Raw genomic sequence first — 115,343 nt, forward strand, 5'->3', positions numbered from 1 at the left:
GACATCCGCCGTTCTGATTTTTTTACCCTTCCTTTCGGTTGGGAGTGCAAAGGTAAGAATCTTTTTTTAACTTCCAAATAAAATAAATTTTATTTCTTCGTCGCCTTTTTCTTCTTAATCCCTCTTTTCAATATTTGTTCTTTTTCAGAACACCTGCTTCCTTCCGAAGTGGGTTGCAAAAGTAGAAAACTTTTCTCAATCACCAAATTTTATTTGAAAATAATTCCGGTAACCTTTTTTCATCTTTTCAACCTTTTCCTCTTCCTCCGAAGCGGGATGCAAAAGTAGGAAAATTATCCGCTTGCGCAAAGCCAGGGCCGCTTTTATTTGGATGGACAGTGGTAACTGCATGGATTTCAGGGAGAAAAATTTGAAACTTTTTTGATTCTGGTTTGTTTAGGGCGGGTTTCTGTGGTAAATTGATTGTTCAGGGTTGCAGGTGATTGCATAGGCGCCTATCATTTCCCGCTGACGTTCGCAGATAAAATAGCGCAGATTGAATAGGATTTTAAAGCTTAATGGATAAGTTTTCACTACCTAAGGAATCTAAGATAATCCAAGTAGCGAGTGTAAGCTCCATGTCTTGATACTCGATACGAAATACTATATACTAAGTACTATCGACTTAAAACTAGTTCACCATCTAAGGAATCTAAGATCATCCAAGTAGCGAGTGTAAGCTCTATGTCTAAGTACTCTATAATTAAATACTATATACTAAGTACTATCGACTTAAGACTAGTTCACCATCTAAGGAATGTAAGGTCAACCAAGTAGCGAGTGTAAGCTCTATGTCTAAGTACTCTATAATTAAATACTATATACTAAGTACTATCGACTAATGACTAAATCCACCATCTAAGGAATGTAAGGTCATCCAAGTAGCGAGAGTAAGCTCTATGTCTAAGTACTCTATAATTAAATACTATATACTAAGCATTATCGACTAAAGACTAGTTCACCATCTAAGGAATGTAAGGTCATCCAAGTAGCGAGTGTAAGCTCTATGCTTGATACTCGATACTTAATACTATATACTAAGCACTATCGACTTAAGACTAGTTCACCATCTAAGGAATGTAAGGCAATCTAAGTAGCGAGTGTAAGCTCTATGTCTTGATACTCGATACTTAATACTTGATACTAGCTTCTTAATACTTGATACTAACTACTGATTGGAAAACGGACAGATGTAAAATAAACCCGGGCGGAATGAAAAACCCGCAGGGAAGCGCAGCGAACCGAGGATTTGAAATGCAGAACGGGACGAACGTTAATTGGAAAACAGGAACATGCTTTTCAAAAAAAGATATTAATTATGTTTTAACTTATAAAGCAGATAAGAACATTTAAGATGTGTGTTCTGCTATTATTTACTGATACTTAGTTATTGTGTTTTGAAATTTGAATATTGAGAAATGCGCATTGGTTATTGTTACTTTTAAATAATTTTTAGTCGTTCTTCTTCTAAATCTATCTGGTATAATTGCTGGCGGATAATTTCTTCGTTAATTTTTGGGTCTTTGTTTAACTCCGTAAGGTAATGCCGCTGGCTCTCTAGCATTTCTACGAAAATTGATTTGGTCTGCTCATTCATCCAACTATCATCAGCGGCTTTAGAACGCTCTTCCCATTGCTTTAATATCCTTTCGATACCGGCATGACCCTGTAATTCGTTTTCATATTTAGTTTTAAGCTGCTCATAAACATGTTGCTTTAGTCCTTGTTTCATGGCCAGCCTGGTCGAATCTTCATTTTCTTCGCTAACGAGAGCATTAAGGAAGTGCATTCTTTTTATGAAATAGGGTAGGGTTAGGCCCTGTACCAAAAGTGTAAGCAATATAACCACAAAGGTGATAAACAGAATCAGGTTGCGATAGGGGAAAGGCTGATTATTTTCCATGGTAACGGGAATGGCTAAAGCCGCAGCGAGTGATACCACCCCCCTCATGCCCGTCCACCCGAGTAATAAAGGCATTAGCGCAAGCACCCGGCCAGAGGTTTTTGGCGCTGCACCCGGACGGAAGATTAAAGTTGCCAGCATTGCGGCATAAGAACTAATGATGCGGGCAGCCACTAAAACGCCGGTAACCAGAACGCCGTAACCAATAGCCGTACCCAAAGGAATGCCATCGGTTTTTAAACCATCTACAATTTCGGGAAGCTCTAAACCTATCAACAGGAAAACGATGCCGTTTAAGATAAAAACAAAGCTTTCCCACATGCTGTAGCCCATAATGCGACTGGCGCTGTTTAGGAAAATTAATCGCCTTGCCGACATAAATAAGCCACCGCTTACCACGGCCATTACGCCTGAACTATGCAATTGTTCTGCCACCCAATACATAAAATAGGGCTCAATAAGGGTAAGTGCAACATCAGAAGAGGCCTCGGTTGGTAAGCGTTTATGTGCTTCTACAAAAATCCACCCGAGTAGTAAGCCAATGGCGGCGCCACCAAGTACCATCCATAAAAAACTGGTTGCGGCATCTTGCCAGATAAACTGACCTGTACCTACCGCTACCAAACCAAAACGGAAGATAATAAGGGATGATGCATCATTCAAAAGACTTTCGCCCTCCAAAATCGCTGCCGTAGATTTAGGAATTTTCACAAACTTCATAATCGCACCGGTACTTACTGCATCGGGTGGAGAAACAATACCTCCCAATAAAAAGCCCAGAGCAATTGTGAAACCAGGAATGTAATAATTGGCAACCAGTGCTACCGATAGTGCAGTAAAAAAAACCACCAGAAAGGCAAAACTGCCAATTATCCGCCACCATTTTTTCATCTCTTTAAAAGAGATTGACCAGGCGGCCTCGAATAATAAAGGTGGAAGGAAAATAAAGAAAATAAGATTTGGATCGACCTGAACCCTTGGCATACCCGGTATGAAGCTTATGAGCAGTCCGCCAGCCACCAATAAAATGGGGTAGGCGATTTTTAGTTTAACCGCCCACATGTTTAACAATACAATTATGGCAACCATCGCCAGGAAAAAAGGTAGTGTAGAATGCATTTTAAAGCAGGAATATTTTTTAAAGGTTTACATCAAAACATCATTAACAGGCTGAATTGGCTTTGGCAATTCTGTTTCGCCTAAAATCTGCAGCATATCAATTTCGATGGTACGGCAAATAGACAGCATGGGCACATCTGTTGCTAAACCTTCGAAAGGGTTTTCAGAGTAATCGCCTATCAGTTCCATCACTACATAAATCCAACCTACAATGGTGCCGAAGGGAATCATGAGCCACACCCCTGCATCGCCCAGCTTGGCAAACTCTGCCACAATGCCCAAAGGCAATAGAAAAATGAAAATACAATTAAAAACAAAACTCAGGTTGGCATATTGACGAGGCAATGGAAACTTCTTGATACGCTCGGCCCTGCCCTGGTGATCGTAAAAATCGTTCAGCACGTTCTGCATATCTAACTGCCTGCGCATGTGTAGAAATTTTTGTGCCTCCAGTTCTGCCAGGTGTTGGGCATTTAAGTTGATGATATAAGTAGCCTTATTTGCCGCATTAGCCCATTCTGCTTCTTGACCAAAATAGTTTTGCTGCTGTTTCTCACTTAAAAAATTTTGAAACTGCCCGATGCCGAAGCGCTCCTGGCGTTGGGCCGCCAGGCGACCAAAAACATGTTTTAAACTTACATGCTCCCATTGGGTGGGCACAAGCAACTGCTCACGGAGGGTGTAAAGCCATGCAATGTGTTTATAAATCAGCTTTGTTTTTATGGCTTTAATTTCTGCAGCCGAATGCCCATCCTTCTGTACATAAGCATTTACCATAACCGCCCAGCTCCTGCTGCTGTTTACAATAGCACCCCAGATTTTGCGGGCTTCCCAAACCCTATCGTACGACTGGTTATTTTTAAAACCTACATAAAAAGCCACCGCGGTGCCTATTAAAGATACGGGCAACCAGGGGATAGAAATCCATTGCAAGCCAAGTTTATACAGCCAAGCGATGATAAACATGTAGGAAACCAACCACCAGAAATGATGACCTGCAAATTCTAAAAGACCTTTAAGGGTGATGTTTTTTCTAACCAGCATGCTTTAAAAAAAAAATAATCTGAATGCTTTAGCGGAAAAACTGCTAGGAAGTGTAAAACGGTAAACGTCATCCAGATAATAAATAAATATAATGGTTGCTATCGGGATGACAAAAAGATAGCAGGTTTTTGAATAGTTGTGCAAATATAGAATAGCTTTTTGAATATTTTAAATTGGATTTCAACATTGAATCTACAAGTTTCACAATTTCTTAATTGAGAAAGATATGCTGCATAGCGGGCAGAAGCAATCTGTTCCGGTACATCGCTGCCTTTAAAAAGTTATAAGAGGCATCTTAAATTTTGAAAATATTGGATTATACAGGCCTATTTATCCAATGATCAGCCTTCAAAATTTGTGCATCTAAGCAGGATTAAATACTTTAGCTTTGATAAAAAGAATTTAATAAAAATCCCCTAACCGTTGAGCTCGTTATTTCAAAAATACCTTATTGCCTTTGGCAGATTGAAACGCGGTGTTACAAAGTACGGTTTAGCACCACATAAGCCTGTACTTTTATTAAGCTTAATAGAGCTGATGGAAAAAGGCTTAGTTACGAATAACCAATTTGAAGTAAATGCCGATTTAGTGGCCACCTTTAAAAAAAACTGGCTATTACTGGTGCCTACTTTACATCAACCCGATTTTACGCAACCTTTTTATTATTTACAGAGCGAGAAAATAAATGGTCAATCCTTCTGGCTTTTACAAGCTAATTTAGGGATGCAAATTAATGCGCATGTTAAATCTGTTACCCGATTGAGCGAAATCTGTGCATTTGGTTATTTTGATGCTCCGCTATTTTTATTGATGAGCGATGCACAAAATAGGACCATTGCCACCAACCTATTGCTTGATGTTTATTTTGCAGAAAGTAAGGCTGCCTTCAATATGGCAAAACAGCAGGGCAAAGGTTACCTACACGATCAGGAAGATTTTGTATTAAATGAACCGGAGGCTAAATACAAAAGAGTAATTATAGATACTGAGGAAGATGTATTTGTAAGAAACGGACTGTTTAAAAAGCTGGTGCCAAAAATTTATGCAAACCAATGCAGTTTTACAGGCATGCAGCTCAGCAGTACATTCGGGCATAGTTTTGTTGATGCCTGCCACATTGTGCCTTTCAGCTTAACCCACAATGATAAGGTGACCAATGGCCTAGCACTTTGCCCAAACCTGCATCGTGCTTTTGATAGAGGATTGGTTTCCATTTCTAATGAATACAGCATTATGGTTTCTAAACACATTATCGAAAATGATAAACATACTTATGCTTTAGGTAATTTAGCCGGGCGAAAAATACTGTTACCGAATAAACACATTCATTTTCCTGAAATTGCAGCTGTGGAGTGGCATCGGGAAAATGTTTTTAAAGGTTAAAATTACAATGATGGAAAATACAGAAATATTCTTCGCATCCGAACAACCAACAACTTGCCCGAAGTGTGGCGTAAGAACCGAAATCATAGAGGATAAATCAATAAAGCAAAAACACGTTTGCCTTAATGAAGCATGTAATTATCAATTCATTTTGGAGTTCGATATTACAATATGAATTGGGCAGCGCTCATTAACCACTCACTAATTTGGCCGAATCCTTCCACAAGTAATTTGGAATAGGCTCTTGCAATTCCCATGTGATAGACATGGGTTTTGAACCTTCATATTTAATGAAATTAGCATCTCCAATAAAAACATAACCTTGGGTATTACCATATTGGTTACTTTTAGCCTCTCTTACAAAAAGCAATATCTTTTTACCTAACTTCTGGTGATTAATATAAGTTAAGCCTTTGCCACTATCACTTCTGGTTTGATTTTGAGATTGCCAGTGAAATAAGATCTCGTTAATGGCATAATCATCATATAGCGTAGTGGGAGAGAAATCTTCTTCCGACTTAGTCAGGTCTATAAAAAGTAATTCAGTATTTAAATCTTTGTTTTCTGCTACACCCTCGTGGTTGCTCGATTGACTGCTTAAAGTACTTAATCTAAAAGCAGCTAATACTTGGTCTCTTGTATACCTAGCATGACGTTTCAAAGGCTGTGCATAAGCTAGGTTAGTTAAATCATATTCCTCAAAATCTGTCTTGGCCAAACGATAGTTCAAATAGGAAATCATTTCAGCTACATAAGTTGCATTTCTACCAATTTCTTCAATGCTATCAATAAGGCTGCCGTCTGTATCTTTTTGCCAAAAATCATAGTGCAACATCAATAACATTAGTTCTTCGGTTTCGGAGAATTTTTTGCCTTTAATCACAAAATTCGCTTTAGCTAAATTAAGTAAAAAAGAAAAATAGCTGTGCGAACTTGTGCTTAACCACTTATTCTTCAGCATGGCATAATATAATTTTTGGTTTAATGGATTATAGTTTGCTATTACGTTTGCCTCATCACATAATTTAGACCAGCTGTTTCTCGCATAAACCAAATTGATATCTAGGTTATAGATATGCAGGAAATTAGCTAAAGTTAGTGGCAAATCGGTATGTTGCGCATAACTCTTAATTTTATGTATTAGGTTTTTTCTACTCAGATTAGTAGCCCGTTTAATATTGTCTAAAATAGTCTCTTTAGCCTGCTTCTCCAAAACTATTGCACAGCCCAAAGGCAAATGTGGAAAGTCGTTTTCAATCTCCTTTTGTACAGTAGTGTTTGTTTTACCTATTAGCGCCCTAAACTTTCCTTCAAAATCGTATTCGGAATGGGCATTACCTACAAAATCCAATACAGTAAGTACATCCTTTCCTTCATGTAATCTTAGGCCTCTTCCAAGTTGCTGCAAAAAAATAGTTAAGCTTTCTGTAGGCCTTAAAAACAATAGCGTATCTATCTCCGGAATATCTATGCCTTCATTTAAAATATCCACCACAAACAAGTAGTTTATCTGCTTGGTTCGCAAATGCATCAAAGCGAGGCTACGGTTTTCGCTACTGGTATCACTAATCAAAGCTTTAGATTTCAATCCGGCCTTATTAAATCGTTCGCTCATAAATACCGCATGGTCTTTAGATACACAAAAGCCTATCGCGATCAAATCCTCAAAATCTTTAGTGTACTTTTGTAGATTTTTGATAATCTCACCCACTCGTCTATGATTAGCCGTATATACTTTGCTCAATTCACTAGCTACATATCTTCCTTTTTCCCATCTTACTTGCGATAAGTCTGTGCTATCAGCAATAGCAAAGTACTGAAAAGGTGTGAGCAGTTTCTGGTTTAATGCCTCCGGCAAACGTATTTCTGCAGCAATATGGTTATCAAAATATGGTAAAATGCTTTCGCCGTCCATACGCTCTGGCGTGGCGGTAAGCCCTAAAAGAATTTGCGGTGTAAAATACTTAAGCGCCTTTCGATAACTATTAGCGGTAGCGTGGTGCCCTTCATCTACAATAATATAATCGTAATAATCTGTACTTACTTTCATCAACTCCAACTGATTGTTGAGCGTTTGTACAGAGGCAAAAACGTGTCTCTTATCAGTAAACTCCAATCCATCCACCCAAAGTTCGGCAAAGTTGGCATCACGTAAAATATTTCTGAAAGTATGGCGGGCTTGTAGAAGTATCTCTTTTCGATGTGCAATAAAAAGAAAAGTTGCATTAGGGTTTTGCTGCCTAAACCGCTTAAAATCAAAAGCCGAGATCATGGTCTTTCCAGTACCTGTTGCCGCTACAATAAGGTTTTTAAACCTACCATGAATATGGCGTTCTACTTGTAATTTCTCCAATACCTCCAATTGGTAATGGTAGGGTTTAATATCAAAAAAGTTAATGATGCCCTCTTCTGCTTTTCCAATCCGATTGTTTTTAATGGCACCGCTAAGCTTTTCGTAATGGAATTGATCATCGTAAAGTTCAAACTCTGCATGCTGCCAGTAAGATTCGAAAGTCTTCTGAAACTTTGCAATAATGTGGGGAATCTCTTTAGTCGTAATCTTCACATTCCATTCTAAGCCATCGGTTAAAGCAGACCTCGAAAAGTTGGAAGAGCCAATATAGCCTGTATGAAATCCAGAATTCCTGTAAAACAGATAAGCCTTAGCGTGCAACCGCTCTTTATCTACATTATAAGAAATCTTAATTTCCGTGTTGGGAAGTTTGGCTAATTCTCTAATCGCCTTCGCATCCGTAGCCCCCATGTAGGTGGTAGTAATTACCCTTAACTGGCCACCATTGGCCGTAAAATCTTCAAATGCGGCTTTCAAAATTACTATGGCTTTCCATTTGATAAAGGAAACTAATAGATCAATGCGATTTGCTGAAGCTATTTCTTTTTTAAGTTCGCTTTCTAAAGACAAACCTACATTGCCACCAGTAAAAAGTTCACTTTGTGTAAGTCTGGTCTGTGGAGTAATCTCCTTTAAGCGCAGGTCTAAATCACTATATTGATTGTCTATGGTGGTAAAAACGGCCTTTAGGATTGTTGCCTCAGCATCTATAATATCATCTTTGAAATCATATTGCGCTATCTCTTGCTGTAAAAGAATTATAATTTTATTCGCAATTTCAATCTGCTTAACAACATCTTTTTTAATTAAACTAAATGCCTGCTGCATGGCCGAACTTAAATGTTGGGCCAATATTCTTGAGGCTTCCTCTTTATCTATCGGGGCGGTATTAATATAAAATGATTGCCTGTCTAAGCTGTCAAGCTTAGCCTTAAGTACCCCTGTAATTAACTGTTCGTATATGCCTAAGTTCATTGATATAATTCCATTAGCTCTTTCACTACGGGCACATCTGCCGCTGCCCAATCATACGCCATGAGGTTGGCTATCTTTTCCCATTTTACTTGCATGTGCTCTATGGCGTTAAGTTCACCACTCTCATACTCACAAATAAAAGGATAAAGACGCAACGAGAAATCTGAGTAGTGGTGTATAACATCCGTTAAACCTTTTCCAATGCTGATTTCTAGACTTAATTCTTCTTTAATTTCCCTCGCCAGGCAAGCTGCTTTACTTTCTCCCGCCTCTACCTTTCCGCCAGGAAATTCCCATTTCAAAGGTAATATCATATTTGCGCTACGTTGCGCAATCAATACATGGTTATCCTTAAAAATGATGGCGCAAGTAACTTCGAGCATTAATTAGTTTTTGGTTTTCTAAAGTAAGATAAATTTGTGAAAAGGTAAACCCAGTATTGGATTGAAGTAAGTGAGCGCCATTCCCGAAGGCGTGCTTTATAAAACATTGTCATTAATACTTGCTTTATCTAAAATATAGAAACACTAAAATTGGCTAAGGAAATTTTAATGATGATTCGGCACGCCCGGCAGGATAAAAATTTTAAATTTATTTGGCTACTTGTCTTGATTCAACCGGGAATAAAGGAGTGAAGTATAAGCCACTCCCAACTCTCCAAATGGGATAGCGAGGCGAATTCTTTCATATCTAAAATAGTGTTGCCGAACTTTAGGGAACTGGGGGTGAAATTTAGCACCCTGTATACATTCCCAACTGGGGAACCCGTACAGATTTAGCTTTGGTGAAGGTGCGGCAGGCGGATTGGAGGCTTTAAGCATAAAAAATCTGAGATAGGAGATTCCAGAACAAGAAAACTAGCGAATACTTGGAACTTTGTTAGCCCTAGGCCAGCCGGTTAAGCTAAATCTAAAACATAAAGACCATCAACCTGATTGGATTGATGGTCTTTTAATGTAGCCCCGAGCAGAATCGAACTGCTATCTAAAGTTTAGGAAACTTCTATTCTATCCGTTGAACTACGGGGCCAAGCCGATTTACAAAGATTTTAAAAATTCTTTACCTTTCCCAGACTTGTAATACTTTTCTTTATCTCTTGCAGCAATTCTGCCTTTAATCTGTTCTGTATAAATTAAAACCCAAGGCTTGTATCCCTTTGAAGACTTTGTTTTACCAACATTATGTTCATGTAACCGCTTTTCTACATCAGATGAAAAGCCAACATATATTCGTCCGTCTATTTCACTCTTTATTGCATAAACATAAAAAATATCCATATCTAAAGTTTAGGAAACTTCCCTGCCTGCCGCAGGTAGGTATTCCCTACCAAAGGTAGGCAAGTATCCGTTGAACTACGGGGCCAAACCGATTTACAAATTTGGATTTTAGATATAAATATTTCTACCGCAATCTTCAGCCTTTTCTATCGTATTACACTACCTTCTGTAAACTGTTCTGCAGGTGCGACAAAAGTAAGTTTTCCTGCTGAATTTTCAGCCATTAAAATCATGCCTTGCGATAAAATGCCTTTAATTTCTCTGGGTGCCAGATTTACAATCATACTTACCTGTTTACCAACAATATCTTCAGGTTTATAATATTCGGCTATGCCTGATACTACGGTGCGCTCATCGATACCAGTATTTACCGTAAGTTTCAAAAGCTTTTTAGTTTTTTCTACCTTTTCGGCAGCAATAATGGTTGCTACACGTATATCCATTTTAGAAAAATCATCAAACTGGATGTTTTCTTTAGCTAGCAATGCTTGCGCTGGTACCGCATTAGCTGTTTTACTCTGGTTAAGTTTTTCAATCTGGAAGTCGATTGCTGCATCTTCAATTTTCTCAAATAAAAGTACCGCTTCATTGATGGTATGACCACGTTTAATCAATGTTGAAGAACCGGCTTCAGACCACTCCTGCCTACCATTGTTTAGCATCTTCATTAATTTATCAGACGTGAAGGGCATAAATGGTTCAATCAAAAGCTGCAGGTTGGCACAAATTTGCAAAGAAATATTAAGAATGGTACGAACCCTGTCCTCATCCGTTTTAATTAATTTCCATGGCTCGGTTTCGGCTAAATATTTATTTCCTAAACGGGCAACATTCATCACTTCTGATAGCGCTTCTCTAAAACGATAGTTTTCGATAGACGCAGATATTTTACCCGGGAAAGTTGCCAGTTCGTCAATAACAGCCTGATCTTGCGGAGTAACCTGCATTAAGGTGGGCACAATACCATTAAAATATTTATGTGTAAGTACGGTAACACGATTTACAAAATTCCCTAAAATTGCAACCAGTTCGTTATTGTTTCTGGCCTGAAAATCTTTCCAGGTAAAATCGTTGTCTTTAGTTTCTGGTGCCGTAGCGGTTAATACATATCGCAAAACATCCTGCTTGCCTTCAAACTCTCTCAAATATTCATTTAACCAAACTGCCCAGTTTTTTGAAGTCGAGATTTTTTGTCCTTCGAGATTTAGAAATTCGTTAGCAGGTACATTATCGGCTAAGGTATAATCGCCATGCGCCATTAACATTGCAGGGAAAATGATACAGTGGAATACGATATTATCCTTACCGATGAAGTGAACTAACTTTGTTTCATCGCTCTTCCAGTATTCTTCCCATCCGCATTTATCACTTTCATAATTATTGATGTAATATTCTTCAGCTTTTGGATTCCATACATCAAGCTTTGCGTAATTACAAAGTTCTTTAGTGGCAGAAATATATCCGATAGGTGCATCAAACCAAACATACAATACTTTGCCTTCTGCACCACGAACAGGTACACGGATGCCCCAATCTAAATCGCGGGTCATGGCACGGGGTTGTAAACCGGCATTTAACCAGCTCTGGCATTGGCCGTAAACATTTGGCCGCCATTCTTTATGGCTTTCTATATAAGCCCTTAAGCGTTCTTCATATTTATCAAGTGGCAAAAACCAGTTTTTAGTTTCCTTTAAAATGGGTTTATTGCCCGATAAGGTAGATTTTGGATTGATTAAATCTGTTGCATTAAGCGTTGAGCCACAGTTTTCGCATTGGTCGCCATAAGCATTTTCATTGCCACAATTCGGGCAGGTTCCGGTAATATATCTATCGGCTAAAAATTGTTTGGCCGTTTCATCATAGTATTGTTCGGTTACTTCTTCGGTAAAAACACCTTTATTGTAAAGCGTTTCAAAAAAATCGGCAGCCGTTTGGTGGTGTGTTGAAGATGATGTACGGTGGTAAATATCAAAAGAAACTCCAAATTCTTTAAAAGAATCGCCAATAATTTTATGGTATTTATCCACAACTTCTTGCGGCGTAATGCCTTCTCTTTTTGCCTTTAACGTTATCGGAACACCATTTTCATCAGAGCCACATACAAATTTTACATCTCTTTTGTTGGAGCGAAGGTATCTCGCATATATATCTGCCGGTATGTAAACACCCGCCAAATGACCAATATGAACCGGCCCGTTGGTGTAAGGGAGTGCTGCCGTAACCGTATATCTTTTTATTTTACTATTATCCAAAACAAATTATTTATTTTGGCAAAGATAAGTGTTTTGAACATGATAAAGCAGCCCCCATATTTAAAAAAAGGTGATAAGATTGCCATTGTTTGTCCGGCGAAGAAATTACCAAAACCAATTGACTATGCCATAGCGCTTTTAGAGCGTTGGGGCCTTGAAGTGGTAATTGGTAAAAGTGTTTATGCAGAATCCCATCAGTTTGCCGGCACAGATGAGTTGAGGGCAGCAGATATACAGCAATTTCTGGATGATAAAGAGATTAAAGCCATAATTGCCGGCAGGGGTGGTTATGGCAGCATCCGTATTATTGATGAACTGGATTTCTCTACATTCGAAAAAAGCCCGAAATGGATTATTGGCTTTAGCGACATTACGGTTTTGTTGTCTCATATATTTGCAAAATATGAAACACAGTCGATGCACGCACAAATGCCTTATACATTTGAAGAGGCAACGCCAGAATCTTTGCTTTCTTTGAGAAAGGCAATTTTTGGAGAAACGCAGTCCTACGAATACGAAAGTAGCTTTCAAAACAGAGCTGGAGCAAGTACCGGCGTATTAATTGGCGGAAACCTTACATTGCTTTGCTTTCTGGCGGGTTCTGCCTCTGAGATAGATTATGATGGTAAAATTCTTTTTATTGAAGATGTTGGAGAGCAGGAATATTCGATAGACAGAATGTTAAGAATGCTTAAACGGGCAGGTAAATTAGCAAAGCTTAAGGGCTTAATAATTGGTGCTTTTAATGAGATATCAGAAGAAAAGATACCATTCGGGCAAACGGCCGACGAGGTAATTTGGGATATTGTAAAAGATTACGATTATCCGGTATGTTTTAATTTCCCGAGCGGGCATATAGATAATAACTTAACAATGATAGTTGGTGCAAAAGTTAAGCTAGATGTAGAAAACAACAAAGTAAAATTTAAATATATATAAGCTATGGCGATATTAGATAATTTAGGAAAATACAGAAATACGGGTTTATTACTGCTGAGGATAGGCATAGGCATTATGTTTATTGTTCATGGTTTCCCGAAACTAGCCGGCGGACCGCAAGGTTGGGAAAGCCTGGGTGGAAGTATGAAAGTAATCGGCATTAATTTTATGCCTGTATTTTGGGGATTTATGGCAGCCGTTACCGAAACTTTTGGTGGCTTTTTATTAATTGTTGGCTTGTTTTATCGTCCTGCTTGTATTTTATTGGTTTTTACGATGATTATTGCCGCATTGGTTCATTTTGGCAAAGGTGATGGCTTGGGCGGAGCAAGCCATGCAATAGAAATGGCGATAGTATTTTTCAGTTTGATTTTTATTGGCCCGGGTAAATATAGTGTAGATAAAAAATAGGTAGATTTTTGATAAACAATAAAGGGTCGGCAAATAGATTGCCGACCCTTTATTGTTTAAATGATCTTTCAGATTAATTCTGAACTATTAATTTATTGTTTTGGACTTCCAAAGAAGCTATTGGCCAGATGTAGCCTGCAGTATTAAAAGGAATAGCAGGAGCTGTTCCTTGAGAACCGCTTTTAGCCACAAATCCTAAACCTAAACGCATCACATCAGGCGAACGTAAACCTTCACCTAATAATTCAATTCTTCTTTCTGTTAGGATTGTATTTTTAAGGTTTGTCGGTAGTAAATCTGCTGCCGGGAATACGTATGATGGATTAGATCTCTGTCTTACCGCAGTTAAAAGTGCGATTGCTCTGGTTGGATCTGTTGCAGCACTTGCCTCAGCTAAGTTTAATAATACCTCCGCATAACGAATTACTGGAACGTAATCTGTATAAGGTGAAGGACGTTTAAATTTGGTTAAATAAGTATTCGCTCCAGAAATTAAAGTTAAACCCTTTCTTGCATCGGTAGATCCTGTAGCAAAGGCTGCATTTCCAAAAATACCGCTTGGATTTAAGAAAAATTCCTGATTACCTCCAGCACTATTAATTTCGACATTGTAGTAGTAAGCTAACTGATTTTGAGTGCCTGGCGCATCTAGGTCAGCCATTGGAAAAGTTAACATAACCTCATCGCCAGTATAGTTACCACCAAAAACTGTAGCAATGTTAGCTTCTAATTTATTGGTTCTACCGGTAGTTGCAGTAAATGGAAATGTTGTGCTTACAATTTTATTTGCTTCTGAAATTACAGAAGGTAAATTTCCCATGGATAGATAAACCCTTGTTTTCAATGCAATTGCTGTATTTCTGGTTGCCTTTGTAGCCGCGCCAGTTAATGCTAAATCTGGTTCTGCTTCATCTAAATCTTTTAAGACTTGAGTATAAACTTCAGCAACGGTACTACGCTTTAGATCATTACCTGTTAAATCTTTTTCAGCTTTTAATCTCAATGGCACACCTAAACTTGCACCATTATCTGTGATGAAAGGTTTTGCATACAATTGCAATAAGCTATAATAAGATAAAGCTCTTAAAAACTTAGCTTCAGCAATATATTGTTTAGATAATGCAGGAGTTAACAAAGAAGCATTCGCGGTTACCCCCTCAATTACCAGATTTGCCCGGTTAATTGCTGCATAAACTGCTCCCCACAGATTATTTACCTCATTTGTTTGAGAAGTGAGGTTAAACCTCCACGTATCTAAACCTGTAACACCATTTGGTTTATTTACAACAAATTCTTCTCCCCGTATATCATTGTAAATTAGATATCTGCCACCGTAAAAGTTACCGTTCTTTACGCCAGCATAAATACCATTTACTTGCGATAAAATTCTAGCTGGATTAGAGAAAGCTTCCTCAATCGGTAATGCTGTATCAGGTGCTGTATTTAAAAAATCTTTCTTGCATGAGGTGGCAAACAATATGGGTGCCGCAACAAAGAGATATTTTATATTGTTATTTAATTTAATTTTCATAATCGCTAATTTTTAAAATCCAACATTAAGCCCAAAAGTGAATGTTCTGCCAGAAGGCACTGAGTTTCTATCAACACCCGGAGCAAGGTTTCCACTATTACCCGTAGCCGTTGAGTTTCCATTAACTGAAACCTCTGGGTCAGGACCTGGGTAATTAGAAATTATCCAAAGGTTGCTTGATTGTGCATATACTCTAACACTTGAAATACCATATTTTGATAAGAAGTTTTGAGGTAAGGTATAACCTAAAGCAAGGTTACGCACTTTCAAGAAATTACCTGAGAATACGTTTTGAGATTGAGCAAAGGCCGACCCATTTGATGTATTATCTCCATAAACTAAACGAGGAATATCGGTTACTTGTCCTGGAGTTGTCCATCTGTTCAACACATCTTTTTCATTATTCCAGAAACGTTGATCGCGAAGGCCTGCTAATGAACCGTAATAGATTTTATTTCCACCAGAGAAAGTTAGACCTAAGGTTAAATCAAAGTCTTTGTACCTAAAGTTATTATCTAAACCACCAAACCATTTTGGTATTGATGGGCCGATGATTTGAGCATCTAAAGCAGCATCAATAGCTGGTGCATTTTGCCCTGCTTTAGCGCCGTCTAAATATTGATAACGGGCAGCAGTTGCTCTCTGGAAGCTAAATCTCAATCTTTCTCCGTTTCTATTGATGAAAATGCGCTCACCAGTAGCCGGGTCAACACCATCAGTTTTTACTGTATAAATAGATCCGATTGGATAACCTACACGGGTAATGTTTGCAGTTTCTAACTGAGTTGCACCAAACAAATCCGCGTTATTATTACCTAAAGCAGTAACCTCATTTTTTAAGGTACTAAAAGTAAGTGTTGTATTCCAACTAAAATTATCAGTATTGATGTTCTTCGAGTTAAAGGTAAACTCAAAACCTTTGTTATACATTGCACCTACGTTTGTTGTAATCGCATTACCCGGTACACCTTTTGAAGGCGCCTGAGGAGCAAATTGAACAAGATTATTTATGTCATTATGATAATAATCTACATCTAATGAGAAGCGACCGCTTAAAAACTCTAAGCTTAAACCAATATCAGTTTTTTTACTGGTTTCCCATTGTAGGCTTGGATTACCTGCCTGAGAGAAAGATAAAGCCGGATCAGCACCATATAAACCTGGGCTATATAAAAATAATGCAGGATAATTACCGATGTTAATGTTACCTACTTCCCCATAACTTCCACGTAATTTAATACGGCTAACTACTTTACTAAACCCTGAATCTTTATAGAAGTTTTCTTCAGAAATTGCCCATCCAGCAGAAGCACCACCAAAGTTACCGTATTTATTACCAGCAGATAAACCAGAATAACCATCACGGCGAAACGAACCTGTTAAGTAATATCGTTTTTTATAATCATAATTAACGTTAGCAAAATACGAACGGAAAGTATTATCTCCTTGAACCAATCCCGCAGGTGTAATAATTCCGAAAGCACCCTGGTAAACCTGAATAAATGGATCAATCACATTTTGTCTAGTAGCTCCATATCCTTTTGATGATGTAGATTGGTCTTCTGCTCCAACAAGTAAACCTAAGCTATGATCTCCAAATGTATTGTTATAATTTAAAGTGTTTGCCCAGTTCCATCTGTTATTTCTAACAAAATTACTTGTAGCGCCACCATTGTAGGCAACACCATCACCTTGCAAACGGTTAACGAATGAGTTGTTATCAATTTTTAAATTATCTAAACCATAAGTGGTTTTGAAAGTTAAACCTTTTGCTAACTGAATGGATGCATAAACGTTTGCAATGATACGGTCGCTTTCTGAGGTATTGTAATCTTCATTAACCAATACTGCAGCATTTGGAAAATTTGATGCAATTGTATTTGCGCCTAAACCTACTGCAGAACCATTCATATTGTAAGAACCATCCTCATTAAATGGCGAAACGTTTGGAGGCAATACTATAGCTAAACGACCTAAACCTACTGTAGAGAAGGTTTGACCCGGTAAAGAGCCTGTATTAGGCGCCTTATTAAAAGTATTACTGTAAGAGAAATTAGTTCCAATCGTTACTCCTTTAAATAACTTGTGGTCTAAATTAACACGGCCACTTTTGCGATCAAATGAGTTGGCTTGAATAAAACCTTCTTGTTTACTATAACCAAGAGATACATAATATGATGTCTTTTCAGTTGCACCAGAAAAATTTAATGCATGGTTTTGTGAAGTTGCTGTTCTATAAGCATAATCATACCAGTCTGTATCAACCTGAGTACCATCAGATTTAGTTTGCAGAAAAAAAGCTGGCGCTAGACCAATATTTGTTCTTGCTTCATTTTTAATTTGCACATATTCAGCTGCATTTAACAAAGGAGTTAAATTTTGGGCTTTAGTAGAACCTACCCAGCCTTCATAATTAACACGTGTATTGCCTTGCTTACCTTTTTTAGTGGTTATAACAACAACACCGTTTGCCGCTCTTGAACCATAAATTGCTGAGGAAGCGGCATCCTTTAAAATGTCTATACTTTCAATATCAGCCGGGTTAATATCTCCTAATGCGTTGCCTGCCGCACTATTGCCAGATTGATCACCAGTAAAAACCGGGATACCATCAACAATAACTAATGGATATGAACTTAATGAGATTGAGTTAAAACCACGAACCCTAAATACTGGTGGATTATTTAATACACCATTTGGTTGAATGATGTTAACACCTGCGGCCTTGCCGGCCAAAGCTTGTTCAAAACTCTGAATTGGTTGGTTTTTTAGTTTTTCTGCACCAACACTGGCGATTGAACCTGTTACATCTCTTTTAGATTGAGTGGTGTAACCAGTTACAACTACATCTGTTAAAGTTTTAGCATCTGTATCTAATATTATATTAATTGAAGATGAAGCTAAGCTTCTGCTTTGTGTTAGGTAGCCAATTGATGAGAACTCAATTGTACCTGTTTTTAAGGAAGTTTTTAAAGCATACTTTCCATCTGCTCCAGTAGTGGTACCAATATTGGTTCCTTTAATTTTTACACTTACTCCAGGTATTGGTTGCCCATCATCCTTTCCGGTAACTGTTCCTGTAATTGTTCTTTCCTGCCCAAAAGCGCTTATTGCGATTAAGAGCATTATGAACAAACTTTGTAGTCGTTTTTTCATAAAGTTTAAGTTTAGTCTGATTAATTAAATCCTAATATAGAGGAAATTACAATGTAATGCAATTATTACCCAAAAAATGTATAGTGTTTAAGTAGACTTAATTTTTATGTAAAACGATTTAGAGTGAATTAGAACTATTAAAAACTACAAGTGCCAATTTTTTTTCAAAAAAAAAAGGAGGCAAAATTTGCCTCCTTTTTTTTGAAACTACTGTTTAAGGATTTTGATTACCAGGTCCGATTGCCGGATTTGAATCAATTTCGGCTTGTGGAATAGCCCACTGCCATTCCGGTCCTCCGGCAGGAACTGATAAAACTCCTGATAAAGCAACTGTTGCATTACCACCATTTCTATCTAAAGGTGCATTCATTCTTTTTAAATCAAAAAATCTGAATCCTTCGCCCCATAGTTCAACCCTACGCTGAACTAAAATTTCGTTTAAAAGTGCTACACCAGTATTTGTTGAAAGTACATAATTAGCGTCTCTATTTTTAGCCAATGTAAACAATACATTTTTAGCTGTCGCTTCTTCTGCAGTCGCACCGGCAATAGCTAATCTTTGTCTTGCTTCTGCTTCAATTAAAAACATTTCTGCAACACGCATATTTACAACATCACCTACACTCGTTGTACCTGCAACAGCAAATTTTCTTTGTCTGTAACTTGCAGTTGCATTAGTAACTACACCAACTGGTAAAGAAAAAGCAGTGTTTGTTCCTGTTGGGTCCCATAAACCTTTACGAACATCTGTTGACGTAATTTGATTATACAATGCTGAATTGATTCGCTTAGGGTTAGTTCTGTTAGCTGTTGAGTTAAAAGTACCTAAGTAAGCAAAAAATGAATAAAAGTAAGTGGTTTGGTCTTCTTGCTGCTTACTTCCCCACATCCATTCCTGATTTGTATAACTATTAAAGCCAGATAAGTACTCAGCATTTGTCATTAAAGTTAAGCCAGTTCTAGCTTCCAAAGCATTTTGAGCCGCGATAGCCCATTTACCCTGCGTTAATGCTACTCTTGCTTTTATCCCTTTAGCAACATTGATGTTGAAATGTGATTTATTTGGTCTAACGGTTGCGCCTGCAAAACTTGCAATAGCTGCATCCAAATCAGCGTTAATTTGTGCATAAACGGCTTCAACACTCGCCCTTGGTTTTCCTGGTTTTTCATCAACTTTAGAGGTATTTGAAATAGGCACGCCAGCCTGAGTGTTGTTTCCAGCAGCATCATATCGTTTACCAAAAACCTGAACCAAAACAAAATGAGCCCATGCCCTGTAAGTTAGTGCCTCTCCTTTAATTGCCTTTTTATCAGCATCACTACCATCAGCAGCATCGATATTATCAATAATTAAGTTTGCATTAGTAATGATTCTATAATAAAATGTATAAATGAACGAGTTATTACCATTTGTAGCACTTCTGTGTGTAACCCACTTGTGAACACCGAAGGCAGTAGTACTTACTGTATTTACAATATCCTCACCCATATAATCAATATTTAGGTTCACGGCACCCTGTCCACCTTCCTCTTGTCTTGAATATTGAATGTATAATGAACGGTGAATTCCGTTCAAAGCAGCCATTGCATTTGTTGTTGTAGTAAAAACGGCATCACTAGATACTGCATCAGTTGGTGCAGTTACCAGATAGTCCTTTTTACACGCACCCATTGTCAGTGTAAAAACCGCCAACGGAAAAAGTATTTTATTTAAATTTTTCATGAGTTTTTGTTTTAAAATGACGCGTTAATACCAAAACTAAAAATGCGTGTTGGTGTATATGTATTACTATTAACACCAGTAAAACTTTCAGAGGTATCTAATCCTTTACGTTTAGATAAAAGGAATAAATTCTCGCCTGATGCGTAAACATTCGCTTTGCTTAATCCAATTTTACCTATAAATGTTTTTGGTAAATTATAACCCAATACTGCTGATCTCATGTTTAAATAAGATGCATCAATAAGAAATCTGGTCGATGTTGCATTATTGAAAGTAGAACGACCTATATCCAATCTAGGTACATCTGTTACGTCGCCAATTTGTTTCCATGAATTTAACGCATCTACGTGTAAAGAGCCTCCGTAACCAGCATATGACATTAATGATTGGTATGTTGAATCATAAAATTTACCGCCAACCTGATAGTTCATTATTACAGATAGAGAGAATGCCTTATATGTAAAGCTGTTGGTAAAACTACCAAAATAGCTTGGCAATGCAGCGCCTGAGTAAGCATATAGCGCATTATTTGAGTTTATTGTATAACTCTGACCGTTTACTGTTCTGGTATCGGCAGCTGCACTCGGGTTAAGAGGATTGATCAAATAAAGTGAAGCTCCGTCTGTTGGATCAACACCAGCCCATTGACGTAACCAAAATTCATATCTCGAATAACCCACTGACAATTGCTTAGTTCCATCAATAATCGTTGGTGTTTCATCAGGCATTTTAGTAATTCTGTTTTTTACTTTTGACCAGTTGATATCTAATGCCCATTTAAAATCATCTGTTTTAATTACATCACCACCAATGTTAATCTCTAAACCTCTGTTCCACATTTTACCGATGTTCTTTTGGAATGTACCAGTACCGCTACCAATCCCTAAACCTGAAGATAATGGAAGGGGAACATTGAATAATAAATCGCTTGATTGTTTGCTAAAAACTTCAAAAGTACCATGCAATCTGTTTTTAAATAAACCAAATTCTAGCGCAGCATCGATTTGAGTTTGAGTTTCCCAAGTAATATTTGGGTTTGCAAGGCTTTGTAATAAAATACCTGGTTCAGCAGAGTTATTGTAATCCAACGAATATAATGATCTTTCAAGATTTAAACCCGGTAAGCCATCATTACCTAATGAACCATAAGATGTTCTTAGTTTTAAATAATTAACCCAACTTACAGGTTTTAAGAAATTTTCTTCACTGATAATCCAGCCAGCACTACCCGAATAGAAATTACCCCATCTTAAACCAGGACCCCATTTAGAAGAACCATCACGACGGAATGAACCAGAAAGAAAATATTTCGAATCGTAATCATAATTTACTCTAGTAAATACGGCTTCCTTACGATAATCATTTAAATATGAGTTTAAATCACTTGTTGTTGCAAAATTTATTAACTCGCTGTTACCATCTAAAATTTGAGTATTACGAGCACCAGTTAAATACTTGTAAGCATAATCATAGTTATTATGTGCTAACAAAACATCGAATGTGCTTTTACCTACTTTTTTGTTATATGTTAATAATTGCTCAATGGTGTATGTTGTAGTTGTAGTAGAAGTATTTCTTGCTCTACCATTAGGAGCACCATCACCAACGATTTTGTTTTGATAATCAGCAAAGCTGTAGTTAGTAATATCAACACCTAAATTAGCTCTTAACTTGAAATCCTTAAGAAAAGAAACTTCACCGTAAGTTCTTGCACCCAATACGTTTCTCTTAATTTGAGTTGAATTTAATAGTGTTTCTTGCAAAATATGTCTACCTGCGTAAGCTCCTGAAGGACGATTTGGAATACCTAAAACAGTTAACAAATTACCTGTATCATAAATACGTCCACCTTTAGCATCCAACAAAAACTCACCTGTTGTTTGGTTATGCGCATATAACGGATAAATTGGCCCTATATAACGAGAAAAATTAAATGGATTTACAATACTGCCACTTCCATCAGCATCTGCCTGATTAGATTTAGTAATATTAGCGGTTATGTTTAATCCCGTTTTAAACCAACTCATTGGTCTTGAATTAATTGTTACACGACCATTAATTCTATTAAAATCTGATCTGACGATATAGCCTTTTTCGGTTAAGTAACCTAAGGATGCATAAAAATCAGATTTCTCAGTTGCGCCACTGTAAGATAATGAATAATCACCTCTTGTGCCTGTTCTCAATAACGGCGATCTCCAGTCTAAATCATCACCATAAAGTAATGAAGCATTTGGATTAATTAACCCATCATTACCAACTATTGCATTATCGGCAACATTAAATGGATTGTTTAGTAATAGCCCTTTGATATCATTTGTTGCTCTGGTATTTGCTGTTGCTAACGGAATTCCGGTGCCTGTTACCGGGTAAACTAAGCTATTACGATAAGCTTGCCACGCTAATGGATAATATTGATAAGCATCAACCGTTTCATACTCCGGAATACCACGTGAAGTTACACCTTGAATAACTCTAAAATCCAATTGTTCTTTACCTTTTCTTCCTTTTTTGGTAGTGATTAACACAACACCATTACCGGCGCTTGAACCGTATAAAGCAGAAGAAGCAGCATCCTTCAATACAGAAATACTTTCCACATCATCTGCACTGATGTTACTTATATTTCCAGAATACTGAATACCATCCACGATATATAATGGATCGTTTGATGCAGAGATTGAGCCAAAGCCCCTGATTCTAATGGTTGGTCCAGAACCTGGTTGGCCACTACCTGCATTTAATTGAACACCCGGAGCAGCACCTGCTAGTGCACTATTGATGTTTGTAATTGGTCTCTCAGCGATTTTTTCACCTCCAACTGTAGAAACCGAACCTGTGTTTTTACCTTTAGTTGTTGTTCCATAAGCAACGTTAATAACAACATCCTGAAGATTCGTTGCGTCGCCATCAAGGCTTACATTTGAAATGTTAGATGAAGTTAAAGCTACAGTTTTAGTAACATAACCAATAAAAGTAAATTGAAGGCTTTTTGTAGATGATGAAATTCTTAAAGAATATTTACCATCATTTCCAGTTACGGCACCAGTTTGGGCGCCAACTGCTTTTACACTAACTCCCGGGATTGGATTTCCATCCTCTGTTGACGTTACTGTACCAGTAATCGTTCGGTCTTGAGCCATTGCATTAAATGCAACAAACAAAAGCACGAACAAACTTTGTAGAAGTTTTTTCATGAAATTTAAATTAGTTGTTTGATTTTGGGCGACAATATAAGGATAATATTGCCCTCAGAAGGTTTTTAATTGTAAAAAAGTGATTTTAGCATATAGTAACCACTAAAATATAATTTTAGTGTAATTCTAGAAATTAATTACGGATAAAATAGACAGTATTCTAATTAGTTTATTGTTATAATATTCATTAACAAAAAATGGAGCAATTAATTGCTCCATTTTTTGTTAATTATAGGCTAAATAAATGGCCCAATATTTATCCTCTAAATTACCATCCTGGGTTTTGAACGATATTTGGATTTAGAATTAAATCATTTGTAGGGAATCCCCAAACAAACTTAGGATCTGTTGCAGAGATAGTTAGACCAGTAAAACCAGTTCCTTGTACAACAGCGCCGGCTACCTGAGCAGCACCTCTGGTAAAACCTAGACCCCAACGTTTTAAGTCCCAAAGATGAAAACCATCGAAATTTAATTCACGTGTGCGCTCTGCCCTAACTTCTGTTGTTAATGCAGCTCCAGTAAGACCAGACAAAGCGCCTAAGCCACGAGCTGTACGTAATCCGTTCAATGCCGTTAAGGCATCAGAAGCATTAAGATTTGAAGCGGCTTCAGCAGCAATCGTGTAAACTTCCCCAATACGGAAGACCTTATTGGCATTTTGATAGTTTGTAAATGTAGTAGTAAATAAACCCGGATTACCTGGAAACTTATTAACTAACCACACATTGTTATATCTAACGCCCTGAATTTGAATTAACTTTTGTTCAAAATACACATTCTTGCGTAAATCTGCAGCATCATAACTATCAACGACAGGCTGAGTTGGAATAAAATCTGGTTGGAAGAAACCACCAGCTCCATTTAAGCCTAAATAAATTGCATTAGTATTAACTGTTTCAGTAAGGGTTGCATTAATACGCATAATATCTTCCTGAGTTGCATCAGTTGCCCAATAAGATTTTAAACCAGCAGCTGTGTTGTAAAGTGGATATCTGCCAGATGTTATCAAGGTATTTGCGGCAGCATAAGCACCAGCCCAATCTTGAATAGCAAGTTTAACTCTAGCCTCAAAAGCCAAAACAGCATCAGGAGTAAAATATCTTGCCCCTCTTACGTTTGCTCTTTTGTTCAAGCTTTTCGCAATCGCTAAATCTGACAATATAAGATCATAAACAGCTTTTAAGCTTGCTCTTGCTGGTTTAGCGTTCAAATCAAATTCTGTAACTAATGGAACACCTAAATCATTAGCTGCAGTTGCTGGATTATATGCTTTTGCAAATCTACTAGCTAATTCATGATAATAATAAGCTCTCATCATACGTGCGTCTGCTTTATACGTATTCAAGCTATCTGTTTGTGCGCCTGCAGTTGCCTGAATTTGCTCAAAACCTTTTATCATTACATTTATATTTGATAGACCACTGTAATAAGATGCATAAACACCAGAGAAGTCATCAGCATTTAAAAAAGTACCCCAACGATGAAAAGAGCCATTTCTATTACCAAAATCACCGGATGCATTTAACTGATCTCCTTGAACCTCTTGCGGAATATTAAATGTTCCATATGTACGAGCCCTGAAGGCACTGTATAGGCCAGTATTCCAATATTTTGCATCTTGAACAGTATTGAAGCCTGTTGTAATATCAATAGCATCATACGGCTTTAAATCCAGCTTTTTACAAGAAGTAATAGCCGTTAAAATCATTGCCGCGCCAACTAATCCTAAAATTATTTTTTTCATAACTTTATTTATCTTAAAGTATATTTCTTTATTTATTAAAACGTCAATTGTAAACCAAAACCAACTTGCCTTGTATTAGGATAAGCACCTAGAGTTACGTTTGTATCAATCTCCGGATCTGGACCTGTATATTCTGTAAAAGTTAATAAGTTACGAGCAAGAAAGAAAAGTTTTGCGCCTTTAAGAGCTTTAGTTTTATCTAAAATCGATTTTGGCAAGTTGTAACCAAATTGCAAATTTTTCAATCTAATGAATGAAGCATCTTCGATCAATCTGCTGTCGAACTGAGTAAACTGTTGTGTTAAGTTAGGAAAGGTTGCATTTTGTCCCGGCGTTTTCCAATAGTCCAATACTGTTGTAGATTGGTTAAATCCAGGGAATGATGTTGGATTTTCAAAGAAATATCTATCATTATTGATCATATATTTACCTTTTGAATATGTGAAATCGACATTCAGATAAAAACCTTCATAGCCTGATGCAAATCCAAAACCACCATTTAACCAAGCATAACGCTGAATACCAGTATTCTGTTGTAAGCCAGCTGCAGAAAAACTACTGGTTACAGCATTAGGATCAGTTCTAGTAACTATACTTGCATCACCTGCATTAGGCACATACCATTGAGGTAAGCCATTTGCTGAGTTTACACCTGCCCACATTGGATAAACATAAGAAACAGGTTCACCAATTGCCCATAATACACCCGTTCCAGGATTCACGTAAAAGTTTTTACCTTGAAACAAATCAGTAATTTTATTTCTGTTCATATTACCATTGATGTATGGTGTTATGAAGGCTCTGTGCTCATCATTCGTGTAAACATCAAAATCTAATGTAATATCTACACCTTTGTTTTGAATAGCACCAACATTGGTTCTAACTAAAGAATAACCAGTTGTAAATACCTGAGGCACATTGATTAATTGGTTGCTAGTTTCACGATAATAAAATTCTACATCCAATCTAATGCGATTTAAGAACGATGCTTTGAATCCAGCACTTGTTTTTTGTTGTCTTTCCCATCCTAAATCTGGATTACCTGGAGCGCTTTGAATTACGCCTGGCAAACCATTATAGTTTGAACTTCCAGCAGCGGTAGCTAAACTTTCATAATTACCAATTGCAGAGTTACCACTTGTACCAGTACTGGCTCTAACAGTAAGGTCATTTAACCAGCTAAGGTCTCTCAAGAAATTTTCTTGTTTAGCTCTCCACATACCACCAACAGACCAAAAAGTTGCAGATTGTTTGTTTGCACCAAAACGAGACGACTTATCTTCACGGATTGAAGCATCTAAGAAATATTTACTACTAAAGTTATATTCTAAACGACCGAATAAAGATTTAAATGAATATTCAGACTTGAATGAACTCACTCCTCTATTAGAAGCATCACCGTTTTGAAGGATAAATAAGCCATCATTTGCCAATCTGCTTGTATTTGCACCAAAGTCCTGAGTAATACCATCTACATATTCCTGACCACCTAAAACAGTAAAATTGTGCCTATCCAACGAGAATCTATATTCAATAGTATTGGTTACTGTTTTATTCAACCTTCTTGAATAGGATTCAGATAATGTTCCAGCACCAGGAAAACGAACATCTGATGCCAATCTTGCACTAGTTTCTCTATCAATATAACCATCAATACCACCTTGAGATTTAATGGTTAAGTTTTTAAATGGTGTAATTTCAACAAATCCAGTCGGATTAAACGTTAATCTGTTTCTATTAAATGGTGTATTATCAGCGATGTATCTAGGGCTATATCTACCCCATCCTGGTATAATTGTACCATAATATTCGTTTCCATTTGCATCATATGGCGAAAACCATGGCTGAGCTAATAAAGCCAATGGGCCGTTAGTATCATTACCAGCTAATCCATTAGTTTCGGTATTTGATGTACCTGCAGCCAGGTTCAACCCAATTTTAATATACGGATTTAGGGTTGATGTTAAGTTTGAACGAAGTGTATATCTATCAAAGCCAGAACGAAATCTGTTACCTTCCCCTTCAAAGAAACTACCAGAAAGGTAATAAGCAGTTTTACCACCACCACCAGAAACGGTTACATCTGTTTGATATGTTGGCACGTCTTTTTTATAATAATAGTCATACCATTTCGTATCATTTGGATACTGCGCTAATAATGCCGCAGTTGCCGCAGGGGTTCTTAAACCTTGCTCAATTTGTAACTGACTTAACTGTGCAGTGTTTAGCATGCTTCGATAAAATTTATCACTAGCAGGATTAGCTACAGAATATTGTCCTAAAACAGAAATCGTAGCATCAGTAGCTACTTTACCCCTTTTGGTACTTACGTAAACTACACCATTTGCTGCACGAGCCCCATAAATAGATGTTGAAGACGCATCTTTTAATACAGAAACTGTCTCAATATCATTTGGGTTCATGTTGGTAATTGTAGTTTCATCAACTTGGATACCATCTAATAAAAATAATGGTGCATTACTTGCACCTAATGAACCAACACCATGTAATCTTAAAGAAGAAGTTGAAGAAGGCTCACCAGATGAGGTGAAGACAGTTAGACCTGCGACTTTACCTTGCATAGCATCGAGGGCATTAGCAACTGGTTTATTTTCAACAGTTTTAGCGCTAACAGTTGCAACTGATCCAACTGTACCTGATAATCTCCTCCCTGATCCATAACCTGTTACAACAACTTCATCTAAAACTCTGTTATCATTTTCTAACACAGCATTTAGTGTATTACTACCAGCAGATAATGCCTTTGTAACGGTGTTATAACCAATAGATGAGAAGTCAAATTGAGCAGCGCCAGATGGAGCTTTAATTGTATACTGACCATTTGCATTTGTAGTCGTACCAACATTTGAGTTCTTAATTCGTACAGTGGCACCTGGAATTGGTAATCCATCTTCCTTTGCAGTAACCGTACCAGTGATTGTTCGTTCCTGAGCAAACGCAGAAACTGCGAATAGCATCAACACGAACAAACTTTGTAGAAGTTTTTTCATGAAATTTTAGTTAGTTAAATATTAATTAGTTCAATTTTGAATTCTAAATATAGAGCTCAAATGAATTTTTTAACAAATTTTAACTAAAATTCGAAGCTTTATGATTTTTAGATGACAAACAACACCACAAAAACATCTTATTTGCTCATTTACAAGAACTTACCGGCGTATAAGCAATGCTCATTAAATGTAAACTTCCATATACATCGGCAACGACTAATCATTTACAAATTATATCTAACATCTCAGTTGTGAACAAAGTAGAATTCCTAATATTCGAAAAATATTCTTATAATATTATATGGCTTACAAAGTTTCGTAAAATGCAAAAACCTTTATTAAATCATTATCCTTTTTAAAATCTAAATTATTCTTGGTGATATAATCAAGAACTGACACTGATTTCTCGCCAAATACTTGTTGAATAGATTTATTGTCTCTTTTAAATTCTGTTAAAACATTATTGATAATAGTATAGTATTTTATCCTTTCAATAACCGATTTAGTTGTACTAGCAGAATTGTATTCTCGATATTGCTCAATCCTTTTTACATTTTTCTTCGCCAGCTTTATTCGCCCATCATGTAAAATTTCGTAATAGTTTTTTTCTGTAGACCCTTTAAACGGTGCGAAGCCATTTCTGAATAGTGATGTTTTTGGTAAGCCATCGAGGGTATAATTTAATTTAAATTCAACAACGGGTATCGCAAAGCCAAGTTCTTCTCCTTTCGAATCTTTAAAAATTAACTCGTCTTCAAGCTGATCATACTTAAGTTTCATGTCTTTATAAATCTTACCGTCAGCTTGTTTGACTTCTCCGGCACTCCAATCAGTTAAAAAATATGGTGTTCCTTTTGTATATATGTAATTTCTTGATCTCAATGGCATGCCAATAGATTCTTTCAATCTAAAAAATTCTTGAGCAGAGGCAATATTTCCTGACGTCATTATTAAAATAAAAACCAAGCACTTAAATATATTCTTCATAATATCTAATTTAACAAAAAAGGAGCCTTGAAATAAGGCTCCTTTAAATTTAACATATTCTTAGATTATGGTTTATCCCACCACATTCTATTGTTGATACTGTTAGTAGTCCAACCTTGCTGAGCCAAAGCAGCAGCGTAATTTGCACTATTTGTAGTTTGATCTGCAGTTGGATAACCTACACGTCTTGGAATTACTGTACCATTTTGAGAATTTGGTCCTGGTACTAAAGCAGGGAATCCCGTTCTTCTAAATTCAGACCATGCTTCCCATCCATCTAAGTATAAAGCAATCCATCTTTGAGTTCCAATTTGCTGTAAAGCTGTTGCCGGATTATAAAGGATTCCTGTAGCAGTTTTAAATGCAGGGTTAGCTACACCATATTGCGTTAATGAAGCATCAATACCTGCATTGTAATAATTTGCAGCTGTTGCATCTCCACCAGCAATCCAACCTCTCTTAGCACCTTCTGCTAATGCAAACTGAACTTGCGCTCCGGTAAAGATATACGCCGGAGAACCTGCGCCACGCAAAGCTGTACCAATACGGCTATAACTATTAGGGATATTAACCTGAGTTTGAACGCCAAATAGTAAACCAACAACCTGGTTGCCTGCCAAAACCTCACCATAAACAGGTAATCTTGGATCGGTACCAGTACCGTTATTTTTCATGATATCCACTATAGTTTTGCTAATTGCAAAGTCATTACGGTTAGAAATGCTATAGTTATTATACCAAGGGTTTAAATTGTTCGGATCTCCTGCAAGGAAAGTGTATTTCAAAGTTTCTCCCGAAGCTAAAGGTGTTGCAGTTATTGCCGAAGCAAATTCTGTTGCAGCAAATTCACCCGCATTAGGATAAACTTTAGATAATCTTAACGCCATTAGTAACCTTTGTGTAGCAGCAAATTTTTTCCATGAATCCATATCACCACCAAACATAATGTCGCCGGTTGGACCAGCACCAGCATCAATTTGCGCTACAGCTTCTTTAAGTTCTTTAAAAAGATCTTTATAAATTTCTTCTTGTTTTGTGAACTTAGGTGTAATGTTAGCACTATTTAATGCTTCAGTATAAGGAACATCACCCCATCTATCAGTTATTTTCCAAAAGATGTATGCCTTCATGATTCTGGCTACAGCAATTTGATTGTTGATAGAACCATTGGCGGCAGGATCTGCTTCAGGAGCGCCTGCTCTAGCAAAAGTAATTACCTGGTTAAGGTTTTTTAATACTTCAGAATAAAAACCATAATAACTAGGGTTTAACGTACTTCCGGCATCATTAAACGGAGAAACCGTTAAATATGGACCTTCTGAAATATGCTGCCCAAAAATTGCCCCTGTTGTAGATAAGGTTGTAGTAGCATTTGTATTTGTTGCTCCGTTAACCTGGCTTTTCTGCATGGCAAAAGTAAGCAATGCTTTTGTAGCTGCTTTAGCTACTCTGGTTTGATCGACATTTGTATCGCCAAACTCACGAAATTTATTACAGCCAGAAGCAAGAATACCCACCCCAACAGCTAGAAATATATATTTTTTTATATTTTTCATATCCTTATAAATTAAAGTCCAATTCTTAAATTAAGACCAAATGTACGAGACGATGGCAACTGCCCGCCTTCTTGCCAGAAATTTTCAATCTCTGATGGATCAACACCATATTTTTTACCAGGAGCAGAAATTAACCATGCGTTACCAACAACTAAGCCTAAATTAGCTGATTTTAAGAAACCAGTTCTCGCTAATACTTTGCTTGGTAAGTTATAACCTAATCTAACCTCTCTTAGTTTTAAATATGATGCACTGATCATGAATAACTCACCTGAACCAGTTTGCATACCATTGTAAAATGCTGTACTTGCATCTACATATCTGGTATTTGGTTGACCATTAGCCAGTACACCAGCAAATTTATAACCACCACCTTGAGCTACAGGTAATCTCCAATCAATTCCTTTATCATTAACACCAACAGTTTCTTGTGATAAACCACTACCCATATTGAATGCACGAGTTGTAGAGTTAAATAAACCTCCTTTTTGGAAATCAACAGAGAATGCTAAATCGAAATTGAACACTTTTAATGATGAGTAAGCACCACCATTAAATTTAGGACGAGCATAACCTATAAATTGGTTTGGCGTAGATGTTGGTAAACCGCTTGCCGCGATAATCACATTACCATTTGCGTCACGATTCCAGGTACGACCTAAAATGTAACCCCATTCCTGACCTTCACGTAAGTTTAATGTGTTATTAAAGAAAGTACTTGTTTGATAAATTACGTTAGTTTGTTGGTCTGTAATTTTGTTAACAATTGTTTTTGATTTACTAAAGTTAACTGTTAAATCCCAACTAACATTTTTCGATTGAACAGGAGAACCTGTTAAGCTAAACTCGAAACCTCTGTTTGTTAAATCTCCGGCGTTAATTAAGTTACTTGTATAACCAGTAGCACCGTTTAATGTTACGCCCAAAATTTGGTTTTTGTTTTTGTTTACATAGTATGCGAAATCTAAACCAATTCTATTTTTCAAGAATTTCAATTCTGTACCAATCTCAAATGAATTTGTTTTAGCTGGAACAATTCTACCATCTCTAAATTCGTTACCAATCGCTAATGAAGGATTAGATCCATAAGCTGGAGAGGTATTGTATTGAAGATTTACACGATATGGATCCACGTCAGAACCAACCTGTGCGTATGCTAATCTCAATTTACCGAATGATAAGGTGTTTTTTATACCTGCAGGTAAGAACTCGGAGAAAACGAATGATGTTGAAACAGATGGGTAGAAATATGAGTTTAAGTCAGGAGCAAATACTGATGACCAGTCATTTCTAGCTGTAATATCTAAATAAAGAAAGTTTTTATATGCTAATGATGCTTTACCAAAAATACTTCTTACTTCTTTCTCGAAATAATCATTTGAAACTGTAGGACGAGCCAAAGAAGCTGCAATATTGAAATAGTTAGGGAAACTTAAACCACCAGCTGTTTCCATGTTGATTCTTTCTCTTTTCTCATGACGGATGTTTCCGGCAGCCAAAGCGTTTAAAGTAAAATCACCGAAAGTTTTATTGTAAGTTAAGTTTAACTCGTAGTTGAATTCCGAATCTGTCCAGTTTCTCGTTTTAAAATAATCTTGTTGTAAACCGCCTGTTGCCATGCGCTCATCTCCAGATTCATTATTAATATTTCCTCTTAAGAAACCCGCTAATGCTAAACCACTGCCTAAATCATATTTTAAGCCTAAGTTACCAACTATACGGTTGTTTCTTTGCGTTCTGTAGTTGTTTTTAACTACCCAGAAAGGGTTATCCCAATATTGAGGAGTTGTAATTTCAGATAAATCGCCAGTTCCGTTTGGATTACCAATATTCCAAGAGGTAACGGTTCCATCAGCTAAAACCTGGTTATCTCTCATATAGTTCATATCTAATTGACGTTGGAACCACTGGTTAAATCCTTGAACAACGTTTAACCCATCATTACGATAAGTTTCGTAAGGTTGACCGATTCTGTTTTCTTTTGCAAATTGAAAATCGGTTGATACCGTTAATCTCTTACTTACATCGTAAGAACCGTTAACGTTTAAAATGTTCATAGAACGATTAGCATTATCCTGTACAAGAGATCTGGTTTGATTTGTGTAACCTACACGAAGGTTATAACCTTCACCGCCAGTTGTAAAAGCAATACTATTGTTATAACTACCACCTGTTTTTAAATAATCTTTAATGTTATTTGGCTGAGCAGTTAGCGGAACTAATTTTCCGAAATCCTGACCTGGGTACCAGCTATAATAAGGACGGTACAAAGTGGTGCCGTCGATTTTTGGACCAAAACTCGCATCTGCACCATAATCTAACATGTTTTGACCATTAAAAGCTGCCCATGCCGCAGGGTGAATTGCAGGATTGTAAACAAATTTTTCGAATTGACCGCTGTAACCACCTGCATATTCGTTTTGATAATCAGGCAATAAAGATGTTTTTTCGATAGCTAATCCAGAATTGATTTCGATTGAAGTACCACCATTTCTAGCTCCTTTTTTACTTGTAATGATTACCACACCATTGTAGGCACGCTGACCATATAATGCGGTCGCAGCAGCACCTTTAAGTACAGTAATACTTTCAATGTTATCCATGTTTACGTTAGCTTGATCAGCAGGCGTTCCATCAACAACAAATAAAGGTGAACCTACAGTAAAACCGTTAATACCACGTACAATTACAGAAGCATTATCAAATGAAGAACTTGGAGAACCGTTTAATTGTACACCGGCTACTTTTCCTGCCAATGCAGTACTAATATCAGTGTTTTTTGCAACGGTTAGAACTTCGCTTTTAAGAGTAGTTGCAGCATATCCTAATGCTCTTGCCTCTCTTTTTTCGCCTAATGCAGTTACAACAACTTCTGATAACATTGTTGCGTCTTCTGCTAAAACGACATTGATTGTAGTTGCAGAACCTAAAGTTCTAGTTTGTGATGTAAAGCCAATAGAGCTGAACACTAATGAAGTTGCTGATGAAGGAACTCTTAATGAGTATTTTCCGTCTGCACCAGTTACAGCGCCACCAGAGGCACCAGGGATTTTCACACTTACTCCAGGAATCGGCAATTTATCTGCCGATGAAGTAACCGTACCTGAGATTGTTCGATCTTGTGCCATTGCTGTTACAGCAACGAACATAAGTATGAACAAACTTTGTAGAAGTTTTTTCATAATTTGAAAATAGGTTAGTTAATGATAGTTAATAAAGTGCTAATGTATAGTTACTTGGCAAAAACACCAAATTTATCTTTAACATTTTTTAACATTTAACATTTCAAATTATAATGCTAGCCTAATCTCAACATTAAAGTTACATTAAAATCAAAAGTGATTAATAAAACTATAGCCTATTTAAAATGATGCAACTATTCATTTCAAATAGGCTAGAAGCAGGTAATTAGTTAAAGCAGAAAAGGTTGCCTTTTAATAAGTGCAAAAAATTATATTACCAAAAAGCGTTTTGCCACCTTCCCAAAAGTTTCTGAATAAAGGGTCGTTGGCCAAATAAACAATATTACCTCTTCCTGATTCCTGAATGCCAATCATCAAGCCTGTTTTTAAATCTTCCCTAACTTTTTTGCCAACAACGCCAGCCATTAAGCTTTTATCAGCTAATTGCCCTACATTCCAGCCTTTGGTTAAAGGTTCGTAAATTTTACGATCTGTTTTTAATGAATAATAGAATTTGCCTAAACCATATGCAAATGGATGTGAGGCATCCATATTTACTTTATATATCGCTCCGGGGATGCTGTTTTCGTAATCATCTCTGTCTTTATCTTTAAAAAGGAGTTTACTCGGTTCAGGTTTTTCATCCTTTTTAACAATAGCATCTTTCTTTTTAATGTCGAAACCTTTTTTATCTATTACGCTTTCTATGGCATCTTCCATTAAAATAAGTTTACCACCCTTACTAATCCAACCTTTTAAGCCTTCATCCACAAAAGTTCCATAATTTCCATCCGGTAGGATAACTGTATTAATTTTGTTGATATCGAGATTATTTAAATCTCTGGAATTAATAATTACCGGTGATAAGCCCAAATCGTGCTCAATATAATACCAAACTTCGCCGAAGGCTAAAGAAGAAACTTCATTACCTGATACTATTGCAATTTTTGGTTGTTTTAAAATCGGATAAACCGAAGAGCCGAAATCTTTCCCTTTATCAACAAATCCGCTGGTTATGGCTTGTACGGGTTTGCCCGCGGTCTTAGCAACTTTAATAACTTTATCTCTTAATGCCTTAACTGTTTTTTCATTCTCCATCCTAAGCACAATTAATGTTCCGGCGCTATATTCCTTGCCGGCAACGGTAAAGGCCTGGTCTGCTTGTCGCACTTTAATATTTTCTTTCTGCAATTCGCTTAAAACCTGTGCATCTTCACTTGTTCCCCAACTAAATAACCAGGCTAATGGTTTTTCCAAATCATTAGAAACAATTTCACTCTCTTGCATTGCACTGTACTTACCTTTAATATTTTCTTTACTTGCATAAGCTTTCAATCCGTATACATAAGGCAATGCCCATGCAGTAATATCATAAGTATTTGAATCTGTTACAACCGTTTTCGGTTCTAAAAGGACATTTGCCAAAACTGCTCGCGATTGCTGAAGACTAACAATTAAATCATTACGGCCCAAGGTAAAATTCTCTTCCTTTTGTGTATCATAATCAAAACCTCTCCCGCCTTTATCGCCACCAAAAGCAAATTCAATTTTGTTTTTAGTTAAAAGTTCAGCTAGCTTTTTTAAGCGAGATAAATTTGTTGCTTTAATAATATAACTTTTGTAAACGCCTGGAGAAGTGCTCAGTTCTTGCTGGAAATATTTCTTGTACTCATCCAAAAGCTTTGTATGATTTAAGGAAGTAACCTCTAAGGTAGACATCCCTGTTGTAAAATGGTGAGCAATTCTATCTTTAAGCGTTAAGGTATCTCCATCATTAGTAACAACCGATAAACCAGCCCTGATGCCACCCTGCTCGTAAGTCATACCAATTGCACCATTATATAAAGGATAGGTATCGCCATAAGATGGATAAAGTAAATCGAACCGTTCCTTAGTAAAATACTGCCAGCCTTCAGCATCAAAGTATTTAGCATTATTTTTACCAACCACAACCTGAAAACTTCTTTGCCAAGGCGTAATATTCTGATGAACCGGTTCTGCGGCAGGTGCAAAATAATAAGGCTCGTTGTAACTTTGCTCATGAAAATCTACATGAACCTGAGGCATCCATTGGTTATATAAATTTAACCTTTGCTTGCTTTCAAGCTGAGTTTGCCATGCCCAATCTCTATTTAAATCGAAATAATAATGGTTTGGCCTTCCGCCTGGCCAAGGCTCAATGTGCTCTCTAGAGGTAGGATCGGAGTTTGGTGTTTTACCAACAACGCTGTTAAAATAATTTACGTAGCGGTCTCTTCCATCTGGGTTTAAGCACGGATCAATAATCACAACCGTATTTTTTAACCATCCATTGGCGGGCTGATTGGTACCTGAAACAAGGTTGTAAAGCATTTTCATTGAGGTTTCTGTTGAGTTTGCCTCGTTTCCATGCACATTATAGCTTAACCATAATATACCAGGCTGATTTGCTAAATCAATACCTGCGGATTTGCCTGTTGCTATTGCAAGATTATTACTTCGAATTTGTTCAATTTTTGATATATTTTCTGGCGATGAAATAACAGCCACCATTAAAGGCCTTCCCTCATTGGTTTTACCATATTCAATCAATTTTACATTTTTTGAAGAAGCAGATGCTGTTTGCCTGAAATAATCTGCTACCTTATAGTGGGGCGTAAAATACGTGCCCAGTTCATAACCTAAAAATTCATCAGGCGATTTTACCTGAGCAGACACAAATAAAATAGAATTCAGCAAAAACAAGCAAAGCGTTAGGGTTTTCTTCATTTTAAAATAAAATTTACCTAATGTACAAATTTTGTTTTTTGTTGATGCTAAAGCTTAATTTTACAGCACATTTTTTACGATGGATATGTTAACAACCGAAAATCTATACAATTTATTTCAGGCAAACCCTTCAATATCAACCGATACAAGAAGCATCACTAAAAACAGCATCTTTTTTGCGCTAAAAGGCGACAATTTCAATGCAAATGAATTTGCACAGCAAGCTATTGAAAAAGGTGCATCGTATGCTATAGTTGATGAGGAGAAATACGCCAATGATAACTGTTTACTGGTTGAGGATGTACTATCTGCCTTGCAGGATTTAGCCCGCCACCATCGTAAGCAATTAAAAATTCCGGTACTTGGTTTAACCGGCAGCAATGGTAAAACAACCAGTAAAGAACTTGTAAATGCCGTTTTAGCAGAGCGATATAAAACCTTTGCCACTTTCGGCAATTTGAATAATCACATTGGTGTGCCGCTTTCTATTCTTTCTATAACTAACAATGTAGAGGTTGCCATTATCGAAATGGGCGCCAATCATCAAAAAGAAATTGAGCTGCTTTGTACCATTGCACAACCTACACATGGCATTATAACAAATGTAGGCATGGCGCATTTAGATGGTTTTGGTGGATTTGAAGGTGTAAAAAAAGGTAAGGCCGAACTTTATGCCTATCTCAAAGAAACAAATGGTTACACATTTATTAACAGAGATAATAAACATTTGCTAGAAATGTGTGCAACTGCAGGTTTAAGCAAACTCATTTATTATGGCACTGAAAACGGTAACACAATTAAAGGTAGCTTAAAAAACAGCGACCCGTTTATCGAGGTAGAATGGACAAATCACGAAGTTTCATCAACAGTAAAAACAAACCTGACTGGAAGTTACAACTTCGAGAATATTTTAGCTGCCATTTGCATTGGCGATTTCTTTGACATGGATGCAGAAGCGATAAACCAAGGCCTTTCCAATTACCAACCTAAAAATAACCGCTCACAATTAACCAAAACTGAAACCAATACGGTAATTTGTGATTTTTACAACGCAAACCCAAGCAGCATGAGCGCTGCTTTAAGCAATATATCAACATTATCTGCTGAACAAAAAACGGTGATTTTAGGCGACATGTTCGAGTTAGGACCGGAATCTGCTGCGCAACACGAAATTATTGCAAAGCAAGCCGAACAAAGCAGACTGGATAAAATTATCCTGATAGGAAAGTATTTTTATGTTTTGAAAGATGAAATAGATGCATTATTCTTCGAAACACCTGCTGAAGCCGCCCATTTTTTGCAGGAAAATCCTGTAAATAACAATCTTGTTTTATTAAAAGGTTCCAGAGGGATGAAACTGGAAAGTTTGCTACAGTATTTATAATTATTCCACCTCTTCGACCAAAATACCTGCATCGGTGATTTCCAATAATGGATTATCACGCATGTTTTGTTCAATTTCTATAGAATACTTCCCGTTTTTTGGAAAACGATGCTTAGTTAAAAGCGGTAATCTGTAATTAAAAATATTACCTGAGCCGCTTCCAAGCCATTCGCCATCATTTTTAGCAAGCTTATACTGGTATCTTTTAGTTACAATATTTTTACCATCGATGAAGTGAGCAAGGATGAAAATGTTCGAATATTTATAATCTGCTGTATGCCTTAATTTGAAATATAAATTATAGCTTTTGGCATAATCTTTTACTTCGAACGAAGTGATTATTCGATTTCTATAAGTCCATTTGCGATCGGTGATTTCATTATTACTATCAACAACGGCAGGTTTACACCCGGAAAAAAATATAACAATTAATAAAAAGCAGAATAAGATTGGAAATTTTCTATTCAGCAGCTGGTTTGTTATCTGAGCCATTTTCCTTGCGGCGATTATTGTTTTTCCTTCTATTATTTCTATTACTGTTTTTATTTTGCTCAGCTTTAACACCGTCAACCTGAGCCGTTTCATCTGCGCCAGCAACAATCGGTTTCTGTTCTGCTTGGGGCTTTTGACTTTTCTGCTGAGGTTTTGGACCGTTTACATAAGCAGGCTTAGGCACAGCCTGTTGTGGAGCTCTCTGTGCTTGATTAGGCTGTTGCTTTTGAACATTTTGTGGCTTATTCCCACCCTGTTTTTGCTCTGAATTTTGGGGGCGCTGATTAGGATTTACACCCGGACTCTTATCTCCTCTGTTTTGACTGTTTTTATTCTTTTTATTTTTGTTGTTGTTTTTACTTCTAGTACGTTCGTCTAATCTGGTTAAACTATCCTGCCCAACAACATTCTCATAATCGAAAGATTTCTCTACAATTACCGGCGCAGCAATTTTTACCGCTTCTTCTTTTAAGTTTGGCGCTTTTTTACCGGCTTTATTCATCGCCATGATTTCCTTAACCCTTGCCGCAGCTACGGGAATCCAGTTTTCATCGCCCTGATAACTAAACCACATTACCTTTTTAAAGATATCCGTTTTTTGATGACGGGCATAACCTGCCTCTGTATCTAGGTTCTCAATTCTATCCGGAATATCTTTTAAGGCATCCAAATAAGTATCCAACTCATAGTTTAAGCAGCATTTTAATTTACCGCATTGGCCGGCAAGTTTTAAAGTATTTAGAGATAGATTTTGGTAACGTGCCGCAGCTGTAGAAACCGTTTTAAAATTAGTTAACCAGGTAGAACAGCATAACTCGCGACCGCAAGAGCCAATTCCACCTAACCGCCCGGCTTCCTGACGCATACCAATCTGGCGCATTTCTATACGAATACGGAAACTTTCGGCCATCTTTTTAATTAACTCTCTAAAATCTACACGTCCATCGGCAGTGTAAAAAAATGTTGCTTTTGTTTTATCAGCCTGATAATCTACATCGCTAATTTTCATCGATAAACGTAAATCCAAAGCCAGTTTACGGGCTTTATGCATGGTTTCCCATTCCATTCCCTTGGCTGCATTCCATTTTTCAACATCAGCTTCTGTAGCTTTTCTGTATATTTTTTTAGTAACCTGATCCATACTGGTTTTACGGCGTTTCATTTGCACCCGAACCAGTTCTCCGGTTAAAGAAACGTGCCCTACATCGAAACCACCTGTTGGACCTTCAACGGCAACAAGCTCTCCAATTTCCAGATAAATGTTATCCGTATTAAGGAAAAATTCTTTGCGAGAACCTTTAAATTTTATTTCTGTAACCTGAAAAGGTTTATAGTTTGAAGGCATATCCAAGTTGGATAGCCAATCGTGAACTTCCATTGTTTGGCACCCACCGGTACCGCAAGAGCCATTACTTTTGCATCCATTAGGGGTGCAACCACCACCAGTAGAACAACTTCCACATCCCATAGCTAATTGTATATATATTGAGTCCCCGTAGGGAGCGTTTTAAACCTGATAATTTTTACCAATTGTAAAGATACATCTAAAAAGAGAATTTTTGGGTTTGCATTTCTTTCAATATGGTAATGTGCCTTTTCTAATTCGGCTATAATGGCTTCAGCCATTGGTAAGGTAAGCACATGGGTGCTTAACTTTTTCGCTGTTTCGAGCGTGAGTGGAGGTAGTTTTACCAATGCCTCAGCTCCGCTGATAATTAAGCAACATTCTCTCAAATAATTAATTCCGTATTTTAAAAAGTTCTTCTGATTTTCCCGGCCCCATTTTGCCGCTTCATCTGTAAATTCAATTAAATCGGGCACTTTATTGCTATAACCATTTCTTAGCCATGAAGCAAAAATTCCGGAGCTATCATTCTGCATATCGGCCGCCAAAGCCTTTGCTTCAATAAGATTTCCATCTGCTAAAAAAGCATAATCTATTGCCTGATTTTCGCTAAAACTAGTGTTTTGTAACAAATAATTTGAAACCTCATGATTGGTCAGTTTTGGAATTTTAACGATTTGCGTACGCGAAAGTATTGTAGTTAAAATTTGCTCCTGATTTTGAGCAATTAAGATAAATAATGTATTTGCAGGCGGTTCTTCAATTAATTTTAACAGTGCATTACCGGCTTTATCCAAATATTCTGGTAACCACATAATTAAAACCTTGGTTTCGGCTTCAAAAGCTTTGTAGCTTAATTTTTTGATAATATCGTGGCTTTCTGAAATTGGAATATTTGGCTGTTTATTACCTGCATCTAATTTTGAGCGCCAAACATCCATGTCAAAATAAGCATCACTCAAAACCATACTTCGCCATTCTTCCAAAACATCAACAGCTGTTTTTATACTTGTTGAAGCAAAAAAAGGATATGAAAAATGTAAATCCGGGTGAATAAGCCGTTCATATTTGCGGCAATTGCCACACAAACCACAGCTATCTTGTTCGGTTCTATCTAAGCAATTTATGTACTGAGCATAGGCAATGGCAAGTGGCACAGCGCCAGCACCTTGAGGCGATAAAAACAACTGGGCATGACTTATCCGGTTTTCTTTTACCGTCTGCGTCAATTGTTGTTTAATCCGCTCTTGTCCTATTATTTCTTTAAACTGCATTTGGTGCAAAATAAGAATTTGAATTGAAATAAGGTAAATTCCACTTAGATTTTGACCCAAACAAAACCTATCCGATTCTATATCATTACAGATGAGCCATTTAAGTTATCGAAAAACGATGGTATAATTATTTGCAAACAGACCAGCAAATATCAAAAGTTAATCAGCATTTAGATTTTAATTTACCAATAAAAAAATACCCAACTTGAAAAGCAATGATTTAAAATTTTAAAATTGGCTTAATGTTTGATAATTCTCACTCTAAATAAGAGTAAAACTACTGCCTAAATAAACAATAGTTTGCTTCATCCTAAGATACCATCCCAATTTTTTAGCATTAAAAATTAAGATTTATGAAAATAATGAAAGGGAAATCTGTGGCATATAAATTCTACCGTGTAACATGAGTGTGACTAAATTTTTTCTATATTTGACACCCAACCGTTACGCTCAACTAACTTTTGTCATCAGAATGAACCGCTTAAAGTCTTTATTATGGCTATTTTTATTGCTATTTACGATGGCGAGCGCTGCTCAAAATAAATCCAAGTTAATTCGGGTTGTTGTATTTAATGAGAAAAATCTTCCGTTTGAGAATGTTACCGTACAGCTTTTATCTGCTAAAAATGTGCTTGTAAAATCTGGGAGAACAGATAAAAAAGGTACTGTGTTATTTAGCGAACCCGTTAAAGGAAACTATTATTTTTTAGCAAAGGTTATTGGTTACGAGAATGGAAAATCAATACAAATTAAATCGCCTTTCGTACTAAATACCATAAATATAAAAATTCTTCCAAGTAGTCAGGTACTTAAAGATGTTGTTGTTGAAGGGAAAAAACCGCCAATACAGCACATTCAGGGCAAAATTGTAATAAATGTTGATGCCGGCATTACCAATACAGGTGTATCCGTTTTAGAGTTGCTTGAAAAATCTCCAGGAGTTATGGTTGATAAAGACGGAGCAATTAGTTTACAAGGCAAACCGAATGTTTTGGTAATGATTGATGGTAAACCAACATATTTATCGGGCGGAGAATTAACCAATCTATTAGCTGGTATGAATTCATCTCAGGTTAATCAAATCGAATTGATGACCAATCCTTCAGCAAAATATGATGCCAGCGGCAATGGCGGAATTATAAATATTAAAACCAAAAAACTTAATCAGGATGGTTTCAATGGCTCTGTAAGTATTGTAGGCGGCTGGAGCCGAGATTATAAAAATAATAATGGGTTGTTGCTAAATTTCAAAAAGGGCAAATTAAACGCTTTTGCAGCTGCAAATTTTAATATAGGCAACAGCTTTACTGATATTTACGCAAACCGTAATTACTTAGATCAAAATAAGAATACAACTGCTGTTTTAGAACAAAATACTGCAATTGCCAACCTCATGCGGTATAAATTTTTAAAAGCGGGTGTTGATTTTTACGCTTCAAAAACTACTACTATCGGTTTTTCGGCAAGTGGAACTTTAATTAATAGAGATGGGAAAAGTGATGCTGTTGCTATGTGGAAAAAACCAAATGGTGTTTTAGATTCAGCAATATCAACGGTAAGTAATTCTTTTTATAAGTTAAAAAATGGTGCTGCAAATCTTAATTTTAAACAATTAATTGGAAAAAATCATGAATTATCGGTTGATGTTGACTTGCTAAGGTATAACATGAACAACAACCAGCAATTTACAAACAGATTAATTTTAGCAAATAGTTATACCCAAGGTACAGATATTCAAAGCCCATCCAATTTAAAAATATTTTCTGCTAAAGCTGATTATACCATTCGCCTTGGCAAAAACAACACTTTAGAATCTGGTTTCAAATCATCATCCATAACAACAGATAATAAAGCAGATTTTATAAGTATTAATGGATTAATAAGAACACCTGATTTAAACCGGAGCAATCATTTCAAGTACAAAGAAAACATTAATGCTTTGTACACCAGTTTTGAACATAAAACCAGCAAATTTAATGCGCAAATAGGTATGCGTTTCGAAAACACCGATTATGATGCGAATCAGTTAGGCAATAGCGCTAAACCCGATTCTTCATTTTCAAGAAGTTATGCCAATTTATTCCCTTCAGGTTACTTAAGTTATCAGGCCGATTCTTTAAACATGTTTACCTTAACGGCTAGCCGTAGAATAGACAGGCCGCCGTACCAAAAGTTAAATCCATTTACTTTTATTATTAACAAATACACTATTCAAAGGGGTAATCCGTACATATTGCCCCAAAACAGCTGGAATTTAGAATTAAGCCATCGCTACAATCAACTCCTAACTACAACTGTATCTTATAGTGTAATTAATAATTATTTTTCTCAGTTATTTTTATCCGAAGGCTCGGATATTTTAATCTACACAGATGGCAATGTAGGCAAAATGAAAAATTTAGGATTATCAGCATCATTACAAATCTCTCCGTTAAAATGGTGGTTAGTTAATGGTCAAGGTAATTTTAATTATAAGCAACTCGATGGTTATCAAAACGTAAACTATCAATCATCGGTAAACCAGTTTCAATTTAATCTGAGCAATCAATTTACAATTACCAAAACATTAAATGCAGAGCTTTCTGGTTTTTACATAACAAAGGCACGTAACGATTTACAAGAATTACTTTATCCAACAGGGCAAATTTCGGGGGCCATTTCTAAAAGCATTTTTAAGGGCAAAGGTTCGCTGAAGTTTAATGCCAGAGATATTTTCTTTACGCAGGCGATGGAAGGCCTAACCGATTTTCCGCAAGCGCAAGAATATTTTAAACTAACCCGCGATAGCCGTTTGTTTTTCTTAAGTTTTAGTTACCGTTTTGGCAAACCTTTGAAATTACCTAAACGCTCTACCGGCAGTGCTAATGAAGAAATGAAGAGAGCAGGCTCATAGATAGTAAGCCGTTATTGCTATGCGAAACACCTATTTATTAAAAAACCTTACCTTTGATGCTTTTTAACAAGCCCGGTTGATTACAATTTGGGTTTTAGATTTTGATATGCCCAGAATCCTTGCCTTCGATTACGGAACAAAACGCATCGGCATTGCCGTTACCGATCCATTGCAAATTATTGCTACAGGTTTAGATACCATTCACCCTAAAGATGCGATAGAATACATCAAAAAATATTTATCTATTGAGCAGGTAGAGGCATTTGTATTGGGCGATCCAAAGCAAATGGATGGATCAGATTCTGATTCAAAACAACATGCTAAAGGTTTTGCTACTTCGTTAAAAAAGGCTTTTCCCACCATTCCGCAGTATTGGGTAGACGAGCGTTTTACCTCAAAAATGGCCCATCAAACCATTATGCAAAGTGGTTTAAAAAAATCAGACAGGAGAAATAAGGAAAGGGTTGATACCGTTGCAGCAACCATCATTTTACAATATTTTATGGAAACTAACCGTTTATAACCAAACAAAATGAGCCTGATAAACGAAGATTTACAAAACTTACTTACCGATTATTGCGAGCCTGAAAGCGAATTGCTACAGCAAATTGATAGAGAAACAAATTTAAAAGTTTTAATGCCCCGCATGTTATCCGGACACTACCAAGGTAGGGTTTTGAGTATGCTGAGCAAAATGATATCGCCAAACAGAATTTTAGAAATTGGAACCTTTACGGGCTATGCTACACTTTGTTTGGCAGAAGGTTTAACAGAAAATGGCATTATTTACACACTCGATATTAATGTAGAGCTTGAAGAAATGGTTCGCCGAAACTTCTCAAAATCGCCCTACCACAACAAAATCAACTATATTTTAGGCGATGCCACAGAAACAGTAAACCAATTAGAGGAGGTTTTTGATATCGTTTTTATTGATGCAGATAAGAAAAACAACGGCACATATTACGATTTGATTTTTGAACGCGTTCGCCCGGGAGGAATTATTATTGTGGATAATGTGTTGTGGAGTGGAAAAGTACTGCAACAAAAGCAAGATAAAGACACGCAGAATATAACTAGCTTTAATGATAAAATAGCTGAAGATAAAAGAGTTGAGAAATTAATTTTACCGGTTAGGGATGGCCTTTTTGTGATAAGGAAGAAATAAAAATATTCGTTATTGCGATTGATGAAGCAATGACGGCAATAGAAATAAGAATGAAAAATATTTTTACTTTTTGGATTTTACTTTTAAGTGTAATAACGCTAAAAGCACAAAATACCGAAGATTATATAACCGAACATGCAACTATTGCGCAAACGCTGATGCATGAACATAAAATACCGGCAAGTTTAATACTGGCTGTCGCGATACATGAATCTGCATCTGGCAATAGCAGAATTGCCCAATATTTAAATAATCACTTTGGAGTTAAAGGTCCAAATAACAACAGCGAAATTCGTTCTTCCTATCGGGATTATTTAAGTGCTGAAGAATCTTATAACCATTTTGTAGAGATTATGGAAACCCGTTCTCCGTTTAATAACCTTTTTGGAAAGTATGACCAATATGATTATAAAGGTTGGGCAAGAGGTATACAGCGCTCGGGTTATGCACACAGCAGAAGTTGGGCAAGCCAGGTAATTGCATTGGTTAAAAAGCATGAGCTTTACCAATATGATGAACGTCCGGAAGGTTATGAAGAGCCTGTTTATAAATCTGCTTACAAAAAGAAAAGTTCCAAAAGCCGTCTTACAAAAACATATACAGTAAAACCCGGCGATAATTTAAGCGTTATTGCTAAAAAGAAAGGTGTAACTGTTAAATCGTTAATGATTAAAAATGGTTTGAAAAAAGCTAACCTTAAACCTGGTCAAAAAATTAAACTGTAAAAATATACCTAAAGAGATACATGAAAATCAAATACCTGTTCTTTGCCCTAATTATATTGTTTTTAAGTTCTTGTTCATCAAGAAAATTTAGCAAAAACAATAAACAGATTGAAAAAGCTGCAAATAAGGCGAACAATAACACCTATAAAAGCTATAACACATTAAGTTATATTGATGAATTTAAGGCCGTGGCTATCGAAGAAATGAATGCCTACGGTATTCCCGCAAGTATAACATTGGCGCAAGGTATTCTCGAATCGGGCAGTGGTAACAGCGATTTGGCAAAGTATGCAAATAACCATTTTGGCATTAAATGTACATCCGATTGGAAAGGGAAAAATTATTTCAGAGATGACGACCAAAAAAACGATTGTTTTAGAGTTTACAAAGATGCCCACGAATCTTTTAAAGACCATTCAGAATTTTTAAAACGCAAGCGCTACAGTGCATTATTCCAATTAGATAAAAACGACTATAAAAGCTGGGCATTAGGTTTAAAACAAGCAGGTTATGCAACAAACCCAAAATATCCTGATTTACTGATTAACACCATTGAAAAATATCAACTGTATCAATACGACCAATCGGAAACGGAGAAACAAAAAATTGCAAGAGAAGATCGGGTTTTCTCAGAAATAAATGAAAACATCCCGTTGGAAAAGAAGAAATTTACACCTGTAGAAATGCCGCCACCTGGTGCAAAACCTATTGTAGCCGATGGAACTTACACCGTTGTTAAAGGCGATACACTTTATAACATAGCCAAAAGGTTTAACCTAAGCGTAGAAGATTTAAAAACTTTAAACAATATCACTACAGATGGCATTAAACTTGGACAAGTATTGAAGGTTAAATAATGTTAATCGGCCAATAACTGTCTGCTTTAATTGTAGTTTTGTTTTTCAATGAGATTTTTAATTGCCTTAGTTTTTTTTATTAGCCTTTCGGCGATGCTCTTTGCACAAACTAAACCTGTGCAGGGTGTGGTTATTGATAAAGAAACCAAACAAAGGCTCGCTAAAGTTTATATTTACAATACGCGTAGCGGCGATGGTTTGTACAATACCACCAAAGGAGAATTTAGCACATTCGCCATTCCGGGAGATACATTAGTTGCAGCACTTGGTGGTTATGGTGTAGATACTGTAATTTTTAAAGGTCAATCTGCGGCTTATTTCCAATTAAAGCCATTAGGTATTCGATTAAGAGATGTATTAATTCAGCAGAAAAGGTTAACACCGCAACAGCAATACGAAAAATCGGTTAAAGAATTTCGATATGCCACACAAAGGGGCAGCAGCAAAGATTTGCTGAATTTTGGTAACGGGGGAGTTGGTTTAGGTATAGATGCCATTTATAATTTACTAAGCAGACAAGGGAAAAACGCCCGACATTTACAAAAAATATTAGAAAAAGATTATCGCGAGGATTTGATTGATTATCGGTTCACTGCAAATCTTGTTCAGCAAATTCTGGGTATTAAAGAGCCAGAAATAACCGATTTTATGCAGCAATACCGTCCAACATACCAGTTTGTTTTGGAGGCTACGGATTACTCTTTTAACATGTTTGTTAGAAATGCTTATAAAAGTTACAGGGCAAATCCACAAGCGTTAAGATTACCACAATTGCCACAATTAACTATTGATAAGCTTTGAGAGCGCCAGTTTTAGTTTTTAAAAAATTGCCGGCTAATGGAATGGCTGTTTTTCCATTCATTTTAGTAAAGCAAAAAATGGATAAGAAAAATCCGCTCTTAATTAATCACGAAAAAATCCACCTCAGGCAGCAGCTCGAATTATTAATTTTACCATTCTACATCATCTATTTAGCCAATTATTTAATTAATCTGCTGGTTTACAAACAACACCATCTGGCCTATATGAAAATTGTTTTCGAGCAGGAAGCTTATGATAATGAAAAGGATTTGGCCTACCTTAAAAACAATAATTGGTTCGGGTGGATTAAATATGTTAAGGCCTTAAAACTACCCTAAAACTTTGTAAATATGTTGTAGTTAAAGGCTTTAATTTATCATATTGATAGTAAAACCTTTTAATGTGTAATAAATTTTCTTTTTCTTTGTAGGCAATGAAGAATTATTTAGCCGTCATAGTCATCTTTTTAAGCCTTGGTTTTACGAAGTTACACGCTCAGGAAGTTGATACCATTCCTATCGACACTAAAGATTTGAACATTAAGTTAAAGCGAAGTCCGTTACCAAGCAGGCTTTTGCCACTATCTTTCGAACCGGTTAAACTTCGCCCGGCAGTTGTAAACGCAAAAGTTAATTACTGGAAAACCAAAACATCAATAGGCATTAATGTAAACCAGGCACAGTTTAGTAATAACTGGAAAGGTGGTGGTGTTAATTCGATTGCAGTTGGTGGCTTACTAAACTGGAAAGCTGAATACAGCAAAAACAGTTATAGCTATGTTAGTGAGGTAATTTTGCAATACGGGAAGATTAAAAACAAAGACCAGCTGCAAAAGAAAACTAACGACAGGATTTTCTGGGATAACAAAGCTTCGTTTCAATTATCAAAAAACTGGTATTTCTTCGGTTCATTAAACTTTGAGTCTCAGTTTGATAACGGCTATTCTTATGCAAATGTAAATGGTACAGAAGTAGCCACTTTAATCTCAAAATTTATGGGGCCGGGTTATTTAACTGAATCTATAGGTTTTGAATACAAGCCAAACAAATATTTTTCGACCCGTTTTGGTACAGGAACCGCCCGCCAAACCTTTGTTTTAGATAAGAATTTAGCTAATGGCGATATAAAGAAAAATTACGGTGTGCCAATTGGCAAAACTTTCAGAAATGAATTGGCTTTTCAGGTGGTAAGTGCGTTTGACAAGGATATTTTCACAAATACAAACTTGAAAGCCAGGTACGCCATGTTAATTCCGTATGAAAATTTTAGATTTTCGAGAATTGACCACCGCTTGGATATTGCTCTTACGGCAAAAATTAACCGTTTTATGAATACAAGTTTAACCGGTATTGGTTTGTTTGATAGAGATACCGGAACGGATAACATTCAAGGTAGCCAAACTTTAGCTTTAGGTTTCGTATTTGTATTTCCGAGATAGTTTTGCTGTTGCAGGCGCTGCCTTTTGTTAATAAACCTGATTAAACGGAAATCCTTTTTGTTTTCCCTGGCACGCTGAGCTTGTCGAAGCGTTTTTGCTAGAAGTTTCCATCGACAAGCTCAGGATGACAGGTGTGAGTAGCACTAACAATAACAAAAAGATTGCAGTGAAAGCAGGACTGAAGACCGCCATTGCCCCATACCAAACATTTTCAGTTAAATTTTCTTGTGCTTTTTCTTTAAATCAAGATAATCTACAAAATACAAAACCTTAACCGATAAGCTATTATTTTGCGGGGCTGATAAAATTCCGCTCAAATTGCGGTTATATCTTTCCATATAATAGGTTTGATAAGTTTCTGCTGCATCTTTATACGATAAGGTTAACGTACTGCCCGGCGCAAATTGCCAGGTATAAATTAAATCGATATTGAAAACGTTATAATTTCTATCGGTTTCGGTGGGGTTTGTGCCCTGGTAATCCGTTAAATTTCCATCAGGTTTCAACAAATAAAATTCTTTATTTCGGCGGTCGCTCCAATAATGACGAAGCACAACCGCAACACCCATTAAATTTGTGAAAGTGTATTTAGCATCGAAAGAATTTTCTACCGTTCGGCGATCGTATTTTGAAAAAATAGATTGAGCACCTTGCATGGTTGCCCAGTTTACATAATTATAGCTGGGATTAAAGTATAAATCTAAACCAAAAGCTACCTTATCATTTAATCTGTAATTTTGGAATAAATAATAATGATAAGATTTTCCTTTAAACAATTGCTGCTCTCTAAAACGGATATTCCCGCCAAAATTATAGGCTTTTGCACGATTGGGATTTATAAACAAACCTACTTGATAGCTTTCCGGAGCCTTGTAAACCTGTCCGTTTCTGGCTTCGTAAAAATCGTTTCCTTTTGCGTTATAATTGGCATTAACCTCGGCCGACCATAAGTTTTTAAAACGAACATAAGAACCGGTTTCTATTTCGAGGTTTTGGTAATCTCCTGGATTTACCCTTCTGGAATAAGATAGATTGAACCAACTTTGCCATTCGTTATACCATTTGCTCGGTTTGAAAATATTGTAACCAAAGCCAATTCGCTGGTCTAAAAAGTTGTTATTGGTAAAGAAGCCCATATCTGATGGGTCGAATTTATTATCGGCGTAAACCTGGTTGTAACTCCAGGTAAAATTTCCGCTTTGCTTGCCAAAACGCAATATATAGCTGTAACCGGTACTTGTTTCTTCGCCTCTTAAATAGCTCATTTTACCACCACCATTAACAAAATATTTATTGCTTTTATTATTAAGATTAAAAAGCAGGGCCGAAACGTTCGCATCGTAAGCACTTCCTTGTCTTAAAACATTGGTATTTATAAACGTAGCCGAGCTATTGTTTTTTAAAGATTGGTCGAAAACGAGGATATTGTAATTGGTTAATGGCTGGGTTTCTACTTCACGCAGGTTGCCGTTTGCGTCTTCCACTTCAGTTTGCATGCTATTGGTTATGGCATTAAAAATACCAACGCCTAAGCCTTTTGCCGTTCTACCAGAAATTTTTGTTGCATTTAGCACCTTAGCCTCTGTTTGGTCTTTGATAATTTTATCGCCTGCGCCAATTTCGCTGTAATTATAATAGGAAGGAATTGAGCCAATGCGTTTCGAATAAAATAAATCGCCTTTGTTAAACAGTTCTGTTCCTTCGGTAAAAAACTGACGGTTTTCGTTAAATTTTACCTCAAACGGGGTAAGGTTTAATATTCGGTTATCAGATTGCACCTGACCAAAATCGGGCACTAAAGTCATATCTAAAGTAAAGCTATTATTAATGCCGTATTTAACATCCATACCACCGTTAAACCTTGCTGTAGTGTTTTTAACACCGGGTAAATTTGCCGGATAATGGTTAACATAGGCCGAAAGATATGGAGAAAACGATAATCTTAAAGGTGCTTTAATGTTTGCAATTCCGGTCCATAAACCTTCCTGATTGATAAACCCATTAACTTTTGGGTCTACAAAGTTCCAAAAGGTTTGTGTATTGCTACGCTGTGTTCTGCGGCTAAAATTTAAGCCCCAATTCTGGATATCTTTACTAGAAAAGCGCAAGGCAGAATAAGGAATTTTCATTTCACATGTCCAGCCTTTATCATCAAGTTTTACGGCGCTTTCCCAAACTGCATTCCAATTTGGATCTTCATCGCCAACCTGCGAATATTTAGCATCAAACTGAACACCTGCAGCCGTAACAAAAAAACCATTACCATTCATTTTATCGTAAAATGGGTCGACAATTATGGAAATAAAATCTGCGTTACCAATGTTATCACGAGAAACCAACTCATGCGATACGCTATCAGCAGCATCATACATACGGGCGTATACGTAAATCGCCACATCATCATACAAAACCTTCATTTCTGTTCGTCTATCTTGCTTTTCAACTCTTCCGGGTACAGGTCTTAATTCGAAAAAATCTGTTGCAATTGGCACATTCACCCAGCAAGCATCGTCTAAAACGCCATCAATTTTAGGCGTTTCTGCTGTTCTTACCGCTTTAAGTTCTCTTTGTTTAGATGGATCTTGGGCAAAAATAAGGCTCACAGAAAGTGCGAATAACAGCGTAAAATAGAATTTCATAAGTTTGGTTTGGTAGCCATAAGACTCACAAACTTTACAAATGTTGCACAATAAATTATTAATTTAATGCCAAATGCTTCTGCAACACCACGGGCTGCCTTTTTTGAACGCTTTGCAACAAGCACTTGTGCCTAAACCCAACAGCAACGGAAATACTTTTGATTAAACCTAAAAGGTTGAAAAACCTTATAGGTTTGAAAAAGATTGTAGTGTATGGCGGGGCTACTGCCTGCCAAATGAGCTGAACGGCAATTTTCAAAAAAGGATTAAAACGCATTGTAAATAATTCATTTTTGACTTTGGTTAGCAAAGATTTACAACCAAAAATTGATACATTTGCGTTTCATTAAAATCATTGGCTTTTTGCTTTGGCAACAAGCTTTTAGCTTATATAAAGATGTTTGATAATTTACAGGACAAGCTAGACAGAGCGTTTAAAGTATTAAAAGGACAAGGCAGCATTACGGAGATTAACGTGGCGGAAACCATGAAAGAGATTCGTAAAGCATTATTGGATGCCGACGTTAACTATAAAACTGCCAAATCTTTTACAGATGAGGTTAGGCAAAAAGCATTAGGGCAAAACGTATTAACGGCGGTTTCTCCGGGCCAATTGCTAACTAAAATAATGAACGATGAACTTGCTGCCTTAATGGGTGGTGAAGTTACTGAGTTAGAAACGAAAGCAAACCCAACCATTATTTTAATTGCAGGTTTAAACGGTGCGGGTAAAACTACTTTTGCCGGTAAACTGGCTTTGCATTTAAAAGGCAAGGGTAAAAAACCTTTATTGGTTGCTGGTGATATGTATCGCCCTGCGGCGGTAGACCAATTAGAGGTTTTAGGAACTTCGGTTGGGGTTTCTGTTTATGCAAACCGCGATTCTAAAGACCCGGTTGGCATTGCGTTAGAAGGTATTGAGCATGGTAAACAAAACGGAAATAACGTAATTATTATCGATACTGCCGGTCGTTTAGCGATTGATGAATCTTTAATGAACGAGATTTCGGAAGTTAAAGCCAAAACACAACCACACGAAATTTTATTCGTAGTGGATTCGATGACCGGACAGGATGCAGTAAATACTGCAAAAGTATTTAACGATAGATTAGATTTTACCGGTGTTGTTTTAACCAAATTAGATGGCGATACCCGCGGTGGTGCTGCCCTTTCTATTAAATCGGTTGTTAATAAACCGATTAAATTTATAGGTACCGGCGAGAAAATGGAAGCACTTGATGTTTTCTATCCAGACCGTATGGCATCGCGTATTTTAGGTATGGGTGATGTGGTTTCGCTTGTTGAACGTGCTCAAATGCAGTTTGATGAAAAGGAAGCTGCAGAATTACAGAAGAAAATCCGCAAGAATAAATTCGATTTCAACGATTTCTATAACCAGATTCAACAGATTAAGAAGATGGGTAACATGAAAGATTTGATGGGTATGATTCCAGGTGTTGGCAAAATGATGAAAAATGTTGACATTCAGGATGATGCTTTTAAATCTATCGAGGCGATTATTAACTCGATGACTCCATTTGAAAAGGAAAATCCGGATGCGATTCAACAAAGTCGACGTTTACGCATTGCAAAAGGTTCTGGTAGCAAGGTTGAAGAGGTTACTAAGTTAATTAAGCAGTTTGAAGATATGCGTAAAATGATGAAGCAATTTTCGAACCCGGCAGCCGCAGCAGCAATGATGAAAGGTATGCCGAAAATGCCAATGGGCAGAAGGTAGATGTTCAAGAGTAGAAAGTTAAAAGTGAAAAGTTGAAAGTGAAAAGTTGAAAGTGAAAAGTTAAAATAGCTTGAAGCAAATATTTAAATCCCGATCAGAAATGATTGGGATTTTTTTATTGAATTGGAAATGAACGGTTTCCTTCTATGGCGGTTTGCAGCCCCGCTTTCCCTACTCCCGATGAAAAATCGGGATTCGTGCAATCGGGTTTAGCAACAAAGTTAGTTTAAACATAAAAATTAAAAACTAAAGCTTTGTGTTCTTTGTGGCTTTGCGGTTAAATGCTATCTTAGTCATTCTCAATTTATTCGTCCCCGAATAACGCTACATCCCGAAAATTTTACTCAAAATTAATGCTTGTAAAAACATACGGGAGTGCAGTTTATGGCGTAAATGCTTTAACCATAACTATTGAGGTAAGCATCAGCGCCGGTAATAAATATTTTATGGTTGGTTTACCCGACAATGCCGTTAAAGAAAGTTTGCAACGGGTAGAAAGTGCAATACATGTGGCTGGTTATAGAATGCCCCGCCAAAAAATAGTGGTTAACCTGGCCCCTGCAGATATTAGAAAAGAAGGTTCTGCTTACGATTTACCAATTGCGATAGGAATTTTAGCTGCTTCGGGACAAATTCCAGCTGATGAGTTGGACAAATTTTTCATCATGGGCGAACTCTCGCTCGATGGTGCGATACAACCCATAAAAGGCGCATTACCAATTGCCATACAAGCGCAGCAAGATGGTTTTAAAGGCTTTATTTTACCAAAGCAAAACGTACGCGAAGCGGCCATTGTTGATGGGCTAATTGCTTATGGCGTAGAAACATTAGCACAGGTAATATCATTCTTTAATAAAAGCGAACCGTTAGAACAAGTAAAAATTAATACACGGGAAGAATTTTTAAAAAATATTGGCAATTATGAACATGATTTTGCGGATGTAAAAGGGCAGGAAAATATAAAACGTGCTTTGGAAATTGCCGCCGCAGGCGGGCACAATGTGATTTTGATTGGTCCACCAGGTGCCGGAAAAACCATGTTAGCGAAACGTTTACCAACTATATTGCCGCCTTTAAATTTATATGAAGCTTTAGAAACAACAAAAATTCATTCAGTTGCAGGTAAGCTTTCTGCTGCCGATGCTCTAATGACGGTTAGACCTTACCGCTCGCCGCACCATACAATTTCTGATGTAGCTTTGGTTGGCGGCGGCATGAATCCCGCACCTGGAGAAATATCTTTGGCGCATAATGGCGTTTTATTTTTGGATGAATTACCTGAGTTTAAACGAACGGTTTTAGAGGTAATGCGACAGCCTTTGGAAGATAGAAAAGTAGCGATTTCGAGGGCGAGATTTTCTGTTGAATACCCGGCCAGTTTTATGCTGGTAGCATCGATGAATCCCTGCCCTTGCGGGTTTTACAATCACCCAGAAAAGGAATGTGTTTGCGCACCGGGTGTTGTACAAAAATACCTGAGTAAAATATCAGGACCGCTTTTAGATAGAATTGATTTGCATGTTGAAGTTACACCTGTTAATTTCTCGGAACTGGCATCATCCCGCGAAGCGGAAAAAAGTGAGTTAATAAGAGCCCGAGTAATAAAAGCGAGGGAAATTCAAGACCTTCGGTTTACGGGCAAAGATGACTTGCATTACAATGCGCAAATGAGTCCGAAAATGGTAAGAAAAGTATGCCAAATCAGCGAAGCTGGTACTAATTTACTTAAATCGGCGATGGAGCGTTTGGGTTTATCTGCCCGTGCCTACGATAGAATTTTAAAAGTTGCCAGAACAATTGCCGATTTAGATGGAAGTGAAAATGTGGAGATGGAACATTTGGCCGAATCAATAAATTACAGAAGTTTAGATAGAGATGGTTGGGCTGGCTAAATACGAACCAGATAATAACACAGGTAACTCAACATACAATTAACTGTATTTTAGATTAACTTAATTACTAACATGCAAAGCAAAGTCATTAAATTTCAACATCCTTTTCGCGAGCTGGAAGAAACAATTTCTTACAGTAGCCCGGCCCAAACAGTTCAATCGTTTTTAGAAATAAATTGGGAGCAATTAAATATCGACATTTATGAAAAGCATGATGAAGTAATACATGATTACTATTTTTTCGAGGTAAGTTATATGGATTTGTCAAATCATAAGCATACTTTAAACATTGGTGGTGCATACACCCATGGTAAAAATCTTGAAATAAATGGCCCGCAATTCGATGTTCGATATAGCCGGCCAATTGAAAAAACGAATAGAGGATTTTTAGGATTAGGTGCTTTGAAAACTAAAACCATGATAGATGAAATGTGGATGGAAGAGTGTAATAAATCTTTTGTGGTTAAATGCCTGGAGGCATTTTTAAAACACGATAAACAATTTTTAGAATCTGAAATTATTAACAATGGCGTATCGAGCTTTTAATATTTTAACCATTGCAGATAGTTGTAGAAATTAACCTTAAATAATGGAATCTAATAGGCAGACTATAACAGAAAATTATTATAAAAAAGATTTACAGAATGGCCTATCAACTATGTTTGCACAAGGAAAAAAGAATATGGATGCAGAATTTTAAATGGTAAGCGACATGGCCTTTGCCAAATGTACAGACCAGATGGCACTATACTTTCTACACGTTACTATTTTAATGGAGAAAAAGTAAGGGCAGCGATTTTTAAGCAAGCCCAAATCAGATGTGTTGAGAGGAAAATTGGATTGTTTTAATATTTCTACCGAGAACAAAGGAATCATTAATTTATCTTTTATAATTTTTTATGCACCAAATAATTAATGCAGATAATATTTAAAAATTACAAATAACTTTGTGCGTATCATACAGATGAAAAGCAAAATTTATAAAATTATTAAATGGGGCCTGATTACAATTATTTCATTAATTGCAATCCTTTTTTTAGTAACCTATTTTTACATGAAGAAACCTTTATTCGGTAAAGCTGCTGAAGGTGTAAGATTAGAACGGATGAAAAAGTCACCACATTTTAAAGATGGTATTTTTGAAAACATCCATGCAACTCCAGCTGTAACCGAAGGTTATAGTACTATGGGTATCATTATTGATAAACTATTTACAAAATATCCCAGATTAACTCCTGTAGATAGTATTCCATCCAAAAAAGTAGATTTATTGAATTTACCAATTGACCAGGATATTTTGGTTTGGTTTGGGCATTCATCTTATTTTATACAATTAGATGGTAAAAGAATATTAGTCGACCCGGTTTTTAGTGGTAATGCTTCTCCAATTCCGGGAACGGTGGTAGCCTTTAAAGGTACCGAAAGATACAAGGTAGAAGATTTACCCGATATCGATTATTTAATTATCTCTCACGACCACTACGACCATGTAGATTACCAAAGCTTAGTCGAGTTAAAATCAAAAACTAAGAAGGTGATTTGTGGTTTGGGCGTTGGTGCCGATTTTGAGGAATGGGGTTATAACTTAAATGATATTTTAGAAAAAGACTGGAATGAAACCATCGATTTAGGCGATAACTTTTTCGTGCATACCACACCGGCACGCCACTTTTCGGGACGGGGATTTACCAGAAATAATACGTTATGGATGTCATACGTTTTCCAAAGCCCAACAATGAAAATTTACATCGGCGGTGATAGCGGCTATGATACACACTATGCAGAAATTGGAAAGAAATTCGGCCCTATTGATTTGGCGATTTTAGAAGATGGTCAGTACGATAAAAAATGGAAGTACATCCATTTAATGCCTGAGCAAGGTTTGCAAGCAGCAAAAGATTTGAAAGCTAAAAGACTATTTCCGGTACATTCTTCAAAATTTGTTTTGGCAAATCATCCCTGGGACGAACCTTTGGTAAAAATTACAGAACTAAATAAGAAAGCTCAAATCCCATTGGTAACGCCAATGATTGGCGAATTTGTTTATCTAAAAAACGAAAGGCAGATTTTTAATCAATGGTGGATTGGCGTGAAGTAAGTATTTCCGAAAATCATCTATAAAACCGAACACTATTAGCCATCCAACTAATTAAGTCTGGATTTTATTTGTCATGAAAAAAATCGTTATAATCATTTACGTAAGGCTTTGATTTTTAGATGCTTAAAATAAGACACAAATCAAATAATGGCAGCTGAATTTAGCTGATTAGATTCTCTTTGGCATAGTCGTTGTAATGATGCCCATACATTTACTAATCCAATCTGCTAACTACCTTGGCAGATTGAAAATTGAAAAACATATCATGAAAAAGACTATTCAAATTTTCAGCATGCTATTAATAGCATTAACCGTAATGTCATCTTGTAAAAAAGATACTGACCCTGCAGACCACGATTTTTTCGTAGGTACTTACAGAGGAACTGTTTCATACAGTAAAGGCGATACTCAAATCAACAGTACTGATGGTAAAGTTACCGTAACCAAAGTTAGTGATACGTATAGCTTCTTCTTTGGCAATAACATTCCTGATATTACAGGTGTGAAATTCCAAGAAAGCGGAAACACTTACATTAGCGTTGGTACTGGCGTTGTAGGTATTACAATTGATGCCAACAATTTAAAAATTGGCGTGTCAAATACCAATGGAACCTGGACGGCCAATTGCACCAGATAATTTAAAAGCAAAAAAGTCCTGAATTAGTCAGGACTTTTTTCGTTACAATTCTTCCTCTTCATCGTCCTCTTCCGGCGCATATTTTTCAATTGCCGCTCCAATTGCATTAACCTCTTCATCTTCCTCAAAAATCGGAAGTTCTGTTTTATAATCCATTTTTAACCAGATGGATGAAGTATCTTTTAAAATCTGAATGTATTCTCTACCATCTTTAAAAATGGTGTACATATCATTTCCTTCCGGGAAAACCGAATAATTTATCGGACCAATTTCTACATCAAATGGTTCTTGCATGGCTGTCTTTTTTCACAAAGATAAGGCTTTAAGCTTTTCCAAAAGGTAAAATAGATAATCAGACAGCAAAAAAATTACGGCGAGTTGTTTAAAAACTTAATCAATTGTACTACTTTGCACTAAACAATTTACGGAAAGATTAGAAGATGAAGTTAACGTTTTGGGGTGCTGCACAACAGGTAACAGGTAGTATGCACCTGCTCGAAGTTGGGCATTATAAAATACTGATAGATTGCGGTTTGGATTATGAAAAAGAAACCTATCAGGAAGAAAACCAACAATTTCCCTTCTATCCATCGGATATAAATCTGGTTATACTTACCCATGCCCATATCGACCATTCGGGCAATTTACCAACGCTTGTGCGCTTGGGTTTTGATGGGCAAGTGCTATGTACGCCTCCAACTGCAGATTTAACTTCTATCCTTTTATTTGATTCTGTTGAGCTTTTTTTACGTAAACAAAGTAGAAAACCCCGTACCAAAAGGGGCAATTTCAGTGGACCAAAACCTTTGTATCTGCACAAGCATGTAATGGATACCATAGACCGTTTTGTAACGATTGCATTTAACAAACCGTTCAAAATTAATGGTGATATCAGCTTAACATTTATCCCGGTAGGGCACTTACTTGGCGCTGCGGCAGCTGTATTAACCATTAACGATAATGGCGAAGAAAAGCGTATTGCTTTCTCGGGCGATATTGGTCGCGAAAATTATCCGGTTCTGGTGAAACCTGAACCCATACCTGAAGTTGATTATTTTGTTTGCGAAGCCACTTATGGCGGTCGATACCACACAAAAGACCAAACTTTAGGAGAAAGACTAGTTAAAGAGATTGAGGAAGCTTGTATTAAAACTCCGGGGCGTTTAATTATTCCAGCCTTTAGCATTGGCCGAACACAATCTTTGGTTTTTGCTTTGAATCAAATTTTTACAAAAAAGTTATTGCCGCCTGTTCAAATTTTTGTTGATAGCCCGATGGCAATACAAGCTACAGATGTTTATCGCAAACACCATAATTTGGTTAATCAAGAGGCAAAAGATTTTTATAAAACCATGGGCGATGAGTTTGAATTTGAGCATTTGGCTTATGTGCAAACCATGAAAGAAAGTAAAGATGTTTCAAATTATTTCGACCCATGCATCATCATTTCTTCTGCAGGTATGTTAGAAGGCGGGCGAATTCAAGATCATCTTTATTACAACATACAAAACTATTATTGCACAATTTTATTTATTGGCTATTGCGCAAAAGGAACATTGGGCTATAAGCTATTAAGCGGTGCACCTATTGTTAGAATAAAAGACAGAGAAATGATGGTTTATGCTACTATTCGCCAAACCGATTTATTGAGTGGCCATGGCGACCATGATGATTTAATGCGAACCGTAAAGCAAACCGGCCAGCCTAAAAAGGTATTTTTGGTACATGGGGAAGACAGGAGTTTACAAAGCTTAACTGCCTCATTGCAAGCAGATGGTTTTAATGTTGTTGCGCCACAAAGGGGAGAGGTTTTTGAAATTTAATTGGTTCAATGGTTCATTAGTGTTTATAATCCAAATTGTAAGATTGCTTCGTGCCTCGCAATGACGTCACGTCTATCCCCTCACCTGTCCGTCACCACGCACAACCCATTTATAACTTGTAAGTTCTTCTAAACCCATTGGTCCGCGGGCATGAAGTTTTTGAGTGCTAATACCAATTTCTGCACCTAAGCCAAACTGTGCGCCATCTGTAAATCCTGTCGATGCATTTGCATAAACCGCAGCCGCATCCACTTCATTTAAAAAGCGGGTAATATTTTCGGCCTCCTCAGATATAATAGCTTCGCTATGCTTGGAGCTATATTTTGCAATGTGATTTAAAGCAGCATCTAAATCCTGCACTACTTTAACGGCTATTTTTAACGATAAAAACTCTGTACCGAAATGTTCATCCTGTGCCTGGTGTAATAATTCACCTGGATAAGATGGTTGTAAAACACCATAACTTATTTCATCGGCAAAAATTTCAACTTTTGCATCCGCCAAAGGCGATAAAAGATTACATAATTCAGCTAATTTATTTTGGTGAACCAATACGCAATCTAAGCTATTACAAACGCTTACCCTTCGGGTTTTTGCGTTGAAAATAATGGCTTTACCTTTTTCTAAATCTCCAGTCGCATCAAAATAAGTATGCACAATACCGGCTCCGGTTTCAATTACAGGAATTTTACTGTTTTCCCTTACATAATTAATTAAAGATTGGCTGCCGCGGGGAATGAGCACATCTACAAAATTTCTGGCATTTAGTAGGGCTTCAGTTGCCGCTCTTTCTGCAGGTAAAAGCGTTAAAACATCGGGATTTATATCGTGTTTTTTTAGTACACCTTGAATAACCTTCGCTATGGCTAAGTTTGAAAATTCAGCATCGCTCCCGCCTTTTAACACAGCCACATTACCCGTTTTAAAGCACAGCGAAAATACATCGGCGGTAACATTTGGCCGGGCTTCGTAAATTACACCAACAACACCTAATGGCACTCTTACTTTTTGAATTTGTAATTGATTATCAAGGATTTTATCTGATAAAATTTCGCCTAGTGGACTTGATAAATTACTAACATTCTTAACATCACTTGCAATATCTGCGATGCGCTGCTCGGTTAGCTTAAGCCTGTCGTATTTTGGATCTTCAATCGGCATTTTAGCTAAATCTTTTGCGTTTTCTGCTAAAATTTCTGCTGAATGCAAAACCAAAGCATCGGCTAAATCTGCCAATACTGCATTCGTTGTATTTTTGTTTAAGCCTACCAATGTCCGGCTTGCTTGCTGAGAATTTTCAAAATATTGTTTGTAGTTCATTTCTTAGTATCAAGTATCAAGACTAACTGGATTTTAAACTTATATCGCTGAATAAAAGTAATCGTAATGCACTAAAGCCTTTTGCTTTTTCTGCCCGATTCTCTCCTTTGCTTTATCAGAGCCATATTCTGCAATCCCTAGCCCGATAAGCTGGTTATTTTCATCTATAATTTTGATGATATCGCCTTTCAAAAAATCTGATTGAATTTCGATAATACCAATTGGCAATAAGCTCGTGGCTTTACCTGAGGTTAAGACTTCTTTTGCACCATTATTTAACTTCACAATTCCTTTTGCTGATGTTTCTGAATGCGCAATCCATTTTTTCTTGCCAGATTTTATTTTCTCGGGGATGAAACGGGTGTGAACCAATTGATTGTTTAACAAAGTGCTTAGTACATTATCTGTAGTTCCGTTAGCAATGTGCACCGCAATACCCAATTTTGCCACTTTTTGAGCCATTGTAGATTTTGTTACCATACCACCACGACCAAATTGCGATTTACCCGTTTGGATAAAAGATGCCAGATTTGAAACCGAACCTGAAATTTCTTCAATAACTTTTGAACCTTCCAACTTTGGGTCGCCGTTGTAAATACCATTTACGTTTGATAGTATAATTAACGCATCTGCATTTAGCATTGAAGCAATTAAACCTGCTAATTCATCGTTATCGGTAAACATTAGCTCGGTTACCGAAACTACATCGTTCTCATTTACAACAGGAATAACATCATTTTGCAGCAAAATTTGCATGCAATTTTTCATATTTAAATAGTGTGCCCTATCTCTAAAATCTTCTTTAGTAACTAAAACCTGTGCACATTTTATTTTATGCGGTTCAAAAAAGTTTGAGTAGGTATTAATCAGTTTTACCTGGCCAATTGCTGCAAGAAGTTGTCTGGTTGTTACGGCATCTTGCTTTTCTGCAACAGTAATTAAGCTTCTACCTGAGGCTACGGCGCCAGACGAAACTAAGATTACTTCGATGCCCTGCTTTTTAATCTCAGCCAACTGATTTACCAAATGTTTAATTCGCCCTTCATCGGGTAAACCGTTTGCCTGTGTAATTACATTAGACCCAACTTTAACAATAATTTTTTTGTACCCTAATTTCATTGGCTGCTCCAAACCCTTCATAGCACAAAGGGCGTTTTGTAAAATTAATGCGGCAATTTAACATCTATTTTTTCAATTTAAATGATAATTATCCAGAACTAAAATTTTTGCGAAAATGATAAAATTTTCCCACCTGCATTTTGGCCAAAGGCAGGATACTTTGTTCATAAACCCGACATAAGCGAGCACGGAGTGAAACGTAGTAAAGCTATTGGCGGGACTGATGACTGCCATAAAATGCCGAAGCCTTCATTTTCAAATTAATAGTTTAAATTTTATTAAATTGCCAATACCTAAATCAAACCAACCATGAAACGTATTTTACCTTCGCTAATTTTGCTTGGTGCAATTTCAGCGTGTAATAATCCCCAAAAGAAAGAAATGGAACCTATAAAATGGCCTGATGCTAAAGCGCCAATAGCCGAAATAAAACCGCATAAAAGAATTATTCATGGCGATACCGTTGTAGATAATTATTACTGGATGATTGATTATTTTAAAAAAGGACCCGACAGCACAAAAGTTGTAGATTATTTGAAAGCTGAAAATGCTTATCTCGACACGATGATGAAAGGAACGGATAAATTTCAGGCAGATTTATTTACTGAAATGAAAAGCAGGATTAAAGAGAAAGATGAATCTGTACCGGTTTTTAAGAATGGTTATTTCTATTATACCAGAACAGAAGATGGTAAACAATATTATAAGTATTGCCGTAAAAAAGGTAGTTTAACCGCTAAAGAAGAAATTTTATTAGATGTTGATGATTTAGCAAAAGGGCACCCATATTACAGTGCTTCGGGCTTTAGTATTAGTCCGGATAACAAGTTATTAGCTTATGGTGTAGATAAAGTTTCGCGTAGACAATACACCATAAATATTAAGAATTTGGAAACTGGAGAAATTTATAAAGATGCCATTCCGAATACGCAAGGAGGTGTTGCTTGGGCAAATGATAATAAAACTTTCTTTTACACATCTAAAAACCCGGTTACCTTATTAAGCGAAAAAATTAAAAAGCATGTTCTTGGTGCCGACCCAAAAGCCGATGCCGTTGTTTATGATGAAAAAGACAATACAAATTACATCGGGGTTGGTAAATCAAAGAATGGTAAATATATTTTAATATCATCGGCTGGTACTTTAACAAATGAGATGAGCATGATTGATGCGGACAAACCTGAATCTGCATTTAAGGTTTTTTCGGCCCGCTCGAAAGACGTTTTGTACGATGTTTTGCCGGTTGATAACAAATTTTATATTGTAACGAACTGGAATGCAAAAAATTTCCGTTTAATGGAATGCCCTTTAGATAAAACCGCCAAAGAAAACTGGAAGGAAGTGATACCGAACCGTAAGGATGTTTTACTGGAATATGGCGAAGAATTTAAAGATTATTTAGTGCTTTCTGAACGTAAAAATGGTTTAACGGAACTTAGAGTATTAAAAAATGATGGAAGCGATTATTACATAAAATTTGATGAGCCTGTGTATTCTGCCGGCGCTGGTTCAAACCTTGAATATAATAGCAAAACATTGCGTTATTCTTACACCTCGTTAACTACGCCAAACTCTACATTTGATTACGATTTAGAGAAAAAAGAGAAGAAGTTAATGAAACAGCAGGAAGTTGTGGGAGGTTACAAACCTGAGGATTACGCAACTGAACGTGTTTTTGCAACCGCAAAAGATGGAACAAAAATTCCAATTGCTTTGGTTTACAAAAAAGGCTTTGAGAAAAATGGCAACGCACCATTATTGCTTTATGCTTATGGTTCTTATGGCTCGAGCACCGACGCCACATTTTCTTCGCCGAGATTGAGTTTATTAAATAGAGGTTTTGTTTTTGCCATTGCTAATATACGCGGCGGACAAGAGATGGGGCGCCAATGGTATGAAGACGGTAAATTGATGAAAAAGAAAAACACTTTTACCGATTTTATCGCCGCAGGCGAGTATTTGGTTGACCAAAAATATACCTCAAAAGGACATTTATATGCAAACGGCGGTAGTGCCGGTGGCTTATTAATGGGTGCTGTTGTAAATTTAGCACCAGATTTATGGAACGGCGTTATTGCAGATGTGCCTTTTGTTGATGTAATTAACACCATGCTTGATGAAAGTATTCCGTTAACTACAAATGAATTTGATGAGTGGGGAAATCCGAAGCAAAAAGAAGCTTACGATTATATGAAAAGCTACTCTCCGTATGAAAATGTTGAGAAAAAGGCCTACCCAAATATGTTGGTTACTACAGGTTTGCATGATAGCCAGGTACAATATTTTGAACCTGCAAAATGGGTTGCAAAATTACGGGCTAACAAAACGGATAACAATGTGCTCTTGCTAAAAACCAATATGGAATTTGGGCATGGTGGCGCATCTGGTCGCTTCGATTATTTGAAAGATGTTTCTCTTAGATGGGCGTTTTTATTCGCACTCGAAGGCATAAATAAATAGCCAATATTTAAATATTTAGCCGTTTAGAAATTATTTAAGATTTCTAAACGGCTTTTTTATAATTTGATATGGCTTTTACATTTACATAGCGTAATAACAAAGCTTTATAATCTATTAGCCGTATCTTTGCCCACCAATGGAATACAATGTTCATACTTTACCGAATGGCATTCGCATTATGCATGTGCCCTCGGCATCAACCATTTCACACGCCTGCATCATTATAAACACTGGTTCGAGAGATGAACCTGAAGGCAAAGCAGGTTTAGCGCATTTCATAGAACACTTAATTTTTAAACGAACCGAAAAGCGCAGTACAAATCAAATTTTAAATCGCTTAGAAAGTGTTGGCGCAGATTTAAATGCGTATACCACAAAGGAATATACTTGTGTGCATGCGTCTTTCTTAAATCCTTATTTAGATAGAACTTTAGAGCTTTTTAATGACATTATTTTCCATTCTACTTTTCCGGAAGATGAAATGGATAAAGAAAAAAGTGTAATTCTTGATGAAATTGCTTCTTATTTAGATCAGCCCGAAGAGGCCATTAACGATGATTTTGAAGACATGCTTTTTGCAGGCAATGCTTTAGGAAATAACATTTTAGGCACAACAGATTCTGTTCAAAATTTTACCAGAGCAGATGTAATTAATTTTAGGAACGCGAATTACAGAACAAATGAAATTGTTATTGCTGTGTTAGGAAACTACAATTTGAAAAGTGTGATAGCTAAAGGCACAAAGCATTTTGCCGATGTTGAAGAGAATTCGCCATCGCTTAACAGAATAAAACCTGAAATATTAAAGCCAACTACTAGTAACATTTACAAGCCGATTACGCAAACACACTGCATTTTGGGTGCGCAAACCTATTCCACGCATCATAAATATAAAGCAGGCTTAATGCTGCTAAATAATTATTTCGGCGGCAACGGAATGAGCTCTGTTCTAAATTTACAAATTAGGGAAAAATACGGAATTGCCTATACCATCGAATCTAGCTTTGCACCATTAAGCGATACCGGAATTTTTTCAATTTATTTCGGAACGGATAAAGAAAAACATCAAAAGGCATTATCATTAATTTTCAAAGAAATGAAGAAATTAAAAGATAATCCACTCAATGATATACAATTACAAAAGGCTAAAAATAAATTTATCGGACAAATTGCTTTAGGTGAAGAGAACAGAATCGGGTTGATCATTTCAATGGCAAAAAGCTTAATCGATCATAATAAAATTGATTCTTTAGAACAGGTTTTTGCAAAAATAAATAACGTTAAGGCAACTGAAATGGCTCAAATTATTGATGAAGTTTTAGCACCAGAACAATTGAATATTTTTACTTTCAGTCCAATACTGGAATAATTGTTATTTTTGCAATAATTTCCGTCATTGCGAGGCACGAAGCAATGACGAGCGAAATAAAAACATAACACACAATGAAATTACCCATAGTAGCATACGGAGATCCTGTTTTGAAAAAAGTAGGTGCCGATATAGATAAAGATTATCCCGAATTAAAGCAGTTGATTAGCGACATGTTCGATACCATGTATTACGCAAACGGCGTTGGTCTTGCTGCGCCTCAAATTGGCTTGCCTATTCGATTATTTATTGTTGATACCGGCGAGGATGAAGATGGCACGCCCGGCTATAAAAAGGTTTTTATAAATGCCGAAATTGTTGAAGAAACGGGCGAACCTTGGGTTTTTAACGAAGGTTGTTTAAGCATTCCTGATATTCGTGAAAATATCTCCCGCAAACCAAAAATCAAAATCAATTACCTTGATGAAAATTTTGTTGAGCATACAGATGACGTGGATGGCTTAGCAGCACGTGTTATTCAGCATGAGTACGACCATATTGAAGGAAAACTGTTTACCGATAAAGTTAGTGTTTTGCGTAAAACGATGTTGAAAAGCAAATTAGATGCAATTTCAAAAGGAAACATTAAAACGGATTATAAAATGAAGTTTCCAAATAAAAGTAAAAGAAGATAAGGTTTAATTTAAGATGTTAAAGGGAAAATGGAAACGTTTTCCCTTTTTTTTGTAGCGCAAAACCTGTGCTAATCGGTAAAAGCAGACCTGCTTTCCATTATAGCTCCAATTTTGAAAAAAAATTGGAGGCTGCCATTTTAATCAGGGCTATAATTATTGGCTTGAGCAAAACCAAGTATATATTTCTGTCTGTGAAGACACAGACCGAGGAGTAGAAAGATAATTTTGATGGAAAGATGTTAAAGGGAAAATGTAAATGTTTTCCCTTCTTTTGCTCCATTATTGACGGGTTTTTTTATTAATTCTCGCTGCGGCTTTTATCGCTATCAAATATTACAACATTATTAATAAACAGGGTTTTGCGTTAGGGATTGCCTGCCTGCGGTGGGCAGGTAAGGGTTTAGTACCGATTTTTCATCGGTACCGTAGCGAAGCGTAGCTTTGCAAAGCCCGACCCTTTCCCGATTTTTCTTCGGGATAGGTACGCCACAAAATTAGCTCTTGTTAAATTTATAGAAAATATTTTAGTGTAAATGAAGTCGCTTTTTTCCAGGAAGATTGCTTCATTTCTCGTAATGACGGGCTTTTTATTAATTTTCGCTGCGGCTTTTATCGCCATCAAAAATAGATTGCATAAGTTTACCCCATGCAAAAGGATTTAACAATGGGTTGGTTTGAACCATATTTTTGTTGATCATCCTGTCGAAATTGTACCGATAATTTTGGCTACCAATTTCCTGCGCATCACGAGGCAATGCCTGAATCATACCATTGATAGAAGATCGCGAAAGATTTCTTTTTGCTATCGCCATATCATCATCAGCAATTTTCATCGATAAAAAGTCTTTTGTAAACTCTTCTGTTGTTGCCCACGGAAATACCCGAACCGTTGGTAAATTAATTACCTCGGCCTTCAGTTTTACCATAATGGTGTATTTGCTGTCGGGAGTACTTAAAGGAATAATGGTTGAGAATTTTTTGTAACCTATGGCTGTAAACAAGATGGTATCGCCAGGGTTTACAATGAAAGAGAAATAACCTCTGTAATCTGCCGCAACACGTTTACTATTGGCAGAAAGGTTAGTCATGGTAACATAAGGAATTACGCTTGTGCTATCAATATCTGTAATAATACCCGAAAATTGAATCAATTTATCCTGTGCCGGCTTTTGTTGTGCAAATGCGGCTATAGAAAAAAGTGTACAAATTAGGGCAATACAATATCTCATTAAGGCAAATGTAAATTTAAAATGTAAATCTGCTTGTTAAATATTGTTAATCTTGCTCGGCCATGTTTACCGCTACAACAGATGTAATCTGCGGAACAGCCTTCATAATTGCTTGCTCAATCCCCGATTTCATAGTCATAAAACTCATCGGGCAAGAGCCGCAGTTACCTAAAAGCTTAAGCTTTACTGTTCCTTCAGCTGTAATTTCTTCAACAGAAACATCCCCTCCATCGGCCTTTAAATATGGTCTGATGGTTTCTAATGCCTGTTCTACTTGCTCTGTTAAATTCATTCTGTGTTATTTAAAATCTAAAAATACTAATTTTTTAGGAATTAGCCATTTGCGCATTATTGATTGATATTTGCTGTGCTATTTTACTTGCAATATCTCCAAAAATTTCATCCATTAAAACATTTTGGTTCAAAGCAACCGGTTTTCCATTGTCGCCTGCTTCTGCAATACTTTGTACAATAGGTATTTCACCTAAAAACGGAACATCAAATCGCTCGGCTAAAACAGTTCCACCGCCTTTACCAAAAATGTAATATTTATTGTCGGGCAATTCTGCCGGCGTAAAGTACGACATGTTTTCAATAACACCTAAAATAGGAATGTTTATGCCCGGCATTCTGAACATAGCCAAACCTTTGTGCGTATCTGCTAAAGCAACTTGCTGCGGTGTAGTTACCACAACCGCTCCGGAAATAGGGAAACTTTGTGTAATGGTAATGTGAATATCCCCAGTGCCCGGAGGTAAATCAACAATCAGATAATCTAACTCGCCCCAGTTAGTATCGTTAAATAATTGCTTTACCGCGTTTGATGCCATTGGACCACGCCATGGCACAGGTTGACCCGGGTCTGCAAAAAAGCCTAACGACAATAATTTAATTCCATATTTCTCTATCGGAATAATTTTGGTTTTTCCATCTGCCGTTTCCTCAGCACCAGGTTTTGCATCAACTAAATCAAACATGGTTGGTACAGATGGCCCGTAAATATCAGCGTCAATTAAACCAACTTTTGCACCATCTTTAGCCAAGGTAACCGCCAGATTACTAGATACCGTAGATTTACCAACACCTCCCTTTCCTGATGAAACCAAAATTATATTTTTGATGTTATCCAGAGAAGATGAATTTACAGGTTGCGTAACCCTTGATGTTATGTTGATAGAAATTTCTGCCTCCGCATCTACAAAATGTTTAATTGCATTTGTACAGGCATTTTTTAGCATATCCTTCATAGGGCATGCCGGGGTAGTCAGTTCAAGCGTAAAATTGATTTTTTTATCAACGATGTTTAAATCCTTAATCATGTTTAAGGTAACCAAATCCTTTTTCAGGTCTGGATCTTCTACATTTTTAAGCGCATCTAATACTTGTTGTTGGCTAATTTGCATCTGAATAATTTAAATTCAAAATTAACAAAACATCCCTATAAATACTTTTATTTAGGGTTTTTAACTGTAATTTTAACACGAAATAAACATTTAATTGTTACGTTTAAGCAATTAATCATTTTAAGCACTGTATGCAGATACCGAAAATAAACATCCCCAAAAAATATTTAAAAATTGGCGCCTGGGTTTTAGGTGTCTTTTTTATTGTTTGTATTGCATTAGGTGCGGTTGCGTATAGCAAAAGAGAAGCTTTGCTTAAAAAAATGGTGGCTAAAGCTATCGCAAAAGCAAATAAAGATTACGATCTGGATGTTAAAATTGGCAGCGCTGGTTTTACAGGTTTAAGCACCGTAAAAATGACTGCAATTTCTATCGTTCCGAAGGATAGAGACACCCTTTCCAGCATCAACGAATTAAGCGTTGGGGTTAAACTATTTCCATTAATTTTTGGTAATGTAAAGCTGTCAGAAATAAAACTCAACAATGGTTTTGTAAGCGTTGTGCTTAAAGATTCTACTACAAATATCGATTTCATTTTAAAAAGAAAAAAGAAAGATAGTACAGAAACCAAAGGCAAAGTTAACCTTGCCGATATTGCCAGCAACGTTTTAAACGAGGTTTTATATAAAATCCCGGATGATTTGGATGTTAAAAACATGCTTTTTAAATTTAATGATCATGATACCGCAAAGCTGAGTTTTGCAACCGAAGCTGTAATTGATGGTGGTGATTTAAAATCTACAATTAACGTTAACGAAGGAGAATCTAAATGGCATATTGATGGTTATGTAAATCCCGGCAGTAAAGAGCTAAGTTTTACAGCCTATGCTGATGGTAAAAAACTGGAACTACCATATCTTAATAACAAATTACATGCAAAACTGAGTTTTGATACGCTGCAAACGGAACTTAAAAACGCGAAATATAGCGGCGATGATTACAAAATTTCTGGTTCATGGTCGGTGAAAAACATGTTAATAAACCAGCCAAGAATTGCATCGAATGATATTGTTGTTCAAAGCGCAAAATTAGATGCCGATGTTTTAATTGGACCGAACTACATCGCTCTGGATAGTACATCTACTGCATACTTAAAAAATGCATCCATTCATCCATTTGTTAAATACACTTTAGGAAAGAATAAAATTTACGAGCTTAAACTAAATGCTGAAGAACAAGATGCACAGGCAATTTTTGAAGCTTTTCCTCAAGGTTTATTCGAATCTTTAGATGGTTTAAAAGTTCAGGGTAAAGTGAAGTATAATTTAAATTTTTATCTCGATACAAAAATTCCTGATAGTGTTCGCTTCAGCTCTACTTTAACGCCGGTGGATTTTAAAATCCTGCAATGGGGCAAAACCAACCTCCAGAAAATTAACAGTCCTTTTGTTTACACGCCTTATGAATATGGTAAGCCCATGCGTGACATAATAATTGGTCCTGCAAATCATAATTTCACTCCATTAAATGCGATTTCTAAAAACTTTATAAATGCTGTTTTAACAGCAGAAGATCCATCTTTTTACACACACAATGGCTTTGTTGAAGAATCCATAAGAAAATCTATTGCAGTAAACTATAAGGAGAAAAAATTTAAGCGTGGCGGAAGTACAATCAGTATGCAACTTGTTAAAAACGTTTATCTAAGTCGCCAAAAAACTTTGGCCCGCAAAGCGGAAGAAATTTTAATTGTGTGGCTAATCGAACACAATCACCTGGTAAGTAAACAGCGCATGCTGGAGGTTTATTTTAACATTATGGAACTTGGACAAAACATTTATGGCATTGGTGAAGCTTCGCGATATTATTTTGGCAAGCAACCTGCTGATTTAACCATTGGTGATGGATTGTTTTTGGCGAGTATTGTTCCGAAACCTAAAGCATCTATGTATAAATTTATGGCAGATGGAAGCCTGAAACCGTATATGTACAACTATTTCAGGTTTATGGGGAATATTATGGCCAGACGAGGTTTAACGCCATCAGATTCTTCGGGTTATGGTTTTTACAATGTTAGGCTACGCGAAGGTTTAAGGCAATACCTAGCTCCGGATACTGCCGCCGTTGATACAACCGTTTTTGACGATGATGACAGCGAAATGCCACAGGTAATTATGCAGGATAAAAATAAAAATCTTTTCGACCGTATTTTTGGTGGCGGAAAGAAAGACACTGCAACCATTAAAACTGCCGATACAACCAAAACCAAAAAACAATTAAGGCAAGAGCGAAGAGAACAGCGTAGGAAAGAACGTGAGCTCGAAAGCGGTCAATAGATATTTGAGGCTTCATATTTCAACATTACAAAAAATAAAATGCATAAAATAACAGTAGAAGATAAGGAGTTTGAGATTTTTTTAGAGAATGATGCGCTAAATAAACGCATCAGATTGATGGGTATCCAGATGAATGTTGATTACGAAGGTAAGTGCCCTCTATTTATCGGTGTATTAAACGGAAGTTTTCTTTTTATGGCCGATTTAATTAAAGAAATTGATGTGCCTTGCGAAGTTGCTTTTATGCGTGTTGCATCTTATCAGGGAACAGAAAGCTCTGGCAATGTTAAAGAACTAATTGGTTTGCCCGATAATTTGGAAGGAAGAGACATTATTATTGTTGAAGATATTGTAGATACAGGCTTAACGCTCACGCATATCTTAAAAATGATAAAGGAAAAAAATCCGGCATCGGTTAAAGTTGCTTCACTACTGCTTAAACCTGCGGCACTTAAATATAAAATTGAAGGCTTGGATTACATCGGTTTCGAAATACCGAATGAATTTGTGGTCGGCTATGGTTTAGATTATAACGGGCTTGGCAGAAACCTGACTGATATTTACAGAGCTATTGGCGAATAATTTCTAAGCAGATTAATATATTTTTCGCACCTTTGCGCAATAATTTTAATACAATGACCATACACAAAGAAGGCTATACATCAATTGCATTAACGGTATTATTTGTTTTTATACTTAATGCTTTTGTGGATTATAAATATTACGATGTAACATGGCTACGTTGGTTTATCTACATTCTTTCTGCTTTATTGTTTTTAACTGTATTGCAGTTTTTCCGTAATCCAAGTCGTAGTTTTTCTGCCGGAGATAATTTGGTAATTTGCCCTGCTGACGGAAAAGTTGTGGTAATTGAAGAGACTGAAGAAGGGGAATATTTTAAGGATAAACGCTTACAGGTTTCAATTTTCATGTCGCCGGTAAATGTTCATATTAACCGAAATCCAATTTCTGGTGTGGTTAAGTTTTTTAAATACCACCCAGGTAAATACTTAGCCGCTTGGAATCCTAAATCATCTACAGAAAACGAACGTACAACAACTGTTGTAGAACATAATAACGGCACATCAATATTATTCCGTCAAATTGCAGGTGCTTTGGCCCGTAGAATTGTTTGGTATATTAAGGAAGGCGATAATGTGTTGCAAACAGAGCAATTTGGTTTCATCAAATTTGGCTCACGTGTAGATGTTTTTCTTCCGGTAGGAACAAAAGTTAACGTAGAGCTTAATCAGGTTGTAAAAGGTGGAATCACAACTTTAGCTACTTTAAGCTAGGTTATTTATAAACTATTAGAAAGGGCGATTTGGTTTATCAAATTGCCCTTTCTGTTTTTACAAAAAAAACTGGTAAATTTGAATTAGCTTTTAGACAAGCCTTTATCATTAAATCTCATTTGAAGCGCAGTAACACAAGCTTTTCGGTTACGGCGGCCCGGCCAATGCTGCAATCTTTTGGTTATTGTTATGGCTAAAGTTAGATTTTTTACTGCCAAAAGGATTTTCGCTATGTCGGGGCTATCGAAGCCAGGGTAGTTGCCTTTTTGAGAGGATTTTCTTGTATAAGCCGCTGTATCTAAACTTAAGGGATAGTAGTGAACATCCTTTTTGTTTTCTGTTTTTCGACTACGCTCAGGATGAAAAAGGTGCTAATATTTAAAGGCTTTGGATGACAGATATATAAAAGGTAGCTCGATTTCCGTGTATTCTGTGTTTCCGTGGCAACTATTTTTAGCCACAGATTGGCAGACTTCCTTCAACTACGCTGAGGATGACAAAAAGATTTGGATGAAACCAATGGCAATGAATGGAAATTAATTAGTAAAACTGCTCGCTACTAATTGCCGTTCGGCTTTAGCCAAAATCTGCACATTGCAAATGCTAATAGTAGCTTTCCAAAGCCAAATAAACCCGATTGAAACGGAAATACTTTTTGTTTTCTGTCTTTCGACCACGCTCAGGATGACAACAAAAAGATTGCAGTGTAAAAGCGGGGCTGCCGCAAACGATGAAATACCGAGCTTTAATTTCCAAAAAAACATTGGTTACATGCCAAGAATTAATGCAAGTTATACAATCGTAGCAACCCGCTAATCCATTGTATCATTACCAACTTCTTTATCGTGCAGCGTTAATGGAATATCACTTATCAATCTTTGGGTTGGGTAAGCAAAGCCAGACTTGTTTTTCATTACGATATCCATAATTTCGAGATTAATCTCCTGTCTGATTTGAAGAAACTCAGCATTATCTAAAATCACAACAAAATACGAAACTTCGATATTTAAACCAGATTCACCAAAGCTTTTGAAAGAAGCGTTCACATCTGCTGTTCCTTCTCTGTTGATGATATAATGCTCAATTTCAGACACTATATTTTTCACAGCCGCCGCATTGGTTTCGTAAGTTAAGCCAATGGTAAAAGCAACTTTGCGTGAGTTTCTTAACGATAAATTTTCCAAAACACCATCAATCATACCCCTATTTGGGATGGTTGCCATAGTTTTCTCCGAAGTACGAATTCTGGTGCTTCTAAAGCCAACCTTTTCTACCGTTCCTTCTACGCCATCAACTTTCACTAAATCGCCTACAACAAAGGGTTTATCCAGAAATATAGTAAAAGAGCCAATCAGGTTCTCTAAACTCTCTTTAGCTGCAAGCGCAATCGCGATACCACCAATTCCAAGCCCGGTGATTAAGGTTAAAACGTTTACTTCAAATACAAAACCTAAAAGCGTAAAGAAACCTATAAAAATAACAAGCGTTTTAAAGAGCTCCTTTAAAAACGGCACTAATTGGTCGTCCGATTTATTGTGTGTTAAAGAGGCTTTGAATAGTAAAACGTGACTTATAAAATCGATAATCCTTAGGATAATCCAAAATACGGATAGAATTATCATAAAAAGAAAAACCCTATCTATACAATCGCCGATAGTAACCGGTATAGCTTCTTTAACCTTACCCACTAATTTACTATAATGGAAAATTGAGACTTCTAATGGATGTTTTAGTTGATTTACCGAAAGGTAAAGTGTAGAAAGCAGAATGAAAAGTTCAATCGGCTTAATTAATAACGATACAAATGCATCATCATGAGCTTGTTGAGAGAAATTTTTAAAAAGCTTAAAAAGTAGCTGACTTAAAAGCCTGGATACAATACGTTTAAAAATTAACCCAAAGAACAGAATACCGCCAAAAAGGCAATAAGCTTTTACGGTATTACCCCAAAAAACCTGTTCAAAAAATGCAGAATCTAACATAGCGTAGCGGTATAAACGAAAAAACCTCCACGAAATTAATCGTGAAGGCTATATCTTATAATAAAGAATATTATTTTCTTAAAGATTTGATACGAGCAGCTTTACCAGTTAAAGCACGTAAGTAGAATAATTTCGCTCTACGAACTTTACCATAGCTATTAACTTCTACCTTCTCGATGTTTGGAGAATTGATAGGGAAAATACGCTCAACACCAACACTGTTACTAATTTTACGAACTGTGAAAGTTTCGTTAGCACCAGCACTGTTGCGTTGAATTACAACACCTTGGTAAATCTGAATACGTTCTTTATTACCTTCGCGAATTTTATAGTGTACGCTCACTGTATCGCCAGACTTGAACGCAGGAAAATCTTTTTTCGCGATGGCCTGCTCTTCAACAAATTTTACTAAATCCATGATTTTAAGCTATTAAATCGATATTTCAACCCGTGAAAATCGGATTGCAATATTAGGGTTTTTTTTTTATAAAAAAAAGTAATTTTTATTTTTTCCACAATCTTTATGAAATCCACAATAGAAAGGGTTAAATGCTTCTATTCCAAAAGGTCAGGTCTGCGTTGTTTGGTGCGTTCTAAAGCCTGCTCGTGCCTCCATTCGTTAACTTTAGCTTCATGTCCGCTTAACAGCACATCAGGCACTTTATGTCCTCTCCAATCAGCCGGACGTGTGTACACAGGAGCATCTAAAAGTTCACCTTGAAAGCTGTCTGATAGTGCAGAAGTTTCGTCATTTAATACCCCAGGAATTAATCGCACTACTGCATCAACAACAATTGCCGCAGGCAATTCTCCTCCACTTAAAACATAATCACCAACAGAAATTTCTCGGGTAACATAAATATCTCTAATCCGCTGGTCAATGCCTTTATAATGCCCGCATAAAATGATGATATTCTTTTTGATAGAAAGTTCGTTGGCTGTGCTTTGGTTAAGCGTAACACCATCCGGACTCATAAAAATAATCTCATCGTAAGTTCTTTCTGACTGTAATTTTTCAATACATGCAGCAAATGGCTCAATACTCATTACCATTCCACTACCGCCCCCATACTGGTAATCATCCACACTTTTTTGTTTGTTAGTGGCATAATCACGCAGGTTGTGAACAACAATTTCTGCAATGCCTTTTTTTTGTGCCCGTTGTAATATGGAATGTGCAAAAGGACTCTCCAATAAGGCAGGAAGAACGGTTATAATATCAAAACGCATGGTACAAATATATGGAAAACGGAAAATTTAAAAAGGTGGATGTTTTAGGGCGATTCAAGTCTATAAGACTTAAGGTAGATATATTTCTAAACTATTTATCAAGATAAATATCGAGCAAGCCTTCAGGCAAATCCAATGTTAAAATCTTCTCTTCATCATCAATTTCAACTATAAAATCTTCATTTAGAGGAAAAAGAATTTCAGTTTCTTTGTACAATACTGTTGCTATAAATTGCTGAGGATATTCATTTACTTCGATAATTGAACCCAACTCACCAAGCGTTTCATCAATAGCTAAGAATCCTTTTAAATCAGTATAAAAGAACTCATCTTCATTGCGTTCAGGCATTTTATCGATTGGCAAATAAAGCTTCTTTTTTAAAAGCGGCTGCACTTTATCGATATGATCTACATCATCAAAATTAAAATAGCCGGTTTTATTTGCCTGCAACTTTGCCGATGCCACAAAATAAGGAACTAATTTGCCGTTCATATCAGCAAAAACCACATCAAAATCGAGTTGTTCGTAATCGTCAAATTCGAAAAATATCTGTACTTCGCCTTTTAAACCTCTTGTTTTGGTAACGTAACCTATGTAAAATGCTTCTTCGTGTTTCATGTCTTAAAGCGCTATGTATTTTCACTATTGAGAATCCAATTCCATCAGATGAAGTAATCTCGTTTCAATATTAATTCTCCATTGGATTGCTTTCCCGAACGGTCGGGATAAACTGTGCCTCGCAATGACGATCTTTTAAAAATCTCTTTAAATAAAAATAGCGCTCCGAGTAATCGAAACGCTATTTTTTTGCATCAAAATAAATTAAATTATTCTGCGCCTTCTTCTTTAGTTGCTTCTGCTGCAGGAGCTTCTTCAGTTGCTTCAGCTTCAACAGCCGGAGCTTCTTCTTCAACAACTTCTTCAGCAACTGGTGCATTTTTAGCTGCAATTGCTGCTGCTCTATCTTCTTTTTTCTTAGCTTCTGCTGCTAAAGCTGCTTTACGAGCATCTGCTTTAGAAGTTGCTAAACCTTCTGATTTACCAGAAATTTTACCAGCTTTTGCATCTAACCACTCTGTAAACTTAGCATCTGCTTGTTCTTGAGTTAAAGCGCCTTTTTTAACACCACCTTCTAAGTGTTTTTTGTATAAAACACCTTTGTAAGAAAGGATTGCACGAGCTGTATCAGTTGGTTGTGCACCACTGTTAACCCAAGCTAAAGTTTTTTCGAAATTAATTTCGATGGTTGCAGGATTGGTGTTTGGGTTATAAGAACCTAAACGCTCAATAAATTTACCATCACGTGGAGAGCGAGAATCTGCTACCACAACGTGGAAAAAAGGTTTCCCTTTTTTACCGAATCTTTGCAATCTGATTTTAGTTGCCATTTTTCAATTTTATTATGTATTCAACATAGTTCCCGGAGCTTCGTGCTGCGGGGACGCAAAGATAAGTAATTGATTGATACTTTGCAAATTGAAAAAAGATTATGAAATAAGCATAAAAACCAAAGCTTATCAACATCGCCCAAACTAAGGTTTTACCTTTTTATGCTTGATGCTTCATTCCCGTTCATTTATCTTTACCGCCATGAGAATAGCCATTGATATGGATGAAGTTATTGCTGATGTCATCCCTAAATTTATAAAACTTTACAATCGTGATTTTGGGTCGCCGCTTGATTTAACCATTGAACCGGGCAACGAAGTATTTATGCAAATACCAGACGTTAATAAAAAATGGCTTGAATATATAAATGAACCGGGGTTTTTTCGCGATTTAGACGTTATACCTGATAGCCAGGAAGTGATTAAAGCCTTGCAAGAAAAATATGATGTTTATATTGTTTCTGCAGCTATGGAATTTAGAAATTCTTTAGTTGATAAATACGATTGGCTTGCAGAACACTTTCCTTTTTTAGATTGGCAGCACATTATGTTTTGTGGAAATAAAATTGTTGAAGTTGATGTTTTAATAGACGACCGCATTAAAAATTTCATGAATTTTAAAGGGCGCCCATTGCTTTATACCTCACCACATAATTTATTAATTACCGATTACGAAAGGGTAAATAATTGGCAGGATGTTGCAAAGTTGTTGCTTTAATTAACTTACAATTCAACTACGCGTCATTGCGAGGTACAGTTTATCCCGAACGGTCGGGATAAACTGTACCTCGCAATGACGAATAGTATTAAAAATTAAACTCTCCTACCAAATTTCCGCTCCTATTATCGGCTGCCATTGGTAAAACGATTACTTTTCTTTGTTGCTTGCCAGATGCGTAGTGGGTGTAAATTTCGGCTGTGACGGTAGTTGGTCCGCTGATGTTAATTTGCCTATCGCCATAATAGTTTACTTCAATTTTATATTTTCCTTTTACGGCTTTCTTAATCATAAATTGTTCAGGTCCATATCCTGATGTAAAATCGTTACTAATTCTTCCGCCAATTTTGGTTCTGTTGTTTGCGTAATATCCTCTCTCTCCGGTTGGGTCGGTTAACCATAAATCGATATCGGTATCATTTTTATTCCAATTCAAAACCACGCGTACATCTACGGGTAAAGGCTGAATTAATCTTTTATCAATTCCATTTAAATTTAATCTGTTTCCGTGTTTGCTAATCAGATTATTAATTTCAGCGATTACAATCTCTTCAATTCCTTGGTCTCTATCAGCAATTTGCGAGTTGTAACTTTGCGTTAAAACCTTATATAAATTATTCAATGCTTTTTGGTACTCACCAGCATCGGCCAAAGCCAGAGCATAATCCCGATAGCTTTGTGCATCCATTGGGCGCCATTGTAAAACTTTTTCGGTAATGAAAATTTCACTATCGTAGTTACCGGTTTGTTTTAATTTATACGCCAAGGTTTTATATAAATCGGCATTTTCTAAATCCAAATCAGCTATGCTGCTTAAAATAGTTAAAGCCCTTGTACTATCTTTCTGCTGGTAAAACCAATTTGCAACATCAAAATAAAACATTGGTGTAGTGATGTAATCTGGCCTCATTTTTAAATATGCCCGATAGGCACTATCCGGATTCCCAACTAAGGTTTTCATATAATCCTTATCACTTTTAAATTCAGGAATGATAATAATTGCTGGTTGTGATTCTGCAGATGATTTACGGTTTCCTGAAATAGAAACACCAGCAACCCTTCCTTGCAACGCTGAATTAGTATTGCTCATTGCCTGAGAACGTATTACAGTGGAACTGGCAGTTTGAACACTTTTTGCTTGCGCAGCATAACCAACCACAACCACTTCATTTAATTCGTCTTTTGCTTCGCCCTCTTTAAGTTTCGCTCGGAGCGGGGCTGGGGTTGCTGTAGCGAATTGTCTTTGCGGTACACGATCAGGAACAATTACAGTGTTCTCAACAGGTGTTGGATAATCGTCCATTTTCTTTACTGGTTCTTTATAATAGAAACTAGTATTCCACCAGGTCTTTAAATCTTTGGTCATAGATACCGCAGCATTTAATAGGTCTGTTTTACGCTCCTGAATGTCCATTCTGCGTTGTTTCAAAACTAAATCATATTGTTGCCTCAATTCTGCCGGAGGAGAAATATCGTATCGCAAATAATCATCAAGGTTTTCTAAAACAATTAAACTGGTATTTCGGGTTACAATGCCGAACTGTTTGTTTAACATGCTGATGTCTTCTTTATTAGCCTCGTATTGAATATCCATTTCGGCAATTTTCTTTTGTGCCCAAACGCGACTAACATCGATACTATTAAGTGCATGTTCTGTTCCGTTTAACCGCACAATTTGCTGTGAACTAACCGAATTTCCATAACCAAACTGAAGGATAATTTCGGTGTTTAAGCCATTCAAAATTCCAGCGATGGATAAATGTCCGTTTACATTTACATGCATTGATGGATAGGTTTGGCGAACATCTGCTCCATTTTTTATGCCTAAAAACTGTAAACTTTCTTCATTCAAATCGTTAAAAGCTTCGTTTGCAGAAAGAGTATTAAGATTAGCAAATTTACCGCCAGATTTAAGGCTTATATATTTCAAGGCACTATAGTCTGCTTTCAATGAGGTGTTTATGCAATGTATTGGCTTATTTAAAGAGATTACATTTTTCCCAAAAGTTGATAGTCCATCACTAAATAAAATATATTCATCAGCCTGAAATGATTGTTGCTTTACCACACTGAAATTAGTGCCGCCATCGTAAACCATGTTTTCAATTGCATCTTTCAGCTTTGCCCAATTCCCGTTAGCAATGGTAAATGTGCCTGCATTTTTAAATTGGTTGTTTATTGTTGCAAGGCTTATGGTTAGGTTTTTCTTTTGAGCGATTATTAAACCCAGCAATTCAATTTCTTTTTTGGTATCTCGTTGTAAACCACTTAATGAATTATCCCAAATTAAACCAATATGATTTGCCCATTGTTTAGGTCTGCTTTGCGCTTTAGGGAAAACATTAACTAAAAAATAATAACCATTTGATGCTTTTTGCATTTGAATTTCAGGTAAATCGTTTCTTTTTGGCAAGCTGATGGTTAAACCATTTTTTGGAGCATAATTGCGTTTATTAATTTCGCCAACGTAAGTATTTCTGTTAGCTTTTAAATTAAAACTTCCATCAGGCAACTCGCTTAATTCTGGCTTTAAAATGCTTTCAAAAACGGTGGTTTTTAAACTAAAATTCTCCACTTCCTGATTATAATCTAAAGGCAAATGATATTTTAAAGCTTGATTTTTACTAAACCGAAGCTCCTCTTCATAACCAACAATTATGGTTCGGCTTCCTTTTGCCGGTAGCGGATAAATTCTTGTCCTAAAGTTATTTCCTTCTACTTTTTCCAATAAACCTGGGTCAACACGGCGGCGTTCTATGCTTTCAAAAACCTCCGTAGCCTTTGCTTTTTCTACCGGAACAGCTTCACGCATTTTACCATTAATGTCTAAAGCATACCTGCTAACACTTACACCTTCGGGCATTGGAAATGTTAATTCACCTTCTAAAACTGCATTTGTATTGTTGTGGAAAGTCATCGTCATTGTAGTGATGGCAATGTTCCCTGTAATTTGAACATCGATATTAAGGTTTTTTAAACTCACCATTTCTTTTTGATCTGTGCCTTTAATTTTCATTACCGGCATTTGAGCCATTGAAAGAAAAGGAATAATTATAGAAGTAAGGATGAGTAGGATTTTAGATGTTTTCATAATATCAGATTTTACTTATTGATGCAAAATCTTTATAGATTACATAAATTTATTTTTTGGCGATTTGGTACAAGACGAAAATAGCTGTAGAAACCTGAGGATATTAAACCCGATTGAAGTGTAAATACTTTTGGAGCAGGTCTTCGACAAGCTCAGACTGACATTAACAAAAGATTGAAAGAAAAGCGGGACGGAATAAACCTAATAACATTAAGCCAGGCTTTTCAAAAAAAATTGTAACATTTAGAGAAAAATGAATTCTAAATATCAAAAAAATCAAAACTATGTTAGTAACCACAACGCCTTCTGTTGAGGGCAAGAGAATAGTAAAATATATTGGTTTGGTAACCGGTGAAACCATTATTGGTGCCAATATTTTTAAAGATATGTTTGCCGGAATTAGAGATATTGTTGGCGGCCGTTCGAGTTCTTATGAGCGTGTTTTACGTGAAGGTAAGGATATCGCAGTTAACGAAATGCAACAATATGCAGCTGCAATGGGTGCAAATGCTATTGTGGGTGTAGATTTAGATTACGAAACTGTTGGAACAGGAGGCAGTATGCTTATGGTTACAGCAAGCGGAACAGCCGTTATTTTAGAAGATTAAAATATTGTTTCGGTGCAAACCGAGCATAAATGAGAAAGTCCTTCCGGTGCGGGAAGGACTTTTCTTTTTTATAATAATTTTGTCTTTAAAAAGACAGAATATCTATCAGTTTTAGCCATTTAGAACTTACTTTTTCAGCATCGATGTGTTTTATAGCATGATCAAAAGGCGTAAAAACAATCTCTCTATTCATTTGACCTGCCATTTTACTCCGCTCTCCGTTTATTAAGCCTTCTACCGCCGCAACACCTAGCTGACTTGCTAAAACTCTATCCATACAACTTGGTTTTCCGCCACGCTGAATGTGCCCTAAAACAGAAACTTTAGTATCGTAATGCGGATATTTTTCCTGTAAAATTTCTCCCACTTTAATGGCGCCGCCCGTATCATCGCCTTCGGCAACAATAATAATTTTTGAAGCTTTATCTTTACGGCTATGCTCTAATTTGTGCAGAATATCATCCGCATTCATATTTGCTTCCGGAATCATAATAGCCTCAGCGCCAACGCCAATACCGCTACGCAAAGCGATTAACCCAGAATCGCGACCCATAACTTCTACAATAAAAAGTCTGTCGTGAGATTCTGCTGTATCTCTAATCCTATCTACGGCATCAACAACAGTATTTATTGCAGAATCGTAACCTATAGTAAGGTCGGTTCCGGCTAAATCGTTATCAATAGTACCTGGTAAGCCAATTATTGGAAAATCATATTCCTGAGCGAAAACATTTGCGCCTGTAAACGTACCATCTCCACCAATTACTACTAAGGCATCGATGCCACGATTTTTTAAATTATTATAGGCTATTTGTCTGCCTTCAGTTGTTCTGAAAGCATCACTACGAGCCGTTTTTAAAATTGTACCGCCACGTTGAATAATGTTTGCAACAGATTTACGATCCATTGGCAACGCGTCGTCATTAATCAAACCTTCGTATCCGCGAAGAAAACCTGTTACTTCAATATCGTAATAAATTGATGCTCTTACAACTGCTCTGATTGCGGCATTCATGCCCGGAGAATCTCCTCCGGAGGTTAAAACACCAATGTTTTTTATCTTATTCATTCTTTTGTTTCTTGGCAAATTCAGATAATCCCTTATCTAAATACTGCAAATATTTTTCAATGTCAAATTCTACACCAATTGGCGGAGAAACTAATTCTTTTTCATCGGTACCCAAAAGTACGTAATATGGTTGCGAAATTGTATTAAATCTTTCGGCTTGTAGATGTTTAAATTTTTTACCAATCGTATTTACTCTGGTTTGCAAAATTTTAGAATCGAATTGTTCTTTTTCCGGTAATTCAGTTTTATCATCTGTATACAAGGATACAACGATATAATCTTCTTTTAATTTTTTAAGCACACGTGGGTCAGACCAAACTCTTGCCTCCATTTCGCGGCAATTCACACATCCGTGACCTGTGAAATCTAGAAACAATGGTTTTTTAACCTCTCTAGCATAGGCCAAGGCTTCCTCATAATCGAAAAAGCCATCAATATTATGAGGTATGTGTAAAAAGTCTGAATATTTCCTTTTTGAATGAGTTAATGCCGGAGCTGAAGTTGCACTTTCCTGGCCTATTACAAAATCTTGAGTGGATAAGGGCGGAACTAAAGCACTAACTGCTTTTAACGGCGCACCGAATAAACCCGGTATTAAATAAATTGCAAAAACAAATGCTCCAATAGAAATGAATAACCTTGGCACAGAAACGTATGCCAAATCGCTATCATGAGAAAATTTAATTTTCCCTAAAAGATAAACGCCTAAAAGTATAGCTAAAACAATCCAGATGGCCAGAAAAACTTCGCGATCTAGTATTCCCCAATGGTAGGCTAAATCAGCAGTTGATAAAAACTTTAACGATAAGCCTAATTCAAGAAAACCCAAAAACACTTTAATCGAGTTTAACCACCCTCCCGATTTTGGCAAGCCTGTCATTAAGCTTGGGAATATTGCAAAAATTGTAAAGATTGTTGCCAACGATAAAGAAAAACCAAACATTACTACAACCGGAGTTAGTAAATCTGTGTTGATAGCAACTAATGATGTACCAATAAGCGGCCCGGTACAAGAAAAAGACACAACAGCTAAGGTTGCCGCCATGAAAAATATTCCGCTTAATCCCTTTGAATCAGATTTAGCATCAAGTTTATTAACAAAAGAACTTGGTAATGTAATTTCAAATGCACCAAGAAAAGATATTCCAAAAATAATTAATATCAAAAATATGAAGATGTTAAAAAATCCATCTGTCGATATTTCATTTAATGCGCTTGCACCCCATATAAGGGTTATGATTACACCAAGCCCTACATAAATAACAATGATAGATAAGCCATAGATTATGGCGCTTCGAATACCTTTTGCTCTACTTTCTGCTCGCTTTGTGAAAAAACCAACGGTTAAAGGAACCATCGGAAAAATACAAGGAAGGAAAAAAGCTGCAATCCCTGCTAAGATACCAAGGCCAAAAGTAACCCACAAAGATTGCTTCGCTTCAACAGATTTAATGCTTGTAGCATTCTTCACCGCGGTTACGGTATCTTTAGAAACTGAATCTTTTATCTGACTATTCGCTGCTTTATCTTTTTCTGAACCAACTTCTGTAAACTGAAGATCATCAGGAACGGTTGCGCTAACTGTATCTTGTTGGCTTTGAGCATTACTTTTTGCAATTGGCAATGCGGTTAGCATCGCAAAAAACATAAGTAACAATATTACCTTTTTCATTTATGTGTGTTTTTGAAGTGGCGAAATTAACGAAAACCATTAATCTATAAGAACCATGAGTGCAGATTTTACTTTAAACAGAAAGAGTCCCGATATTTCGGAACTCTTTCTGTTAATTTTTTTCTTTATTTTACAGGAATACTAAATTCAACTTCTTCTGGCGGAAGACATTCTCTGTCGTTACAAGTCATAAACTCTACTTTTCCTTTAACGGCTGTAGTGCTTTTATTTAGCTTAATTCTTTGCTGAAAAATAACCTGATCTTCAAAATAACTTACATTCATTTTAAAGGTATTTTCGTATTTAGTAATGGCCTTAGGCTCTGCTGTTTTACCAACAAGGCTGTAATCTTTAGAAGGCGCAAAAGCAAAAGTCGTTTTTACCGGTCCTCCGCTTTTAACATTTTGAGAGTAAATGTGCCATTTATCATCAATAGAAGCTTTAATATATAATACAGCTTCGGTTTTACTTACTTTTTTTGCAACGTAAGACCATGTTACCGGTCTTTCTATCTGAGCGAAAGCGCCTATGATAGTAAAAAGCACTAAAGAAAGTGCCAGAGTGATTTTTTTCATTGTGTGTTTATTTTGTGTGTATGTATTCTATTTCTTTAAAACTAAAATCGTGTATTTCTCCATTAATTTCCATGGCCAAAATACCGTTTTCCCTAACGCCTTTTATTACACCTTCAAAAACCCGACCGTTTTGTTTATATCGGGCAGGTGTTTCAAAATTTAAAAGCTGTTTAATATAGATTTCATTAAGAAAACTGTATTTGCTTGTTTTCAAATTTAAATAGTATTTCTCCATATAAACGAATATTTTTTCCAGTATGAGCTGTAAATCAACATTCTTATGTAAAATTTGAAAAACAGAGGTTGCTTTTAAATCTAGCTCTGCTAGAAATTTTGCCTGATTAATGTTCAAACCGAAACCAATTACAGATGATTTAATCGATGAACCTGACAGTGAATTTTCTATCAGAATTCCACCCATTTTCTTACCATCATAATAGATGTCGTTTGGCCATTTTATTTTTACGGCATTTGGTAAAAAAGCAGATAAAGCCTCGCTTATTGCAATACTAACAGCCATATTTAAATAAAATTGTTTCTGAATTGGTAAAAAGCCCGGCTTTAAAAATAAGCTGGCGCTGATGTTTTTACCAGGCTCGGTTTGCCAGATGGTATCTTGCTGCCCTCTACCTGCTAATTGATGGTCTGCCATTATTACAGTACCTTCGCTTAATGGCTCGGATTTTGAAGCCAGATTCTTTAAATAATTATTAGTAGAATCAACTTCTTTCAATTTGATGATATTTTGACCAACAAATAGTGTTGAAAAAGTGTTATTTTGCAAGTGTTGAATTTATAGAATTTTAATTCCAAAATTAAAGCATTTTAATGGTAAAAAAGAAAATAGTACCCCTTTCTACATACCTTTCTGAATTGGCTGTACACGGCATTCAGGAAAAAAAAGGAGAAGATATAGTGCGGTTAGACCTTCGTAACATTCATAGCTCAGTTGCCGATTTTTTTATTATTTGCAGTGCCAATTCGGGTACGCAAGTAAAGGCTATTGCAGATAGTGTAGAGAAGGAAATATATAACGCCACTCAGGCAGATCCAAGACATAAAGAAGGTTTTGAATCGGCTGATTGGATAATATTAGATTATTTTGATGTGGTTGTGCACATTTTTAAAACCGAAAAGCGCCACTTTTATGGCATTGAAGAATTATGGGGCGATGCTGAAAGCACAAATTACCAAAGCGCTTAACCATTCAAAATTTTGAAAAACAGAAATGAACGATAATCAAAATACAAACGAAAACAAACCGGGAAAGAAATTACCAAACATTCCTAAGAAACCGCAAAAAGCACCGAAGTTTAATATTTTTTGGGTTTATGCAGCTATAATTATAGCGATTGTTGCCGCACAGTATTTTTTTACTGGCGATACCACCAAGAAAATAGACTACAATGATTTTGCTTCTAAAATGCTTTTGAAAGGCGATGTGCAACGAATTGTTGCTTATAAAGCAGAAGACCTTGTAAAAGTAGAAGTATTTATCAAAAAAGATAGTTTAGAGAAAAAACCACTTTATAAAGATTTTAAAACTAAAAACTCATTTGGCTCTGCAACCGGACCAATTTTTTATTTTAATGAGGGAAGTTTTGATGCTTTAGATAAAAAGCTGGCCGAAACGCAAAAAGAATTACCTGCAGACCAACAATTGCAGGCAGAAAAAGACACCCGCAGCAATCCTTTGGCAAGCTGGTTCTTAAGCATTATTTTACCTGTATTACTCTTAATTGGTTTCTGGATATTTATGATGCGCAGAATGGGTGGTGGCGCAGGTGGCGGCGGTCAGATTTTCAGTATTGGAAAATCAAAAGCTACCTTATTTGATGAAAAGAACGATTTAAAAGTAACATTTAAAGATGTTGCCGGATTGGAAGGTGCAAAAGAAGAAATTCAGGAAATTGTAGAATTCTTGAAAAACCCTCAAAAATATACTGTTTTAGGTGGTAAAATACCAAAAGGCGCTTTGCTTGTTGGTTCTCCGGGTACTGGTAAAACTTTATTAGCAAAAGCAGTGGCGGGCGAGGCTCAGGTTCCATTTTTCTCTCTATCAGGTTCTGATTTTGTGGAGATGTTTGTTGGTGTTGGTGCTTCCAGAGTTAGAGATTTATTTAAGCAGGCAAAAGATAAATCACCATGTATAATTTTTATTGATGAGATTGATGCTATTGGCCGTGCTCGTGGTAAAAATGGTGTTATGGGTGGCAACGATGAACGCGAAAACACATTAAACCAACTTTTGGTTGAAATGGATGGTTTCGGAACGAATACACACGTTATCATTTTAGCGGCAACCAACCGAGCTGATGTTTTAGATAAAGCGCTATTAAGAGCTGGCCGTTTTGACAGACAAATTTATGTTGATTTACCGGATGTTAGAGAGCGTAAAGAAATTTTCGAAGTTCACCTTAAGCCTATTAAAATGGCAGAAGGCTTAGATACTGAATTTTTAGCTAAACAAACACCAGGTTTCTCTGGCGCCGATATTGCAAATGTTTGTAATGAGGCTGCTTTAATTGCCGCAAGAAAAAATAAAACAGCAGTTGATAAACAAGACTTTTTAGATGCTGTTGATAGAATTGTTGGTGGTTTAGAGAAGAAAAACAAAATTGTAACTCCTTCTGAAAAAAGAGCAATTGCCATTCACGAAGCTGGCCATGCAACGGTTAGCTGGATGTTGGAACATGCCGCTCCATTAATTAAAGTTACAATAGTGCCGCGTGGACAAAGTTTGGGTGCTGCATGGTATTTACCAGAGGAACGTTTAATTGTTCGTCCGCACCAAATGCTTGATGAAATGTGCGCTACAATGGGTGGACGTGCGGCTGAAAAAGTAATTTTCGATACCATTTCTACAGGCGCTTTAAGCGATTTGGAAAAGGTTAACAAGCAAGCCAGAGCAATGATTACCATTTATGGTTTAAATGAAAAGTTAGGCAACATTACGTATTATGATTCATCGGGACAAAACGAATATAACTTTAACAAGCCATATTCAGAGGAAACCGCTTTGCTTATTGATAAAGAAATTTCTGCCTTAATTGAAGGTCAATACCAAAGAGCTATTAATTTATTGGAAGAAAATAAAGATAAATTAATTCAGTTAGCAGATATTTTAATCGATAAGGAAGTATTATTTAAAGATGATTTAGAAACCATCTTTGGAAAGCGCCTTTTTGGTACTGAGAATGCTGAAGAAGCAGCTCTTGGTTCGGGTACAGGAAATATTCCACCTGTTGAGGCTTAAAGGATTGATAAAATTCTTTTAATAAATAACATTTATGCATAAGTTTGAAACCTTGGATTACCACATCCAAGGTTTTATTTTTTAGTTTGATGAAAGACAACACAACGGCGAAGGAGCAAATACTAAAGAAGATAAGGAAAGCGCTTTTAGAGAAGCGTGAAAATCCTTATCCAAATTTAGAAGAATCACCTCTTTACAAGCAAAATACTGATGAACTGGAGGTTCTTTTTGCAGAGCAACTTACTGCCGTTGCCGGAAATTTTATTTTTTGCGAAGACGGTATTGATTTTTTCGAGAACATGCTTCAACTGGCAGACCAATATAAATGGCGTAAAATTTATTGTTGGGAGCCTGAATTACAAGCGTTCCTTTCTAAATATGAATTTCCATTTTACCAAACCGATAAAGATTTTGACCAGGCCGAAGTTGGGATAACACTTTGCGAAGCTTTAATTGCCAGAAATGGTAGTGTTATGGTCAGCAATCAAGGCGCCGCCGGCAGAAGATTAAGCATTTTCCCTCATCACCATATTGTTATCGCTAAAACCAGTCAGCTTGTTTTAGACTTAAAAGATGCATTTCAAATGCTAAAAAACAAATACGGTAATCAAATTCCCTCGATGATAAGCAATATCACCGGCCCGAGTAGAACCGCTGATATTGAAAAAACTTTGGTGTTAGGTGCACACGGACCTAAAGAGCTTTTTGTGTTTTTAATTGATGATTTTAGTTAACAGCTACCTATTTTAGGTTTTCAATAATACATATAAAAGGATTGTTTTTGCGTTGCTTAACAAAACCACTCACGTCTAGTCGAATTTCTTTTATCCGGATAGAATCGCCCTCATTGCCTCCAATTGTTAATATATATTTTCCTTTGCTATCTTCACCAACTTCCACAATAATTGCTGAATGAGATTCGTAACTGTCGTTTTTAGCAGCGAAATCATAAGTATATGAGTTACCTCTACGGTTATTGTGAAGTATATCTCCGATTTTAGGTTTATATTCTGTAATTTTTCTTCCTTCAAAAACCCCTACTTTTTGGAAGGTGTTTGATATTGCCTTATAAACAAACATGGAATGACTTTGTGCAAACTTAAATTCTGTCGAAGTTGCACCAGCCTGTTTAATGCACCAAGAAACAAATACCGCAGACCAAGCAACAGAAACACAACTAGTGAACTGAAAACCTGTTTCAATCCAGTATTTTTTTATTTGGTTACATAGCTTACTCTCAGCCTCATCCATATTTTTATAGGTTACCTGTTGCAACTGGGTTACCTCAACTAATTTCTTAACAAAGGGTGTAGTGGCCATAATTTTTCTATTAAGTTTAAAATTTATTTAGTTTTTAAAAGAGTATAGATGATTTTCATCATTTCTTTCTGAATTTTTGTATGCTCATTTTGCGCCTCAATGTTGATATACGGAATATTATTTTTTTCACAATATACTGATAATGAGCCGTCATCTGTAGGCTTGTCACTTTGAAGCACTACATTCTGTTTGTGCATTTTTAGATAGTCAAAATCTTCTTGTTCAGTAACCAGAAAGAAATCGTCTTCATCCATATTCGGTGGAACAAAAACACCCTTAGCTTCATTTTGATACTTATTTGGCTTGATGTAATCGCGAATGCTAAGCGGTCCTTCGTCAGTATTGTTGTGTATAGAAATTAAATACTTATTAGGGTTTTTGAGTACAAATGCTTTAAAAATTGCCGCAGCAAAATCTTTTATTTTTGAAGCTGTATTTGCATCATAGGGCTTAAGTGTTTTCTTTATGCCTTCATCAGAAAAAATACGGTTCGGATCAAAAATATAATCTTTACCATTCTCCTGATATATAAACAATCTTTGATTTTCTTGTTGTAATTCCAACAAACTAAATCTAATATTTGTGGCCAAACTCTCGTATGCAGCTATAGCCGTATTTTCGTTGTCGTGTAAGGATAATAGCGTAGCCACAGCATTTTTCTTCTCTGTAAATTTGGTCGTACAAGTTTTTGTACCCAGCTGATAAGTTGTGCTTGTTGGTGGTGCTAAAGTGAGTAGTAAAATGCCTGATATAAATAAATGCTTCATAATTCGATCTTAAATTATAGGTGATATTAGTATTTAAAATCTAAACCCCAAACACAGCCCAGCTCTAATTCCTGCCCATGGCCCTTTAAAATCGACTACCGCTCCATTGGCATCTACAGTATAGTTTGCTTTTACAATTGGCAAATCTTTAATTTCTTCAAGCTGTTCTCTCAAAGCTTGTTGCTCATTTGCTGTTAAAGGCTTTTTACCCGAAATGCTCCCGTCAGAGCTTCCATACTGGGGCCCTAAAATCCACCAATCGAGGGTTAAGTGTTTACCCAAATTAAATTGAGAGCCTAAAAGAATGCCTACTGTTATAGTGGTTAAATCTCCTGCCAGGCTAATATCCTGACTATAAGAAGTCGCTCCATTATCTACCTCAAACGGATAATCTAAAGATGCTGAGTATTTAGCGTACCTACCAAACGGAGCAATGTAGAAGCCTTTTAGATTACCTTCACCTAAATAAAACCTAACTGTTGCGGTTACGGCAGTATTTCCAAGCTTGGCGCTTTTAATGCGTTCGTTCCAATTATCTGCATCGTCGTTTAGTAATTCTGCAATGCTATTAGAAAACGGAATGCTGCCTTTGCTCATGTACCTAACACCTAAAGCGGCAGATATCTTCTTTGTAAGCCCTCGCTCATATTCAACATTAATATTTTTTAGAGGTAAACTTAATAAGTTTAGTTTGATAACATTTTTGCCCAGGTCTTGTCCAAATACTGTTGTCGTAATCAATGCTAAAAACAACAGTGAAAGCGTTAATTTTTTCATGATAATAATTTGTTAAGGTTAATTTTTTAATATCTATAAACGGCTATACATTTCATAATCGTTAGTGGCTGTGCCAACTTCATGTATTACCATCGTAGTTGAATTTAGTACCACCAGATTATACACAACTGCTTGTCCACCAAGGTATATAGTAAGCTGATGTTTATTGTTTTCAATTAAATATGTGCCTTTGGTTGTTTGCGGGTCGGTAGGCGAACATTTGGTTAAGCCTTCATCAGCTAAATAATTATCAACAACAGTAAATGTATTAATATCATCGCGTACGCAATATGGAATAGAAGCCGTGCAAACTCCATCTGTACCCTTTAAGCACGTGCCGGGAGCTAAATTCCAAACATCGACACCGTTTTTTATGTACCCAGTCATCTTCCATTTACCAACCAAATAAGTGTGGAACAATTTAGAATCACTTTGTTTTGTATAGGTTATTGTAAGGTTACTAATGGCATCTTTTAACTTAAGTGTGGTTTCATCCAGATAAACAATTTTCATTTCATCTAAATCATCGCCCTCATTTCCGGTATAGGTAAGCAAATCAACTCCGTTACCATTCAAGGTAAATGTAGAGGAAAAAGATTGCGGGTCTGTTGCATCACATTTAAATGAACCTTCATTTACAGATACGGTGTACTTTTCATAAGTGATAATATTATCTTTCTCACAGCCAGGCATGCTTTGATATTCATCCTGGCCCATATCATTTATGTATCCGGTTATCATCCATTTGCCTTGCAATTTTGCTGCTACTCCGGTTAAATCAGGGTCGACATCTTTTTTAATACATGAAATGGTTAGTGCTACTACGTAGGCAGTGGCTACTATAAATAATTTTCTAATCTTCATATTTCCGTTTATTAATTATGTGCAATTGATTACGCAGCAATTTTAAAAGGAAAGGCAAATTATATTGATGCAACCAAGCAAAGTGGAAACCGTAAGTAACTGGAGAGTAGCGTAATAGTTTATTTGTCTTTATTTCTGATATAAAGTTAAAGGCAAAGTTTTGGCTCGTATATACCGAGTATTAGGTATTTTTTTTAGGGTGATATAAAGCCTATATTTAATACTAATTACAATAACACCAAAACCAAACATCAACGAATATTATGAGGGCGCTCTGCATTCATTTTTTGCTGATAGTAACATTTTTTGCCTGTAAAGCGCAAAATTATAATCCTGTGCTGATTAATAGCGAAAATACTTTCGACATACAGAGCAAAACGTTTTACTATGAAGATAAAAAGCTTAATGCAACGGTTGATACCTTAATCAGCCTAAAAAAGGAAAGCAAGCTCCAATCCTTAGCGCCAAATACTACACTAAATAAAGGATTTACTCAAAGTTATTGGTGGCTTGCATTTGATTTGGAAAACACTTTAAATGAAACTGTAAATCTGTTTTTTAACGAAAAAAGTAATGGCCTAAACCGTTTACAACTTTTTAAATTGGATAGTATCGGTAAAATTACGGCAATGCAGCAAACCGGCGATCATTTCAGGTTTAGTCAGCGGCCTATAAATTACCATACTTATTTATATCCTATAAAATTAAAAGCTAAAGAAAAGGCAACATATTTTCTCTGGGCCGATAAACGCGGTCAGAATATGGTTATTCCCTTTAGTTTAGGCAGAGATTTTTCTATGATACATAATGAAGTAAGCTTTTTTATTTTGTTTGGTGTTTTTGTAGGGATATACCTCTTTGCAATCGTTTTTAACATCCTGCTTTTTGTTTCGTTAAGAGATAAGATTCACATTTATTATGCATTGTATGTATTTTGCATGCTTATTTTTAATCTAGAGGATGAGGGTTTTTCCTTTCAATGGCTTTATCCAAATATTCCAAACTTGCAAGATTATCTCAGGCATATTATAGCCTTTGCAGGTTCGGCATTGTTGGTACAGGTAATGCAACTTTTCGTTAATCAAACAAAAGAGAATAGTAGCCTATACTTTTTAGCTAACGGATATAAATATTTGTGTTATAGCTTAATGATAATACCCATATTTTTATTGTTTAAAGCTAATTTTTTATGGGAAAAGATTAATTTTTACGCCGCAAATTTTATCGCAATTATCACCGTAATTATACTAATAGCCTGTGCTGCAGAAAGAATTATAAAGGGTTATAAAATTGCATGGTACTACCTAATTGCCATGCTGATTTTGCTGCTTGGTATATTAAATTACGTGTTGAACGCAATGGGTATTACTACTTTCTACATTTACAATACAACAGGCTTAGTTATTGGATTAACAGTTGAAATTGTTTTCCTTTCTTTTGCGCTAACCCAGCGCTATAATTTTTTAAAGAACCAAAAGAAAATTTTAGAGCAACAGAAAGCAAAGCTTGAAATTGCCTTGGTTGATGATGTATTTACAGCGCAGGAAAACGAGCGGACAAGGTTAGCTCAAGATTTGCATGACGACCTTGGAGGCACCCTATCTGCAATTAAATTAAACATTACGGCTTTTAAGAGTAACATTAGCGATTTGAGCGAAAAAAATAAACAATTTTATGCGCAAACAATTACCATGATTGAAAAGGCTTGCTTAAACCTAAGAGAAATAGCACATGATTTAATGCCTAAAAATTTAGAAAAACTTGGGCTGGTAACTGCACTTAACGAACAGTTTATTTATTTAAGGCAAACCAGCAACATTAATTATGAATTTGTTCATGACGTACAAAACTCCATCAATCCTGAATTAGAACTTTCTATCTACAGAATTATAAAAGAACTGATAAATAATATTGAGAAGCATGCCTATGCCAATAAAGCTAGTGTGCAATTGCTATCTAACGAGCAACAAATTGTAATTATGACCGAAGATAACGGAATTGGTTTTGATGTAAACAAAAAGGCCGAGGGTATTGGTTTAAACAACATTTCATCAAGAATAAATTACTTAAAAGGCGCTCTTTACATTGACAGCAATAAGAAAGGAACAACCATAACCATACAAATTCCACATTAAATGGAACCTAAAATAAAAATAATAGTTGTTGATGATCATAAGCTTTTTTTAGAAGGTTTGTGCGTACTATTATCAAAACAAAAAAATTTTGAGGTTATTGGAAAAGCTTCAAATGGTAAGGAAGCGCTCCACCTGTTAAATTCATTTCAGCCTGATGTATTGATAATGGATTTAAACATGCCAATTATGGATGGTCAGATTGCTTCAGAAAAAGTTATCAATCTATATCCGTTTCTTAAAATTCTAGTCTTATCAATGTATAATACTGTTACGCTTAACGCTGATTTAAAAAAGCTTGGGATTAAAGGTTATTTACCAAAAGACACCGATTCTGAATTGTTATTCTCCGTAATTAATGATATTTATGATGGAAAGACATATTTTAAACAACCATTGGAGCCATGTTTGCCAAAGAACGAATTTACCTTATCTGATGGGTTTTTAAAGAAGCACAATCTTACGCACAGAGAAGTTGAAATATTAAAGTTGATTGGAAATAACTTTTCTTCTTCGCAAATTGCAACTAAACTTTATATTAGCATTTTTACTGTTGATACACACAGAAAAAACATGATACAAAAGTTAAATGTAGATAATAAGAATGGTCTGCTTAACTTCGCTAAAGAAAATAATCTATCATAAAATTTCCATTTATAATTTATTAACCATAGTTTTATACTACATACCGTTTTAGTATGCGGTATTATAATTATGAGCAAAACAATTAATACAGTGATTACCGGAACCGGGAGCTATATTCCTGAAAATATTATTTCTGGTGATGAATTTTTAAATTCTACATTTTTTGAGAACGGAAGTCGTTTAGAAAAGGAAAACGCAGAAATTATTCACAAATTTTCCGAAATCACAGAAATCGTTGAACGAAGATACGTGTGTTCGGATTTACAAAACAACCAGATTGGCGCAAAAGCTGCAGAGAGCGCTATCGAAAATGCAGGTATAGATAAGGAAACATTAGATTATATTATTTTCTGCCACAATTTCGGCGATGTTCCGCTAAACAGTAACCGCACCGATATTCTGCCTTCTCTTGCATCAAAAGTAAAACAGCAATTGGGCATTTTAAATCCTGATTGTGTAGCCTACGACATCATTTTTGGTTGCCCTGGATGGGTACAAGGCGCAATACAGGCCGATTATTACATAAAAAGTGGTGATGCAAAACGAGTTTTAGTGATTGGTGCAGAAACACTCTCCAGAATTATTGACCCACACGATAGAGATAGCATGATTTTCTCTGATGGCGCCGGTGCAGTAATTTTTCAAGCGGAAGATGAAGCTGATACCAAAAATGGAATACTCGCACATAAAACAGAAACCCATGCCGTAAATTATGGCAACCTGTTAACAATGGGCAAAGGTTTTCATCCTGAAGAAACAAATGGTAATTTATACCTCAAAATGAATGGCCGTAAACTTTACGAGTTTGCGGTAGTTCAGGTTCCACAAGTTATTAAAAAGGCTATTGATAAAGCTGGGCTAAGCGTTGAAGATGTAAACATCGTGTTCGTTCATCAGGCAAATGGTAAAATGGATGCAGCTATTATGAAACGACTGTTTAAACTTTATGGTTTAGATAGTGTACCAGAAAATCTGGTTCCTATGACGATTTCCTGGCTAGGAAACAGCAGCGTTGCAACTGTACCAACGCTTTTAGATTTGGTTTTAAAAGAACAGGTTAAAGGTTACAAAGTTAAAAAAGGCGATGTTGCCGTATTCGCTTCAGTTGGCGCCGGGATGCACATCAATGCCTTTATCTACAAATTTTAATTAAGCCGTTTTAATCCGGCTTTTGCCTGGCTTTCAATACTGTTTTCATATTCATGATTTTTCATGGCTATTGCAGTATTGAAAGCCTCTTTAGCTTTCGCCTTATTTCCCTTTTTCTCATAAACCTTACCCATTTGTAAGGCTGCGTTGGCGGCAAAAAAATATTTTAAATTCCGACCCTGGTTTATGGTAGATTGATAGTAATTAATTGCGGTATCGTCCTTACCCAAATCATCATTAATACGACCCATCCGATAGGTAAATTCGGTTTTATCTTTATCAGATGAATAGTTTCCTGCATCTTTGCCATCTAATTGTTGCAGCGCTTTAGTAAAATATCCGCCGTCAAACAACAATCTCGCTTTCAATAAATCAATTGGCGGAGCTGGAGCCATTGCTTCGCTTTGCGCTTGTTTGTCCTTATCGTAGTAACTGTAGCCTCCATCAACTGCTTTTTTTGCATAAGATGTATAACCATTTTTATCCCCTTTTAAAAGTGATATCCAGGCTAACCTAAGGTTTGAATCTTTGATATAATTTACGCCTTTATTACTTTGTAAAAATTTATTTAAATAGCCTGAGGCACTTAAATCCAGTTTATTTAAGTGCGCTACGCCTTCCAAATATTCAAGGTATGGGAAAGCGGAATAAGTTGCGCCTTCTGGTCTTTTTGATAAAATTGAGATGGCCTCATCATTATGGCCGGTTTTTATACAAATATATCCTCGTAAATAGCTTTTCAATAAACTAGAATCGGCGATACGTTCGGTAAATTTCATGGTTTTTGAATAAGCAGATGGACTATGCGCCACATCACTCAGAACATAAGCGTAATAGAAAACCAATTCTTCGTAAAAGGGTTCGTAGCTGGTTTTTGGCAAACTTTCTGCAAGCTTATCTAAAGTATTTAAGCCGTTCTGCAAATTTCCTTTTATGCCAAAAGTAGCCAATGTGCTCTTTAGTGCGCCATCAGGTAAATTACCCATAACCGCGTTAATTAACCCTAAACCCTTGCTGTTAAGTATAAAATTTGGAAATTTCCTGGCGTTTTCCTGTAAAAGATTATTCGCCTTACGAATTTCCATCGCAGCATTAAAATATTCACCAAAACGGCCCCTGGCCAATGCCCATTGAAGGTTTATTTCCGCCTGAGCATATAGATAATAAGGCGAATTTTTATCGTCATCACTTATTTTATCTAAGCGGGCAGCTTTATTACCTTTTAACCTATCGAAGTCTGCCTTGCTATCTGATGTAATGAGTACAAAATAATCTACATAATTTTCGAGAAGCGGAATAATAGCATTATTTGGTCTGAGTTTTTTCTCTGTGGAGATATATGCCCTGGCATTGCCAAGTTTTAATTCGAAGATACTTTTATAAGCATTAAGACAATTTGCATTAAAATCGAAATTTGAAAATGCAGAAAAGGGGGTTAGGAGAGCGATTAAAAAAAGTAATCGTAAGGTTTTAGTCATGCCTTAATGTTCGGGTATAAATTTTAATGCTCTTGAGCAAATATTGTTCCTTAAATCGAATATAATCACAAATAGCAGCGATTTTGCGCTAAAAACAAAAAGGCCTTGAAATTTTCAAGGCCTTTTTAAAAATTTTATTTAAGATTAAGCTTCAGCAACTTCTTGCGTTAAGGCTTCATCAACTAAAATACGTCCGCAGTGCTCGCAAACAATAATTTTTTTACGTTGACGAATGTCTAATTGGCGCTGAGGCGGAATCTGGTTGAAACATCCTGAACATGAATCACGATCGATAGTTACAACAGCTAAACCATTTACAGCATTTTTGCGTAAACGTTTGTATGCAACTAATAAACGTTCTTCAATAGCTGGTTCAGATTTATCTGCTTTAGCTTGTAAAGCTTGTTCTTCTTTTTCAGTTTCTGAAGTAATTACGTTCAATTCGCCTTTTTTAACCTCTAAGTCTTTCTTTCTACCTTCTAGCTCAGCTAATGCAGCCTGGTAAATTTCAGTTTTAGAAGTGATTTCGAAACCGTGTTCTCTAATTTTCTTTTCAGACACCTGAATATCTAATCCTTGAATCTCAATTTCTTTAGTTAAAGCATCGTATTCACGATTATTTTTAACTTCTTTTAATTGAGTATCGTATCTTTTTATCGCTGCTTGCGCATCTTTAATAGTATTTTTACGGGTTACGATAGAATCTTCTAAATCATCAAGCTCTGACTTAATTTTCTGGATTCTGGTTTCTAATCCTAACACATCATCCTCAAGGTCGGCAACTTCCATTGGCAACTCACCTCTAACCTGACGGATTTTATCGATTTTTGTGTGGATATTTTGTAATTCGTATAAAGCTTTTAGCTTTTGTTCTACGGTTTGTTCCATTAAAACAAGTAATTTATGGGGTTTGTATTTTGCTCCGTTAAACGGATTGCAAAGTTAGTAAATTTTTTCTGAATAATTTCAACCAATAAATTTGATGTAAATTGTTCAGTTTCAAAGTGTCCGATGTCGGCGATGATGATTTTTTCTTCTGCATCAAAAAACTCATGATATTTAAAATCTGCAGTAATAAAAGCATCTGCTCCGGCTGCAATGGCTTCCTTTAACAGAAAACTACCAGAGCCACCACAAACCGCAACTTTTTTTATCCTTTTAGGTAAAACCGATGTATGGCGAACCACTTTTGCATTCATTTTATCTTTTACCATGTGCAAAAAATCATAGGCTTCCATATCATATTCCAACCAACCCAACATGCCCGAGCCAACTTGCTGATGCTTATTTTCAAGATTATAAATATCGTAAGCCACTTCTTCGTAAGGATGATTTTCGAAAAGCGCAACCAAAATTTTTCTTTGAGATTGTACCGGAAAAATGGTTTCAATACGAATTTCAGCTTCGTGATGCTGGGCGCCTCGTTCACCCACATAAGGGTTTGCATCATCGTTTGCTTTAAATGTGCCTATGCCGTTGGCGTTAAAACTGGTTTCACTATAATTACCAATATTGCCGGCACCTGCGTAAAATAGTGCCTGCCTTAATTGTTCTGCCTGCGCTTGCGGACAAAACGTAACCAGCTTTTTTAAAATACCTGACTTTGGCGCTAAAACTTTAATTCCGGTTAAGCCTAATCTATCGCAAATGCGGGCGTTAACTCCGGTATGTACACTATCTAAATTGGTATGAATGGCATATAAGGCTACATTGTTTTTTATCGCTTTTAAAACAACTCGTTCTACATAGTTTTTGCCATTAAATTTTTTTAAGCCTTTAAAAACAATTGGGTGATGGGTAATGATAAGATTACAACCGGTAGAAATTGCTTCATCAACAATTTTTTCTACACAATCAAGAGCCACCAAAGCTGCACGAATTTCCATATTCGGGTCGCCAACAATTAAACCAGAATTATCATAATCTTCCTGGTAATTTAAAGGCGCAATACTTTCGAGGTAGTTTGTAATTTCTGATAATCTCATGGTATAAAGATAGAAAATTTGAGGTTTTTTGTTCGAAAGGAATTTTTATTATGCGTTTTCTTAAGTTAATAACATTAGGCTTTAGGAGGGGAAAAACCCAGGCTAAGAAACGCAGAACTTTCGATTCTAAACCCGATAGAAATGAAAAGCCCGCAATCCCGAACTTGTTTCGGGAGCGGACTTGAAAATGTATAGCGGGACGAACGCTTAACTATTGAACTGAAGTTGCTTTTCAAAAAAGAAATTATTGGAAGCCACCCATTCTAACCATTTGTAAGCTTTCGAAAGCCATTTTTTGGTTGTGCTCAAAAGCTAATTGTTTATGATTAATGATATCTACAATAGAACCGATAAAACACAATCCGATTGTAAACAAATACAGTAATCCCATTCCGATTTGACCGATAATAAAGCGCTGTAAACCGGGAACTAATAATAAACCTATGATACAGAAAATTAACATATCTGATGGGTTTTTCCTTTTGCTGCTGTAAACCATTAAAAAGTTACGCAATTGCTGCTCGTTTAAACCTGTGGTTGCTTGTTGTAAGTATGAATATTCTTCTGGCGTTATACCTGGTAACGACATTAGAGGTGATTGATAAATGTCCATAATATTATATTTTTGATATTGTGTGTTTATGTTGTACTACGTTATTTGCTAAAATTATAATTCTGTAACCTAATATTGCCAGCGCCGGAAATCCAAACCAATGTTGTTTAAAACTTTCGGCAAATTCTCCGTGAAAAATATGGCTTATCGAACGTCCTAAGCCGCAACCGGGGCACCAACTTTCAAAACCTAAATTTGCCAGCGGGCAAAGCGTAAAATGATGCTCATGAGTATTAGCTACTGCTAATAAACTTAAAGCTGTTACCCAGAAAAATAATTCTATCGGGAAGCTTTTAAAGTATTTCATTGTTATCAATTTATATGGTTTAGAGGCTTTTAAGAATGTTTTGTTACAGATTTTGGCCCTAATTCGACGAATGGGCGTTAAATAACGACAAATTACTTTTTTAATTCGAAGAGTTTGAGTTCATGGATTTTTGAATTACTTTTTTCGAAAATCAAAAGTATGTAAAAAACCTTAATGCAGGTTCACGGTTAATTCTATAATAGAAAGCTCAATTGAGAAATAAACCTTAAATTTGTGTTAGTGAATATCCGCGATTTAATAAACCGATACAAAACCGACGACAGGGTTACAGCTTTTACAAAAGCGCTGAATTCAGCAAAAAACCCGAAAATTCAATTAAAAGGATTAGTAGGCTCTGCCGATGCTGTCGTTGCACTTTCTTCATATTTTTTACTTCATAAACCTTTATTGTTTATTTTTCCTGATAGGGAAGAAGCCGCTTATTTTCAATCGGATTTGGAAAGCGTGTTGGATAAGCAGGTTTTACTTTTCCCATCTTCATATCGTAAATCGTTTGATTTTACTCAGGTAGATACGGCAAATGTTTTGGCCCGTGCCGAAGTTTTGAATGAGCTTAACCACGATTCTGAATATGGAAAAATTGTGGTTTCTTACCCTGAAGCTATTGCCGAAAAGGTTATTGACCGTTCTGCACTAGAAAAAAACACTTTAGAAATTGCAGTTGGCGCAAAGCTTGGCATCGATTTTATTAATGAATTTTTAATTGATTACGATTTCGACCGCCGTGATTTTGTATACGAACCAGGGCAGTTTTCCATCCGTGGTGGTATTGTAGATATATTTTCTTTTTCTTCGGATTTACCTTTCCGAATAGAATTTTTTGGCGATGAAGTAGAAAGCATTCGTAGTTTTGATATCGAAAGTCAGCTTTCGGTTGCCGACACTAAATCGCTTACCATTGTGCCAAATGTACAGGCGAAGTTTTTAACAGAAAGTAACATCAGCATTTTAGATTACATTGATGCTGATACCCAACTTTGGTTTAAGGATATTGAATTTACCCTCGACATTGTAAAAGCAGGTTATAAAAAGGCTGTTGAACTTTGGAAGGCTTTATCGGCAAATGATAAAACTCAAAACCCCGAGTGGATTGACCCGAAATTTGCTTTTACGGATGAGAAGCTTTTAGGCGACCATCTTCAGGATTTCCCGATTATAGAATTTGGTAAGCAGTTTTTTTATCAAACGGATAATCGTTTTGAGTTTGAAACTCGTCCACAGCCGTCTTTTAATAAGGATTTTAACCTACTCATTCACAACTTAAAAGAAAACGAAAAGGCTGGTATCGTAAACTTCATTTTTACTGATTCGCCTAAGCAAATTGAGCGTTTGTATGCCATTTTAGATGATATTGATAAAAGTGCAAAGTTTACACCAATAAATAGCATGTTGCGTGAGGGCTTTGTTGATGCACAAATTCAAACCGCTTTCTACACCGATCATCAAATTTTCGATCGTTACTACAAATACAAGCTTAAAAAGGGTTATCAGAAAAGTCAGGCTATAACTTTAAAAGATTTAAGAGAGCTTAAATCTGGCGATTATGTTACCCATATTGACCATGGAATTGGAAAATATGCAGGTTTAGAAAAGGTTGAAGTAAACGGAAAAACGCAGGAAATGATTCGTTTAATTTATGCAGATAATGATTTGTTGTATGTAAACATTAACTCTTTAAATCGCATTGCGAAATACAGCGGTAAAGATAGTGGCGTACCTAAAATGAATAAATTGGGTACCGATGCCTGGGACAAGCTAAAAAAAACCACTAAAAAAAAAGTTAAAGATATTGCCCGGGATCTGATTAAGCTTTACGCTTTACGCAAAACACAGGCAGGAACCGCTTTTTCTCCCGATGGTTATTTGCAAACGGAACTAGAAGCATCTTTTATTTATGAGGATACACCAGACCAGTTAAAAGCTACACTTGATGTAAAAAAAGACATGGAATCGCCACATCCAATGGATAGATTGGTTTGTGGAGATGTAGGTTTTGGTAAAACCGAAATTGCCGTTCGTGCGGCTTTTAAAGCCGTTGCAGAAGGTAAACAAGCAGCAATTTTAGTCCCGACTACTATTTTAGCCTTACAACATTTTAAAACGTTTTCTTCCCGCTTAAAAGATTTTCCGGTTACGGTTGATTATATAAACCGCTTTAAAACCAGTAAGCAAATTAAAGATACGCTTGCAGAGGCGGCTTCAGGAAAGGTTGATATTTTAATTGGTACACACCGCTTGCTTAGCAAAGATGTTAAGTTTAAGGATTTAGGCATCATGATTATTGATGAAGAGCAAAAATTTGGTGTAACCGCGAAAGAAAAATTAAAAGCCTTACGCGTTAATGTTGATACGTTAACGCTAACGGCTACGCCGATTCCACGAACCTTGCATTTTTCTTTAATGGGTGCAAGGGATTTATCGATTATCAGCACACCGCCACCAAACAGGCAGCCCGTTAGTACAGAACTACACGTTTTTAATGATAAATTAATTCAGGAAGCGATTCAGTTTGAATTGGATAGAGGCGGACAGGCATTTTTTATTCATAACCGGGTTAACGACTTGATGCAATTGGGCGGTTTGATTCAGAAATTGGTACCAAAAGCCAGAATTGGTATTGCCCATGGTCAGTTAGATGGCGATGCTTTAGAAGATGTGATGCTTGATTTTATCAACGGAGAAAAAGATGTTCTGGTTGCCACAACCATCATCGAAGCAGGTTTAGACATTCCAAATGCCAACACAATTATCATCAACCATGCACACATGTTTGGCTTGAGCGATTTACACCAAATGCGTGGTCGTGTTGGCCGAAGCAATAAAAAGGCGTTTTGTTATTTGCTTTCGCCGCCTTTATCAACCCTAACTTCTGAAGCCAGAAAACGACTTAGCGCTATTGAGGAATTTTCTGATTTGGGCAGCGGTTTTAATGTTGCGATGCGAGATTTAGATATCCGCGGTAGTGGAAATTTATTAGGCGCCGAACAAAGTGGCTTCATTGCAGAAATTGGTTTTGAAATGTACCATAAAATTTTAGATGAAGCTATTCAGGAGTTAAAGGAAGCTGAATTTAAAGGTTTATTTGAAAATGAACCCGCTCGTCCGTTTGTTGGGTTTACGCAAGTTGATACCGATTTAGAGCTTTACATTCCTGATGCTTACATTACCAACATTACAGAGCGCTACAACCTTTATACAGAGTTATCTAAGCTGGAAAACGAAACGGATTTAGCCATATTTGAAAAGCATTTAGCTGATAGATTTGGACCGGTTCCGCCGCAGGTAAAAACGATGCTTAGCGTGGTTAAGTTACAGTGGTTAGGCAAAAAGTTAGGTTTCGAGAAAATCAGCTTTAAGAAAAACAGTTTGCGTGGTTACTTTTTAAGCGATAAACAATCGAAATATTTCGACACCGAAACGTTTACTAAGATTTTAAGTTTTGCTCAAAATCATCCACGAATGTGTAATTTAAAAGAAGTTAAAAACACCTTAAGAATTGCTTTTGATAACATTTCAAATGTAGATGAGGCCATACAAGTATTAGAATTAATTGATTAATGTTGGATTCTACACTACTGCTCGATTTGGTAAAAATGCAAATGCCTTATGGAAAATATAAAGGCTATTTGATTTGCAACGTCCCCGAAAGTTATTTGCTTTGGTATAAAGATAAGGGTTTTCCAAAGGGAAAACTGGGCGATTTGATGGCAACAATGTTCGAAATTCGGGTTAATGGATTGGAATATTTGTTAACGCCATTGAAGAAAGGGGGATAATTAGATTTTACGTTTTGGCCTTTGAGGGCACAAAGCTATTCGAAGCAAATCCTTTAGAGAAATCATCATTGCGAGGCAATGACGGAACTTTCTATATCTGCGTTGATTAGCGTAATCTGCGGGAGAATAATCTATATCTCACACCCATTTTCATCACAAATAGCGTCATCATTTTTGTTTAACGAAGTTATTTGTGTTTTAGGCTGCGCCAATTTCCACTCTGTAAAACTTTGTGTTAAAGCATCAGAAAATGCTTGTACAGGTTGAGCACCTGAAACGCCAAACTTTCTATCCATTACAAAATATGGAACGCCGCGAATGCCCAAATTTTGGCTTTCATAAACATCATATCGAACGGCTTCGGCAAATTCATTTCCGTTCAAAACCGCCTCAGCCTCTAGTCTATCTAGGCCAATTTCTTCTGCAATGTCAAGTAAAACCGATTGTTCACCTAAGTTTAAACCGTTCACAAAATGAGCTTCAAAAAGTTTTTCTTCAGCAAAATCCTGCAAATCGTGCTTGGCCGCCAAATGAATTATTCGGTGTGCATCAAAAGTATTGGCGGGAATATTTTTATCAAAATTTATAGTCAAGCCGGCATTTGTTGCCATATCAACAACCTGTTTGGTCATCTGCTTAGCCTGCTCAATTGGCATTTCCTTACTTCGCGATAAATAATCGTAAATAGTTTCGTTGTTTATGTTATGATATTCCGGATTAAGCTGATAGCTTTTCCATTCAACCTCTATTTCATTTTTAAACGGCAGTTGCTCAATTGCCTGCTCAAAATGACGTTTACCGATATAGCAAAACGGACACATAACATCCGACCAGATTTCTACTTTCATCTTGTAAAATTAGGAGATTCATTTTGAAGCTAAGTAAGCCAAAAGTAAAATCAATTTTATGCGCAAATGTGTTTGCCAATCTAAATTTTTAATTATTTTTATCGTTTAAACCAAACAAAAATTATGAAGAAAACTATTTTAATGCTCTTAGCATTTGGCGCTAGCTTTGCGGCAAAAGCACAATTTGAAGGCTCAAAACAAATTTGAAAGCCCAAAACTTAAGGCAGAGAAAACAGCTCACAAAACTGTTGCGATTATCCCTTTTATTACCAAAATTTCTTACAAAAAACAGCCAAAAAGTTTCAGCGTAGAAGCCAATCGCGATCAGGAAAGAACCATGTCGAAGTCTATTCAATCGAGTATGTATACTTTCTTATTGAGGAAATCATCGGATTATACCGTTGAATTTCAAGATCCTGACAAGACAAATATTTTGCTTAAAAAAGCTGGCGTGCAAGATAAGTTAGATGAAATGACGAAAGACGAACTTGCTAAAATTTTAGGTGTTGATGCGATTTTAGGTGGAAACTTTGAGACAGAACAAACTAAATCTGAAGCCGGCGCTATTGCGTCTGCTGTTTTATTTGGAGGCTTTGGCGGTAAAACCGGAACTGGTACACTTACCTTAACCTTAAATAGCGGTTCATCAGGTGATTTATTATGGAGATTTTTCAAAACGATGAACGATAGTATTACAACTTCAACGGATGATCTGGTTGAACACATGATGAGAAAAGTTTCAAGAAATTTTCCCTACTCAAAATCTTAATATTATCTAAAATTAACAATAAAGCCACCTTAAAATTTAGGTGGCTTTATTGTTGGCTATTATTTATACAGCTGATTAAAAATCAGTTTGAAAGTTCCGTGTGTTTGCGCTCTAAATGCAATCTCCGGGCCAAAAGCGAGTAGTTTTCCTTTACCAATTTTGGCTTCAAAAGCAGTAACACCATCTTGCAAATAGGCTTGCCCCCATGCCCAACCGCTACGTAATGGTGTAGCAGTGTTAAACCACATTAAAGGCTTAATTTTACCATTTACAATGGCATCGCCGGTTAATTTAAAAACCGGGCTATTGTCGAAATAAATATCAGCTTCTTTTTCCATACCCCAATTTGCAGATTGAGCATTATCAACCTCAACATTTAGTACACTTCCCGGCACATAATATTTTTCGTCTGGAAGTCTTTTTTCTGTTCCATTAACAATTTCTACCATCGCATTGCGAACCGGTAAGTTTAAATGATAAGCCAGATTGGTACTAGAACCAATTGTTATCACATTTCCACCTTCTTCTAAAAATTTTTTTATTTGTGGAACTGATTTATCCGGAGTGATTCTTCCTGTTTGTTTCTTGTACTCATCCGGAATATTTTGAGCCGTTTGAGCACCAAAACCACCACCCCCACGTCCAGTAGATGCTGCGCTAGGTAAAGGAGGAATTGCGCCGCCTACAAATAAAATCACGTCATATTTAGATTTTAAGTTGCCTGCGTCAATATCCTGCGGATAAATAATTGTGGCGTTGTAATGGTATTGTTCCATCATCCAACGCACCCAACCAGATGCCATTGAGCCACCATAAGTATCCCAAATTGCAATTCTTCCGGGGTTAATTTTTACTTTATTAGCCGGAGCCGAAGCTGATTTAATTTTAACATTTGCTTTTTCAAGGATGCTCTTTGTATTTCCTGAAGCTGAAACATAAAAATCGCCATTTTCTGTTGAACGATAAACATCAGCCTTTGCTTTTAGTAAATCATTAACTGCAACGTAAGAATCGTTTTGTGCAGCACTTAACACATAACCAGAACCAGAGGGAATTTTATTTTCTGGTTTTAACAACTGTCCGAAAGGAATTCGCTCAAACGGACCAGTAAAGTCGTTTAAAAACCTATCAAATTTAACATCCATCATATAAGCTAAGGTCCAACCAGCCGCATCATAAGGCGCTGTAGGTGCGGCACCTTCGTATTTAAAATCATTCGGGTGGTCTTGTGGCTCAAACATATCCAAAACATGCGGACGGAAAGCCTGATCTGTTTTTACAATATAACTGCCGGCAGGGTATTTCTTACCTTCAACCGTAAAGGATGTAGTTGCTTTTTGAACTAAAATACCGGTTCTGATTAATGCATTCAAAAACTTAATTGCTGAGTTAAAATCAGGCTGATCTGCTGATAAAATATAACCTCTTGGGTCGCGGTTTGCAGGCGCAGTCATCACAGTATCAAAGGCTTTTATACTTATCGTTCTTCTGCCGAATTCACCAACGGTAGCGGTTTGAGATTTAGCCGCAGCATTTATTGCGTCAATTTTCTTCGGAGAGAAAGCCCAATAATCCTTTTTGCCTCTATCGATTGAGTTTCTACCCATTTTGTAAATGTTAAATAGCAACTCATCGCGGTAGCGTTGTGCGTAGCCTAAAACTGCATAATTTAAAGAAACAGAATAATCTATTGAATTTTTAAAGAACCATTTCCTAGGCGTTATTGGATTTGGCGAATCTCCGTTTGGTAATAACCTGGAAGGAACCAAAGGAATTTCTGAAGGTGTGGGGCTACCAACAATTTCTGTTAATAAGCCAATCATATTATGAAAATACGTAGTGGTACGCAAGCCTCCGTTATACCAGGTAGAAAAAACAGAGCCACCTCTTTGAGTATAGCCAGGTTTGCCTTCAACATTCATGCGGTTGTGCATGGCTGCACCAACAGCATCTAAACTTGTCAAAATTGTGGCGTCAAAAACGTAATTAAATGGGTCGCGGTATGGCGGTCCGGCCACTATAGTTCCCGCAGGACCAGCCTGGTGATGGTTATACATAATTTGAGGTATCCACTCTACAAAAAGCTGGCGTCCCATATTTTGCGTTTCCTTCAAATTAAGCATGAAAAAATCTCGGTTGTTATCATGTCCGGCATATTTCTCGTACAATCTTGGTAAGCCAGAAGTTGTTCGTTTCTTCGGATCTTTTTCACGCATATACCAATCGCCCACAAGTTCCTGCCCATCCGGGTTGGCATGTGTAAAAAGGATAATCACATTATCCAAAATTCTCATGGTTTCAGCATCAGTTTTAGAAGCAAATTCATAAGCCGTTTGAATAAGCTGATGTGCACCAACCACCTCTGTTGCATGCAAACCTCCATCAATCCACACTACAGCTTTACCTTCTTGTGCAAGCGCTTTTGCTTGTTCGGTGGTTATTTCTGCATGTGCCAATTCCTGCGAAATTTCCTTATATCTTTCTAATTTTTTTAAATTTTCTGGCGAGCTTACCACAAGCATATATTGGCTTCTGCCTTCTTCGGTTTTACCGATATCTACAAGCTTAACCCTTTTAGATGTTTCAGCGAGTTTTTTGAAATAAGCTTCTGTTTGAGTGTAGTTTGCAAGCTGGTAATCATCGCCGATATCGAATCCGAAATGGCTTTTAGGGCTTGGCACTTCTTGAGCAACAACCACAGTGCTACTCAAAATTAAAAAGGCAAAGCACAGCTTCTTAAAGTAGTTTTTAATCATAGTTTGGGAAAGTTTGGTTGGTTGGAATCAAATATAATGAGAAAAGCCGCTTTAAATTCTCTGCTGTAAATTTGTTACTTAAATAAGCGCTTACGGTTTTTTTTGCAGGAATAAAATTTGAAGCATTCTTATGCTAAATTGCATAATGGAAAATGAAGTTTCGGAAGAACATTTGAAAGAAATTGCCCGCCAATTGAGCTGCCCCGATGGTGAATATGGCATAAAAACCGGCGAAATGATGAACAATAGCAATATTGGTATGACTCGTAGTGCAATAGATGCTTTAAAGCTTAAGCCGAATGATGTAATCTTAGAAATTGGACATGGAAATGCAGCTCATGTTGCCAACATTTTAGATAGTGCCGAAAACTTAACTTATTACGGGGTCGATATTTCTAAAACCATCATCGCAGAGGCGGAGAAAATTAATGCCGAATTTATTAAAGAAAAGCTGGCTTCTTTTACCTTAACAGATGGCAAAACTATACCATTTGAGGATAATAAGTTTGATAAATTATTTACGGTGAATACGATTTATTTCTGGCAAAATCCTTTTCAATATCTTCAGGAAATTAGACGGATTTTAAAGCCAAATGGCTTATTAATTATTGCCTTTGCAGATAAAACCTTTATGGAAACCTTGCCTTTTACAAAATTTGGTTTCAATCTTTATGATGAATTAAAAGCATTTGAGATTTTAAGTAATGCTGGCTTTGAGATTTTAAAATCGGAGCATAAAAACGAAGCCATTGAAAACAGCAAAGGCTTTATGGTTAACCGCGATTATTATGTGCTTAGCGCTATATGCCATAAATAGCAGCACAGCATTTTGTTAAATAAACCGGATTGCAGCGGAAATCCTTTTAAAGTTGCAGTTACGATGAATCGCTGTCATCGGCAACCTATGAAACAGATGCTTCGTACCTCAGCATGACAGAAGCTTAAAAGATTGTAGCAAAAAGCCGGACTGAAGGAAGTTCTAATGTGCTTCAGGGCCTTTTCAAAGAGAATATTTTGTCTTGCAAAACTTAAGAAGTCTATACACCATAGCAACAGACTTCGTACGTTTCTCCAAACGCTAATACAAAATCAGGTATAAATAGGCGTAAACAACCGGCGCTGCAAGGAGTAAACCATCAAACCTATCTAACAAGCCGCCATGGCCAGGAAGCAAACCGCCGCTATCTTTGGTGTCCAAACTACGTTTCAACATAGATTCTACTAAATCGCCCAGGGTGCCGAAACTCGCTATTAAAATTGCCATACCAACCCAAATTACAGGGCTGTGTTCTAAAAAAAGAAATGACAAACCATAGGCCACTAATGCGCTGGTAAACATGCCACCAAAAAAGCCTTCCCAGCTTTTTTTTGGTGAATGGCGCTCAAATAACTTTCGTTTTCCGTACTTAACGCCAAACATATAGGCACCCGTATCGTTTGCCCAAAGCATTAATAGAAAAGCTAGCGGTAAATGGAAATTGTAAGCGTTCCAATCGCGAAGAAAACCTAAGGCATGAAAAAAGCAAAAAGGAATGGTTACATAAACAAAGCCCACAAAAGTGTAAGAGATATTAGCAAAGGGAATTTTGTTTTTCTTATATAATTCGGTAATAAAAACCGAGAATACGAGCGGAATACAAAGCAATAAATACTTAACATCGTAATCTAAATAATGCAATCCTGCTGCCATTAAAAAAATTAATGCACCAGCAATTATTCCAATATTTCTATGCGGACGAATGCCAGAGTTTTTTATCAGCTTATAGAACTCGAATAAGGATAGTACGCTTAAAATCAGGTAGAAAATTGTAAAGGTATAGGAGCCAAGAAAGATGGATCCAAGCATTACAATTGTGAAGAAAAAAGCGGTTATGGCTCTGGTTTTCATGATTTAGAATAGAAAACTGTAGATGGATAATAATAGATTGGCAAAGCGCTAATCAATTTCGTTTTTAACAATATACTCAATGGCTTTATCGAAATCGGCTTTATTTACCAGCACATTAATTTCGCCAATATTGTAAGCAGAAAGCTGCTTGTTCATGATTACGGCCGGAATATCTTCCTCAATTAATCCTTGCTTTAAAACTTCTGCGGCAAATGCATCGCTTGTTGTATATACTTTAACCCAATTTTCGCTCACGTTGTGCTGTATCTTTAAAAAATTTAAACAAAGCTATGGTAATTATTGCACTAATTAAATAGCCGTACCAAGGAAAACCCAAAGGCTCATCGGCTTTATTTAATGGGATGTTGTTTTTTTGCAGATACAATGAAACGCAAACGGCGTAGGCATTATTTAGGAAATGGGCTAACATGGCGTACCAAATGCTTCCGCTGTAATAGTACAAGTAGCCAAAACCCGCTCCCAATAGCATTCTGGGCACAAAACCGTAAAACTGCATGTGTATGGCACTGAAAATGATGGCTGAAATCCAAATTGCGGCATGATGATTTCCAAACATTTTATCAATTGAGCGTTGCACACCACCACGAAACATTAATTCTTCTCCAATTGCAGGTAATACCGCAATCATAACCAGGTTAACTATAAAATCCCAGTTATTTCTAACCGTTAAAAGCTGAATGGTCATTTTCATTGCGGCCGCTTCGCTTTCTTTCATCCAATCTTCTACCCATTTTAAGCTTTTTGGAAAGCTCATTTTTTGATTCCATATTGCCGTCCATTCCATTAAAGGCATAGAGAAAATCATAATCACTAAAACCAATATCAACAATATGAATGTAGGCTTTTTAAACCCATAAAAGGCCGTTGTTTTTGTTCCGTTTGTTAATGCAAGCGCTATTGGCGGTAAAATGAACATGCCTATTGAAGTGGCAATCTGAAGTATTTTTAAGGCATCAATGTATTTCGGATTGCCAGAAGTAATTAGTGCAAAATCTTTAATTATAGCTGAACCATAAATACCAAAAAGAATAATAAAAGATATAATTGTGAATACTACGGCTCCGATTATTGCGTAAAATAAAAGTAAAAGTAATTGCAGGAAAGGGTTGATTTCTTCCTTGTTAGGTGTTACAACATTCATTATTTGTACCTTTGTATGTTTTATTAATCGTTGAAGATAGAAAATGTCTGTTAAGATAGGAAATATAGATTTAGGTGAATTCCCGTTATTGCTTGCACCAATGGAGGATGTTAGCGACCCGCCGTTTCGTTTTGTTTGTAAACAGAATGGTGCAGATTTAATGTACACCGAGTTTATTTCTTCTGAAGGATTGATAAGAGATGCAGCCAAAAGTATTCAAAAGCTCGATATTTTTGAATACGAACGCCCAATTGGGATTCAGATTTTTGGAGGCGATATCGAACACATGCGAGAAGCATCTGAAATTGCTTCTGCAGCAAACCCGGATTTAGTTGACATTAACTACGGTTGCCCGGTTAAAAATGTGGTTTGCAAAGGTGCCGGTTCTAGCTTGCTTCGCGATATTGATAAAATGGTAAAAATGACCGAAGCCGTAGTTAAAGCTTCGCATTTACCTGTTACGGTAAAAACCCGTTTAGGTTGGGATGATGATACCAAAAATGTTTATGAAGTTGCAGAGCGACTTCAGGATGTAGGCATTCAGGCTTTAACTATTCACGGCAGAACCAGAGCACAACTTTATAAAGGCGAAGCCGATTGGACTTTAATTAGAGATATTAAACGCAACCCTCGTATTCAAATTCCAATTTTTGGCAATGGCGATGTTGATAGCCCTGAGAAAGCAGCAAACTGGCGAATGGAGTATGAGGTTGATGGGATAATGATTGGCCGAGCAGCAATCGGTTACCCGTGGATTTTTCGTGAGGTTAAACATTTCTTTAAAACTGGCGAACATTTAGCTGGTCCAACTATAGAAGAACGCATAAACGTTTGCCGTACGCATTTAGATAAATCTATTGAGTGGAAAGGCCCTAAAACCGGAATATTTGAAATGCGTCGTCATTATTCAAATTATTTTAAAGGTTTACCCGATTTTAAACCATACAGAATGCGCCTGGTTTCTGAACCAGATATTGCAAACATTCACAGTATTTTAGACGAAGTGGCAGAAAAATTTGCCGACTACAATAGCGCCGGCGTAATGGCTTGATTTTTGAATGGCATTTCTATATTCGTTACAATACCATGGTTACAGCAATTACAGATGGCGTTCAAGTTTCAGTAGAAACTATCTATCAACCAGAATATTCCAATCCGGCTAATGAACATTTTATGTTCGCCTACCGCATAGAAATTTCTAATCTTTCTGAATATCCTGTTCAGCTGATGCGTCGCCAATGGTTTATTTTCGATTCAAATAGCAGTCGCCGCGAAGTTGAAGGCGAAGGCGTGGTTGGCTTACAACCTATTATTCAGCCTGGAGAAAGCCATGTTTACGTATCTGGCTGCAATTTAAAAACCGATATGGGTAGCATGCAGGGCACATATTTAATGAACCGCCTGGTTGATGATGCTGAGTTTGAAGTAGAAATTCCCGAGTTTCAGTTGATTGCGCCTTATAGATTAAACTAAGTTTTTTATTTTTTGTAAACGATTGTGAGAAGGTTTTGGCGGCCGAAAGCCCCGCTATCGCTTATAGTCCTCACTCGTACCTCGCTCCGGGCTATTTAGCTCTATCGGGTTTAGAGCGGAAAGCTGTTGCTACAAAGAAAAAACCTTAATCTTCATAAATTACCACAATCCTTAATATTTTACCTAAAGCTAAGTAGTAGTCAGTCTGAGCCTGTCGAAGACCTTTTTACCGGCATAAAAACAATCATTTTCCTTCGACAAGCTCAGGATGACAAACCCTTTTGAAAGTTCGCATAAGTAATAACATTTGCCCCGACATAAACGAAAATACTTTTGGCTCTTCAACCTTAAGAGGTTTCCCCTCACAATGTTCATTAAACTTCGTAAGTTACCAGAATGCGCTTTCTAAGCCAAAAGATTGCTGCCTGCGGAAGGTAGGTAGTATTGGCGGGACTGGAATAACCGAAGCACCACAGATTTTGCGCTTCAAAAAGTTTAATTTCTAACTACCTGTTTGGCAAAAACCACCCGCAACCTCCCGAATAATCGAGATTACACGCTCCATGAAAAAAGGAGGAAGTTTCCCAAAAAAATTTAAAGAATGCGGATGCGTTGAACAAACCTTATTTAATGCAAAAGCGGCCGAAAAATTAATTCCGAACCGCTTTATCAATCTTCATAAGTAGATGAAAATATCTTAATCTCTACTTCTGCCAAAAAGCATAGAGGCATAATAGAGTAAATTGGCTAAGGCGCCTATTGCTGCAACAACATAAGTCATTGCGGCCCACCAAAGTGCATCTTTTGCTTGCGTGTTTTCTTCCTGAGTTTGCATTACGCCCTGATTATTTTTTAACCAGGCTAAAGCACGGTTACTTGCATCAAACTCTACAGGCAGCGTAACAATACTAAATACGGTTACCAATGCTAAACCAACTACTCCAATTGCCAAAACGATTGGCGTTACAGCAAAAACCATTAACATTACACCAATTAAAAGCACCCATTGCAGTAAGTTTGATGATATACTTACCACCGGCACCATTGTGCTGCGTAGGTTTAGCCATGAGTAAGATTTTGCATGTTGTACAGCATGACCACATTCGTGAGCGGCAACAGCTGCTGCTGCAACGCTACGGCTGTAATAAACATCGGTACTTAAATTTACGGTTCTATCTGATGGATTATAATGATCTGTAAGTTGTCCTTCGGTACTCATCACCTTCACATCGAATATGCCGTTATCGTGCAACATCCTTTCTGCCACTTCCTTTCCCGATAAACCTGAGCTTAATTGCATCTCGGCATATTTAGAAAACTTGTTTCTAAAGCGCCACTGCACAAACATGCTCAGCAATAATACCGGGATGATTAATATTAAATAAACTCCCATTTTCTTTTGTGTATGTTTTTCATTTATCAATATATCAAAAAGCGATCCTATATTAAAAGACAGCATTTTTGTGCTATTTTTAAATATGAATAAGCAATTATCCTACTGGGAAAAAACTTCATTTTTTGAATTTGATATTATTGTAATTGGTAGCGGGATTGTGGGTTTAAATGCTGCAATTCATCTAAAAATAACTGAGCCTGGATTAAAAGTAGCAATATTAGAAAGTGGCTTTTTGCCATCTGGCGCAAGTACAAAAAATGCAGGTTTTGCTTGTTTTGGTAGCATTTCTGAACTGATAGAACAAGAAAGTATTTGTGGTACTGATGCACTTTCAGAATTGATTGAAAAGCGTTGGAAAGGTTTGTTGAAACTTAGAAAGCTATTGGGCGATGAAGTTATAGATTACAACCAATTAGGCGGCTATGAGCTTTTTAAAGTTGGTGATGAAATTTTGTCTACTGAATGTGTAGTTAAAATTGAACATTATAACAGTTTAATAAAGCATATAGTTGGCCCTGAAGCCTTCTATGTAGCTAATGAAAAAATAAATGCTTTTGGCTTTAGCAATGTTGAAAGCATTATTGAAAACCGTTACGAAGCGCAGATTGATACCGGAAAAATGATGTTTGGGTTGATTAAATATGCGCAGCAATTAGGTGTGTTTATTTTTAATAGCTGTGAGGTTGACAGCCTTTCAACCGAAGGAAATAGACCGACTGTAAAAACCAAACAAGGTAATTTCTGCTGTAAAAAAGTAATTGTAACCACAAATGCTTTTGTAAATAAGTTAATTAAAGGTTTAGATGTTACACCCGGCCGCGGA

At 36.5% G+C, this 115,343-nt stretch carries 90 protein-coding genes and 1 tRNA gene (1 of these 91 running past the window's edge); 39 read left to right on the top strand and 52 right to left on the bottom strand.

Translation table 11 applies throughout. The features are described 5' to 3' along the window. Positions 1-1,441: 1,441 nt before the first annotated feature. Together LUA90_RS05060 and LUA90_RS05065 are read right to left on the bottom strand one after the other, a co-directional pair. Positions 1,442-3,022 (bottom strand): Na+/H+ antiporter, encoded by a 1,581-nt coding sequence (locus LUA90_RS05060; protein WP_231490520.1) that lies wholly within the window; start codon positions 3,020-3,022, stop codon positions 1,442-1,444. Positions 3,023-3,049: 27 nt separating this feature from the next. Then, the gene (locus LUA90_RS05065; RefSeq protein ID WP_231490521.1) at positions 3,050-4,066 is read right to left on the bottom strand and encodes a bestrophin family protein; all 1,017 of its coding nucleotides are present in this window, start codon (positions 4,064-4,066) and stop codon (positions 3,050-3,052) included. Positions 4,067-4,489: 423 nt separating this feature from the next. Here LUA90_RS05065 and LUA90_RS05070 point away from each other — a divergent pair, with 423 nt between their 5' ends. Further along, entirely contained in the window at positions 4,490-5,449 is a 960-nt protein-coding gene (locus LUA90_RS05070) for an HNH endonuclease (RefSeq protein ID WP_231490522.1), read from the top strand. Between the two features lie 190 nt (positions 5,450-5,639). On the opposite strand, the gene LUA90_RS05075 is transcribed toward LUA90_RS05070, so the two are convergent. The 5 genes from LUA90_RS05075 to metG form a co-directional block, all read right to left on the bottom strand. Further along, positions 5,640-8,777 carry a DUF3427 domain-containing protein gene (locus tag LUA90_RS05075; RefSeq protein ID WP_231490523.1) on the bottom strand — a complete coding sequence of 1,046 codons (3,138 nt, stop codon included), beginning with the start codon at positions 8,775-8,777 and terminating at the stop codon, positions 5,640-5,642. Then, positions 8,774-9,160: a (deoxy)nucleoside triphosphate pyrophosphohydrolase gene (locus LUA90_RS05080; protein WP_231490524.1), complete on the bottom strand. Its 387-nt coding sequence runs from the start codon at positions 9,158-9,160 to the stop codon at positions 8,774-8,776. The genes LUA90_RS05075 and LUA90_RS05080 overlap by 4 nt, the downstream gene beginning before the upstream one ends. Before the next feature lie 574 nt (positions 9,161-9,734). Beyond that, a tRNA-Arg gene (locus LUA90_RS05085) sits at positions 9,735-9,806 on the bottom strand. Between the two features lie 8 nt (positions 9,807-9,814). Next, a complete protein-coding gene (locus tag LUA90_RS05090) occupies positions 9,815-10,054 on the bottom strand; it encodes a GIY-YIG nuclease family protein (protein WP_231490525.1) in 240 nt (79 codons plus the stop codon). Positions 10,055-10,200: 146 nt separating this feature from the next. Then, complete coding sequence (gene metG, locus LUA90_RS05095; RefSeq protein WP_231490526.1) at positions 10,201-12,306, bottom strand: methionine--tRNA ligase; 2,106 nt, start codon at positions 12,304-12,306, stop codon at positions 10,201-10,203. A gap of 39 nt (positions 12,307-12,345) precedes the next feature. Here metG and LUA90_RS05100 point away from each other — a divergent pair, with 39 nt between their 5' ends. Both LUA90_RS05100 and LUA90_RS05105 read left to right on the top strand, forming a co-directional pair. After that, positions 12,346-13,245: an LD-carboxypeptidase gene (locus tag LUA90_RS05100; RefSeq protein WP_231490527.1), complete on the top strand. Its 900-nt coding sequence runs from the start codon at positions 12,346-12,348 to the stop codon at positions 13,243-13,245. Between the two features lie 3 nt (positions 13,246-13,248). Next, on the top strand, positions 13,249-13,656 hold the full coding sequence (locus tag LUA90_RS05105; RefSeq protein WP_231458501.1) for a DoxX family protein: 408 nt from the start codon (positions 13,249-13,251) through the stop codon (positions 13,654-13,656). A gap of 73 nt (positions 13,657-13,729) precedes the next feature. Here the strand turns inward: LUA90_RS05105 and LUA90_RS05110 are convergent, their stop codons facing one another. The 10 genes from LUA90_RS05110 to LUA90_RS05155 form a co-directional block, all read right to left on the bottom strand. Beyond that, on the bottom strand, positions 13,730-15,187 hold the full coding sequence (locus LUA90_RS05110) for a RagB/SusD family nutrient uptake outer membrane protein (protein ID WP_231490528.1): 1,458 nt from the start codon (positions 15,185-15,187) through the stop codon (positions 13,730-13,732). Between the two features lie 12 nt (positions 15,188-15,199). Next, the gene (locus LUA90_RS05115) at positions 15,200-18,343 is read right to left on the bottom strand and encodes a TonB-dependent receptor (RefSeq protein ID WP_231490529.1); all 3,144 of its coding nucleotides are present in this window, start codon (positions 18,341-18,343) and stop codon (positions 15,200-15,202) included. Between the two features lie 214 nt (positions 18,344-18,557). Beyond that, on the bottom strand, positions 18,558-20,066 hold the full coding sequence (locus LUA90_RS05120) for a RagB/SusD family nutrient uptake outer membrane protein (RefSeq protein ID WP_231490530.1): 1,509 nt from the start codon (positions 20,064-20,066) through the stop codon (positions 18,558-18,560). 11 nt (positions 20,067-20,077) lie between these two features. Next, positions 20,078-23,263 carry a SusC/RagA family TonB-linked outer membrane protein gene (locus tag LUA90_RS05125; protein WP_231490531.1) on the bottom strand — a complete coding sequence of 1,062 codons (3,186 nt, stop codon included), beginning with the start codon at positions 23,261-23,263 and terminating at the stop codon, positions 20,078-20,080. Between the two features lie 268 nt (positions 23,264-23,531). Continuing rightward, positions 23,532-25,010 (bottom strand): RagB/SusD family nutrient uptake outer membrane protein, encoded by a 1,479-nt coding sequence (locus LUA90_RS05130; RefSeq protein ID WP_231490532.1) that lies wholly within the window; start codon positions 25,008-25,010, stop codon positions 23,532-23,534. Between the two features lie 35 nt (positions 25,011-25,045). Beyond that, complete coding sequence (locus LUA90_RS05135) at positions 25,046-28,021, bottom strand: SusC/RagA family TonB-linked outer membrane protein (RefSeq protein ID WP_231490533.1); 2,976 nt, start codon at positions 28,019-28,021, stop codon at positions 25,046-25,048. Positions 28,022-28,327: 306 nt separating this feature from the next. Beyond that, on the bottom strand, positions 28,328-29,008 hold the full coding sequence (locus tag LUA90_RS05140) for a hypothetical protein (RefSeq protein WP_231490534.1): 681 nt from the start codon (positions 29,006-29,008) through the stop codon (positions 28,328-28,330). A 65-nt stretch (positions 29,009-29,073) separates the two neighbouring features. Continuing rightward, positions 29,074-30,564: a SusD/RagB family nutrient-binding outer membrane lipoprotein gene (locus tag LUA90_RS05145; RefSeq protein WP_231490535.1), complete on the bottom strand. Its 1,491-nt coding sequence runs from the start codon at positions 30,562-30,564 to the stop codon at positions 29,074-29,076. An 11-nt stretch (positions 30,565-30,575) separates the two neighbouring features. Beyond that, a complete protein-coding gene (locus LUA90_RS05150) occupies positions 30,576-33,746 on the bottom strand; it encodes a SusC/RagA family TonB-linked outer membrane protein (RefSeq protein ID WP_231490536.1) in 3,171 nt (1,056 codons plus the stop codon). A gap of 252 nt (positions 33,747-33,998) precedes the next feature. Beyond that, complete coding sequence (locus LUA90_RS05155) at positions 33,999-36,494, bottom strand: M14 family metallopeptidase (RefSeq protein WP_231490537.1); 2,496 nt, start codon at positions 36,492-36,494, stop codon at positions 33,999-34,001. An 85-nt stretch (positions 36,495-36,579) separates the two neighbouring features. Here LUA90_RS05155 and murF point away from each other — a divergent pair, with 85 nt between their 5' ends. After that, complete coding sequence (gene murF, locus LUA90_RS05160; RefSeq protein WP_231490538.1) at positions 36,580-37,878, top strand: UDP-N-acetylmuramoyl-tripeptide--D-alanyl-D-alanine ligase; 1,299 nt, start codon at positions 36,580-36,582, stop codon at positions 37,876-37,878. Here the strand turns inward: murF and LUA90_RS05165 are convergent, their stop codons facing one another. Genes LUA90_RS05165 through LUA90_RS05175 form a run of 3 tightly spaced genes read right to left on the bottom strand, consistent with a single transcriptional unit; the run spans position 37,879 to position 40,989 of the window. Then, positions 37,879-38,370, bottom strand: a complete 492-nt coding sequence (locus LUA90_RS05165) for a gliding motility lipoprotein GldH (RefSeq protein WP_231490539.1) — start codon at positions 38,368-38,370, stop codon at positions 37,879-37,881. Continuing rightward, on the bottom strand, positions 38,339-39,838 hold the full coding sequence (ricT, locus tag LUA90_RS05170) for a regulatory iron-sulfur-containing complex subunit RicT (protein ID WP_231490540.1): 1,500 nt from the start codon (positions 39,836-39,838) through the stop codon (positions 38,339-38,341). The genes LUA90_RS05165 and ricT overlap by 32 nt, the downstream gene beginning before the upstream one ends. Before the next feature lie 2 nt (positions 39,839-39,840). Beyond that, a complete protein-coding gene (locus tag LUA90_RS05175) occupies positions 39,841-40,989 on the bottom strand; it encodes a hypothetical protein (protein ID WP_231490541.1) in 1,149 nt (382 codons plus the stop codon). A 472-nt stretch (positions 40,990-41,461) separates the two neighbouring features. Between LUA90_RS05175 and LUA90_RS05180 the strand changes: the two genes are divergently transcribed. The 8 genes from LUA90_RS05180 to LUA90_RS05215 all read left to right on the top strand — a co-directional run bounded on the left by LUA90_RS05180 (position 41,462) and on the right by LUA90_RS05215 (position 48,871). After that, positions 41,462-43,882: an outer membrane beta-barrel family protein gene (locus LUA90_RS05180; RefSeq protein ID WP_231490542.1), complete on the top strand. Its 2,421-nt coding sequence runs from the start codon at positions 41,462-41,464 to the stop codon at positions 43,880-43,882. 106 nt (positions 43,883-43,988) lie between these two features. After that, positions 43,989-44,405: a Holliday junction resolvase RuvX gene (gene ruvX / locus LUA90_RS05185; protein WP_231490706.1), complete on the top strand. Its 417-nt coding sequence runs from the start codon at positions 43,989-43,991 to the stop codon at positions 44,403-44,405. 9 nt (positions 44,406-44,414) lie between these two features. Beyond that, positions 44,415-45,050: an O-methyltransferase gene (locus LUA90_RS05190; RefSeq protein ID WP_231490543.1), complete on the top strand. Its 636-nt coding sequence runs from the start codon at positions 44,415-44,417 to the stop codon at positions 45,048-45,050. 50 nt (positions 45,051-45,100) lie between these two features. Beyond that, positions 45,101-45,775: a glucosaminidase domain-containing protein gene (locus tag LUA90_RS05195; RefSeq protein ID WP_231490544.1), complete on the top strand. Its 675-nt coding sequence runs from the start codon at positions 45,101-45,103 to the stop codon at positions 45,773-45,775. Between the two features lie 20 nt (positions 45,776-45,795). Continuing rightward, complete coding sequence (locus LUA90_RS05200; protein WP_231490545.1) at positions 45,796-46,632, top strand: glucosaminidase domain-containing protein; 837 nt, start codon at positions 45,796-45,798, stop codon at positions 46,630-46,632. 93 nt (positions 46,633-46,725) lie between these two features. Continuing rightward, a complete protein-coding gene (locus LUA90_RS05205) occupies positions 46,726-47,433 on the top strand; it encodes a hypothetical protein (RefSeq protein WP_231490546.1) in 708 nt (235 codons plus the stop codon). A 77-nt stretch (positions 47,434-47,510) separates the two neighbouring features. Beyond that, on the top strand, positions 47,511-47,771 hold the full coding sequence (locus LUA90_RS05210; RefSeq protein WP_231490547.1) for a hypothetical protein: 261 nt from the start codon (positions 47,511-47,513) through the stop codon (positions 47,769-47,771). A gap of 95 nt (positions 47,772-47,866) precedes the next feature. Beyond that, positions 47,867-48,871: a DUF3078 domain-containing protein gene (locus LUA90_RS05215; RefSeq protein WP_231490548.1), complete on the top strand. Its 1,005-nt coding sequence runs from the start codon at positions 47,867-47,869 to the stop codon at positions 48,869-48,871. 215 nt (positions 48,872-49,086) lie between these two features. On the opposite strand, the gene LUA90_RS05220 is transcribed toward LUA90_RS05215, so the two are convergent. Then, the gene (locus LUA90_RS05220) at positions 49,087-51,510 is read right to left on the bottom strand and encodes a DUF5916 domain-containing protein (protein WP_231490549.1); all 2,424 of its coding nucleotides are present in this window, start codon (positions 51,508-51,510) and stop codon (positions 49,087-49,089) included. Between the two features lie 397 nt (positions 51,511-51,907). On the opposite strand from LUA90_RS05220, the gene ffh reads away from it, so the two are divergent. The 5 genes from ffh (at position 51,908) to LUA90_RS05245 (ending at position 57,875) form a co-directional block, all read left to right on the top strand. After that, on the top strand, positions 51,908-53,248 hold the full coding sequence (ffh, locus tag LUA90_RS05225; RefSeq protein WP_231458525.1) for a signal recognition particle protein: 1,341 nt from the start codon (positions 51,908-51,910) through the stop codon (positions 53,246-53,248). A gap of 353 nt (positions 53,249-53,601) precedes the next feature. Then, a complete protein-coding gene (locus tag LUA90_RS05230) occupies positions 53,602-55,140 on the top strand; it encodes a YifB family Mg chelatase-like AAA ATPase (RefSeq protein ID WP_231490550.1) in 1,539 nt (512 codons plus the stop codon). 72 nt (positions 55,141-55,212) lie between these two features. Further along, complete coding sequence (locus tag LUA90_RS05235) at positions 55,213-55,686, top strand: hypothetical protein (RefSeq protein ID WP_231458527.1); 474 nt, start codon at positions 55,213-55,215, stop codon at positions 55,684-55,686. A gap of 418 nt (positions 55,687-56,104) precedes the next feature. Next, the gene (locus LUA90_RS05240) at positions 56,105-57,238 is read left to right on the top strand and encodes an MBL fold metallo-hydrolase (protein ID WP_231490551.1); all 1,134 of its coding nucleotides are present in this window, start codon (positions 56,105-56,107) and stop codon (positions 57,236-57,238) included. Positions 57,239-57,503: 265 nt separating this feature from the next. Beyond that, entirely contained in the window at positions 57,504-57,875 is a 372-nt protein-coding gene (locus LUA90_RS05245) for a hypothetical protein (RefSeq protein ID WP_231490552.1), read from the top strand. Between the two features lie 42 nt (positions 57,876-57,917). On the opposite strand, the gene LUA90_RS05250 is transcribed toward LUA90_RS05245, so the two are convergent. Beyond that, complete coding sequence (locus LUA90_RS05250) at positions 57,918-58,169, bottom strand: hypothetical protein (RefSeq protein WP_231490553.1); 252 nt, start codon at positions 58,167-58,169, stop codon at positions 57,918-57,920. A 146-nt stretch (positions 58,170-58,315) separates the two neighbouring features. Between LUA90_RS05250 and LUA90_RS05255 the strand changes: the two genes are divergently transcribed. Beyond that, positions 58,316-59,698, top strand: coding sequence for an MBL fold metallo-hydrolase RNA specificity domain-containing protein (locus tag LUA90_RS05255; RefSeq protein ID WP_231490554.1), 1,383 nt, complete (start codon positions 58,316-58,318; stop codon positions 59,696-59,698). A gap of 72 nt (positions 59,699-59,770) precedes the next feature. On the opposite strand, the gene LUA90_RS05260 is transcribed toward LUA90_RS05255, so the two are convergent. Together LUA90_RS05260 and proB are read right to left on the bottom strand one after the other, a co-directional pair. Beyond that, a complete protein-coding gene (locus tag LUA90_RS05260) occupies positions 59,771-61,018 on the bottom strand; it encodes a glutamate-5-semialdehyde dehydrogenase (RefSeq protein ID WP_231490555.1) in 1,248 nt (415 codons plus the stop codon). Between the two features lie 39 nt (positions 61,019-61,057). After that, the gene (proB, locus tag LUA90_RS05265) at positions 61,058-62,158 is read right to left on the bottom strand and encodes a glutamate 5-kinase (RefSeq protein WP_231490556.1); all 1,101 of its coding nucleotides are present in this window, start codon (positions 62,156-62,158) and stop codon (positions 61,058-61,060) included. A 288-nt stretch (positions 62,159-62,446) separates the two neighbouring features. On the opposite strand from proB, the gene LUA90_RS05270 reads away from it, so the two are divergent. The 3 genes from LUA90_RS05270 to def all read left to right on the top strand — a co-directional run bounded on the left by LUA90_RS05270 (position 62,447) and on the right by def (position 66,601). Beyond that, entirely contained in the window at positions 62,447-64,597 is a 2,151-nt protein-coding gene (locus tag LUA90_RS05270; RefSeq protein ID WP_231490557.1) for a S9 family peptidase, read from the top strand. Between the two features lie 136 nt (positions 64,598-64,733). Further along, complete coding sequence (locus tag LUA90_RS05275) at positions 64,734-65,966, top strand: pitrilysin family protein (protein WP_231490558.1); 1,233 nt, start codon at positions 64,734-64,736, stop codon at positions 65,964-65,966. Between the two features lie 74 nt (positions 65,967-66,040). After that, positions 66,041-66,601 carry a peptide deformylase gene (def, locus tag LUA90_RS05280; protein WP_231490559.1) on the top strand — a complete coding sequence of 187 codons (561 nt, stop codon included), beginning with the start codon at positions 66,041-66,043 and terminating at the stop codon, positions 66,599-66,601. Positions 66,602-67,191: 590 nt separating this feature from the next. On the opposite strand, the gene LUA90_RS05285 is transcribed toward def, so the two are convergent. Genes LUA90_RS05285 through LUA90_RS05295 form a run of 3 tightly spaced genes read right to left on the bottom strand, consistent with a single transcriptional unit; the run spans position 67,192 to position 69,233 of the window. Next, complete coding sequence (locus LUA90_RS05285; RefSeq protein ID WP_231490560.1) at positions 67,192-67,830, bottom strand: hypothetical protein; 639 nt, start codon at positions 67,828-67,830, stop codon at positions 67,192-67,194. A 46-nt stretch (positions 67,831-67,876) separates the two neighbouring features. Further along, a complete protein-coding gene (locus LUA90_RS05290) occupies positions 67,877-68,122 on the bottom strand; it encodes a NifU family protein (protein WP_154280643.1) in 246 nt (81 codons plus the stop codon). A gap of 34 nt (positions 68,123-68,156) precedes the next feature. After that, positions 68,157-69,233: an Mrp/NBP35 family ATP-binding protein gene (locus LUA90_RS05295; protein ID WP_231458538.1), complete on the bottom strand. Its 1,077-nt coding sequence runs from the start codon at positions 69,231-69,233 to the stop codon at positions 68,157-68,159. A gap of 131 nt (positions 69,234-69,364) precedes the next feature. Here LUA90_RS05295 and LUA90_RS05300 point away from each other — a divergent pair, with 131 nt between their 5' ends. From LUA90_RS05300 to LUA90_RS05310, 3 genes are read left to right on the top strand one after another with little or no spacing between them, the layout of a single operon-like run. Continuing rightward, positions 69,365-71,509 carry a transglycosylase domain-containing protein gene (locus LUA90_RS05300; protein WP_231490561.1) on the top strand — a complete coding sequence of 715 codons (2,145 nt, stop codon included), beginning with the start codon at positions 69,365-69,367 and terminating at the stop codon, positions 71,507-71,509. 39 nt (positions 71,510-71,548) lie between these two features. Then, entirely contained in the window at positions 71,549-72,091 is a 543-nt protein-coding gene (gene hpt, locus LUA90_RS05305) for a hypoxanthine phosphoribosyltransferase (RefSeq protein WP_231458540.1), read from the top strand. A gap of 53 nt (positions 72,092-72,144) precedes the next feature. Next, complete coding sequence (locus LUA90_RS05310; RefSeq protein WP_231490562.1) at positions 72,145-72,804, top strand: phosphatidylserine decarboxylase family protein; 660 nt, start codon at positions 72,145-72,147, stop codon at positions 72,802-72,804. Positions 72,805-73,616: 812 nt separating this feature from the next. On the opposite strand, the gene LUA90_RS05315 is transcribed toward LUA90_RS05310, so the two are convergent. From LUA90_RS05315 to LUA90_RS05335, 5 genes are all read right to left on the bottom strand, one after another. After that, positions 73,617-74,786 carry a mechanosensitive ion channel family protein gene (locus tag LUA90_RS05315; protein WP_231458542.1) on the bottom strand — a complete coding sequence of 390 codons (1,170 nt, stop codon included), beginning with the start codon at positions 74,784-74,786 and terminating at the stop codon, positions 73,617-73,619. A 70-nt stretch (positions 74,787-74,856) separates the two neighbouring features. Next, on the bottom strand, positions 74,857-75,204 hold the full coding sequence (gene rplS / locus LUA90_RS05320; RefSeq protein ID WP_353958908.1) for a 50S ribosomal protein L19: 348 nt from the start codon (positions 75,202-75,204) through the stop codon (positions 74,857-74,859). A 137-nt stretch (positions 75,205-75,341) separates the two neighbouring features. Continuing rightward, positions 75,342-76,016 carry a tRNA (guanosine(37)-N1)-methyltransferase TrmD gene (trmD, locus tag LUA90_RS05325; RefSeq protein WP_231490563.1) on the bottom strand — a complete coding sequence of 225 codons (675 nt, stop codon included), beginning with the start codon at positions 76,014-76,016 and terminating at the stop codon, positions 75,342-75,344. A 91-nt stretch (positions 76,017-76,107) separates the two neighbouring features. Then, a complete protein-coding gene (rimM, locus tag LUA90_RS05330) occupies positions 76,108-76,635 on the bottom strand; it encodes a ribosome maturation factor RimM (protein ID WP_231458544.1) in 528 nt (175 codons plus the stop codon). Between the two features lie 209 nt (positions 76,636-76,844). After that, positions 76,845-77,405 (bottom strand): 30S ribosomal protein S16, encoded by a 561-nt coding sequence (locus tag LUA90_RS05335; RefSeq protein ID WP_231490564.1) that lies wholly within the window; start codon positions 77,403-77,405, stop codon positions 76,845-76,847. A gap of 202 nt (positions 77,406-77,607) precedes the next feature. Between LUA90_RS05335 and LUA90_RS05340 the strand changes: the two genes are divergently transcribed. Then, positions 77,608-78,123 carry a 5'(3')-deoxyribonucleotidase gene (locus tag LUA90_RS05340; RefSeq protein WP_231458546.1) on the top strand — a complete coding sequence of 172 codons (516 nt, stop codon included), beginning with the start codon at positions 77,608-77,610 and terminating at the stop codon, positions 78,121-78,123. An 88-nt stretch (positions 78,124-78,211) separates the two neighbouring features. On the opposite strand, the gene LUA90_RS05345 is transcribed toward LUA90_RS05340, so the two are convergent. Then, a complete protein-coding gene (locus LUA90_RS05345; protein WP_231490565.1) occupies positions 78,212-81,214 on the bottom strand; it encodes a VIT domain-containing protein in 3,003 nt (1,000 codons plus the stop codon). Between the two features lie 284 nt (positions 81,215-81,498). Here LUA90_RS05345 and LUA90_RS05350 point away from each other — a divergent pair, with 284 nt between their 5' ends. After that, entirely contained in the window at positions 81,499-81,822 is a 324-nt protein-coding gene (locus tag LUA90_RS05350) for a heavy metal-binding domain-containing protein (RefSeq protein WP_231458548.1), read from the top strand. An 85-nt stretch (positions 81,823-81,907) separates the two neighbouring features. Here LUA90_RS05350 and pfkA read toward each other — a convergent pair whose 3' ends face one another. From pfkA to LUA90_RS05370, 4 genes are all read right to left on the bottom strand, one after another. Further along, a complete protein-coding gene (gene pfkA, locus LUA90_RS05355; RefSeq protein ID WP_231458549.1) occupies positions 81,908-82,891 on the bottom strand; it encodes a 6-phosphofructokinase in 984 nt (327 codons plus the stop codon). Continuing rightward, the gene (locus LUA90_RS05360) at positions 82,884-84,563 is read right to left on the bottom strand and encodes a protein-disulfide reductase DsbD (protein ID WP_231490566.1); all 1,680 of its coding nucleotides are present in this window, start codon (positions 84,561-84,563) and stop codon (positions 82,884-82,886) included. Before LUA90_RS05360 ends, pfkA begins: the two co-directional genes overlap by 8 nt. Before the next feature lie 125 nt (positions 84,564-84,688). After that, positions 84,689-85,138 (bottom strand): protein-disulfide reductase DsbD domain-containing protein, encoded by a 450-nt coding sequence (locus LUA90_RS05365; RefSeq protein WP_231490567.1) that lies wholly within the window; start codon positions 85,136-85,138, stop codon positions 84,689-84,691. A gap of 7 nt (positions 85,139-85,145) precedes the next feature. Continuing rightward, positions 85,146-85,922, bottom strand: coding sequence for a biotin--[acetyl-CoA-carboxylase] ligase (locus LUA90_RS05370; RefSeq protein WP_231490568.1), 777 nt, complete (start codon positions 85,920-85,922; stop codon positions 85,146-85,148). Between the two features lie 44 nt (positions 85,923-85,966). On the opposite strand from LUA90_RS05370, the gene rsfS reads away from it, so the two are divergent. The 3 genes from rsfS (at position 85,967) to LUA90_RS05385 (ending at position 89,128) form a co-directional block, all read left to right on the top strand. Further along, positions 85,967-86,341: a ribosome silencing factor gene (rsfS, locus tag LUA90_RS05375; protein WP_231490569.1), complete on the top strand. Its 375-nt coding sequence runs from the start codon at positions 85,967-85,969 to the stop codon at positions 86,339-86,341. A 25-nt stretch (positions 86,342-86,366) separates the two neighbouring features. Then, a complete protein-coding gene (ftsH, locus tag LUA90_RS05380; RefSeq protein ID WP_231458554.1) occupies positions 86,367-88,394 on the top strand; it encodes an ATP-dependent zinc metalloprotease FtsH in 2,028 nt (675 codons plus the stop codon). Positions 88,395-88,483: 89 nt separating this feature from the next. Beyond that, entirely contained in the window at positions 88,484-89,128 is a 645-nt protein-coding gene (locus LUA90_RS05385; protein ID WP_231458555.1) for an LUD domain-containing protein, read from the top strand. Between the two features lie 7 nt (positions 89,129-89,135). On the opposite strand, the gene LUA90_RS05390 is transcribed toward LUA90_RS05385, so the two are convergent. Genes LUA90_RS05390 through LUA90_RS05405 form a run of 4 tightly spaced genes read right to left on the bottom strand, consistent with a single transcriptional unit; the run spans position 89,136 to position 92,122 of the window. Further along, positions 89,136-89,714 carry a DUF2272 domain-containing protein gene (locus tag LUA90_RS05390; protein WP_231490570.1) on the bottom strand — a complete coding sequence of 193 codons (579 nt, stop codon included), beginning with the start codon at positions 89,712-89,714 and terminating at the stop codon, positions 89,136-89,138. Between the two features lie 23 nt (positions 89,715-89,737). Next, complete coding sequence (locus tag LUA90_RS05395; RefSeq protein WP_231490571.1) at positions 89,738-90,481, bottom strand: hypothetical protein; 744 nt, start codon at positions 90,479-90,481, stop codon at positions 89,738-89,740. A 33-nt stretch (positions 90,482-90,514) separates the two neighbouring features. Beyond that, positions 90,515-91,258 carry a DUF3575 domain-containing protein gene (locus tag LUA90_RS05400; RefSeq protein ID WP_231490572.1) on the bottom strand — a complete coding sequence of 248 codons (744 nt, stop codon included), beginning with the start codon at positions 91,256-91,258 and terminating at the stop codon, positions 90,515-90,517. Positions 91,259-91,291: 33 nt separating this feature from the next. Beyond that, a complete protein-coding gene (locus LUA90_RS05405; RefSeq protein WP_231490573.1) occupies positions 91,292-92,122 on the bottom strand; it encodes a lipocalin family protein in 831 nt (276 codons plus the stop codon). Between the two features lie 335 nt (positions 92,123-92,457). On the opposite strand from LUA90_RS05405, the gene LUA90_RS05410 reads away from it, so the two are divergent. The 3 genes from LUA90_RS05410 to LUA90_RS05420 all read left to right on the top strand — a co-directional run bounded on the left by LUA90_RS05410 (position 92,458) and on the right by LUA90_RS05420 (position 96,048). Further along, on the top strand, positions 92,458-94,257 hold the full coding sequence (locus LUA90_RS05410) for a 7TM diverse intracellular signaling domain-containing protein (protein ID WP_231490574.1): 1,800 nt from the start codon (positions 92,458-92,460) through the stop codon (positions 94,255-94,257). After that, a complete protein-coding gene (locus LUA90_RS05415; protein WP_231490575.1) occupies positions 94,258-94,899 on the top strand; it encodes a response regulator transcription factor in 642 nt (213 codons plus the stop codon). Between the two features lie 69 nt (positions 94,900-94,968). Further along, the gene (locus LUA90_RS05420) at positions 94,969-96,048 is read left to right on the top strand and encodes a 3-oxoacyl-ACP synthase III family protein (RefSeq protein ID WP_231490576.1); all 1,080 of its coding nucleotides are present in this window, start codon (positions 94,969-94,971) and stop codon (positions 96,046-96,048) included. On the opposite strand, the gene LUA90_RS05425 is transcribed toward LUA90_RS05420, so the two are convergent. The 5 genes from LUA90_RS05425 to LUA90_RS05445 all read right to left on the bottom strand — a co-directional run bounded on the left by LUA90_RS05425 (position 96,045) and on the right by LUA90_RS05445 (position 100,431). Next, a complete protein-coding gene (locus LUA90_RS05425; RefSeq protein ID WP_231490577.1) occupies positions 96,045-97,526 on the bottom strand; it encodes a tetratricopeptide repeat protein in 1,482 nt (493 codons plus the stop codon). The genes LUA90_RS05420 and LUA90_RS05425 overlap by 4 nt on opposite strands. Positions 97,527-97,670: 144 nt before the next feature. Beyond that, positions 97,671-98,414, bottom strand: coding sequence for a zinc ribbon domain-containing protein (locus tag LUA90_RS05430; RefSeq protein ID WP_231490578.1), 744 nt, complete (start codon positions 98,412-98,414; stop codon positions 97,671-97,673). Continuing rightward, positions 98,414-99,511, bottom strand: coding sequence for a Nif3-like dinuclear metal center hexameric protein (locus LUA90_RS05435; RefSeq protein WP_231490579.1), 1,098 nt, complete (start codon positions 99,509-99,511; stop codon positions 98,414-98,416). Before LUA90_RS05435 ends, LUA90_RS05430 begins: the two co-directional genes overlap by 1 nt. 244 nt (positions 99,512-99,755) lie before the next feature. Next, positions 99,756-100,124 carry an NINE protein gene (locus tag LUA90_RS05440; protein ID WP_231490580.1) on the bottom strand — a complete coding sequence of 123 codons (369 nt, stop codon included), beginning with the start codon at positions 100,122-100,124 and terminating at the stop codon, positions 99,756-99,758. Positions 100,125-100,128: 4 nt separating this feature from the next. Next, positions 100,129-100,431: a DUF2752 domain-containing protein gene (locus tag LUA90_RS05445; protein ID WP_231490581.1), complete on the bottom strand. Its 303-nt coding sequence runs from the start codon at positions 100,429-100,431 to the stop codon at positions 100,129-100,131. Between the two features lie 240 nt (positions 100,432-100,671). Between LUA90_RS05445 and mfd the strand changes: the two genes are divergently transcribed. Both mfd and LUA90_RS05455 read left to right on the top strand, forming a co-directional pair. Then, on the top strand, positions 100,672-104,010 hold the full coding sequence (gene mfd / locus LUA90_RS05450; RefSeq protein ID WP_231490582.1) for a transcription-repair coupling factor: 3,339 nt from the start codon (positions 100,672-100,674) through the stop codon (positions 104,008-104,010). Beyond that, positions 104,010-104,228, top strand: coding sequence for a DUF3820 family protein (locus LUA90_RS05455; protein ID WP_370634276.1), 219 nt, complete (start codon positions 104,010-104,012; stop codon positions 104,226-104,228). The genes mfd and LUA90_RS05455 overlap by 1 nt, the downstream gene beginning before the upstream one ends. A gap of 131 nt (positions 104,229-104,359) precedes the next feature. Here the strand turns inward: LUA90_RS05455 and LUA90_RS05460 are convergent, their stop codons facing one another. Next, the gene (locus LUA90_RS05460) at positions 104,360-105,076 is read right to left on the bottom strand and encodes a DsbA family oxidoreductase (RefSeq protein ID WP_231458569.1); all 717 of its coding nucleotides are present in this window, start codon (positions 105,074-105,076) and stop codon (positions 104,360-104,362) included. Positions 105,077-105,260: 184 nt separating this feature from the next. Between LUA90_RS05460 and LUA90_RS05465 the strand changes: the two genes are divergently transcribed. Beyond that, positions 105,261-105,845, top strand: a complete 585-nt coding sequence (locus LUA90_RS05465) for a hypothetical protein (RefSeq protein ID WP_231458570.1) — start codon at positions 105,261-105,263, stop codon at positions 105,843-105,845. Positions 105,846-105,904: 59 nt separating this feature from the next. On the opposite strand, the gene LUA90_RS05470 is transcribed toward LUA90_RS05465, so the two are convergent. Then, positions 105,905-108,601 carry a M14 metallopeptidase family protein gene (locus LUA90_RS05470; protein ID WP_231490583.1) on the bottom strand — a complete coding sequence of 899 codons (2,697 nt, stop codon included), beginning with the start codon at positions 108,599-108,601 and terminating at the stop codon, positions 105,905-105,907. Positions 108,602-108,746: 145 nt separating this feature from the next. Between LUA90_RS05470 and LUA90_RS05475 the strand changes: the two genes are divergently transcribed. Beyond that, positions 108,747-109,418, top strand: a complete 672-nt coding sequence (locus tag LUA90_RS05475; protein ID WP_231490584.1) for a class I SAM-dependent methyltransferase — start codon at positions 108,747-108,749, stop codon at positions 109,416-109,418. A 261-nt stretch (positions 109,419-109,679) separates the two neighbouring features. Here the strand turns inward: LUA90_RS05475 and LUA90_RS05480 are convergent, their stop codons facing one another. Genes LUA90_RS05480 through LUA90_RS05490 form a run of 3 tightly spaced genes read right to left on the bottom strand, consistent with a single transcriptional unit; the run spans position 109,680 to position 111,651 of the window. Next, positions 109,680-110,489: a phosphatidate cytidylyltransferase gene (locus tag LUA90_RS05480; RefSeq protein ID WP_231490585.1), complete on the bottom strand. Its 810-nt coding sequence runs from the start codon at positions 110,487-110,489 to the stop codon at positions 109,680-109,682. Between the two features lie 48 nt (positions 110,490-110,537). Further along, positions 110,538-110,744 carry a putative signal transducing protein gene (locus tag LUA90_RS05485; protein WP_231458574.1) on the bottom strand — a complete coding sequence of 69 codons (207 nt, stop codon included), beginning with the start codon at positions 110,742-110,744 and terminating at the stop codon, positions 110,538-110,540. Beyond that, complete coding sequence (locus LUA90_RS05490; RefSeq protein WP_231458575.1) at positions 110,725-111,651, bottom strand: CPBP family intramembrane glutamic endopeptidase; 927 nt, start codon at positions 111,649-111,651, stop codon at positions 110,725-110,727. The genes LUA90_RS05485 and LUA90_RS05490 overlap by 20 nt, the downstream gene beginning before the upstream one ends. Positions 111,652-111,694: 43 nt before the next feature. On the opposite strand from LUA90_RS05490, the gene dusB reads away from it, so the two are divergent. Both dusB and apaG read left to right on the top strand, forming a co-directional pair. After that, the gene (gene dusB, locus LUA90_RS05495) at positions 111,695-112,702 is read left to right on the top strand and encodes a tRNA dihydrouridine synthase DusB (protein ID WP_231458576.1); all 1,008 of its coding nucleotides are present in this window, start codon (positions 111,695-111,697) and stop codon (positions 112,700-112,702) included. A gap of 35 nt (positions 112,703-112,737) precedes the next feature. Beyond that, positions 112,738-113,124, top strand: coding sequence for a Co2+/Mg2+ efflux protein ApaG (gene apaG, locus LUA90_RS05500; RefSeq protein WP_231458577.1), 387 nt, complete (start codon positions 112,738-112,740; stop codon positions 113,122-113,124). A 697-nt stretch (positions 113,125-113,821) separates the two neighbouring features. Here apaG and LUA90_RS05505 read toward each other — a convergent pair. Continuing rightward, positions 113,822-114,517 carry a zinc metallopeptidase gene (locus LUA90_RS05505; RefSeq protein ID WP_231490586.1) on the bottom strand — a complete coding sequence of 232 codons (696 nt, stop codon included), beginning with the start codon at positions 114,515-114,517 and terminating at the stop codon, positions 113,822-113,824. An 85-nt stretch (positions 114,518-114,602) separates the two neighbouring features. On the opposite strand from LUA90_RS05505, the gene LUA90_RS05510 reads away from it, so the two are divergent. Continuing rightward, positions 114,603-115,343, top strand: the 5' portion of a protein-coding gene (locus tag LUA90_RS05510) for an FAD-binding oxidoreductase (protein WP_231458579.1). 396 nt of this gene lie beyond the right edge of the window; 741 of the gene's 1,137 nt are visible here — the first part of the coding sequence; the start codon lies at positions 114,603-114,605; its stop codon lies off the right edge, out of view.

This window comes from Pedobacter sp. Leaf170 (genome assembly GCF_920984665.1).
GTDB lineage: Bacteria > Bacteroidota > Bacteroidia > Sphingobacteriales > Sphingobacteriaceae > Pedobacter.

What these genes read in the sequence shown, in the direction of transcription:
- LUA90_RS05060 (WP_231490520.1), bottom strand. Translation starts at nt 3,022, where the DNA reads ATGCATTCTACACTACCTTTTTTCCTGGCGATGGTTGCCATAATTGTA.
- LUA90_RS05065 (WP_231490521.1), bottom strand. Translation starts at nt 4,066, where the DNA reads ATGCTGGTTAGAAAAAACATCACCCTTAAAGGTCTTTTAGAATTTGCA.
- LUA90_RS05075 (WP_231490523.1), bottom strand. Translation starts at nt 8,777, where the DNA reads ATGAACTTAGGCATATACGAACAGTTAATTACAGGGGTACTTAAGGCT.
- LUA90_RS05080 (WP_231490524.1), bottom strand. Translation starts at nt 9,160, where the DNA reads ATGCTCGAAGTTACTTGCGCCATCATTTTTAAGGATAACCATGTATTG.
- LUA90_RS05090 (WP_231490525.1), bottom strand. Translation starts at nt 10,054, where the DNA reads ATGGATATTTTTTATGTTTATGCAATAAAGAGTGAAATAGACGGACGA.
- LUA90_RS05100 (WP_231490527.1), top strand. Translation starts at nt 12,346, where the DNA reads ATGATAAAGCAGCCCCCATATTTAAAAAAAGGTGATAAGATTGCCATT.
- LUA90_RS05105 (WP_231458501.1), top strand. Translation starts at nt 13,249, where the DNA reads ATGGCGATATTAGATAATTTAGGAAAATACAGAAATACGGGTTTATTA.
- LUA90_RS05110 (WP_231490528.1), bottom strand. Translation starts at nt 15,187, where the DNA reads ATGAAAATTAAATTAAATAACAATATAAAATATCTCTTTGTTGCGGCA.
- LUA90_RS05115 (WP_231490529.1), bottom strand. Translation starts at nt 18,343, where the DNA reads ATGAAAAAACGACTACAAAGTTTGTTCATAATGCTCTTAATCGCAATA.
- LUA90_RS05120 (WP_231490530.1), bottom strand. Translation starts at nt 20,066, where the DNA reads ATGAAAAATTTAAATAAAATACTTTTTCCGTTGGCGGTTTTTACACTG.
- LUA90_RS05125 (WP_231490531.1), bottom strand. Translation starts at nt 23,263, where the DNA reads ATGAAAAAACTTCTACAAAGTTTGTTCGTGCTTTTGTTTGTTGCATTT.
- LUA90_RS05130 (WP_231490532.1), bottom strand. Translation starts at nt 25,010, where the DNA reads ATGAAAAAAATAATTTTAGGATTAGTTGGCGCGGCAATGATTTTAACG.
- LUA90_RS05135 (WP_231490533.1), bottom strand. Translation starts at nt 28,021, where the DNA reads ATGAAAAAACTTCTACAAAGTTTGTTCGTGTTGATGCTATTCGCAGTT.
- LUA90_RS05140 (WP_231490534.1), bottom strand. Translation starts at nt 29,008, where the DNA reads ATGAAGAATATATTTAAGTGCTTGGTTTTTATTTTAATAATGACGTCA.
- LUA90_RS05145 (WP_231490535.1), bottom strand. Translation starts at nt 30,564, where the DNA reads ATGAAAAATATAAAAAAATATATATTTCTAGCTGTTGGGGTGGGTATT.
- LUA90_RS05150 (WP_231490536.1), bottom strand. Translation starts at nt 33,746, where the DNA reads ATGAAAAAACTTCTACAAAGTTTGTTCATACTTATGTTCGTTGCTGTA.
- LUA90_RS05155 (WP_231490537.1), bottom strand. Translation starts at nt 36,494, where the DNA reads ATGAAGAAAACCCTAACGCTTTGCTTGTTTTTGCTGAATTCTATTTTA.
- murF (WP_231490538.1), top strand. Translation starts at nt 36,580, where the DNA reads ATGTTAACAACCGAAAATCTATACAATTTATTTCAGGCAAACCCTTCA.
- LUA90_RS05165 (WP_231490539.1), bottom strand. Translation starts at nt 38,370, where the DNA reads ATGGCTCAGATAACAAACCAGCTGCTGAATAGAAAATTTCCAATCTTA.
- ricT (WP_231490540.1), bottom strand. Translation starts at nt 39,838, where the DNA reads ATGGGATGTGGAAGTTGTTCTACTGGTGGTGGTTGCACCCCTAATGGA.
- LUA90_RS05175 (WP_231490541.1), bottom strand. Translation starts at nt 40,989, where the DNA reads ATGCAGTTTAAAGAAATAATAGGACAAGAGCGGATTAAACAACAATTG.
- LUA90_RS05180 (WP_231490542.1), top strand. Translation starts at nt 41,462, where the DNA reads ATGAACCGCTTAAAGTCTTTATTATGGCTATTTTTATTGCTATTTACG.
- ruvX (WP_231490706.1), top strand. Translation starts at nt 43,989, where the DNA reads ATGCCCAGAATCCTTGCCTTCGATTACGGAACAAAACGCATCGGCATT.
- LUA90_RS05190 (WP_231490543.1), top strand. Translation starts at nt 44,415, where the DNA reads ATGAGCCTGATAAACGAAGATTTACAAAACTTACTTACCGATTATTGC.
- LUA90_RS05195 (WP_231490544.1), top strand. Translation starts at nt 45,101, where the DNA reads ATGAAAAATATTTTTACTTTTTGGATTTTACTTTTAAGTGTAATAACG.
- LUA90_RS05200 (WP_231490545.1), top strand. Translation starts at nt 45,796, where the DNA reads ATGAAAATCAAATACCTGTTCTTTGCCCTAATTATATTGTTTTTAAGT.
- LUA90_RS05205 (WP_231490546.1), top strand. Translation starts at nt 46,726, where the DNA reads ATGCTCTTTGCACAAACTAAACCTGTGCAGGGTGTGGTTATTGATAAA.
- LUA90_RS05210 (WP_231490547.1), top strand. Translation starts at nt 47,511, where the DNA reads ATGGATAAGAAAAATCCGCTCTTAATTAATCACGAAAAAATCCACCTC.
- LUA90_RS05215 (WP_231490548.1), top strand. Translation starts at nt 47,867, where the DNA reads ATGAAGAATTATTTAGCCGTCATAGTCATCTTTTTAAGCCTTGGTTTT.
- LUA90_RS05220 (WP_231490549.1), bottom strand. Translation starts at nt 51,510, where the DNA reads ATGAAATTCTATTTTACGCTGTTATTCGCACTTTCTGTGAGCCTTATT.
- ffh (WP_231458525.1), top strand. Translation starts at nt 51,908, where the DNA reads ATGTTTGATAATTTACAGGACAAGCTAGACAGAGCGTTTAAAGTATTA.
- LUA90_RS05230 (WP_231490550.1), top strand. Translation starts at nt 53,602, where the DNA reads ATGCTTGTAAAAACATACGGGAGTGCAGTTTATGGCGTAAATGCTTTA.
- LUA90_RS05235 (WP_231458527.1), top strand. Translation starts at nt 55,213, where the DNA reads ATGCAAAGCAAAGTCATTAAATTTCAACATCCTTTTCGCGAGCTGGAA.
- LUA90_RS05240 (WP_231490551.1), top strand. Translation starts at nt 56,105, where the DNA reads ATGAAAAGCAAAATTTATAAAATTATTAAATGGGGCCTGATTACAATT.
- LUA90_RS05245 (WP_231490552.1), top strand. Translation starts at nt 57,504, where the DNA reads ATGAAAAAGACTATTCAAATTTTCAGCATGCTATTAATAGCATTAACC.
- LUA90_RS05250 (WP_231490553.1), bottom strand. Translation starts at nt 58,169, where the DNA reads ATGCAAGAACCATTTGATGTAGAAATTGGTCCGATAAATTATTCGGTT.
- LUA90_RS05255 (WP_231490554.1), top strand. Translation starts at nt 58,316, where the DNA reads ATGAAGTTAACGTTTTGGGGTGCTGCACAACAGGTAACAGGTAGTATG.
- LUA90_RS05260 (WP_231490555.1), bottom strand. Translation starts at nt 61,018, where the DNA reads ATGAACTACAAACAATATTTTGAAAATTCTCAGCAAGCAAGCCGGACA.
- proB (WP_231490556.1), bottom strand. Translation starts at nt 62,158, where the DNA reads ATGAAGGGTTTGGAGCAGCCAATGAAATTAGGGTACAAAAAAATTATT.
- LUA90_RS05270 (WP_231490557.1), top strand. Translation starts at nt 62,447, where the DNA reads ATGAAACGTATTTTACCTTCGCTAATTTTGCTTGGTGCAATTTCAGCG.
- LUA90_RS05275 (WP_231490558.1), top strand. Translation starts at nt 64,734, where the DNA reads ATGGAATACAATGTTCATACTTTACCGAATGGCATTCGCATTATGCAT.
- def (WP_231490559.1), top strand. Translation starts at nt 66,041, where the DNA reads ATGAAATTACCCATAGTAGCATACGGAGATCCTGTTTTGAAAAAAGTA.
- LUA90_RS05285 (WP_231490560.1), bottom strand. Translation starts at nt 67,830, where the DNA reads ATGAGATATTGTATTGCCCTAATTTGTACACTTTTTTCTATAGCCGCA.
- LUA90_RS05290 (WP_154280643.1), bottom strand. Translation starts at nt 68,122, where the DNA reads ATGAATTTAACAGAGCAAGTAGAACAGGCATTAGAAACCATCAGACCA.
- LUA90_RS05295 (WP_231458538.1), bottom strand. Translation starts at nt 69,233, where the DNA reads ATGCAAATTAGCCAACAACAAGTATTAGATGCGCTTAAAAATGTAGAA.
- LUA90_RS05300 (WP_231490561.1), top strand. Translation starts at nt 69,365, where the DNA reads ATGCAGATACCGAAAATAAACATCCCCAAAAAATATTTAAAAATTGGC.
- hpt (WP_231458540.1), top strand. Translation starts at nt 71,549, where the DNA reads ATGCATAAAATAACAGTAGAAGATAAGGAGTTTGAGATTTTTTTAGAG.
- LUA90_RS05310 (WP_231490562.1), top strand. Translation starts at nt 72,145, where the DNA reads ATGACCATACACAAAGAAGGCTATACATCAATTGCATTAACGGTATTA.
- LUA90_RS05315 (WP_231458542.1), bottom strand. Translation starts at nt 74,786, where the DNA reads ATGTTAGATTCTGCATTTTTTGAACAGGTTTTTTGGGGTAATACCGTA.
- rplS (WP_353958908.1), bottom strand. Translation starts at nt 75,204, where the DNA reads ATGGATTTAGTAAAATTTGTTGAAGAGCAGGCCATCGCGAAAAAAGAT.
- trmD (WP_231490563.1), bottom strand. Translation starts at nt 76,016, where the DNA reads ATGCGTTTTGATATTATAACCGTTCTTCCTGCCTTATTGGAGAGTCCT.
- rimM (WP_231458544.1), bottom strand. Translation starts at nt 76,635, where the DNA reads ATGAAACACGAAGAAGCATTTTACATAGGTTACGTTACCAAAACAAGA.
- LUA90_RS05335 (WP_231490564.1), bottom strand. Translation starts at nt 77,405, where the DNA reads ATGGCAACTAAAATCAGATTGCAAAGATTCGGTAAAAAAGGGAAACCT.
- LUA90_RS05340 (WP_231458546.1), top strand. Translation starts at nt 77,608, where the DNA reads ATGAGAATAGCCATTGATATGGATGAAGTTATTGCTGATGTCATCCCT.
- LUA90_RS05345 (WP_231490565.1), bottom strand. Translation starts at nt 81,214, where the DNA reads ATGAAAACATCTAAAATCCTACTCATCCTTACTTCTATAATTATTCCT.
- LUA90_RS05350 (WP_231458548.1), top strand. Translation starts at nt 81,499, where the DNA reads ATGTTAGTAACCACAACGCCTTCTGTTGAGGGCAAGAGAATAGTAAAA.
- pfkA (WP_231458549.1), bottom strand. Translation starts at nt 82,891, where the DNA reads ATGAATAAGATAAAAAACATTGGTGTTTTAACCTCCGGAGGAGATTCT.
- LUA90_RS05360 (WP_231490566.1), bottom strand. Translation starts at nt 84,563, where the DNA reads ATGAAAAAGGTAATATTGTTACTTATGTTTTTTGCGATGCTAACCGCA.
- LUA90_RS05365 (WP_231490567.1), bottom strand. Translation starts at nt 85,138, where the DNA reads ATGAAAAAAATCACTCTGGCACTTTCTTTAGTGCTTTTTACTATCATA.
- rsfS (WP_231490569.1), top strand. Translation starts at nt 85,967, where the DNA reads ATGGTAAAAAAGAAAATAGTACCCCTTTCTACATACCTTTCTGAATTG.
- ftsH (WP_231458554.1), top strand. Translation starts at nt 86,367, where the DNA reads ATGAACGATAATCAAAATACAAACGAAAACAAACCGGGAAAGAAATTA.
- LUA90_RS05385 (WP_231458555.1), top strand. Translation starts at nt 88,484, where the DNA reads ATGAAAGACAACACAACGGCGAAGGAGCAAATACTAAAGAAGATAAGG.
- LUA90_RS05390 (WP_231490570.1), bottom strand. Translation starts at nt 89,714, where the DNA reads ATGGCCACTACACCCTTTGTTAAGAAATTAGTTGAGGTAACCCAGTTG.
- LUA90_RS05395 (WP_231490571.1), bottom strand. Translation starts at nt 90,481, where the DNA reads ATGAAGCATTTATTTATATCAGGCATTTTACTACTCACTTTAGCACCA.
- LUA90_RS05400 (WP_231490572.1), bottom strand. Translation starts at nt 91,258, where the DNA reads ATGAAAAAATTAACGCTTTCACTGTTGTTTTTAGCATTGATTACGACA.
- LUA90_RS05405 (WP_231490573.1), bottom strand. Translation starts at nt 92,122, where the DNA reads ATGAAGATTAGAAAATTATTTATAGTAGCCACTGCCTACGTAGTAGCA.
- LUA90_RS05415 (WP_231490575.1), top strand. Translation starts at nt 94,258, where the DNA reads ATGGAACCTAAAATAAAAATAATAGTTGTTGATGATCATAAGCTTTTT.
- LUA90_RS05420 (WP_231490576.1), top strand. Translation starts at nt 94,969, where the DNA reads ATGAGCAAAACAATTAATACAGTGATTACCGGAACCGGGAGCTATATT.
- LUA90_RS05425 (WP_231490577.1), bottom strand. Translation starts at nt 97,526, where the DNA reads ATGACTAAAACCTTACGATTACTTTTTTTAATCGCTCTCCTAACCCCC.
- LUA90_RS05430 (WP_231490578.1), bottom strand. Translation starts at nt 98,414, where the DNA reads ATGGAACAAACCGTAGAACAAAAGCTAAAAGCTTTATACGAATTACAA.
- LUA90_RS05435 (WP_231490579.1), bottom strand. Translation starts at nt 99,511, where the DNA reads ATGAGATTATCAGAAATTACAAACTACCTCGAAAGTATTGCGCCTTTA.
- LUA90_RS05440 (WP_231490580.1), bottom strand. Translation starts at nt 100,124, where the DNA reads ATGGACATTTATCAATCACCTCTAATGTCGTTACCAGGTATAACGCCA.
- LUA90_RS05445 (WP_231490581.1), bottom strand. Translation starts at nt 100,431, where the DNA reads ATGAAATACTTTAAAAGCTTCCCGATAGAATTATTTTTCTGGGTAACA.
- LUA90_RS05455 (WP_370634276.1), top strand. Translation starts at nt 104,010, where the DNA reads ATGTTGGATTCTACACTACTGCTCGATTTGGTAAAAATGCAAATGCCT.
- LUA90_RS05460 (WP_231458569.1), bottom strand. Translation starts at nt 105,076, where the DNA reads ATGAAAGTAGAAATCTGGTCGGATGTTATGTGTCCGTTTTGCTATATC.
- LUA90_RS05470 (WP_231490583.1), bottom strand. Translation starts at nt 108,601, where the DNA reads ATGATTAAAAACTACTTTAAGAAGCTGTGCTTTGCCTTTTTAATTTTG.
- LUA90_RS05475 (WP_231490584.1), top strand. Translation starts at nt 108,747, where the DNA reads ATGGAAAATGAAGTTTCGGAAGAACATTTGAAAGAAATTGCCCGCCAA.
- LUA90_RS05480 (WP_231490585.1), bottom strand. Translation starts at nt 110,489, where the DNA reads ATGAAAACCAGAGCCATAACCGCTTTTTTCTTCACAATTGTAATGCTT.
- LUA90_RS05490 (WP_231458575.1), bottom strand. Translation starts at nt 111,651, where the DNA reads ATGAATGTTGTAACACCTAACAAGGAAGAAATCAACCCTTTCCTGCAA.
- dusB (WP_231458576.1), top strand. Translation starts at nt 111,695, where the DNA reads ATGTCTGTTAAGATAGGAAATATAGATTTAGGTGAATTCCCGTTATTG.
- apaG (WP_231458577.1), top strand. Translation starts at nt 112,738, where the DNA reads ATGGTTACAGCAATTACAGATGGCGTTCAAGTTTCAGTAGAAACTATC.
- LUA90_RS05505 (WP_231490586.1), bottom strand. Translation starts at nt 114,517, where the DNA reads ATGGGAGTTTATTTAATATTAATCATCCCGGTATTATTGCTGAGCATG.